This is a genomic window from Paenibacillus sp. B-A-8 (genome assembly GCF_048572915.1).
GTDB lineage: Bacteria > Bacillota > Bacilli > Paenibacillales > Paenibacillaceae > Paenibacillus_AQ.
Genome location: NZ_CP183882.1, coordinates 1,557,132 through 1,672,474, shown reverse-complemented (window position 1 = coordinate 1,672,474; position 115,343 = coordinate 1,557,132). Strand labels below are relative to the sequence as shown.

Below are 115,343 nucleotides of genomic sequence, written 5' to 3'. Positions count from 1 at the left end.
ATCAATGCTGCTCTTAGTCCGGTCCACATTGAAGGTCCCATCCGTTTTGTCATAGTAAATAAGTGTTTCCTCCTGGCCGTTATCGGAGCGTCGCACCTTAAGACCGAATTTTTGGGCTTCACCCGGATCAATTTCCATCACGATCTCTAGTGTGTCGCCTTTGATATTCTGGATCAATTGATTGGCAGTCTGTAAATTTTTATCTGCAAAATCAACCAATTTAGCACCTCGTAGACTCTGCAATTCTTGAATCGGCTCAATGCGCAATTCATCATGATCATCCAGGCTTAGGGATATCGGCAGAGCCAGATTATGAGCCCATCCAGCTTGATATTCAGCTTGAGGCGTTCTTACATTCTGCACCATGGAATAAACAACCGTTCTTCCATCGGGGGTGACCATTCCGCTCTCTGCAGTTAAGTAGCCGTCACCTACATCAATTTTGGAAGGTGCGTTCTGATCAGGTATAAATTTATAGTTATCCCGGTCCCAGGTTCCAATCCAGTAAAAGACTTCAACATCTCTTTGTACATCGTTTGCCGGCGGTACTTGCTCTGGCTTTTCATGTGGATTGATCATGAAGATATACTTTTGTTTGCCCAAGCTATCCTTGCCTAACGGTAGGAGTACCGGCAGTTCCCATACCGTGCCTAATTCCGGGTACAAGCTTCTGTCACTTACGTATAAAGGTCCTTTATACTCCCAGTTGTACATATCGTCAGATACATATACCAAAGCTGTACCACTGCTAAAGTCTTTAAGACCGGATGTTACAAGCTGATACCATTTGTCCGTTTCTTTGTCATACCAAACAAACGGGTCCCTGAACTCGTTATGAATACCGTTTCCGTTCTGCTCAGTTACAGGTTCAGGATATTTTTCCCATTTTTCCAAGTTAGGGTCTGACAAATCAGCTGGAGTTGCCAGCCCCGTTCTTTGATTCGGCGACAAAGAATCGTTACCGGCGGTATAGAAAAGAACAGGGTTTCCGTTACGATCATATGCTGCACTGCCTGACCAAGCACCATCCGGATCAAGGATACCCGCTTCTGGCGCAAGCGCAGGTCTCACATTTTCCCAATGCACCATATCATCACTCACCCAATGTCCCCAATGAATTTGATGCCAGTATGGGCCTTGCGGATTATGCTGATAAAATAAATGATATTGACCGTTATAATAAATCGGTGCGTGAGCCTCATTCATCCAGTTTTGCGGAGGCATTGCATGATATTGCGGACGGTGCTGATCACCGTCAAACACACTAGGGTCCTCATCAATATCCTCATTCGGAATTAACGGAACTGTGCCACCGTGAAGCGTCTTTACACTCTCATATTCAGTAAGGATTTCTTGTCCTGTGAGTGCTTTATTCTGCAGTTTAACTTCATCAATAAGTCCACTGAACATATTGTAAGAAAACAGACCTGCCAGCTCTACTGGTTTATTATTTTTTCCGATAACCAGACTCGCTGTAGATGATGTGATTGGAACATTGAGGGGGGTTGCCTGAGAAGCTACTTCTTCACCGTTTAGGTACAATTTAATCTGTCCAACCTTCTTGTCGAAGGTAGCAGCTATATAATTCCATTTGTATTTCTCGAGCGGATGATCATTAACCCATACCTGAATCCACTGGCCACCAATCCCTACCTGCATGGACCACGTGCCGTGCCGGTACATCCCAAGGGAGAAGCCTTCAGCCTTATCCTGATCAGACTGATTCACAATTGCAGACAGCTTATTGCCGTCTCCCCATTCATAGCTGTGAGGAGCAACCCAAGCTTCGATCGTTAGCGCATCGCTTACTGGAATCGTATCCTTTGGATTGACTTCAATATAATTTGAGTATCCATCAAACAGAAGTGCACCACCTTTTACACCGTGCTGAGTCCATCTCGGATCCTTGGAAGACATATATCTTGCATTGTTAAACACATAATTCACATCATGTTGAAGATTTTGCATTTCCTCAAGCGCTTTCTTTCCGACACCTTCATTGAATTTCATAACAAAAATGTTACCCGTAGCGTTGGCTTGAAAAGCATCAACGGAGATACTTGCCTGATCAGATTGATCGACAACCTTGATATAAAGCCCCTTATTATAATATTTTTGCATTTCCCAAGAAATAATCTTGTTGGAACCGACAGCCCCAGTTTTTGCAAGTTGGGCGTTGGTGGTAGCATCATATAGCGCGACATAGGCATCCTCCGGATGAACGATATCTATAACGGTGAAAGTTATCGTCCCATTCCCTTGAAGTGTGAAGGCACTGGAAGTTAATGAGCCATCCCCTTCCTTGCTAGACTTGGTATAGAAGCTGCCTTCTTTGCCAGCACCACCTTCATCGGTCACTTGAAAAGCATCTCCCTCAACCGTCCACCCCTCAAAGTTTCCGGTCTCAAAGCCGCGATTCGCGATTTCGGTTGGGATAATGTTATCGGCCATAACACCCTCTTCTGGTACAATTTCATTGAAGGTGTTGAAGGCGTCCGCAAAAATCACCCCCCAATCCGATAGCGCATGATCGACGACCTCTATATATAGCCTCTTACCGATATACTTGGACAGGTCGGCTTTATACTGCTCCATATTCGCGAGTCTCAAGCCCTGTGCAGGATCAGGGAAACCAGAATCGTTAAATTCGCTGTTTCCATATCTGGCAATCAAGTTTCCCGTATCCGCATCACTGATGCTGATAAATGCCTGATCTGTATGCTTGCCTCCGCCTAGCCTAAAGGTTATCCAGCCGGTTCCTCCTAACTCAAATGTGCTGGAACGAAGCACTCCTGTCGCCGCTTCGTTGTATTTCCAGCCATTTAGATGGTAAGCGCCTTCCTGGTTATACGGAATTTGTTCCGCCCACCAGGTGCTTTCATCTGATATGCTGTCTGGCCCAAACGCCTCGCCATCCACAACGGTCCACCCGTTCAGATCCCCAGTTTCAAAGCTTGGATTCTCGATTTGATATCGCTTGAAATCCGGTTTGATATCTGTGGCATTGATGCCTTGGGCAGGTTCGGATTCATGATACATAAAGAAAGCATCTGCAAAAATCAATCCCCAGTCCGAGGTCGCATTATCTACGATCTCCACATACAGCTTCTTACCTAAATAATTGGATAGATTCGCCTTGTACTGCTCCATATTGGCAAGCCGCATACCCTGAGCGGGATTCGGAAAACCTACGTCTGCAAATGCTTTATTGCCATATCTAGCAATCACTTGACCTGTATCCGCTTCCACGATATTTATATACACTTTGTCAGGATTTTTTGCGCCGCCAAGCTTAAAACTGATCCAGCCGCTGCCGCCCAGCTCAAAAGTGCTGGACCGGAGCACTCCTGTAGTAGCCTCGTCATACTTCCAACCATTTAGATGATAACCGCCTTCTTGATTATATGGGATTTGTTCTGCCCACCAGGTGGTCTCGTCCGATACGCTGTTCTCACCAAACGCTTGACCTCTGACAATTGTCCAGCCTGACATATCCCCATTTTCAAATCCCGGGTTCTGAATTTGATAGACTGCATCCGTAACGGACGATTCTATGTTTGCTTTTGAAATAGTTTCTTCTACCACAGTAGGACCTGGCTCAGCTGCAGCCGAGATACTAGGAGCAACAAGCTGAAGTGCCATAACCCCTATCAGCAATCTGTATATCCAAGGTTTTCTGTCTTTAACTTCTCTCATTCAAAAACCTCCTTCATAATTTTTTATTCATGCCGCTTCGATACCTATTTTCGCGATGTTCCCTTGTGCAAGGATGAATAGTCAATGATGATGAAGGGAGAGGAATTAATTAAAGCGCTTTCAGCCAGAGGATAGCAAATCTTATTAATCATTCATTCTTTGAGCCAAATGACAAGAAGCGCCAAGGCGCTTCTGTTACCATATGGATTGCATCTCCCATATTTCTAAATTTTTGACAAAGGGTTCTCCATCTCCCCATATCTCTAACCCCAAAGCATCCTTACGGCTTGGATACACCCGGGTCGTCAGGCTTTTCAACCCGTTGGCATAGGCCTCGACCATGGAGCGGTCTAAATAGATGTGTAGCTTCAGATTTTCCCCTTGCAGCTCCAGCTTACCACCTTGAATTCCGCTACACTTTTCACCAGGGTGCAGTGTCGTTTTCGTACGGTCTACTAAGAGATTGGCTTCATTAAAATCATAATACAGAAGTGTTTCTTCTTCTCTATCCGGTGTACACCGAACTTTGATTCCTAGTTGTGTAGCATTGCAGGGTTCTAGCTCCACTTGAATCTCAAGCATGTCCCCTTGGATATCACTTAGTGATAGATTAGCTTCAGCCAAAGAATTATCCCGAATCGACAGCAGTTTCGTACCTCGCAGGGACTGAAGTTCCTGAATCGGCTCAATTCCCAGTCGTCCGTCTTCCCTCAGATAGACACTTAGAGGCAAACCACCATTATGAGCCCAACCCGATTGATATTCGAGTTCAGCCGTCCGGTCGCCTTGAGCTATGGTAAATATGATCTTTCGTCCAGTCTTCGGATCCACCATTCCACTCGGGCCGGTAAAATGGAAATCACCTACGTCAATCAGTTCCGGCTCCTCTTGATCTGGAATAAATGAAAGATTGAGTTTATCGAGCTGCCCAATCCAATAGAATACCTCGACATCTGCTCCCTTTCCTACTGGACTGACCAATAGGATATGTTTATGTTGGCCCGCTTTGTCTGTTCCCAGAGGGAGAAGCACAGGAAGCTCCCAAATAGGTCCAAGATAAGGGAACTTTTGAATATCCGCTTGAAAGAATGGCCCTTTATACGTCCAGTTCAGCATATCGGGTGACGCAAACCCTAGCGCTGCTCCACCTTCACCTTCGATCCCCGACCCGACCAGTGCAAACCAGCTGTCATCTTCCTTCCAGACAAAAGGATCACGAAAATCTCCGAATGCACCCATGCCCTTCTTCTGTACAATGAGCGGCTCCGGATGTTTGACCCACTGAATCAGATCCGGGTCTTTATCCTGAGAATAAGTGCTCCGGGCAAGAGCAACACTCTGATTTGGTGAAGCACAGTCATTTCCCGCTGTAAAGAATAAGACAGGCAATCCGTCTGCATCATAAGTAGCGCTTCCCGACCAGATTCCGTCCGGTGCCAGCTGATCCTTTTCAGGTGCCAGGGCTACGGGAAGATCACGCCAATGGACCAAATCCTCACTCACCCAATGGCCCCAATGAATATGATAAAAGAATGGTCCTAACGGGTTATGCTGGTAGAACAGATGATACTGGCCCTCAAAATAGATCGGCGCATGAGGTTCATTCATCCAATGTGCGGGTGGAGTAACATGGTACTGCGGTCTGTGTCGATCTCTCAGCAGAGGTGTCCGGTCCAGCTTGATTTCGTCAACATGCAGTTGTGGCTTGACGCCTCCGTGCGTAGAATCTAGCACATGCTGATAAGAAGCGGCTACTTCCTCTGCACTTAAGGCCCGGTTATAAATCTTCAGATCATCAATAATCCCACTGAACATCTGAAGGCTGAACACTTCGATCAGCAAGCTACTGTGATTATTCTTGCCAATGAGTAGATCCGTCTCTGCTGCCTCAGCGAGACGGGAACCGCTCGGCACGTCAGTCGAGGCGATTTCAGTGCCGTTGAGAAACAGTTTAATTTTCCCTTGGGTTCCATCAAATACAGCGTTCACGTATGACCATTCATTCTTGGGCAATTCATAGCCTTCAGGAGACCAAAGCTCCTGCCAGGTTCCTCCTTCTAGCCCAATCTGGAAGGACCAAGAGCCGTGCCGGAACATACCTAGCAGATAACCCTGCTTGCGGTCCATATTGTGACGGTTTACAATAGCAGTCAGCTTACCTTCATGACCTAAGTCATAGGAACGCGGTGCCACCCATACCCCAATACTTAGTGCTGACAAGAATTTTTGATCACAGTTTGTATCTTCTTCTTTAAAAGAATGGGTAATAGAAGTAGAGTAACCATCGAACAGAAGTCCGCTTCCCATTACGCCCTCTCTCCACTGCGGACCCATCCGTTCGGTAAATTCCGCTTGATTAAATACGGACTCAATATCATCACGGATCTTAGATACACTCTCCAGAGCACTTGCTCCGGTGCCTTCATCAAAGGCCCAGTGCATCATCAGTCCTTGTTCGCTGTTTATGAGACGCATGCATCATTCCTCCCTTATTTCTGTTCTGAGACAGCATCCGGTATATGAATAGATTTAAGCGTATGGATCTGCAGCGAATCCAATACAACTTGCCCAGATGGAGTACTTACTTCAACTCTATCCATTGGAGCATCAGGGAAGATTTGATCTGTCAATGTAACCAAGCCATGATCTGCATACACTTCAACCGCATTGCGATCCAGCCAGATTTGTAGCTTGATCTTCTCGCCATTCGAGACTAATCTTGCACCATGCTTGTTTTCGAATGTAGGATGGAAATCAGTCACACCTGATTTCGAACGGTCGATGAACAGCCATTGCTGAACAGGATCATATCCGATAACAAGCTCACTCAACCCAGAGGATTTCAGCACTATATGAACCTCTTCACCGGACCGGATATCGATATCTGCTTCAATTTCCAGCAGATCCTCATTCATTTTCTGCAGGAAAGGGGATGCAGGAGTAACGGTGATTCCATTCCAAACCATTGATTCTTTACGCAGCTGCTCTATTTCCCGGACAGGCATCTGGGTAAGCACGACACTTCCGTCCTTGCTGGTCAGGGACAAGGTGCGGGGGAGGGTCATAGCCCCCCTCCAGGAACCGGTAGGCGTCTCATTTGCATACTTCCAGTTACTCATCCATCCAATGATTACGCGACGTCCATCCTGTTCAGGAATATCTGACCAGGTAACTCCCGCATAGTTGTCTCTACCATAATCCAGCCACAGGATATGATCGGACGGATTGTCATTAATGAACGTCTTTCCATCGAACTCTCCAATGAAATATTGCGTACGCGACCCTTCTGGACAATTGGGATTATCACCGATGCTGATGATAAGAACCCATTTGGAACGCCCGGTGTCATCCACCGGTAGCTGAAACAAATCTGGACATTCCCAAACGCCGTCATGTGAGCCTTCTTCTCTGCCGAATTTACCAGTCAGTGACCATTCACGCAAATTGTCGGATGCATAGAAACGTACATGGTCTCCCGCGACAATAGCCATAATCCACCGCTTACTTTGGGCATGCCAGAAAACCTTCGGATCCCGGAAGTCTATCAAATCATTCTCGGCGAGCACCGGATTCCCGTTATACTTTTGCCAGGTTTTGCCTTTATCACTGCTGTAAGCCAGGCTCTGACGCTGGCGCGGTTGCCCCGTCTCCGGATGGATATCCGCATGCGTAAAGATTGCGACGAGTCCATGGCAATCTTTGAATAAACCACTGCTATTATTCCAGTCAACTACACAGCAGCCGGAGAATATTGCCCCATGCTCATCTGGGAACAATGCAATCGGCGCATGCTGCCAGTGAATCAGGTCTTCACTTATAGCATGGCCCCAATGCATCGGACCCCATTTATTACTGTAAGGATGATATTGATAGAAAAGATGATAGCTTCCCTCATAATAGACTAATCCGTTCGGATCATTCGCCCAGCTCGTGGGAGGTGAGAAATGAAACCCCGGTCTGAAACGATCGGCATTAAACTGTGTATTGGACTCAGACTCAATGATCTGGTTAATCTCTTCTATTGTTGGCATAGACCCAAGAGCCCCTTTCCGTGTTGTAACTAACGCTCCACCGGCATTGGCAAAGGTCAGCATGTTGCTCATTTGCTGGCTGGTTAGATCATGCAAAGAACTTCTGTTTTCCAGGATCTTATATAACAGACATCCTAGAAAAGCGTCGCCGGCACCTGTCGTGTCGATGGTCTTGACCTTAAACCCCGGTACATATCCATCATGATCAGCTACACGGTAATAGCAGCCCTTTTCCGCTAAAGTCACGACAATTAACGCGACTTCAAATTGTTGCTGGAGCTCCAGCGTGCCTTTTTCAACGTCGCTGGTACCAGTTATAAAAGAAAGCTCTTCTTCCGAAATTTTCAGGATATCGGCATAATTCATGCCCCAATAAATATTTTGCCTGGCTTCCTCTTTACTCTCCCATAATGCAAACCGGATATTCGGATCGAACGAGAGCAAAACTCCTGCCTCTTTGGCTTTGAGAACTGCTGTCCTTGTTGCGGTACGGGATGGTTCATGGGTCATGGACAATGAGCCAAAATGCAGAGTCTTGCAGGTTTCAATCCGGCTCAGCGGGATATCCTTCGAGTGCAGGAAGGTATCTGCTCCCGGCTTTCGGAAGAAGCTGAACGTTCTATCTCCCTGGTCATCCAGATGGACAAAAGCCAGTGTTGTATTCGCTTCATTTGTGAAAGATACTTCAGATATATCAACACCACTGCTTAGCAGTGTTCGGTGCAGTATGGAACCGAATTGATCCTCACCGACCTTACTTATCAATGCTGTTCGGGATCCTAATCGGGATAGTGCAGCGGCTACGTTAGCGGGAGCTCCTCCCGGATTGCATTCAAACTGCTCATTCCCCCCAGCTGAACGCCCTGCCGGAGTAAAGTCTATCAATAGTTCTCCTATGGCGATAACATCAAGCACAGTTTCTCTCCACCTATCATCTATTTATTTATTTTTTTAGATTTTCGTTATATCGATCCAGACCGGTTTGATAAATTTCCATCAGTTCTTTCAGACCCATTTTGTCCAGTGTCTTCAGATACTTGTCCCACTCTGCATCTGCGCCGCCATCAACAATGAATCTTCCTCTTTGGGTATTTACATACTTAAGCAGTTCGGGCTCAATTTTATTGATTCTATCCAATTCCTCCGGTTCAAAGAAGATACTCGGATAGTTTTCCTTTTCCATATATGGATTGTAATATTGCTCCAAATCTTTAGCGCGCTGCTGGGCCCGAGGCTCCATATCTACAATTTTTCCGAATTCATCAAAAGTAATGACACCAGGTGCACCCGATCCCGGAGCAACTTTTTGGCGGAATTCACCTGCAGAGGCTCCATCAGGAAGAGGTAGATTTACCAGTTTTCCGTTTTCGTCCTTCTTGTACACGATATCCAGCGGACCCCAGTGGATTTGAGCAGCCATATAAGGTTCAAACTGCTGATCGATCCAGCGCATAGTTATTTCCGGATTGCTGTTCGCTTTGGTGATTACAAAAGATCCGCGTCCCGGGCCACCGCCATTGGCACGTCCGATGGTTTGATTCCCATCCGGTCCTTTGAGCGGAGACAGAAGAACATAATCCTTGCCTCGCTCGGTTCCGACAACTTCTTCGATTTCCCACCAAACATAAGATCCTAGCGTTTCATCGGTTGTTTTACCCTTAGCCAGATATTGTGCGGCATCTTGGGTGAAAGATTCCGGATCAATCAGACCCGTCTTATACCATTTTTCATGGAAATAATTTAGAGCTTCTTTATATTCAGGCTGAGTCGCGGTAAAAATAACTTTCCCATCACGGACGACCCGGTGCTCCAGATTATCTGGAAGGCCAAAAGCCCCGAATAGTCCAGCAATATCCATACACCACTGCATGTGCATGAAGCTTAACGGGATTTCATCCTGCTTTCCATTGCCGTTCGGATCTTGTGTTTTAAAGGCCAACAGAGCTTCCGTGTATTCATCTAGTGTTTGTGGTACCTTAAGCCCCAGCTTATCTAGCCAAGCTTTATTGATGACGTGGAAGAAGGGATTGGTCCCCAGGTTATTTTCTTCAAAGGAAGGTAGCCCGTAGATGTGCCCATCCGGTGCTGTGATCGAGGATTTGATATCAGGTCGACGATCAAGAAGCGCTTTCAAATTAGGTGCATATTGTTCAATTAAATTCTCTAGGGGAATAAGGGTTCCATCCTTACCATAATTGATTAACTCGTAATCAGTGAATCCGGCTGCATAAAAGGCATCCGGCAAATCACCACTCGCAAGTAGCAAATTTTTCTTTTCTGTATAATCGGTATCAGGAATATTGGTCCAGTTAATTTTTACATTGGTGTCTTTTTGAAGACGTTTAAAAATTTCTAGCTCCGAGTATTCCGGTGCCAATGCAGACTTCGGGGATACCATTTTTAAAGTCACTTCATTGTTAACAATCGGAAGACCAGTTTGATTGAATTTCGCTTCCTTATTCTGATTACCAACCGCTTTATTTGCCCCGTTCCCATTTCCAGAACATCCGCTTACCGCAAACGCACCAGCCAGCATTACAATTCCAGCACCTTTGAATAAAGATTTCACTAATACATAACCTCCCCTTATATCGTTCCACATTCAAAAATCAAATATTTCTTTTCTGCATAAATCATCTGATCCTGTACATCCCCCCTTTCAAGACCCTGTCTATCTCATCCCTTAATTGAGCCAATCATCACGCCTTTAACAAAGTACTTCTGCAGGAACGGATACAAAATCAGTAACGGCAGACTGGATACCATGATGACACCATATTTAATCAGTTCTGTAACACGCATCTTGGCAGCATAGGATTCCACATCGATCATCATGCCTGAACTGACCTGATTCTGAACAAGAATATTTCGAAGCACCAATTGCAGCGGATATTTGGTTCCATCATTCAGGTAAATCAATGCGTCGAAGAATCCGTTCCAGAAGCCGACCACATGGTACAGCACCATAACCGCTAGAATCGATTTTGATAAAGGCAGTACGATGCTCCAGAAGAATCTAGTGTTGGAACATCCGTCAATTGAAGCCGCTTCCCACATCTCATCCGGGATGGAGGATTGAAAGAAGGTTCTTACAATGATGACGTTAAATACACCACCAGCTCCTGGAATAACCAATGCCCACATCGTATTCAGCATATGTAGATCCTTAATCAGCAAATAGGTTGGAATTAGCCCGCCACTAAAGAACATCGTGACCAACAAAAACCACATAATCACAGACTTTCCGGCCAGATCCTTACGGGCTAACGGATAAGCAGCGAATACCGTCACAGCTACGCCAATTAATGTTCCCACTGTTGCATAAAGTATTGAATTTGCGTATCCGATCCATATGGAGGAATCACTGAATATTCGCTCATAACCATCCAAAGTGAAGCCTTTTGGAAACAACCAGACCTCACCTGAGTAGATATAATTAGGGTCACTGAATGATGCTACCAGCACAAAATACAACGGGTATAATACAAGCAGCATAATGATGGTCAACAAAAAGTAGTTGATAATGTCAAACCATGCATCCCCACTGCTCTTTCGCTTCATTAATTTGTTCAAAATAAATTCCTCCTTACCACAGACTGGTTTCTGTCATTTTTTTAGCGATTCGGTTAACGGTGAAAATCAAGATAATATTGATCAGGGAATTGAACAGACCGACTGCCGTAGAAAAGCTATATTGGGCCTTCTGAATCCCCATTTCATACACATAGGTAGGAATGATATTGGAGGTAGCATAATTCAGATCACTCTGCATCAGAAACGCTTTTTCAAAACCGATGCTCATTATATTTCCAAGTGCGAGAATTAACAGAATGACGATCGTCGGCAAAATGCTAGGAATATCCACGTACCATACACGCTTCCATTTACTCGCTCCATCCATAATTGCAGCTTCATGAAGTTCGGGATTAACCCCGGCAAGAGCAGCTAAATAAATAATCGTGGCAAATCCTGTTTCTTGCCATATTCCCGACAATATATACAGAGGGCGGAACCAGCCTGAATCGGCCATAAATAGAATTGGGTCCCCTCCGAAGAAGGTGATCACGTGATTCACAATTCCGCTATTTGGAGACAAAAAAACATTCAGCATACCAACCAGCACAACGGTGGATATAAAGTGCGGAGCATAAATCACTGTCTGCACAAATTTCTTGTAGGTCTTACCCAGCATTTGATTTAGCATAATTGCGATAATAATTGGAGCCGGGAAGCCAAATAGCAACGAAAGGAAACTGAGTGAGAGCGTATTCGTGATAATGTTCCAGAAGTTATAGGAATCGAAAAAATCTCTGAAGTGCTGAAGCCCTACCCACTCACTTCCCCAGATCCCTTGACTTGGAGAGAAATCCTTAAATGCAATTTGCACCCCATACATCGGATAATACTTAAATACAAGGTAAAGGATAATGATCGGCAGTAAAAACAGGTACAATTGATAGTCGCGTTTGAGCCTGCTCCATAATTTACGCTTTGGTTTGATCATGTAATGATCCGCCCTGCTAGTTGTTGAACTCACTCTTATTCTCCCTTTCGTGTAAAAGTAATCATTTTTGAAACGTTTCCAATTTTAGTTCTAGAAAAACTCCAGTTGGTAGGTCTATGCCAATAATCAACTGGATGAGCCGATATTTCCTGTATATTCTAGAAGATCCGGGTATTTTGAAACGTTTCCAATTTAGAATGAAAAACATCAGATAGTAGATTACTTATGCAGGATGCGCTGACGTTTTTGATCCAAATAGGATCATGTAGTTTCACCTTGCTTGAATATAACAGGGATACGATACACTTGCTTATCTAAAGGTATGCCTTCGATCTTGTTATAGAGCAGTCTGATTGTCGTGCGTGCCATCTCTTCCACCGGCTGCCTGATCGTTGATAAAATAGGGTGAAAATAAGGATTATCCTGAATACCATCATAACCGATGACCCTCACATCTTCTGGAATACGAATGCCCTGCTTGCGTGCTCTGTCTATATAGTTGGCTGCCAGCATATCGGTAATGGCAAAAACACCATCTACATCGCCATGCTTGTTGAGGAACTCATTAATATAGGCACTGTCATCCATAATTGGATCTGGTTTCTCGTAGATCACATAATCGATACCCAAAGCTTCCGCTTCATGAATGAATCCTTGTCTCCGGTTCATGGTTTCGCTAAAAACAGAAGTAACACTTCCCATAAAAGCTGGTTTCTTGGCTCCCGCTTTCACAAGCTCCCTTAAAGCAAGACGTCCTCCCTCATAATTATCGGAGGTCACACAGGTAATCTTCTTGTTAAAGTGTCTGTCGATGCTTACAATCGGAATGTCATTACTCACATTATTCTCGATATCGTTGTACGTTATGCCAACAATACCAGCCACTTTATTCTGCCGGAGCATTTCTAGATAATACAGCTCCTTTTCAGGTTTGCCGCCGCTATTGCATAACATAAGCTTGAAGCCTTCCAGGTCCAATTCATCCTCGATGTAATAAGCCAATTCAGAAAAGAACGGATTCCAGATGCTCGGAAGCAGTAGAGCTACCATCTTAGATTTCTGCATCTTGAAATTCCGGGCCACTTCATTAGGGAAATAATTCAGTTCTTGTATGGCGTCCTCCACTTTTTTGCGTGTCTTGGGTTTTACAGCGCCAGAGTTGTTAATGACTCTGGACACGGTTCCTACAGCAACACCGGCTAAGCTAGCTACATCTTTAATGCTTGTCATTTAACACCCCCGAACTCTCTATAAAAATTATAATAGCATCAAGTTGGAAACGTTTCAATATCTTTTTTTGAAACGTTTCCAACTTGGTATAGATATCAATGTTTATATTGCTCTTGACTAGTTCGAGTTCCCCCTCAGTTAGGAGTTATATGTTTCTCTGTTTAGCTTCACAATATCTTCATGTGTAAATTCAGCTGAAAAATTTCCTAATACTTTATCCCGTAGGAACGGGGATTTCTCTTTGTTTGCCCTTTTCAAAGCTTCTGTTAGCTCCTCTTTTGTTAGTTCTGTACAGTATGCAGGAGTTCCTGGCTGTTGTCTCCACGAATCACTTAAAGAACCACTATCTATTGCGTCGAAGCCTAGCTCGTTTACTACGTCCATAATGATTTGTTTTTGTGATAGATCATTACCAGCAACCGCCATGGCAATGCGATCACTAGTACCTTCGAGGGTTCCTTTATTCTCAAGAGTATAAGCTAATTGATTATTGAAAGCTTTGATAATAGGTCTACCTAATTGATTTGCAACCCACACACTTTCAACCTTCCCGGCCTCAATTTCTTCAACTTTATTGTCCCTAAAAGGATAATAATTTGAAGTGTCTACAACAATTACTTCCTCACCAGCTTTATCTACAATACTACGAATGCTTGGCATTGCATGAAAAGGGATAGATACGATCAGAACATCAATATTTTTAATTACATCTTCTACACTCACAGGTGTTCCAGCAATCTCTTTTCCTTCTAAACGTTTAATTCCTCGAGCATCCGCAATTTTGACGTCATGTCTATTCATAAATAGTTTATTAGCTATCGTTGTCCCTATTGGTCCTGCACCTATAATTCCAAATCTCATTATTATTCCTCCAGATTGTGTTTTTAAAATATAGATCATATACTAAGCTCAACACTCTAATTTTTGAAGTAGGCAATAAAAATTGCTGTAGTACACTTTTTCGTACTATAGAGAACATAAAGGTGATATGATGGCTAGAATTTGTAAGGATGGCTATGAATTTAAAAAGGATTTTATTAAAGAAAATAGAGAAGTCTATGGAATTTCTTATACTCAAAGTATTCTATCGGGTCGTTGGAAATGTCTCATCCTTTGGTTTCTAAAATCAAAAGAATATCGTTACAATGAAATTAAAGCTTTTTTATGGGATATTTCACAAGGTTCACTTACAAAACAACTTCGAGAGCTAGAAGCTGACGGTTTAATTGAACGTAATGTGTTTCCAGAGGTACCTCCACGCGTTGAATATTCATTAACATCAAAAGGGAAGGAATTTATTCCTATCCTTGATTTGATGGGGGATTTAGGGAAGAAATACGGAGAAAAAATAGAATAATAAGCCTATATAACTGCAGACCTTGTATCCATAAAATTTCTGATGTAACGTAAAAGAGTCGAATTCTTATAAGCAAAGAATTCGACTCTTTTACGTATATATTTTTCCCAACATGTCGGCATTCCAATCTGGTTTTCTAATACCTTAGTCAACTATCCTGCCAGTTAGTTCAACAAACGAGAAAAAGCTAAATCATAGAAAACACCTCACCACTAAGTTCACGTAAGCGGAATAGGCTATTCGTATTTTTGCAGCATTAGCATTTGATTGTATAATGAAATCCCAAATAATAATAAGCGCGATGGAATAAGCATTTATTAGCTGTATAAAAAACACTATTTTTCAAATAAATATTTTGAGTATAGCGCGTATAAATCCTAATCAAACTAATTCTCATTGAGAACAATTGCATCACATAGTCAACATAATTCACCTCACACAGGGATTTCTCTGTATTAAGGAATACGCAGTTTTATTTCATAACCAGTAATCTAGCCATCGCTTGTCGCATTTATAAAGCCACTTGGGTGTACTAAGTATTTTTAACATGTTAACCACCCTCTCTAATACGAAAAGGGCGATAACTTACTTATTCATATTCAAGCTTTTAATTCAAGGCTTATTTCAGATTTGACTTTATTCGATTTTTCAAATGACCTATAACAATCTGATTAGGTTCAGATGGCTCATTTTTTTGTTAACGGCTTTATGAATTGAATCTATTTCTTTAGCAAAATTGTAAGCATTGGCCCCCCCCCAACTTCTCTTTAATGTTTTTTGATTAGAATTTTCGTAGCCTCATCTTTCTCATAGTAAATCCAGACATCATTTAAAATATTCTTCTGAACACCACTTTATCTTTATTTCTCTACTTTTTTCTTGGATTTTCAATAGCTGATTTAAAACAAAAATACGTTGAACAATATCTTCAGCTATATAAAATTGTCTCTTGTAATAATTTATTTGTGTCTGATATGGACCTTGATATATCTCATTATTTTCATATACATGTAACAGTTGAACATGGAGGTCATAAATTTCTTTGTATCTCATTGTAGCACTCCTCTAATAGCTAGAAAGTTATTAAACCTCTTGTTCTTATGTACTATATAAGTACTTTCCTAATATGATAATGAAAAAGCAACTTTCCCGTAGAAAAGTTGCTTTCAAAACATCAAGCTTCTACCGATTTAAGTTAAATTACACTATTTTCAACTTACCGCTTCGCCTTATAAAACTCATGATACAGCTTCATGAGCGCCCTTTTCTCTATCCGCGACACATAACTCCGCGAGATCCCCAGCTCCTTCGCAATCTCCCGCTGCGTCCTCTCTTCCCCGCCTGTATCCAGTCCAAACCTACCCACGACAACTTCTTTCTCTCGGTCATCCAGAATATCAAGGTTACGGTATATCTTACTCTTCTCGATCTTCAGATCGACTTCTTTAATAACATCGTCAGCTTCCGAACCCAGAATATCGATGAGAGTAATTTCATTACCTTCCTTGTCTGTCCCAATTGGATCGTGCAGAGATACATCTTTACGAGTCTTCTTCAAGGATCTTAGGTGCATCAGAATTTCGTTTTCAATACAACGGGCAGCAAAAGTGGCCAGCTTTGTGCCTTTGTTCGGGCGGTAGCTCTCGATGGCTTTAATCAGGCCAATGGTGCCGATGGAGATCAGATCCTCCATGTCTTCTCCGGTGTTGTCGAATTTTTTGAGGTTGTGGACACGATGTGATGTCACTATACGCCACTATCTGCTTACAACTTTTTTATCCTCAGGGTTATTTCGGGCAGAAATTATAATGAGAGGTATTTGCTTGGTTTTGCGGATCTTCCGGCACAGCTCAATTCCGTTCATCCCGGGAAGCATCACATCCAACAGAATCAGCCTTCAATCCTCTACTTCGCCAGTTGCAAGCCTTTCAGTCCGTCGTAAGTAACCTTGATGGTATGCAGTTCATTAACTTCTTCTCATCTTCGATAGACGATATCTAGTTCATAAGCATCATTCCCAAATCCCATTCTTAGATTCTTCTATCGCTCAAGCAGTATGGTTAGTCTACCTGCTGATTATTACATTCAGACTGACAAATTCAATGATATAATATATTCCAAGTAAATATGGAGGTTTATAAAATTATGGAGTTACTCTATTTCTGGGTCGATAGCTACGGCTATTTTCAAACAACTGAATTTCATTTTCAAAATACGTATCAGTTTAAGTATGATCCTGCTTTTTCCCGCTTACAGATTAAGAAAAAGGGCGACGGGACGCTGCCGGAACATTTTTTCGGCAACAATATAACGAATTTAAGTATGATTGTCGGCGATAATGGATCAGGTAAAACAACACTCTTGAGAATGATCATGGATTGTCTTACAAACGAGTATAATTCGACTCCTTTTATCACAGCGTTCTTTGATCAGGTCAAAAAGAAAGTCCTGATCTATAGAAGCGAACTGCATCTTGAGCTTGAAGCACATAATGATATACCAGTAGCCTTTTTAACTAAAAACGCTCTTAAAGATTGGCTTAAAAAAACGAAACTTGTATATATAAGCAACGTGCTGGATATTCATGACTACATGTATAACAAATCAGGGATGTTACATGATCTTTCTATTGGGGGATTGATGAGGAGAGATCATTCAAGTGGGGTGGAGAATCATCATATTCATCATGAATTTAACCCTATTCATCATTTCTTCAATAATGAAGTCTATAGGCAGCTCGATTTCTTATATCATTACAACCTGCAAGAATCTAATACCAAAGACTTATTCGGCATGGTAAATAAACTTCAGATCAACGTGGTTGATAATGAGCGAAATCGCAAATTGCTTTACGAATCTATTCAAAAACAAACGAAAAGGCATCACTCTGGTTCGTCTTCACGAAGAGACTTTAATACGTTGCCCAATAATGATTATTGGAAAGTACTCGGCTTGGTTTCAGCATCATTCTCTTCCACCCACCCTAATGAAATATGGAAATTTCGTTTTGCAGATCACTTATTCGTTAATGCGATCAAAGAAACAGTGGAATCCGTTACAACATCAGATAAACGCTTGGAAGAATTGGAGTGTCTTTTGAATGTTTACAGAACATATGACAAAAGTACATTTAAAGATGTTTTTATGTATACCATGGGATTTTTGGAACAAGTCAGGATGAAATTGAATTCAATACATTCCATTTATACAAACCGGCTGGATCCTTACATTTCCTTTCTGAGTTGGTTGACAAAAAACAGCACGCAGGTTGAAGAAAGCGTTGATAATGTATCGGCGGCGCTGATCGGGATTAATTTGAAGAACAATACCGAAGATTGGTTTAAAGAGTTCTTCACTCATTATAATCGGACATGCCGCCCCTACTACTATTTGAACTTTTCCTGGGGATTAAGTACGGGCGAAAATAATCTGCTAAGTCTTTATTCCAGGTTTCACTCTGTGCTGGAAGCGGCTCCGAACGGCGGGCGAAGCAATAAGGTTATTAACCATACGCCGTTAGGGGATGTAGCTTGCACCGGTGTGTTGCTTCTCATTGATGAAGCTGATTTGTCATACCATCTGAAATGGCAGGTTCAGTATATAAATCGGCTGTTGCAAATGCTGGATAACTTCTTCAAGTCATGCAAGGTGCAGGTTATCTTAACCTCCCATTCTCCTATGTTGTTGTCAGATATTCCGAAGAGCAATGTTATCTATCTCAAAGATGGCAACAATGATCCCGTGGGTAACCACATGGAAACATTCGGACAGAATATACATACCTTGTTCAACGATGCGTTCTTTGTTCATCAAACCGTAGGTGAATTCTCCAATCAGATTATTCAAAATGCCGGAGAAGATCTTAATAAACTGGAGCAATCCATCATACGGGATAAAGGGAACCCCGACCAGAAAACCGTGGAGCCGGTGAATTTGGAGAAATATGAGTTCATTGCGAGCATCATTGGCGAACCGGTAATTAAAAAGGCATTTGAGAATAAACTTCAGGGGCTTAAAGATCATTATCAAACAGAGGCGCTCAAGAGTGCGATTAGTCTTTATGATAATTTGTCTCAGGAAGATCGTGAACGGTTGATTGATCATATCATTAAGGCTAATCAAAGGGACGATAATCAATGAGAAAAATCCAACTTACTACTGATACTGTACAAGCTCATGAGAAATATTTCGAAGAAAGGATCGTCCCTGCATTAAAGGCAGCACAAAGAAGGCCCCCGCACCCTCTTACGTCAGAAATATTGCATGCAATGAAGCTGAAGTTGGCACTGCATGTGCATGAGAATAGAATTCAGAAAGAATTTTCAAGGCAACACCGGAACTTTTTCAGGTTTGTAATGAACAGCTATAGCACTTTTGCAACAGGAAAATTAAAAGCGTTAGAAGCATTAGATGCTTCAATCCAGCAGAAGTTCCCTCTGGTTTATGAATTGATTCGCCAAGGGGAGTATAAGTATTATTCCAATGACTCTTACGCTAATTATCTAAATGATGTGTTTGGGTATAGCCAGTTTAAGGTTAAAGATTTTTTTTATTATATTAAGAAAAGGGCTCTCAATAAACTTAAAAAAAAGCAATACTCCGCCGATGTACAAAAAGAAATAGTGAGCATTCTTATTTCCAACTTTCCTAAGCTAAGTAAGGAAATTACTGATTGCCTCAACTTTGGCCCGCTTAATGCCGCTGAGTGCGAGAAGGAATTCCGAACCTTGAAGCGGCTGAATATCACCATGGATAATTTCAAACAGCTTGATGTGTTTCAAGAAGAGTGGAATGATTATCGCTTCGTCATGGAAAGCGGCATCCGGGTATGTCCGTATTGCAACCGCCAGTATATTACCCCTGTCCTTTCGGATAATGGGAAGATGCGATCCGATATTGACCATTTTCTTCCCAAATGCGACTATCCTTACTTCTCCATGTCCCTTTATAATCTGGTGCCGGTCTGCAAGTCATGCAATCAATCTTTAAAAGGAGACCGGAAATTCACCTTCGCCAGCATCAGTCCTTACGAGGATCACATTAGCGATTATTTTCGGTTCAAAACAGATGTGTTGACGAATGAAATTTCAATCGTAACCAAAGGTAGCCCTGTTGTAAGGCATCTTGACGTTTTCAAAATCGAAAGCTTATACAACTACCATCAAAATCAAGCTGCGGAACTGATAAAGAAAAGAATAGCCTATCCGGATGATTACATTCACCGCTTATATGAGCAAAACAAAATATTATTTAACAGCAAGCTTGAAGTGAAGCAAATGATTGTCGGTTTTATTGATGATGAAGACAGGCTTAATGAGGAAGCTTTCCTGAAATTCAGGCGGGATCTTGCCGAGCAGCTCGGTTTTCTGGGAAGCGGCAACCGCTCCAGGATTGAGGCACTAAAAAAGATCGTTGAAAAATTTAAACCGTAGGAAACCACTTAAAAACTCGAGAAAATGAAAGGCGCGACGAAGGGGGTCTTGGAGCGAGAGTGACCGGCTTTGCCTCCTGATTTCAACCGCAAAGAGTGCCATATATCAAGAAATCGGGAGACAACAGCGGCCGTAGGTCCAAATATTCACTGTAAATGCGGCTGCTCTTTTGTTGTTTCATCTTTGATTTTCTTCCTCACCTTTTTCCATATCTTCGATAGATCATGATCCATCTTGGTGTTTTTACTGTAAATCTTCACATAGAGATTTTTCAAACAAAGGATATACCGATCGCTTCTTTAACTGCTTATAAAACATTTTGAACCCAGTAATTTCATTGACGATTCTTGCATCAACTCCGAGCCAGCGTTTCTTTCCTCAAGATAACGGCTCTATTGTCACGCTGAATCTAGGAATCTTGTAATTAAAAGAAAAGAATCAAATGCAAACCCACTACATCTGTAATCTTAATCAACTACACTCTTCCGTGTAATCCACCTGGTAGATCAATATATATTTTTCTTTCGGTTATTCGTTCCAACATCATTAGTGGGACAACATTGTCGAACATAGCCAAATAGTACTCAATCAGAGATCCTATATTATCCAGTTTACCATTAATAATCTCGTGCCATAAATCCGGTAAATAACGAACCAAGATGCTCAATGAATAAAGTAACATAAAATGAATAACGATTAGATCACGACATTCACCAAAAATAGGATGAACAACAGAGGTACCGGAATGAGATGATTTGTGCGTATCCATGTAATACCACCAATGATTTTCAGATGGGTGTTTATACTCACCTACAAATAGCTTCTGTTTAGTGAACCTATCTTTCTCTTCCGTTAAGTTTTTCACCTGCAAATTGAGAGAACGCATATAGTCAAGTGTCACTTCATCTGACTCAGGAATTATTGATAAAAACGAGGTCTTCACAGCTTCTTCAATAGGGCTCCTTTGACGAAGTTCTTGTGAATAATTGAAGTCGGCTAGTGTTACTTGAAATGACAAGGGTTCCAATCCCCTATATTCCTGTATGACTGGCTGAAGTTCAGGGACTCTCCTAAATAAATCAACAATGGAAACCAAGTTCGCCTTTTTCTCATCCGGTAAGCTGTCGATATTTTTAGGTCTTTTCTCAAAATCGAATATTTTTGAATCATAACCCAAATGTTTAACATAAGAATAAAAGTGGCCTGAACGTAAAATGTATACATATTGATCAAATGGATAATTGTCACTAGATTGATCACGGATATTCCCGAGTCCATGCCCGTATTCCGTGTGCTTCTGCACTTCAGCAAGACCGTCTTTGTTTTTTACGGAGCTAACTTGTTCCGCAATAGTCATTTGAAGCAAAGCATAATAACGAGAAAGTATTCTAGCATTCAAACTATCAGATTCATTATTCCAAAACCCGAGTCCTGAGTCTATGGCGGAAGATAGTCCGATTGCCTTCTTCTTGATAATTGAATCATCCAGTAGGTATATCAAGCTTATCGTTTTTCTCTTTCAAAATGGCTTCGTTAAGCTTTACACTCCGCAATCTATTTAATCTCAGTCTTATCATTTCCCGAGGATTTTCAGCTAATAATCTTTCCGACAGTCTTTCCATCATTTTTCCTCCAGAAAATATTCCAAATTCTCTATAATAAAAAAGCACATTCATCATCCAAGACTCTTTCTACAGCATTGTCTTTTGAAATATTCTCGAAATAAAATTTAGCTGTAATTAGAGATTTTCTAAAATCGAATGAATCACTAAAAGGATTAAAACATTTTCATTTTTCATAATTGAGCTTCATATGCCCTACAGGGTCAGTATCTATCCTATAGCATACTGATACCTCCAACTGTGCTAATGCCACTACAAAAATCATTGTCTGTGAGGAGGACTTTGTATGTATTCCTCTTCATTTGATTTCTCCTTAAGCTGATAAAGAATATTATCAAGTGTTTCAATTAAAGCCTCTCTTTTAGGTCCATCATTATTCTCTACGATTTCAACAATTCCATCTTTTATTCTATTAAATATAGCAACAGTCGCAACCATCATCGCAGATAATACGAATATAACTACAAATAAAAACAAATTGAGGTTGATAGGATAATTTTCAGTTTGCTTCATGAATTCAGGAATATTCTCTTCAAAATTAAAGTAAGTATAGGCTCGAGTTACCAGCTGTGTAATATTGGGGATTGAAATTGCTAGTAATATTCCTGGAGCTACTAAAGGCGGGAGTTTTTTCTTCTTTACATCTTCACGGTAGCTATCTAATAGTTTTTCTATCTTCCATTTTGAATAGAGTCCATTTTCAATAAGATATTCAGAAATTAAGTGGATTTGCATTTCAGATAAAGTCCCTTGCCATTGCTTAGGGTTGGTATTTATAGAATATTGCCTTTTCAAAATTTTCATAGCTTTGTATGCCATTATTCGATTTAAAACGATTAGGCTAAGAACAAGTAATACTGTGATAGACAAAGAAATTACTATCCACATAGGGATCGAGGTTATTGAAATAACAGATAACCCTGTAGATATTACTGCAAGCAAAGATAGATAAACTACAAAAAAATAAAATTTATGAAAAATTGGCATATAGGAATAAATCAAAGCTTTGCCAGAAACGGAGGCTTTATAGTATTTAAACAGTTTATCTTTCAAAATGCACCTCAATAATAAGAGTAACTACCTTGTCTAAATATAAAGCAATTGGAACAATATGTATATGGGGTCATTATTATTGATAAATACATTCTGTCATGCTGCGATAACATATAACCTTATGTGTTTATCAAATTTATAAGAATCATTTCGCAGTTATTCTATAAAGGTCTTCTTAAATTTCATACAAAAAAGGCGAGATAATTATCCCGCCCCTTTATGTTTTGCATTTTGGAAACCTTAGCGTAATTAACCACATCATTTAACTATATTCCCCTACACTCAATGCTACTAAAGAAAATATTATTATCCTCATTAAGTTTGCTCTCCAGTATTAATACTTTCATCTTCCAATTGTTTTTCAAAATCATGTATGAAACATGCTGATCCAATCAATGCTTCTATAACTCTGTCATTACTATAAAAAGGCACTAACTCTTTATTTAGAAATTTAATAACACTTAAAGCAGATTTCCGATATTCAAAAGACTTCGTTTGCACGGAATACCGAATCCACCTATTTATAGAAATAAGCAGTTTTTCTCTAAGATTATACAATGAATTATTTGAGCTTTTTTTTATTGTACTAAAGTGTAACCCACAAAAAATATATATTTCTTTGTAATTGTCATTATCAATTGAAGATATCATTATTTGAAATGCATCTAAAATACTACTTTTAAAAACTGTATTATAAAAAATTTCAGAGGATGTAACAGCAACTTCATTGCTAATGTTCCATAAAGTACCTATGTAAGCTCTGCATCCTGAGTTTAATAAATGCAATGCGAATTCTTCCCATGAGGTACAACTATTATTAAAAATAAAGGGTGATCCATGTGAAGCTAATGAACTGAATTGCCCCTGATGTATATCATCGTAACATTGCACATGACAAGATCCTTCTATTGGATAGTCTACTTTGGTACGTTGGACATTGATTTTATCATCAGTAATAGATTTAAGCAGATCTTTATAAACATAGTCTGGGTAATTTTGTTCTTCTAATTCCTTGCTCCTCCAAACGAGATCATCGAGAAATCTATAAATAATTTTCCTCGTAACATTAACAAATTCCTTACCATCAGGAGAAAATCCCGCTATTTCATCATACTCAACAGTGTGTTCTCTTCCATTTCTATCAAGGAATTTTTGTACAACATAATAGCCATCAATTCTCCCCCCATGACTACAAATATGAAGAATATCATATGGATAGTGGCCTACAAAATTATCAAGTGCCTTTACCGTTGCTTTCTTTTTCAGCAAATTTTTATTAGAAAAGTTTACTTTGGCCAAGGAATTATTCACCTTTTCCACTTCTACTGCTGTTTGCTCACCTAGATCTTCTGGCTGTGGTGAAAAAATCAAAGCAGATCCCATATGAAGATTACTTTGCTCGTAAAGAATATTATTAAAAAGGAATATGTCTACAGAAACTGTCTGCAAAACATGAGAACAGGGAACTGTGGAATTATAAATCACTCCGTATGGAATTCCATCTGTAAAGAAAGTTGCATATTGATACATAGTAAAATCAACATCCGTTAATGAATCTGAAATAGTATTATTAAAAAAGATATATGAACCATATGAAAATTCTCTTTTCCATTTATATAGCTTGTTCTTTAACTCCATTATTTCTGAGTGATGATATGACCTCACGAATTTCAAATCTGCTTTTATAGAAGATGCATAGATTACAGTTATTAATTCTGAGATATCATTCTTTGATTCTAGTACAACAATCCCATCTCCACCATTATCAATTAGACTTGTAACGGGTTGGGCTGTCTCACTAACGACTAGTAATTTATTATATTGGAGAGAGTGGCATAAAGCTTTAGCAATATCATTTTTTTTACAGTAGAAATTACCATCGAATAATCTTCCTAAGAATTTTAGTTTATCTTCAAGTTCTGAAATAGTATTTATTTCGATAAAATTCACTTTGTAGTACTGTTCAATGTTCAAAAATGATTTTTGAACCTCATTCAATCCAATTAGTAATACAAGTTTACAATTAATATGGGCAATGCAGTTTAATATTGTTCGACTAGCATTTCCTACTACAACATCAGAAAAGAAACTATCGTCTTCTAATGAAAAATTTTCTTTATATGCGTACTCTGCTCTAGGCAAAATAAACATTGGCGTATAAGCGCCAGGTTTATATAAGTAGCAAGAAACTTTTGCAACAAGTTCTAAATCAGCTTCATCAGATACAATGCTTGCAAAATTCCCAACAAGTTTTGGGGGATTGAATTTATTCATATCGCTTTGTATAAGTCTCCTTCCTGTTTCTTGTATATTACTACAAATTCACCTTTCTTATTAGTTCCTAGAATTAATTTCCCATAAAAAAAGCCCCACAGCCACTGAAGGTTGAAGAGAATAATAATTTATTCAAGCAATAATTCAGTACAAATCTATATTAATTCCCATACTCACAAACATATTTCCTATGTATGCATCTTCAGTTACTTCTAGATATACTCTATCTGTTATTGATGTATCCTAACTGAAGACACTTCAGGAATTTAACAACCTTGATACATCCCATTTATCCTTTGAAGCTCTATAGCTTCAAAGGATAAATATTATTTTCTTTTTTGAAGAATATGTAATAATTTCATTTTTTAAGAGGATCTTTATCGACCCAACCTCCCTATCGTAACCCCTATTAACAAACTTTCTATCCTGTTTGCTAATCTAAAATGAGCGTATCCATTCCCATGTGGATATTCTCAGTTTTTAGACTCTGCCACCGTTAGTCCACTTATACACCTTTAATTTTCTGGTTCTCTGGGGAAAAAATTAAATTTCTACTAGAACGACTTTCTTGTAAAAATCATAAGTTCAAAACAAATAACATATAACCTTCAGTAGCTCTGCAATCTTAAATGTCGACGAATAGCGGCAATTCCCAAACTTTCCGTTGTACGTTGCGCTATTGCAGTTTCTTTTATCATTTTATTAACTGTACTTCCAAAACTACGAGCCATCTTTAGCCTTTCAGATTACCTAACAACAGGATTATATTTATCCAAATTACAACATCGTATTTCAAATTTTATACATAAAAACTCTACTATTTGCAGAATTCTTTTGGAATTCTTTTGGAATACTTGTCTTAAATTCGACAACAAAAAGAGTCTGTCAAAAGACAGACTCAGTACTCTCAACGCTTAGCCTTATAAAACTCATGATACAGCTTCATTAGCGCCCTCTTCTCAATCCTTGAAACATAACTCCGCGAGATCCCCAGCTCCTTGGCAATCTCCCGCTGCGTCCGCTCTTCCCCACCTGTATCCAGCCCAAACCTACCCACCACAACTTCTTTTTCCCGATCATCCAGAATATCGAGATTACGATATATCTTGCTCTTCTCGATCTTCAGATCTACTTCTTTAATGACATCATCAGCCTCGGAGCCAAGGATATCAATGAGTGTAATTTCATTACCTTCTTTGTCAGTCCCAATTGGGTCGTGCAGAGATACATCTTTACGAGTTTTCTTCAAGGATCTAAGGTGCATCAAAATTTCGTTTTCGATACAACGGGCAGCAAAAGTGGCCAGTTTTGTGCCTTTGTTCGGGCGATAGCTCTCGATGGCTTTAATCAGGCCGATGGTGCCGATGGAGATTAAATCCTCCATGTCCTCTCCAGTGTTATCGAATTTCTTGAGGTTATGGACACGATACGATGTCAATAGATAACAAAATAGAATGACTATCATTTATCTAACAATAACGGATCATTACCAGTTACGATCTATCTGTAAGTTCTATTATGGTTTATTAGTTGATTGGTAAGGTTTATATACAATTCCCACCGTCTAGACCGCTGTTTGGAAATGACAATTATATTATCAATAGGGTTTACTAAATCACGCTACCATCTACAGATTTGTTTAAACTATCCTCAGGACTTCTAATACAGGTGCCAATGTTTTCAACAAATGTTTATACTTAATCCAAGCGAATCAACGCTAATTTAGTTATACTCGCTAATATAAACATCAAAGTGATTGTTTCATACATGCTTGATTTCAATATCCTATACCTAAAGCATTGACACATAAAAAAGATACAGATGGGGCTCTTTGTCTACGTACAAATTCATCTCAGAATGTAAGCAATTTATTATAACAGCATAAACATAGAGAAGCTTAACACCATACAATGGTGTTAAGCTTCTTCAGATTGTCGAGAAACCCAGGTCATTTAAAGACCTTGGGTTTCTTATGTATTTCAATACCTACCTACGGACGGGAAAATGAGGGGTTACCCCCGCTTTTCCCGGCGATCTAGATGGATCGCCATCTTCTTCATGTTCTGCATGGCTGCTGTCATCAGTGCATGTTTCCTGACGTTTGACATCCCACGCAAACGGCAATGGCGAAACCCATGTAGCTCTTTAGCATCCGCGAAGCTTTGCTCAATCGTTTCATTTCGAACAACTACTTCCCTGACTTGCTAAACCTGTTGTCCCGGATCCAATCCTTGCTATCCTCCCAGACATGTCGAGTCACCATCTTTCGGTGTTTTTTGGAGTGCATAACTCGTTTTAAAACGAAAAACTTTTACATTGCTCCGGATCTGACGCATACTAATGGTAGCCTTTGCGATCCGTCGTCCGGTACTTCAGTTTTTGGCCGGCCGGACAGACGTACAACTCTCGCTTAGCGTCAAAAGTAAACTTCCATTTTGGAAAAAGTCCTTGTTTGGAATGGAATCTCCGGTGAGCAATAACGGAAAATCGGCGTTGTTAAATACCCTGAATCTAGCGTAATGGCTTCCACTTTAAATCCAAAACGTTCCTGCTGACGGTCTAGACGCGACAAATACGGCACGGAATCATGGACATTTCCGGGTGTGACGTGTACATATGTAATGAGATTGTATTTCATATCTACCGTCCGGTGGTCTAGATAAAATAAGCCTTCCGGTTTACCGCCCGGTTCATGTAACCACTATCGAGATCGGTCTTGCTCACTTTAATTTCTTTTTCTTTGATTATTTCCTCTCTAGGTTTCAGGGCTTTTTTCCATGGCTTTTCCGGTCTACTTCTACAGCGGTGTTGAGCTCGTCCACATAATATTTTGCAGCACCTGTTGTTTCGAATATTGGTGTTCATTCACATTCGCCTTGACGAGAGTAGAGTCCGAGACAAGAACACGTCCGCCTACCATCCGGTGCGAAATCGCTTGGAGAACAATCTCATCGAAAATATCTTGAAAATGTTCGTATCTTTAAAACGAGTTCGCCGATTCCAGCTAATCGTAGAGTGGTCTGGTACTTTGTCAGTTAGCCCCAGGCTAAGAAACTAACGGTAAGCTAAGTTTGTTTGGACCTCCCGTTCCAATTGACGTTCAGAACGAATGCCATAAAAACACCCCAAGAAAATCATCTTAGACAGTATGACTGGATCAATCGCAGGACCTCCGTTATCCGAGCAATACAAGGGTTTAACCTTCTCATCAATAAACGAAAAATCAATATATTTATCTACTTTGCGAAGCAAGTGGTCTTTAGGAACCAAATCTTCTTTAGAAACAAATTCGTAAGCTTATTGATTTTCTCGATTGGAACGCAGTATATTGACACCATCCGTTCTATAAATAGTTACCTATATTATATAATATTAACGCGGTGTCGTACGAAATCAAAATCACATAAAGAAGGCTGTCGAGACTTTCTCGACAGCCTGAGAAGCTTATAATGCATATTTTTAAAAATGTTATTTATAGCTCAAAAGAAAAAGTCCGACTTATTAATCGTTCATCGCCTACAAATCGTGGTTGATTTGTCACCAACTCATCAATAAACTGCTTTTCAATTTTTAATTTTTCATCAAAATCAATCATATTTATTACAGTATCACGACTACCCAAACCGTTTAAAGATGTACCTAGTACTAGTCCAGCCTTATCAGTGACAATAAATCTATCGTGTTGTGGTGTGCGACCCGAAGGAGTGGAATATATATATACCAAAGTTTCTGGAGGGTTCTGGTCACAGATATTCTTCCACTCTAGTTTATATCTTTCATGAATATTATTTACATCTAGATCTTTTTGTTTAACAGAACATAATATTCTCACATCCACATTTTGAGGTATAAACTTAAGTAATGTTAAATCACTTGGTCCAAAATACGCATCATATATTTTAACATACTCCGTTGCATACTCAGATAACCAACTTTTCAGAAAGTCTAAGGCAACTTCTTTTTCCCCTAAACTAAAGGTTTGCATCTTAGGTGCTACATTTTCGAAAAACGTTGATGATTCTGATGTGGCTGTCATATTATTAATAACTTGTCCCATCTTAGATATCATATCTAATAATTCTAGAGACTCAGAATAAAGTGATTCTAACCTCGGAGTAATTAGAGATTTATTGCGGGAAATTATTGAGTTCTCCACATACCAGAGTGCGATATTATATGTTGTATCAAAATCGTACCCCAAACAACAGTACATCCATTTAGAAATAACTGTTTCATGTTGAACAATTCCCCTCCCTGAATATAAAGAATTAAGGATACTTCCACATGCTGATGAGATTGCTGGTTGATACTCCTCTTTTTTTGATAAATCCAATCTAGAAGGATCACTCCTAAGATTAAGTGCTAAGATTTTTTCATATGATTTTGATGTAAACATTGGCGAATCAATGTTTGCAGCTAGAGAGCTTGCAAAATTCGGATCAATGCTATGAGCTAATTCAATAGCACCACCTAAGAGTTGATCTCTAGTTTCATAACTTGAAAATGCATTTGATTGTTTAACAGCTTCTTCAAGTAAGAACCTAGCTGCTTTAGAATTAGACATTTCATTATAAGATTTTGCGACAACGTGAAAACGACCAGCTCTATCAATTGAGTTTGTTATGTCTCCAAGATTTGTTTCTGCACTTGCAATAATTGATTCGGAAAAAGACTTGTCCGTTAAATAGGATTCAGAAGCTGCAGTAGCTTGTAATAATACCTTATCTGCTAAATTAGGGACATTCAGAATTTCCTTTTTAATTTCCTCCCAAGACAAATTCAAAGGATCCCATCTAGCATTTGCACGAAATGAACTCGATCCTCTTAAAGATTCTTTAAGTTTATTTATTGATATTCTGCAGGCAATCTTATAACCATCATGTGAAATGTTTTTTGTATCGGGTAGTTTGTTATTTACAATCTTCGATAAGGTTTCCGCAATAGTTAGAACTTGCCTCTCATTTAGAGAAGTTTTAAGCTTATTATCATATTTATATGTTATCGACTCAACGAGCTTATCGATGTAAGAATATATAATTGCATCCATCTCTAAATGTTCAATTAATTCGATAACTCTTAAGGCCTCAGCAAAACTTAAATTCGTTGGATAAGTTGAAACATCTATTGGATCTATTGGTATTCTTTTTGTAAAAAGATACTTTAATACCTCATCTAATGCCCCATCTCTTAGGTATTCAGGAATATTTTCTAATTTGTTGAATAGGACGTTGCGCTCAACTTCAAACAATAACGGTGCACTATCAATAATAAGTTGTTGCAGTATTAATTCATCTGAGCAATGCTCAATTTCAATTAGTACTTTTGTTGAGAGTTCATTAAATATATCTCTTTTATTGTGTAACAAGCATTTCAAAGCTAAACTTGTTAATAATAAATTTCTTTCAATAACAGAAGGAATAGACATAATGGCTCTTACACAATATGCTATTCTTTCTTTGACTTCCTTACTGTTTAATATATCAGGTACAATTCTAATAATAATTTTACAAATCTCCAAGTATAAACTTGTTATTCTTTCATCTGCAAATACCGAATTACTCCTGATTTTTTCTGCCAACTTGTATATTTGTAAAGAGAATTCACGATTAACTTTTGCAAGTACACTTGAAACATCAAATCCACAAGAGACCTGCTCCCACAAACAATCTATTTTCTCATAAGCTTGTATCAAGTTACTAATCAATTGTCTGGCTTTATCAGGGTTATCATTATAAATCCAATTAATAAAATAAGTTATGGCATATGCCTTGCCAATGGAATGTTCAATTAATAATACTCTCTCCAAATATTTAAGCTTGTCATTGTATGGAGTGTTTAAACTCGAAGTTGTAAAACGCTTAATAATTTGAACGTAGACCCAGTCACGATAACTTCTATTTTCAATTAAATCTAGTGTATGATATATAAAGTTTACCGAGTGGGAAGTAGAAATTCGTGAAGTATATTCTCTCAGTACTTCTCCATATGCAAAATCCCTTCTTCTCGCTCTATTTAGCTTTGTTGAAAATGAGACAGCAAGTTCATGGTTATACTCAGATAGTGCAGAAATTAATTTTTTGGTGATTTCTAAATGATCAGCAGAAGTGTTTAATAGGGTATCAAAAAAGTTACTTAGTTCAGTTACAAACTCATCTTCTAACTCTGAGTCATTTGGCGCTAGTTCTTTATGGGTCAGAAGCAATCGCACGATAACAAAACAACGTATATCTATATCTTGAATTTTATCAATCCCAAAATAGACGTTATAATATCTTTCAGTCGCTTCCTCCGGAGACCACTTTTTAATAACCAAGGCAAGTATTAACTCTAGTCTTGCATATTCATCTACTGGATGCTTTATAAGCGTCTCTTTAATTTTATCTAACTCATTGATTAATGTTTTTAATTCTTCTTCATTGTGAGATTCAAGTCCTTTCAACAAACATTGAGCAAGTTTTCTTAAATGAAGTTGAGTCGGCGCATAATCCTCGCTAAACTTTATTAGATCTAAGGCATACGCAATAACTTCGCATATTCTTTGATTTTCATCATTCATATTGCACCAAGATTGAAGCAAATAAAGTTTTGCTGAAATATCTGATATTTGCTCCACTTGTTCAAATAGTTCTTCTACTATAACTTTCTCCAGGACTGTAGAGGATGCCTTTGCAATATCATTCAAGGAGTCATTACTGATTTGAGATTTTATTTTCTCAGTAGTTGAATCATCAGTACCAGATTTAATCAATACATTAGTCAACAATATATCCATTAATTGGTTTTTGTAATTAGAATTACCTTTGGACTCTGCTATTTTTTCTATAAGTTTCAGGGCCGACTTTGTTTGAAAAGTAATTAAATCTGTACATACATCTAATAATTTTTCAGTAAGCACTTCTGTTAATTCAATAGTGTTATCTATAAGTTCTACCGATTCATCAAGTGTCTTTATAATCTCATTTGGGACAGGTAGTTCTTTCTTTATCATTTCACTGCCTATCTTAGCAAATAACATTAGTCGATCCTCTGGAAGCATACAACTATAGGCTAACTGAATAGCATTCTCAAAATTATCCTGAGCAAGCAGAGCAGCAATTTGATTTTGAACGGCAGGGGGATTAGAAATCAATTGTGTAAAAAACGATTCTGTAAGTGCTCCCCAAAATAATCTTTGGCTATCTCCACGTGAATAAGCCATTTCAGATAGCGATCTTATCATTCTACGTACTATCGATACGTTTCTCTGTGTTCCTAGTATTTTTGTTATGTTATCAACATTAACTAGTTTAACAAGAGATTCATAATTATTATTTTTAATATACAGAGAAGGCAAAAATAAAGCAGAGTCCTCAACTTGTTTGCATTCGTAATAAGAAATTAATAATTGTGTTGTCGTTACATTTATTTCTTCTAATTTATTGAAAATAAATGTTTTATAGACATTATTCACCTCAATTAATTCACTTGATTTGTGTATTTCAACGAATAACAATTCTATAATATAATCATAAACAGTCTCTTTACTAAGTTCTAATACCTCCGATAGTTTCAGCAAAGTCATAGGTTCAGGTGAACTAACTAATACCGATAGTATATTCATTAATTCCTTGTTTTCTTTATCTAGTCCATTCCATGCAGATTCAATTAACTTAATATAGTTACTAGGTAAATTTGAAATTAAGCTATCATATTGAGATGAATCAACTTTTTTCAAGGACTTCAAGGTATCTGATAGATATCCAGGCATCCCTTGTGAGATATCATATATTTTCTTTATTTGTTCTTTTTTTAGAATTTCACTAAAATATTTTTCAGTTTCTTCTAAAGAAAAATTTTGAATTGGCATCGAATTAACTTTGATACGGTCATCTAATTTTCCACTAGAACTTAATAGTATAAATATACCGGCAGGATCGTCCATTGGAAGATGACTTAATATATTCTCTTCACCATTTATGTAATTTAGTTTATCTAATCCATCAATCACAAAATAAAATGGGCCATTACCAGTTCTTTTTATATAAGCAATTAATTCTCTAGACATGCGATAAAATAGTTGTTTTACAAAATGCTCCTCTTGTAATGTTTCATGAGATATATCTTTATTATATTTAGACGATATTGCCGGTATTTGCTGCATTTGCAGACAGAGTTCGAGTAAAAAGAATGATAAATTTGTACTCCAAACGTTATCCTTAATAAAAAATGATATACATCTTTCTGGATGTAACCTCACAAACTGGGACAACAATACAGTTTTCCCGCTAGCTCCCGGCCCCTCTAATAGTATCTTTGTCCTATCTTTATTAAACATATCTCTAATATGCCTTACTAACGATTCTCTAAAGATCTCATTTTCAGGCGCTAATGGTAGCAGCTCATTTTTAGTACTAGTAGTAGCATTCATAATTATTCACTCCTTCTTCTTCCTGACTACCATATTTCTACAAATAGTCCCAATTCCCTCCCACTAACCATTATGTTTACATAAAACGTTGAAAAGGTATAAGAGATTAATTTAGTATGATTAAAGTAATAACGTTGAAAGCCGTATTTCTCCCTACCAAAGACAGTTCAGACTCCAGACACGTTATAAAGTCAATGTTTTCTAAAACGATGAACCTTTTAAAGTACCAGAATGTGGCTAAGTTAACTCAAAATAAAGTCGTTATCATCCCTATGTGAATGATAACGACTTTATTTTGACTGCATTAATTTATTTCTTCAAAGAATCCGTCCCCTCTATCTCATTAACTACTCCGGCACCTTCGCACTCTCTTTCATGCACCCACGATACCTACATTTTCATAAACGGCGTTTTTCCTGTTGATACCACTTTTTTTGCCTAGCAGTTTAACGGAAATACTTTTAAACTTTATCAAGTGCTCACCGCTTCGCCTTATAAATAAACAGGCAGACGATATATCTCGTCTGCCTGTATCACATAGCTATTTTTGAAATTTAACAATTGTTTGGAGAAAAGTATTATTGGTGATTAAGCATCGTTAGAATCATCGTAACCGCTTCAGCTCTCGTACAAGAAGTATTCGGATTGAATAAACCTTTATCATCACCTTTAACCAATCCAGATTCAAATGCTGCTACAATAGATGCTTTTGCCCAAGCAGGTACTTTATCTGCATCTTTGAAAGATAAAATCGCCTTAGAATCAAGATCGAGTCCCAAATTACGAACGATAATCACCGTTAATTCTGTACGCGTAATTTCTTGATTCGCTCGGAATGTGTTATCTTGATACCCCTCAATCAAGCCTGCGCTGGCTACTGCCCCAACAAATGGTTTCGCCCACGCTGGGATGCGGATTAGATCTTCAAACTTCATATCCTCACCCTGAGCCTCTAGTTTCAAAGCTCTAGCTAGCATCGCTGCAATTTCACCACGAGTTACTTTGCCGTTAGGGCGGAAGGTTCCATCTTGATAACCATTCACAAAGCCAAGTTCTACTGCTTTTTCAATTGCTGCTTGCGCCCAGTGACCCTGCGTATCCGTAAACCTAATATTAGGAGTTTCAGGTTCTGGCGTTGGTATCGGCTCCGGTGTTGGTGTTGGTGTTGGTGTTGGTGTTGGTGTTGGTGTTGGTGTTGGTGTTGGTGTTGGTGTTGGTGTTGGTGTTAGTGTTGGATCAGGCGTTGGTACCGGTACCCACGTATCGTCTGTTCTCACCGATACATTTGGACCATCTACACTCCAATTGCCTGCTGCATCTCCCGCTTCGACTTTAAAAGAGTAGCTAGTGTTTGGTATTAATCCTGTTACATGAAGACTATATACCCCGCCTGTTACACTAGGTTTATATACAATATCAGTAACTGAATTCGCAAGAACTTGACCGTTCTTGTAAATCATATAACTCGTTACAGCTGTATCATCCTCTGCTGCTTTCCACGCTAACTGTACATGATTAGTCCCAACTTGTGTATATACTAATGTACTGCCAGTTGGCCATGTTGGTGCAATGTGATCTCTATCAATTGGAGGATAGACTGCAGCCTCAAATGTTGAAATTGCCAGATTCAATTTACTCAACCCTGCATCCACTTCATCCTGTGTAATCCCCAGTGCATCAATAATTGCTTGTGCAACTTCAATGGCTTCATTTAATGTATTTACTGCTTCTTGTGGATATTGGCCTGGCTCTGTGCCAACGACTGCCTCAGCTAATTTACCTTGTGCTGTTACGATGGCAACATCAAGTGCAATTTTGTCAACCACTGAAGGGTCGAGAGTTGGAATCATTGCATCTTTGAATGCCCCAATGGCTACATTCAATACACTCAATCCTACATCCAATTTTTCTTGCGTGATATCAATTGCATCAATTATCACTTGTGCTGCTTCAATAGCTGTATTTAAAGCATTTACTGCTTCTTGCGGATATTGCCCTGGTTCTGTACCTACGACTGCTGCAGCAATTTTACCTTGTGCTGTTGCAATGGCGGCGTGAAGAGCAATCTTGTCAACTGCCGGAGGATCCACAGGCGGAATCTTGGAGCTGTCGAATGTCGATATGGCTGCTTGAAGTGTAATCAACCCTGCATCCACTTCATCCTGTGTAATCTCTACTGTATTTACAATCGCTAATGCAGTTTCAACGGCTTTATTTAATGAATCTACTGCTTCTTGCGGATATTGCCCTGGTTCTGTGCCTACCACTGCTCCAGTTGCTTTACCTTGTGCAATAGCAATGGTGGAACTTAATTGTGTTAGATCCACTTCTGATTTCTGACCTAATTGAATGATGAAATTGTTCGAAATATTCTCACTCTTAGCATGAACATAGAATACTTCTCCAGGATTTGCATCAGAATCGATGATCAGTTTGCCTTCATTAGTAAGCGTTACACCATCTGGAGATACTGACATTAATCCCGATGTATCCTTAACTAATGAATATTCAATTGAATTACTCATAGGCTCTAAGTATTGATCATACAGCGTAGCTTCTAGTTGTACTTCCTTCGTTATAGACGAAATCGGAATTCGATTGATATTCTTACTGTCTTTGAAGAAAATACTAGTAGGGATTGGATTATTCTCGTTCTCAACCATAATACGATACGACTGTCTGATGCGGATATTACCTTTCGACTTGGCACTAACTCTTAATACCGTCGGAGCAGCGATTTGATCTGTGATCGTAACTTCCCCTGTAGCCCGATCTATACTAGCTCCTGGAATACTGGTTTCACTTTTGAACGGAACATCGGAAGCAAAATACCACTCTAGCTCTGCATCTGTAACCGGATTATGCATAGAGTCTACAGGAATTGCATTAATTTTCATTGTTGTTTTTTCTCCCACGACAGGCTTCTTAAGCTTTTGTGGAACGGTAGATAGATCGAAGAAAATATCATTGATTTTGCCGATCGAATCATTCTTCTTATAAATTCTGAAATAATCAATTGCAAATTCTTTTGGATAGATTCCTGCATCTTGTCCACCCCATGAATTGGTATAAATACTTAATAATGTCTCAAGGCGGTGGTCCAATTTAACATCTATCGTTCGAATGAGCTTGCCGTCAAAATAGAAATACAACCCGTTCTCATCCCATTCCATGCCATAGTTATGGAATTCTGAATCCAATCTCGATTCAGGGTCTAAGCCCGTTCGTACATAGTTATTACTAGGACTCGATCCTGTTACACTTACATCACTACCCCATTGATGGTAGGTCGAGAACCACTCATTGGCTTGAATTGTATTAAAAGGACTTTCATTAATATCGATCTCACTCACTTGATTGGATACATATGACGTTCCTGTATCGTAAATATTCTGGTCTTCTTGATTACCAACCATCCACCACGCAACATGACTTCCATCCTTTGCAGTTGGCATTTTGGCTCTCATTTCAAAGTATCCATATTTTGTCGTGGCCGCTCCATCAAAAGTAGGAATATTTCTACTTTGAGAATAGTTATTGTTACCAAACTTGTGTAGTCCAGTTTTCTCATAGGATACCAAACTTGAGACGGTTACATTACCATCAAGCGGGCTCCAAGGCTCAGAATCTTCATCAATTTTCAACACAAGTGCACCATCTTCGAAATCGTATTTCGCATGTGACTGTGCATCTCCATTCGTTGCCCATTGTCTCAAGTAATAATCCGACCATGCTGTACGATCGATATCGTTTTCATTGAACTCGCTAGCATGGTAAAGTGTGTACCCTTCTTTATTCAACGGACTTGGTTCTGACTCTGAGTTCTTATTAAATTGAAGCTTGACTGGGATGGTTCCCGTCACATCACTATCCTTATCCTTCGCTTGAACATGAACGGTAATACTCTCACCCGGTAACATTTCGTTACTTGGACGAATAATCAATAGCCCGTCTTGATCCATGGTAATATAATCTTTGTTTCCATCGACACTCCAAATAACATTCTTATACAAAACATCCGAACCACTAACCTTGGCTGAGAACCTTCTTTTGGTTGTTCCCGATTGAGGAACAGGAAGTATTTGATCTTTAGGTGCGATATTTAGTGCATTGGCTGTCAACTTCTGTACGGCAACCTGATTGGTAACAACTAATGAAATATCTTCGCTATTTAACACGCCCTGTGATAGCGCAACATTTCCTGTAAATGTATATTCACCAGGGGTCGTTCCAGCATAGACTGGTGTTGAATTCTCATTCCAAGTGATACTCAATGTATCCTTGCTACCATCACTCAATGTCACTAGTGCTGTTCTTGGAAGAATGCTACCCAGTACTTCAGCAAGCGTCTTACCGTATTCAATAGATAGAACTGGAAGTGATTCAATAGCAACCACGTCCACGATTGCAGGAACAGTGACTTCTATGTCTCCCGTTGTTTGTGTAGCACCGGTAGAAGTCTCCTTAACTGTGAACTTCAGTTTAACGACTTGCTCTTGATTTTTTTTAGGCGCAATTTCTCCATTCAATGCGATTGCTTCCAGGTCAGATGATTCTTGAATAGAAACCTCATAGCCCTCTGGAACATATACTTCTAATTTGGTATCGCCTCTGTTAATTTTGAGCGTAGACAGTGAATTTATGATACTCTCCATGGAGATATTAACGCCATACATTTCAATTTCACTAATAGAGGAGAAACCGACAGCCTTTATGCCGATAATTTGTAGGTACTGAGCTGTAGTAGGTGCAAACCGATAGGTTTTATTCTCACCATTCCCCTGTTTTTCACTAGCAACAGTCTTCCAGGCCTTACCATCGATTGACACTTGCACATCATACGTATCAAGGTAGCTACCACGGTTGGAGAAGAACTTTACCTGATCGACAATGTATTTACTTCCCATATCAATCTTGACATTCCATGGTGTATTTTGCCCTAAATTCGGTTGCGCAATATTGTAACGATTCCCATCAGCAATCTGAGCTAAAGGCGACCAGAATCCTGATGTAGGTGAAGTGATGCTAAATTTACTTCCATTTGCAGCCTTAGCCGATTGAATTACATTTTTATACACTTCCGATCCGAAATTATAATTTGTTCTATTAATATGAATCATATAACGCTCTTTAATGCTTGGATCCAAAGAATCTGCTGAACTAACTTCTACCTCGTTTAGACCTGTAGTCAAAGGAATCTTAACCGATGTACCACTAGTAACCTCGTGTCCGTTAACGGTTACAAGCTGTATGTTCCCTCCTTTTACATTCGCGGTTAAGTCAATAGATTCCGTATCTGCACCAACAGATAGTTCATACTCTTTGATATTCCGGTTGAAATTCGGAAGGATGGACCCTTTACTACTTGTAATCCCCATAATTTGGTTGGACACTGAAATATTCTGCATATTATAGACTTCAACTTCAAATATGCTATAGCCGCTATTTACTAATTTCGTTGGAGCTACCTTAACGTAACGTGCCTCACTCTCTTCAAAACTATGATACGTTGGAGCATAATCTCCTTTTCCAGTTATCGTATCTACAGTATTCCAGTTGATATTATCTTTAGAGACTTGAATCGTAAACTCAGAGCTATATGCTGCTTCCCAATAGACTCTGACCTCATTTACTTGATGAATTTTTCCTAAATCTATAATTACATTTCCTGTCGATTTCGTAGAAAAGCGTGAATTGTAATTTCCATCTAACATATATTGCGCAACAAAATTATTATTTTCAGGTGTTGGCGCACTTTTTATCTGCTTACCAAGCGCTAAGTTCACACCATGATCTGGTGCTTCAGATAGTACAATTGCACCTAGCGCGAAGTACCCCCCAGGATCCGTACTAGATAAAGAACCCGTAATCTTAAGCTCTTGATTATCGTCAGCAGAATATTTAATGCTATAGATACCACTCTCCTTACTGTCTGTCACTATATCTTCTAGATCGTAGCTTTGACCACCTAATGTTGCAGTCATAGTAAGCTTTGCTTGGTTCACTCCAAGATAGATTTTGAGCTCACGTTCTTTTTGTGCATTGGCAGGAGCAGAAATCGTAAATTCCGCTCCATTGCCTGAATTCGAACGAGCCTTCCGAATATTAGATAAACCATTTTCGTTTGCAGACGAAGAGAAGCTGAACACCCCATCTTCAAGCATTTTACTTGTTCCACTCTCACCTAACGATTCTGTAAGCTCAATCATCGACTTCCCAGGCTTTTTCACATCATAATCAATAATTTGTTGAGTTGTAGCAACTGAACGCCAATCCAGATTTCCTTCTTCGGATAGATTCACTGTGGTAGACGCTGTTACTTTCTCAATGGAACTCATAACGTTACTATTGTTCATAGCCTTTACCGTTGTTGGAGAAACCTCAGCAGCTGTTACAGGTACTACAAGTTGAATTAGTAAAAGGAAAGATAACAATGAGGCTAAGGCTGTTTTCTTCTTCATCTTCTGCATCTATTAACCCTCCATTATTAAATAAAACAAATTGGATTTTTGGGATCAAATCTCGGTTCTACAAAGCTATCAATCACATCATCTGCTTCTTTTAAAACACTCAGATCTCCAATCCCTACTACGTACATGCCCGCAGACTTTGCCGCTTCAACACCAGCAAATGCATCCTCAAAAACAATGCACGCTGTTGGATCTACTTGTAATTCTTCTGCTGCAAGCAAAAATACTTCAGGATCAGGTTTGGCATGGATCGCTTTGTTACCATCAACAACAGCATCAAACAAATCTAGAATATTGAGATTGTTCAGAATCATTAGCGTATTCTTGCTAGCAGATCCGATCGCTATTTTCATCCCGCTATTCTTTAATCGGAGAATAAAATCCTTGACACCTAGTAATATCTCAGATTCTTCTAATTTAGAAATGTAATCCACGTACCAATCATTCTTTTGCTCAGCCATACGAAGCTTTTCTACCTCATCAAACTGAAGCTGTCCCACTTCAAGTAATATTTCCAGAGAGCTCATGCGGCTAACACCCTTTAATCTTTCATTATCCTTCTCTGTGAACTCGAAGCCTAACTGATCAGCCAGCCTCTTCCAAGCTAGGTAGTGGTATTTTGCAGTATCTACAATTACACCATCTAAGTCAAAAATAGCTGCTTGAATTTTTGGTTTCATTTGTAATAGCATGGTTCCATTCTCGTGAATGATCTCAATGTCTTTTCCTGCCAAAAGCTCATAGGTTGTGCCAGTCTCTGCAATGGTTAACTTAATCAATCTTCCTTTATAGCTTACTTTAAAGGAATACTCGTCCCATTCTTCAGGTAGGTAAGGCGAGAAACATAATTTATCATTATGTTCCTGCATTCCTGCAAAACCATTTACAATACACATCCAAGTTCCGGCCATGTTCGCGGTATGGATACCCGCATGCGTATTCCGATGGTAATCATCTAAGTCCAATCTCGAAGTCGTCATGAAATATTCATAGCTCTTATCGTAGTAACCAATTCGACTTGCTACGATGCTAAAAATACACGCGGATAGTGATGATTCATGCACTGTCACCTTTTCATAAAAATCAAAATTTCTTTGTAGCTCATCTTTTGTAAACATATGACTCAGCAAACATAACCCCAATATCAAGTCCGCTTGTTTGGAAACCTGATGACGATACACAACAAGTGGATGATGATGGTCTAAGAGTGGATATTTCTTGATCGGTGTATTGGCAATATCCCATGGCTTCTTATACAAGAATCCATCATCCTGTGGGAAAATCTCTAAGTCCTCACTGTACGGAATGTACATTTGGTCTGCCGCTCGTTTCCACTGATTCTTCTCATCGTCTTCAAGCCCAATTTTGGCGGATAGCTCAGCAAATTCAACAGGATAATTCTTTTCCATCCACTTTACGACATTATAGGCGTTCCACAGATTTTCTCTTGCTAACAAATTCGTAAAGCAATTGTTATCAGCCAGTACGGTAAATTCATCGGGTCCCGTTACGCCGTTGATGCAAAATTTATTGTCCTTTGTTTCGATATAAGCGCCGAACTCATACCAGAATCGTGCGGTTTCAATCAACATTTCAGCACCCATTTGCAGAGTGAATTCATGATCATCAGTAGCATCCATATAATTTTGAACCGCAAACGCAATATCTGCATTGATGTGGACTTGAGCTGTTCCTGCAGGATAGTAGGCCGAGGCTTCTTGTCCGTTAATTGTTCTCCATGGATAACATGCACCTTTATCAATAGATAGCTCACGGGCTCTCTGACGAGCCTGATTCAAAGTGTTATAACGGAATTCAAGCAATCGCTTCGCAATTTGAGGATTGTTGAATGTAAAGAATGGAAGTCCGTACATTTCTGTATCCCAAAATACGTGACCCTCATATCCTTCTCCTGAAAGTCCTTTAGCGGCCATGCTCGTCTTTCCATCTCTTCCCGCAGATTGTAGCAAGTGATACATGTTGAACCGAATTCCTTGCTGAAGCGCGATATTACCTTTAATTTCAACATCCGTCCGATACCAAAATTGTTCTAAATACGCTGCCTGTTCCTCTTTTAGATTGGTGAATCCTTTCAGTTTAGCTTCAGAGAGTATTGTAATAGCCTTCGCGAACATGTCATTCACTTCATATTCACTTGAAGTCAGGTAAACCAAATTTTTTGTGAACCGGATAGTCTCCCTTTTTTTTGCATTCACAGTATAACTTTTTCCGATTACATCTTTTTCGTCGATTGAAGCGCTAGCTATCACCATGTTCTGATCTTCAAAATGATGATCTGTTGCACATAGAAGAGACAGCTGAGTTTGCTTCGTCACTTGCATCAATGCACACACATCATCCTGAAATTGTCTATTCTTCTCAATCAGAACTCGCCCATAAGGGCCATAATCGATACGTGAATTCGTCTTTGCAGTTGAGTTTTCAACTTTTCCATCAATAAGGGCTTCAATCTTTATTTCACCTGCGAAGTTTAATGGTGTTAATTCATATTGAAAGGTAGCCAAGTGTTTATTCGTAAAGGAAACGAGCCTAGTAATAACAATTTGCAGCTTCTTTCCTTTAGGCGATTGCCAGATTAAACTTCTTGTGACAGTTCCCTTCTGCAAGTCTAATACTCGCTGATATTGTTCCATCGATCCCTCGAGCATATTGAATTGCTCTCCATCAATATAAATTCGTACAATCTTACCATTCGTCACATTTAGCATCGTCTGTGTTTTTTCCGGATAAGCGTACGCTAATTCACCGTATCGAATCGTTTCGCTTTCATAGAACCCATTGATAAAAGTCCCCTCAAGTCCTTGATCTGCCGGAAAAGGATATCCTTCTTCGAATGTTCCACGCAACCCCATGTATCCATTAGCTAATGAGAACACAGTTTCATTCCGGTAATTATGTTCCAACTCAAACGAGTCCTCTATAATTTTCCACTCGTGATACGGATAAATCGCTATATAATCTTTCAAATCTTTAATCATATTTTTGTCCTCCACATGTGATGTTGAATGACTCCGAGAATCTATTCCGTGACTTCATGAATATTTTCCAGAGCATTACCCCTTAACTGCTCCTGCTGTCATTCCCTTAATAAATGATCTTTGCAAGAATAAAAATACGAGAACCGTTGGTAACATGCCGATAACCGATGCAGCTGCCATCATACTCCAGTCAGCTCCATACGTTGTGAAGAAACTAGAAATGGCTAAGGGGATTGTCTGCATGGATCTGTCCTGTAAGAAGAATACTGACTGAGTATAGTTGTTCCACGCTGGAACTGCAGTCAAGATAATAACAGTCGCTGTCACAGGTCGTAACAAAGGGAATGTAACTCTCCAGAATGCCGTAAATAAAGAACAGCCATCTATGATTGCGGCTTCCTCAATTTCCTTGGAAAGACCACGAATGAAATTACTATATACAAAAATGGATAAAGGTAACGCAGTTGTTGCCAACAATAAGCTCATGGCCCAAATCGTATTAATCCCATGAATTTGTCTCATCAACGTGTATAAAGGAACGATATTAATGATAGCGGGTACCAACATACTAAAGATAAAAGCAAAAAACACAATCTTGTGAAGAGTCGTTGGTACTCTAACGATTGCAAAAGATGCTGAAGATGAGAATAAAACGGATACAAAAATTGCACAAAATGTGATCGCAATTGAATTAAATAATGCTTGCGACATGTTCGATAGCTCCCATGCCTTTGAGAAATTACTCCAATGAAACTCTCTTATAAGTACACCTTCTCCACCGCTAGGAGAACCTGATAGAGCCGTCATAAACAACACATAAAATGGAATAATCGCAAAAATCACTAAGATAATCATCACAAAATATCTAAAAAACCGCACGGCTTCACACCCCCTAGTTGTTGTCGTATTTGAAGAATTTGAAAGCAAGTGCAACTGGAATTAAGATAATGATAAATAAGACCATTGCTACTGCTGTAGAATAACCGGTTAATCCTGCAAATGCATTACGATAAATATAGAGACTTAACGGCTCCGTATAATATCCAGGCCCACCATTGGTTAATGCTACGATAATTTCAAATACGGACAATGAATTAATAATATTAGTAATAATATTAATTTGGATGGCTGGCATGAGTTGTGGAATTGTGATATAACGGATGGTCTGAATTGAAGATGCCCCATCAATCTTAGCAGCCTCGTACATCTCTGTAGGAATCGATTGTAAACCTGCTAGGAAGATGATCATCGGATATCCAATAAACTGCCACAGATTCACAATAATAATTGCCCACATCGCTTTATGTGGATCTACGAGCCAATTCGCATACAGATTCTCTAAATTTAATGCTTGAAGCACATTGAAAAGAAAACCACTATCAGGACGTAATATCATTAACCAAACGTAGCCCATAATGAGCGGACTTATAATCGCAGGTAGATATATAATCGTTCTTGCGAGATTTTTACCTTTTATTTCTTTGTCTAGTAATAATGCTAATAAAAAGCCAAATATATTGAGTAGGATCGGACTTAGTAGGCCAAACATCAATGTATTCTTAATATCTCCGATGGCACGTCTATCTTGAAAAAAATCAATAAAATTTTGAAATCCCACATAATTTTTAGTGTCTGATAGTCCATCCCAATCAGTAAAACTCAAACCTAAACCATAACTTAATGGATAAATAAAAAATAGAATAAACAACAGTATTGCGGGAACAGCCATAAACTTATGCAGATTCTTTTGAATACTAGACATGGTTCCCCTCCAGATCTCTATATTTATATTTTTTAAAACTAATTGTATAAACTACGGTGACTTGAGTAATTTACATTCTCAAGCCACTCGTACTTCTACTTATGAATTATTTATTCATCGCTTTCCAAGCGTTATCCCATCTCGTTTTAAACTCTTTCGTGAACTGTTCTGGTGTAAATGTACCTACAAGCAATTCTTGATAGAGTTGTCCTTGTTCATTATTGTCAAAACCGATTGGACGAATATCCCAATCTACACTTGCTGCTTTGGATAATGCGTCAGTCACTTGGTCCTTAATCGGTGCCCAGTCCGCTTCTACATCTGTAAAGGCGCTAGGAGCTTTACGAGTTTCACTGAATGATTTTTGGTTCTCAGCTTCAAATAGAAAATCTAAAAACTTCTTAGCTTCTTCAATATGTTTCGATCCTGCTGGAATGGAGTATGCTTGGTCATCCGCATTCAAGACGGTTGGTTTCGTCCCATTAACGATGGAAGGATATGGACTAAATCCGAGATCATTCACAATTTCTGGATTCTTGTTTAAAATATCCGCTAGTGCCCACATACCTTGGCTGATCATAGCTGCTTTACCATTTGCAAAAGCGTCAATTTGTTGATCATACGTATCGGATAGAATGTTCTTATTGATCAACTCTTCTTTTTTCAACTCAAGCAAATGACTCGCTAAGATTTCAAGTGGTCCTCCCGCTTCGTCAAATTTAAGAATGTCTACATTGTTATCTAAGCTCGCCTTTTTAAATTCCAAATTACCAACTTTTTGTTTCTGCACACCTTCAGCCATCAGGTTCCCAAGATGGGCAATGGTCCAAGCGTCTTTACCGCTCATGTACATAGGAACAACTTTAGAATCCTGTTCCTTGATGCTTCTAAGATTCTTCATGAAATCATCCCAGGTTAAGGCTTCTTGAAGATTGAATTTATTAAACATGGACTTGTTGTAGAAAATACCGCCATTAATAAAGTTTGTTACGACTTTAAATTGTTTGCCTGTCTTTAGATCTGAACTTGCTTCCTTAGCTTCAGGTGACAGCCTCGACCACCATTGTTCGTGATCGGATAAGTCTAAGAACAAGCCCTTATCGATAAATTCTTGTGGTTGACGATTCGTTATATCAGGAACGTCACCTGAAGCAAATTTTACTTTCAAGAGATTTTCTGGTTCCTTAGAGTTCTCTTGTACAACGGTAATTCCAGGATTTTGCTTGTTGAATTCATCTATGACCGTATTAAACCATTCCACCATTTCTGGATTCCCTTGAAGGAAGGAAAGCTTGACTTGACCCCCTGATTTATCACCTTCACTTGTAGCCGTACCTTCAGATGATTTCTCTCCACAAGCCGCTAAAGAACTAAGCAACAATCCTGACACAAACACACTAGCTAACACTTTTCTACGTTTTAGCAACATACAACTTGCCACCCTCTCTTGATATAAATGTTTGTCTCCAACCATGTTATCAGCCCGAGTACATCTTTAAAATTCCTAGTTCTTTCGTTTTATTCCGAATTCTTTTGATTTGCTAAATATCGAGCGATGATCAGTTGACACCCCTTGGCAACTTCATTAAACTCACATATTAGAAGGGGGAAGTGCGTCATCATGAGGATCTGGAAGATCAAAGGGTTAACTTTCAAGACGAAACTAATTTTCTTATGCAGTACACTAATCCTTATTTCTGTAGTTTCTGCATCTATATTTTCATATATTCAATATAAAGAAGATGTTAAAGATATGATTTTTCACAACACAATTGAAACGAGCGAGCAGCTATCTATTAATGCGAATCGTTACACGGAGGAAATGATTCGCACCTCCATGCTCCCTTACTACAACTCAGAATTATTAGCGATGATTCAGAGACATCAGCTGAGTGCACAAGAGCAGCTCTTACAAGCTCGATACATTAACAACTTTTTAGAAGATATTCTGATAGCTCCGCAGGCCGACATTCTAAGAGTATATTTAATTACGGATCGAGTCTATTTGGGCACAAGAAAATATGAATCGCTAGATTCAGCCATCGATTTCACACAATTAAGCTGGTACAAACAAGCAATCACCCTTAAAAAACCTTTTTTTATTAGCCATAATAAGGAAAGCTTAATTAAATCGGACAATACAAGGGTATTCTCCATCATTCGCCCGATATTTGGTGGGTCCACCGGCACTGAAATGATTGGTTTAATTAAAGTTGACGCCATGTTTGACGGTATAATTGATATTCTGAACAAAGTTAACAATGGAAAACAAGGAGGAGTTATGTTATCAGATGAAAGCGGAAACATCTTATACTCTAGCTTAGATGCTGATATAAATAATGCGAATGTATTTGCTATTGATCCCTCAAAGGGACTAACGGGAGAAATCGAGGTAGATCATAATAAATATTTGGTTTCCAATTATCCAGTGCAGACGTCCAATTGGAACATTCATTCCATCCATTCATTGGATGAATTGAACCAACATGCCATAGCCATGCGGAATACAACCATCTATTTTGCTTTCGGCTGCGCTATACTGATGTTAATTATTGTGTTTATTTCGATACAAAATTTCCTGAACCCATTATTCAAAATCGTCTCCCTCATGAAGCAGGTGAAGCAAGGGAATTTAGAAGTGCGTTTCCCCGAACAACGAAGCGATGAGATCGGTTACTTAGGCAATTCGTTCAATAGAATGGTATGCCAAATCAGCCAAATCATCTCAGACAATACACATTTAGTGAAACAAATCTATGAAATGAAACTACTAGAGCAAGAAGCGAAGCTCAGTGCACTAATGAGACAAATTCGCCCTCATTTTATATATAATACCTTAAATATGATCAGTATCATGATTCAATCAGATCAGTCAAATGAAGCCGTGGAAAGTATTCAGAAGTTAAGCAGCATGATCCGAAAAATCACAAAAATGGATAAAAACATTCCACTATCCCATGAAATTTCATTGATCAATGAATATCTGTTCATCCAGCAATCAAGATATAGTGAGAAGTTAACCTATGAAATCCATATTCATTCAGAGCTCTATACCTACAATATTCCATCATTACTCCTACAGCCTTTGGTTGAGAATTCGATCATTCATGGATGTGAGGGACAAAGTGAAAATACAAACATTACGATTTACAGCAAGATTACACCTGATGCTGTTCAATTATTCGTAGTTGATAATGGACCTGGCATACCTGAGCATACACTTGCCCAGCTCACTAAGCTCCTAGATGAAGAAGATTCTGAACTTGACAACCGGCATATGCAAGGAATCGGGCTCTTAAACGTTCATTTGCGGATTCTCAAACAATTCGGACAGCCCTTCGGCTTAGAAATCATTAGTCAACCTAATCTAGGTACTACCATTCAAATTAATTTACCCCATGAAAAATCATAAAGGACGGTGTATTCTATGTATAACGTGTTAGTCGTTGACGACGAGGTCTACACGCGAAATTTTCTTAAAACACAAATTCCATTACTTGATAAACGCTTTGTAGTAACAGGCGAAGCTGGAAATGGGTTGGAAGCCCTGTCCTTTCTTCAAGAACATAAAGTAGATCTTGTTATTACAGATATTAAAATGCCACGTATGGATGGACTTGAATTAAGTAATAAAATTTATGAAATCAATAAGAAACAGCATATTGTTATTCTGTCTGGATTTGAGGAATTTGATTTTGCCCGTAAAGCTTTATCCTTCGGGGTAAAGGACTATTTGCTAAAACCCATCATAAAGAGTCAGGTAAAAGAAGTTCTCGAGCGTATTGCAGATCTGAGAGATTTAGAAATTCAGGAAGGCTACCAATATCAAGATTTAGTATCCCTGAATTCAGAAACAACGGATACTGTCATTCGGAAATTTTTTCAATCTATTATTATGGATGCTGGTGTAGAAATTAAATCCTTATATCCGATTCTGCATCGTTTAAAAATCAACTTATTTGATGGCATTGGGAACATTGCGGTACTTTCATTAAATCAGGAAGACTCTCTTGTCAAATCCGTTCAATATCAAGATATTGAACTCTATAAATATATATTGTTTGATATTTGCAAGGAACAACTGGAATCCACTTCAAATGCATGGGCGTTTGTGGATATATACCAGAATACATGTATTTTCTTTACCTCAGATGATCAGATTGCCTTGAACCATCAAATGAAGCTATTTGTTACAGAAATAGAATCTAAAATGCAACATACGATTGGGGTAACCATATCGCATGCGCATGGAAGCATGGTACTTGATTTGCTATCTCTCAAATCCAGCTATGCAGAAGCCCTGAAAATGCTGCTAAAAGCTTCATTTTCCAGCTCAGCTATTCACGATAACAAAATATGGTTTGAGGGCTTCTCTCAATTTATTCTTCAAATAAAAAGTATAGGCCAGACGAAGGATCGTCATAAAATAATTGAGCAGTTAACACAATGGTATCGTACCCACGGAAATATGGAGAAGTCTAATGTGGTCCGCTTCATGCTCTACTGTCTTGAATCATTAACTGAAGACGTGACAGAAAATAAGATTGTCGACGCGTATCAATTCTTAGCCGAACAGCTTAAGACATTGGATGAATCTGTTGAGTTTGATAAGCTCATTCAACTCCAAGCGAACATGATTTTATCCATTTATGATAACGGATCTGATTCAGAAATATTGTCACTTCCGATATCGAAAGATGCGATCTTAGCTCAAAATATTAAAGAATATATTTCAGCAAATTACGCTGAGCCACTTAGTTTACCCATGCTGGCAGATAAGTTTCAATTAAATCCAACATATATCAGCCACTTATTTCACAAGCATATTGGAGAACCATATGTCAAATTCCTCAATAGAACAAGAATAGAGCAAGCATCCAAGTTACTTGCCAATCCAAGTTATAAAGTATATAACGTAGCTGATGAAGTCGGATACATTAGCGTGAAGCATTTTAATTATGTTTTCAAACAATATTTTGATATGACACCAACTGAATTTCAAGCATCATTAAAAAGACTTGTGTAATATCTTCTGACAAAACTTCAATTAGTTTTCATGCACACAAAAACCAAGCTAAAGGTTGCACCCACCTGTCAAGTAGATAGATGAAAAAACTAAGCAGCCAGCGCGTATCGATATTCAATCGGTACGCGCTCTTTATTTTGGCTTGAACGCCAAAGCCAAGTATCCTCAGATCTTGTTCGATTGCGATTTCCGGTATCTAAATGAAAAAATCTTATATGTCACCAGTTGAGGAGCGGACGGACACTACCGATAAGGTATTCCTCATGTCTTACTCGCGGCTCCCTTAGAGAACATTAATACGTTCACCGGCCTAGCGCGTAGACTGGAGTTTGACCTTCGTTTCCGCTACCAATGTGGACTACGGCAGAACATCTCCGCCCTTCGATTTCTACATTAAGCCAGTTTTTTGCCGAGTTAACTCGCAAAAGCCTTGCCAATTGCATTTTTGGAGTATTTAGAAAATTACGATTCATTAGTATTTGAACGTCATTGTTTTGCTTGCTTCTACGCTAGCTGTATCGAGAAGACGAGTTACAAACGCCGCATAATTTTTTCAAACTTCCGAAAATTCTGTACGTCTATCTATTTTCATCTTGTTCTAACAGCGTATTGATTGTCAGCTGCTGAATCCCTGTTCTTCCATTATCCCATCGGTCCAGCGGTCACCTTTGGCATATACTTCATTAATCCGCTTGCCGTCAGCATCCAGTAGCACATTATCTACCGCCCAGGTATCAATAACAAGTATACATTCGTTGATTCCTGCGCTTTTCGCTTTATGAATACCGCTAACAATTTCATTAAACAAATAATCAATGTTCCAGAAAGCAGGAACCTTCTTGCTCGGTGCACAAGCTGATGTATATTTACTAATGTTGAAAACAAAGAATTTCGTCACTATTTTTATTCAACAAAGCATAGGAAGGATTATTATGCTTGCAGCTGAAATTCGTAGAAAAACAGTCGATCTCATGCATGAGTTTATATATTTATAGTGATAGTAATATTTATAGTGATTAGAGAAATTATTCAAGAGGGAGGAATATATAATTGTCAAAACAATTTGGAATGACAGACTGAAACTTTAAAAATCAAGAATAAGTACTCATAAACAACATAATTACAAAGAAGAGATGCTATTCGTAGAATTATGAATAGCATCTCTTCTATTCTTAATATAAATCAGAATTGATAAACAGCAAGAACATGTAGGCATTTCTCTAAATATGTTTCCCATCTTTTCATTTATCTTTTTTAATTTGATTTTTCCTACTTTTTAAATCTCCTATGAAGATTTGATTAGGGTCAGAAGGGTCATATTTTCGGTTAACAGCTTTATTAATTAAATCAATTTCCTTGGCAAAATCGTTAGAATTGAGTTGAAATCCCAACGTTCTCTTTAAAGGTCTATAGTATTTGATCAATATCTGTTTAGCTTTAGTTTCCTCATACCCGAGAAGATTAAGTTCACGAATGACTTCTTTAATATAGGGTCTATCCATCATATGTCTGCTTTTCGAATTGTCCATGCTAATTAACTCCATTTCTTTTCCTTAATCTACTCATTGGTCTTTAATTTAGGCTTAATGTATATCTTCACTTAAAGTATTCTTCTGAACACCACTTTATCATTAGTTCTCTACTTTTCTCATGAATTTTTATTAACTGGTTTAAAACAAAAATTCGTTGAACTATATCTTCAGCTATAAAAAACTGTCTCTTAAAATAATTAAGTTGCTTCTGATATGGACCTTGGTACTTTTCATTATTTTCATATACATGTAACAATTGAATATGTAGATCATATATTTCTTTATATGACATAATAGTACCCCTCAGCAGTTAAAAGTTAATTTTCTGAATTTGCTTTTTTTATGCTCAATTAGCCCAACTATTTGAATTAACAAAAAAGCAACCCCCTTGTTGGCAAGTCGCTTTTAACAAAATCTATTCTGAATCTTTAGTTATTATCTAAGATCCTAGCGCTTCGCCTTATAGAACTCATGATACAGCTTCATGAGCGCTCGCTTCTCAATCCGCGACACATAGCTGCGACTGATACCAAGCTCCTTGGCAATCTCCCGCTGCGTTCGTTCCTCACCACCCGTATCTAATCCAAAGCGGCCCACTACAACTTCTTTTTCCCGGTCATCCAGAATATCAAGGTTACGATAAATTTTGCTTTTCTCAATCTTAAGATCGACCTCTTTAATAACATCATCAGCCTCGGAGCCAAGGATATCGATGAGTGTAATTTCGTTCCCCTCTTTATCAGTCCCTATCGGATCATGTAATGAGACATCCTTGCGGGTCTTTTTCAATGATCTAAGATGCATCAGGATTTCGTTTTCAATACAACGTGCTGCAAATGTGGCCAGCTTTGTGCCTTTGTTTGGACGGTAACTCTCAATAGCTTTAATCAAGCCAATAGTTCCGATGGAGATCAGATCCTCCATGTCTTCCCCAGTATTATCGAATTTTTTCACTATATGAGCTACTAATCTCAAATTGTGCTCGATAAGCAAATTCCGGGCTTTAGCATCCCCTTCAGCCATCATGCCTAAGTATTTGCTTTCCTCCTGCTCCGAGAGCGGCTGTGGAAATGCGTTGTTCCTTACGTAAGATACCAGCAACGTCAGTTCTTTAATTAGCAACGCGATCGTACTTAAGAATCCAGGCAACTTGGCGACACCTCCCGCACTTGTACAATGAAACCGATCTGTTTGCCTTACGGGTTCATGGTCATCTTATTGTATGTGGGTAGATGCCCAGAAGTGCATGTACATAAGAAAGCAGCATCATAAAAAAATAGTCTTCTCAATAAAGATCACTTAACTATGCTACTTATCATACAGAAAGGTTAAACTTACGTTTGTTAAACGAGTAGCATCAACCATTAGTATTGTCCTTACGTCGAGATGGTAAGAAAAGTTTCTTATTCAACGTCAGTGGAATATCTTTCTCACTTCCTCCACTTTGACCTCCTGTAAGCTCACTTAGGCTTCCGACTACACTAATGTTAAATCCTCCATCTTCTGCTTTGAGAACAATTTCATCGATGAGTGTTTCAATGATAAACCGTTTATCCTCAAATACCAGTTCTGCTCCTTTACTACTTATAAAATCGTTTATCTGCTCGACTATCTTCAGATTCTCCTCATGAGAGTAATGTTGTTCTCTGTGCGTTTTGACCTGCTCCTCATAAAACACCAATTGTGACTGCAATTCATTTATCTCACGAATTAATTTATAGGAATCAGTTGCTAGCTCATCTTCCGTAATTACATCCCGTCGGAACATGATTTTCAACTTATCCATTTCTTTTCTCTTTTCAACGATCTGGCTTTGGATCATACCAGCAGTAAAAAGTAATTCATCAATGACTTCTTCTACTTGCCCCTCTAATCTCTGCATATAGTCTTCTGGATTAGACAATGCCTCCATGACCATATCCCAAATAAACTCTTCTAGCACCTCTGCTCGAATACTGCGTGAAGGGCAAGGTTGGGATATTCCATACACTCTAGGAAAAAGATTAAGGCATCGGTAGCAAGTGTATTTAACTCTTTTACCTGTCTTCTTATCCTTTCGCCCCGTGTATGTAGTCCCTCCCCATTTACGACCACAATGACCACAACGAATAAGTGATCTCAACAAGTAATTAAAATATACATTCCCCGAACGAGTAAAATTCTTTATACGCCGTTGGCGCGCTTGTTCATATAACTCCTTGGTTATAATCGGTTCAATTTCAACCATAATCCAGTCGTTTTTTTCTCGTATTGTGTATGTTTTTTTTGGATTCCCAAATTTACTCTTTTGTCCCTTGAGTTTCTTCACTTTTCTACGATTGTAATAATACTTGCCGATATATATTTCCGAACTAAGCATCCGACTTATTGAACTTCCTCCCCAGTTTCCACTGACGGAACGTTTTGGGCGGACACCCATTTTGAAAAGCCTGTTCCCAATTTGTCGGATTGTCATATTTTCATTCAGATACCAGTGATATACCTGTCTTACATGCTCTGCCTCCATCTGATTCACAATAAGTTGCCCCTCAACCCAATCATATCCGAAGGGGGCAACGCGCATAGGCATGATCTTTTTGTCCTTTTCTACGGCCTTCAGCCTTCCTCGAACAGTCCTCTTCTTAATTAGAGAAAGCTCATATTGAGCAATAACACTCATCAAATTAAAGAAAAGTTGTCCTTCAGGAGTACTTTGATACTCCGTATCAACAAAGATCAGATGAACATCACGTGACTCAAACTCCCGGCACAAGAACAACTTATCAGTCAGATCACGTGAGAGACGATCCGGATGGGTAATTATGATTTGTCTAACCTGTCCTGCACTAATTAATTCACGTAGCTCATTCATTGCTGGTCGTTCAATATCTTCACCACTAGCCCCCTCTTCCCTAAAGATCATTACAGAATGTTCAAGAACGCTAAGCTCCTTTGCTTTTTGCATGCAGAGCTCTACCTGGCTCTCTAAGCTATGGCCTTCAACCACCTGCATACCAGTCGATACACGAACGTAAATCGCAGTGTACAAAGAATCCCTCCTATCTAATAACATGCTTTTCTCTTTAAAACTTCCCTATAGTTTGAATTGGACTGACTATTCACAGTTTTTTTGCAGTATGAAAAGCTTTGATTTTCACGAGAGCCATTTATCAAATTCACATAATAAGAACACATGTTCTTATTTATCTATTGTATCCAATTGAATTAAAAATAAACCGACTGCAATTAGTCGGTTATTTGATAATTCTCTTTAATATATAATCGATGACTTTTCCTTTTGCTTTCGCTGCATCAGTTACTTTCAACGCATTCTTAATTGTTTCTAATTTGTTTACGCCTGGAGTATTATTGTTCATTTTTTTTCGTACATTTCGCAACTTCCATCGTTTTAATCCGTTCTTCTTCATCTTTCATCCATTGCTTAATAATCTCTAATGCCTTATCTCTGTTTTTCTGATCTACTCTAGACAAAATAAAAACCTCCTGATAATCAAGTTATCAGAAGGTTTTACGCTAATAGCTACTGCCTTTCATTTGTATTTTCAAAAGTCCAATTTTCTAAATTCTATGGGGACACTAAATAATGTTTGACGGTTTGCTATACATATAATCGCTGCATTCCTTTGGCTTGGGATGGCAGTAAGTACCTCTCCAAGAATACAATCAAACTTGCTATATAATGCAGCTATCAACTCATTATATCCCCTTATATCTCCTAATTGATTAAAGATCTCCACGAGGAAATTCTTATTCCTACATTCAACTCTGAGGAATAACGAGTTATCAGGATTAACTCCCTTAAGAATGAAATTTCGTATCCATACCTCCGTATCTTTCACATTATTCAAGATTTCTAAAAAAGAAATCAACCTCTTCTTTTCAAGACCTAAATGATGAAAGTGATATGTTACCCATTCATTATCCGTTATTCTTTCTTCCATTAACCATTCAGGAGGGACACGAAAAAGTATCGCTAATTGAGCTATGAGTTTCTGCGAAATTTTTGTATTGAAAGAACCCGATCCCATGAACTTTTGAATTGGTGTATGACTAGCATAACCAATAATTTTTGCAACTTCTCTATATGTCATACCGGTGGATTTGAGTAGAAATTCACGTCGTATCTTTAAAGACAACCTCGCTAAAAACCTATGATAATCATCTGCCGATAATCTTAACAACGGATTACAAACAAACTGCCCCTTATTAAGGAAGTTTTCTTGGTAATACTTATCGGTCATTTTTCCTCTGCCAACATTTTTTCCGGCCTCTAACATCCTATTTAAATAAGAAGACTCTTCGGTTAAACTACTCATTCCCATGCTATCACCAAGTAAAGTGTATAAGCTGATAAGGTGATGGTGCTCATTTGTATTCTCAAAAATACAAATGAGCAGTTCGAGTATTTAACGTAAATAATACATAATCAATTACAAAGTGCATGCATTATCAATACTCATAGCCTCGAATCCGATCTGTAAAATGTTTAAAAAAGGGGATCACGCGGTTTAAAGCATACAAAATTATTAGTACCCTATAAATCTGTAAATATCTGTTCTCCATGCCCCCACCTCCATCCCTAGGTTTTTCTACAGATTTGATTATGATTTGATCAATTTTCGAATTCGAGAGAGTGATAATTAATGAAATACACTTTAATTACCTATGATATTCAATCCATTCTTTCTCTGTTTAAAATCTCTCAATAGATTCCATCACTATCTTATAATACTTATTAATCCCAAGATCTTCTCCCGTTTCAATCAGAAGTAAGATAGAATACACATTTTTATTTGCAATATTTCTAGCTAAGAAGCTTGGGTTATGTACGCTTGAAATATCTATTCACCACACTTCCTTTCTAGATATTTCACATGTTTATCAAAGATATCCCAGCAAAGTCCACATAAAAAAGCCTAGTTCAATTGAACTAAGCTTCATACTCCATTAAAAACAGCATAAAAAAACTTTACCAAAGTAAAGTGTTTTACGTAAAAAAGAAATTTTACGTCACGAATGGATAATAAAGGAAAAAAGTACAGGCAAAGAAATCCTAGTCTTTCCGAACTGATCCGAACGCTGTTTTTCCATTTATTTATCTTCGCCTGAGCGACTTCTCCGTCCCTGTTAAAACATTAGTAACAAGGAAAATTAGTGTGGTTCGTTGTACATCCAATTTTATACGAACCAAGTATATAAATCAATAAATACTAGAATAATAGATTTTGCGGGGGGATTATTAATGATACCTAAAATGATACAAAATACTCAACACTTCACAGAAACTGATCTAGGAAAGAAAAAAGTTAATTACACTACGCTGAAGACTATTATTGAACGCTCTGGTGCCGATCCTGAGTTTACAAACAAGTTGTTACTAGATATTGAAAAGCATATTGTAAAGCGTAATAAAAAGAGAGTTCACGTCCGTGGTAGCTCTGATTTTCCTCAGCTAATTCTTACATTTAAAAATCATTATGCTCAAAAATACTCACAGACATCATTAAAGCATCATATCTATCATGTCGGTAAGTTTTTAGGTTATGTTCAACGGCAATTTATCGGTGTAGCCCCTCTACATTCGATTTATGATTGCAAAAAATTCACTAAATCAATGGTTGTTTCCTATGAAGAACACTTAGTCGAACGGATGCATCTAGACCAAATTAAAAAAAGCACCTTGAACAGAGTGCTTTTTTCAATGAAATTATTTTTGGATATGTTATCTGCTCTTAAAGTAAATTACATTCGCTACATCATCCCGCAGTCACTGCGTGCCCAAGCCAATAGATCAAACGAATTTGTTAATCTTGAGGAAGTACATGTTCTGCTTGAATCGATAGAAAAAAGTAGTTCAAATTCAAAACTCAGGAATATGTGCATTGTATTGCTCATCATGGAACTTGGTTGCCGTCCGATTGAAGTAGCTAATATCCATCTAGATGATCTGAGGTTAACCGAAAGACTTATTACTCTCCATTCAGTTAAATCAAAAACAAGAACTCTAAAAATGAGTAAGGATCTGACGGATATGATTCATGAGTATCTTCATTTTACTCGTTCTTTATATCCAGTCGAACACAATAATCTTTTTGTGACTCATCGATCAAGGTCTCCTATAACATCTCAGATGATAAGCTCAATGTTTAATCATAGTAATAAGATTAGTTTTGGAACGATACGTTTTAGTGCAAAATCACTCCGACATACCTATGCAACTAATGCTCTTGATAATCTTAATGATTTTGATCAAGTATCTGAATCAATGGGGCACAAACATCGTCGTTCAACGGAATGGTATATTCATAGAAGTGTGCAACGTTTGCTGGCTAAATCCCTCCCCCGTAATCCTTTAAATCGAATGAACGAGGTGTAACATGGACTTTGAATACCAAGTTAATATAACTCCCGAGGAAGTATGTGAACTCTACAAAATTGATGTCCACGATTTCCTGGTGCTTGTTGAAGGCAAAAAAACTATTCGAGACGAAAAAACTATACTTTATGTTATTGAGGAATATATAAAAACCTTAAGGATGAACAGAATAAAATCAGAACTCACCATAAAGTATTACATCACAGTCCTTAGAAAATTTGCTCGGTTTTTATTACTAAAAGAGTCCGAATTTAAAATGGTAGATTTAACGGAGGAGCTTTTTTTCGAATTCACTGATACTTGTAAGCCTAGGAAAGAAGAAAAATTAACAGCTAGAACCTTCAACACCTACCAATCGATTATAAAAAACGTGATGGATTTTGCACATACACGAAGGTACGTGAGTGAGGATTTACGCTTTAAGATCGAAAAATTTAGAGGAGAAATTCTACCTAGATATCTCCCCGATGAGCTTATACCTCTAATTTTAAATCAAGCCAAACAAACTAACTGGCCATTTTTAAATTTTGCTTTAATCTATTTTATGCTTGGTACTGGATGTCGAGTGAGTGAAGTTGCGAACCTGAGGATTTGTGACTTTCAAATTCATGAGGACCTTATTTTCATACGAAAAGGGAAAGGAAACAAACAGCGTTACATCCCCATGTATCCACAAGTAAAAAAAGTCATTTTAGATTTTCTAGCGAGAACCGGAGTCTATCATTGGGACATAAGAGATGAATCTTATCTCTTTGCAAAAAGATGTTACGAGAATCGCGAACCCATCATGATTCGTAATATCCAACGAATGGTGACAGGCATATATGAAAAACTCGGGATTAAAGGAGCGTACACTGTTCACAGTTTACGACATACATTCGCGTATAATTCATTATCAGCAGGTATGGCAATATACGATCTCCAAGAAATTTTAGGTCACAATAATATTGAGACTACAAGAATCTATACAAAGCGTCGTCCCATCGATTTGAAAAATGCAGTAAATAAGTATCCATTTCCGCTTGAAAAGCTAGTTGCCCAAATTATGGGGATTGGAGAGAATTAACATGATCAATTTCAGTAAGGAAATTAATAACTATAAGAAGATAAGTAGACTATCAAAAGATAGATTCAATCAGTATCTAAACTGTCTTTATCATTTTTGCGATTTCCTTGCGGATCAACTTCACTGCAATCCAGATGAAGTGAACCTTGATAAGATTTATCAACTAAAAAATGGAGACAGCATCATCGCTTACAAACCAATAGATGCGGGGATCATTGACTACTATCTTATGGACCAAGTAAAGAATGGTTATTCAAATTTAGAGTCGTCCACCCTTGCAATGAAAAGTTTTTTTAGGTTTTTAGCAAACAACCGTAATTTCCCTAATATAGTGCCTCATATGAGATTCAAACTCAACGATTATAACCCAGCCGCAAAGCCAATACGCATACTCAGCAGGCATGAATTGCTAAGGTTTTTACATAGTTTAATATCCCATAGTGACAACTTAATCCGTGATACTCTCTTGTTTTCATTACTTTTATCTACAGGTTGTCGAATATCAGAAATAACAGAATTGAAGGTTTCTGATCTAAACTTTGAGGATGAGATGATCACACTTCTCAAAACAAAAAATAAAATCCAACGGGTTATTGTCCTTCGCAAGGGGTTTGGAGCCCTACTAAGTAAGTACCAGTCTATAAATGAATTAAAGGACAACGAATGTCTTTTCCCCGGAAAGGCCAAAAATATCCCTATTACTAGACAGTTCGCAAGTAATCTCTTTAAAGAATATCTCCTCTTGGCCAATTTACCTGATTTGAGAATTCATAGTCTCCGGCACTCCTTCGCTACTCACATGCGAGACGAAGGTATGGATTTATTAACCTTAATGGAACTTCTAGGTCATCAGAAACTTCAAACCACTCTAAATTATACTCAGTCATATTACACGAGGAATGCACACATACGAATAAAAGAGCATGAGGAATTTTATCGAAAGTTTCGATCTCGAAAATAATGTGCCCTTTATCTGCCGTAATAATGGATTTAATCTAATGTCCATTGAAATGACCATTATTCAGTAGCTTGCTGCGTAATAGATTCTTGTGTACTACTGCTCATAATCAAGTCTATCCATTCCTTATGCTCCCTCCAGCCGTTTAAGACACGAATTCCTTGGTACGCAAGTTTTTTCACCCACTCTGTTTCTGAACGAAGTGAATCTGTTTTGGTAGGCTGAATATCAACGATCTGAAATTCTGGTTCTAGATTGTCCATCTGAATGTTGGAAATCATTTTTTTATATGCCCTATATTTATGCGAGTCTTTTAAGTGATTAATTTTCCTGTATTCTATATTACGAGTTTGTCCTACATAAAAAGGTATATTAGTCCGTGGATCAATAATAAGATAAGTAAAATATGGCCCTGGCTCCTCATCTTCCATGGGAGAAGAGTAATTTTGAACAGTATATTTTGCAGTATCAAAATGAAAGATCGGACTTTTTGATTCTGGTAACATTTGCTCCCACCACATCTCAGCCAATTCAATCTTAGAAAATGACTTGTATACAGCCCCTTTATATCCTTCTACGTATTGTTTGGCTCCTTCATCCCAAATATCAAAAATCCCTATTTTTCTCCCTTTAACAACGACATAAAATTTAGTTTTCATTAGAACCTCTCTCAAAGATCTTAATAATTTTTAGACTTGTATCTTCTGAAACATCAATCCTATAAGTATAGTCCCCTACTATTTTTTAGTACTCCTGTTCTAAACTCTTTTGACGTACATGCCAAGTCTCCCACTCTCTTTTCTCATGTCCGTAGGCCACTTGATTAACAATTCTGGGATAAATCTCGCTTATTTCAAATACAGGATTTAATCCAAATATATGACGATGTGCGTTCTCAGCAATAAATCGATTAAGGGTCTCAGCTAACTCTCTGGTAACATTATTCATTCTTACCTTATTTCCGACCTGAGTATATAGCAATAATCTAGGTGATAACGGAAAGATGATTTCTGCCCCCTTATTTCCCCAGCCACCCTTAAAATCATAAGTTCCATCTTCATAATAATTTAGCCGAACTAATGGATTGTCACTTGTAACCCAAAGCAATTCTCCAGGAGAACGAAGTATACTCCATGTATGCTCATTCAGAACCTTATAAGTAGTAGTAAGTAAGTGACGGATAGAAAATAACCAAACTCCACGCCCCAACAATACTTCTGTTTTCAACAGTCCCAACTCAGATGCAGTGCCAATTTGCTTAGTTACTTTCATTGGAATTAATTTGCTATCATTATATTCCTTGTCTGCGGGAATAAGCTCCTCATTAGGGACAGCTTTCATTTTACTGAGAGCTTTCTGCATTGCCTCTTCAATGATGGTTGGCATCTCTAACTTCCATCTCTCCAATTGTTCTATATACCTTTCAGGATTACGAATATCTTGAAGTGCAACAAATCTGAGCAGATGCTCCCATTCTTGTTTACTCAAAGGCTTACCAGAACGAGCTTTAAACAAAGCAATTTGCGCGGGTGTCTCTATTTCCTGATCCATCCATACTTCAATTTCATCTGAATCAGCCCCTAGAATACTACGTGTAAATAGATGGTGGTGATTAGCTATACTCTTAATGGAAGATTGAAACCACTCCGGGACTGAACTATGCGAAACTAGAGTTCGATAAGCCCATACTCTATTATGATTATTCGCCCAGGCCTTTAAATAGGATTGTGATACATAGTGATGATTCTTTCTAAGATTCTTCAATGGACGAACCCCCATATAACCACTAATTTCATACTATTAATTACCACGCTATTACAGCCTTTCCGCACTACTCACGTCCTTCTAACCAATAACGGACCTTTTTTGTTGAACTCATACCACTAGGAGTATCTGATAAAATTTCGATCTCTACATCTTCAATACTGAGCATAGCACTACATACTGAAGGCATCCTATTCGACAAATTCATTTCTTTATGTATTTCGCCTGAGATAAAATCGATATAAGGCAAACCTTGTTCTGTTGCATTTACAATAGTCTCAAATATGTATAGCCTTATTTCATCAGTCAGACCTCTGCTATTTATAGCTGAAGCTTTATTATTTACAGTTGAAGGTTTTTGGCGACTGTTGTTAATAGCTGTTTGATTCTCCGCAAACTTACTGATCATATCAAGCTCATGTTGAGGGAATCTGTTTGGTTCACTCATCATGTATCCGACTTGCCAAAAATACATATCAACTAGTTTCATAGGGGTATATTCATTACCTTCACTTGTTAGTAACTCTCTACACTTATTAAATTCGACTTCATTATCCAGATAAAAATCTACTATAGTAACAAGTGACTCTTGGGTAAAGGATGTTTTGCTTAATCCATGCATCTTCACTGCACTCACAAAAAAACGATCGTAAGCCGGAACAATTCCAAATAGCCCTAACAGTATTTTTGAAGCAAGTGTGTCACTAACTGAGATGATCTCATTTTTACCATTAACGGGTGTAACATTACTCGAATAGGATTCTTTCACATCTTTTATGAGCATCTCAATTTCATCATAATATTGATGTGAAGGAGTATTGCCATGCTCAGGAGAGTAGAACTGTTTATACTTCTTTTCTATAAAAACTTTTCTTAAAAGATATTCATGAACTTTGTAATCCTTTTGAAGTAAAAATGTCCCTCCTCTAAGCATCCCCCAACTTGCCAGATAAAAAGATAAATGTAAACAAGCATGGTCGAATACTCTTTCTTCATTGAACATCTCATGATTACCTTTAAAAAAACGATAGCAGTGCTGCCACGATAAGAATCTGTGATGTTTATCCAATAAAGACTGCCGGTGGTACTCTGATACTATATTAAATATCATCTAATACCTCCTTACTTTTATTTATTATTCTCTATACTCAGATATAAAATTTTTACCTACAATGTGGGTTGAATCAGATCATTATATCTTTTTAAGGTTTTGTTTTTTCATATCAATAATTTTCGAATCACTATTGGCCTCTATATAATCAATCTTATCTTTATGAATATGGTAGGTTTTTGAATATTTTGAGATGTTAATTTCATTACTTGCCATTATAAATTTCACATCTGATGTCTGAAAAATATATAGATCTTGTAACACTTCTCCAGAGGTTAATTTTATTTTAACTTTAGGTATCTTATTAAAAGTCTCCTTAAAAATCTTATTTATTGGAGACATATAGAGTTTTTTAAACATAAAGAACATAGTGCTCGTTAGAATAAAAAATGCGTATACAACAAACTTATTCTCATAGTACGCATAATAAATAATATCAAAATTAGTTGTCCCACTAAAATTTAATGCTTCTTTTAATCCACTAGTTATCAACACGGTATAATATATATAAAAGGTTAGTAGTAAAAGTGTATGCGCAGCACTTAACCCTACTCTATAGAATTTGAAGCCCTTCTCTCCGATTATTTTTATTATCAACCTGTTAATAAATAATTGAAGTCGACTATTTTTAGCTTCTGCATATAATAGTCCTAAAATACTCGTAATGATAACCCCACCAAATAAACTTGCCATTAATATTGGTCTTTCATGAGGAGATACGAAAAAAAGAATAAGTATTGTAATTACTATGAAAATAGTTAGTTCATTAATGATTCTTCGTAATAATCTTGTTTTACTATTTTCAAGCAGACGAGCAGGTGGTGCGGTCCTAAAAAAATCAATAACAATAACAAGCATCATAAATACACCAAAAATACTAATCACTTGTGGAAAAGGTAGTAATTTTAAGAAATCCATATTAACCTGCCTCTCTGCAGTTAATGAGAATCTTCAATTGTTACTGCTACTTTATTAATAATACTGCTATGATCTTCAGGCACTATAAGGCTGAACGAATCTTTAAATACGCTCTCCAAAATAAGTCTCCAATGAGCAGAAATTGATTCCCAATTTCCAGACCAATTTTCATTAATATAATAAAATGCACTATATAGAGTTCGACAATTTATTTCCTTTTCCTCCGAAATAAGTATAATGAGCTACATCTATTCACAGAAAAGGGCCCAAGTTACTCACTCTTGAGCTGTCTACACAATTATGTAACATATTACCTCTTTTTTGGTAAATAAACCATTATTCTTAATCGATTATTTCAGAACAATCAATCTCAGGCACGTCCATTCATATGTAATTTTACAGATAATACTCGGACTAATTGTGGACTAACTTATAATAACCTTTACAGAACGAATATTCGTAAAAATATATTTACAAATACAATATGTTGAGTTATTTTAAATCTGTAAAAACAATATATGGTAGGGGTAGTGTTTTCAATATATTGATTATGTTTAACATTCAGATAGCTCAATAACCAACAACTTACTTCCTTGCTTCTTTATTCACTTATATAGCTTTTTCAAGTAATCTTCCTTTAAACAATGTAAATATCTGATATCCTAGTCTGCTCTCTAAATCCCTGTACTTCCTTGAAAATAGAAACTTCTTAACTTACGGTTCGATTCTCGCTCTACTGAGAAAGTTAAAGAATCCAAAAAGCTTTTTCCAAATGCTAAATGTTCTGTTTGAATTAGACAAGAATAGTATAAATAAAATATGATTTCGACTTAAAATAGTTTATAAAAAAATCATCCAAAAATTATTAAAAGGAGGTTTTTATGCTAGATATAACAGGAAACGATATTACAGAACTTAATGATACAGACCTAAGATCACTTATCGGGCTCCTTTGTGAAGCAGAACTGCATAATATGGGATTACCAATTGCAGGTGTTACATGGGGAGGACACCAAAACGCTAGTGATGGTGGTATAGATGTTCGTGTAGAAGTAGATTCAGCATTACAAAATGATGGTTTTATTCCAAGGTCTAATACGGGATTTCAGGTTAAAAAACCTGATATGCCAAGAGCTGCGATTATTGATGAAATGCGTCCTGATAATCAGCTTCGGCAGGTTATTAAAGATTTAGCGGATAATAATGGGGCATATATAATTGTAAGTAGCCAGGGCTCCACAGCAGACTCAGCTTTAAGAAATCGTAGGACAGCGATGCATACCGCAGTTTCGGATTACTTAAAAGCGGCACATCTTAAGGTTGATTTTTATGACCGTGAGCGAATTGCTGGTTGGGTTCGTTCTCATCCTTCCCTTATTTTGTGGGTACGCCATAAAATAGGTCGTCCAATTCAAGGATGGAAAACCTACGGAAATTGGGCAAACAGCCCGGGTGGGACTGATGAAGTATATATTACAGATGGCTGTGTCCGTCTATATAACACAACAAGGCTAAAATCTGACGCAATTTCTGTAACAGAAGGAATAAAAGAACTTCGAGGTATTCTTAGTCGTCCAGGATCCTCAGTACGTCTAATAGGTTTATCTGGAGTGGGAAAAACACGCTTAATACAGTCTTTATTTGATAGTCGAATTGGTGAGAGAGCACTTAATTCATCTCATGTATTTTACTCGGATATTAGTGATAGCCCCCATCCTGACCCTAGAAATTTTGCTGAAATGTTAACTACCTCCCAAAGACCACTAATACTTATAGTTGATAACTGTCCACCAGAATTACATAGAAGATTAACTTCTATATGTTCAGCAGCCGGAAGTCAACTTAGTCTTCTGACTGTTGAATATGATGTGAGAGATGATCAACCTGAAGAAACTGAAGTTTATCGTCTGGAGCCAGCATCCAGTGACTTAATTGAGAAAATTATTCTTAACCGATTTGCTCATATAACTGAAATTGGTGCTAGAACTATAGCCGAATTTGCAGGTGGTAATGCACGAATTGCTATTGCATTAGCAAAAACTATTGAAAAGGGAGAAGATATATCTCAACTAAGAGATTACGATTTATTCGAGAAATTATTTCAACAAAGGAATATCCCGGATAACAAACTCCTCAAAGTGGCGGAAGTGTGCTCGCTTGTCTACTCATTTGACATTCGAACAAGTGAAGTCGACGATAACGAACTAAAAATAATTGGTTCTCTAATAAATCTTAGTGCTCGTGAAATCTATGAAAATGTAGTTGAACTCAAACGACGTGAACTTGTTCAAGAGAGAAGTCATTGGCGAGCAGTGCTTCCACATGCGATAGCAAACAGACTTGCTGAAAGAGCACTTCAGAACATACCAGCTAATATTATAACTGATACTTTTTTTAATAGCGGATCAGAAAGATTATTAAAATCATTCTCTAGACGACTAGGATACTTACACAATTCATATTCAGCAAAGGAGATTTCTAGAGAATGGCTTTCCGATTCTGGGTTGTTAGGCAATATTATGGGTTTAAATGCGTTCGGTGTTTCTCTACTTAGAAATATAGCACCTGTAGATCCGAACTCAGTTTTATCTCTTCTAGAAGGTGTTATTAGTAAGGAAAATTCTCATATATTTTTTTCACGTGAGAATGATCATTACATTGATTTTACTAGAATTCTTAGATCTATAGCATATGACCCACTTTTATTCGAAAGAGCTACCCATCTTTTATGTCGATTTGCTTTGGTTGAAAACTCCGAAGAAAATAATAATTCAATAAGAAAGTTATTAAAATCATTGTTCTATATTTATCTCTCAGGCACTCATGCAACTCCCGAGCAGCGAGTTAGTGTAATTTCTACTTTAATAGAGTCTGACTCAGAAGACCAAGTAGATTTGGGTGTATCATTGTTAAGTGCAGCATTAGAAGCATGGCATTTCAGTTCAAGTTACAGTTTTGAATTTGGCGCTCATGTAAGAGACTATGGCTGGTCACCAAAATGTAGGACAGATATAAATCATTGGTACAAGACATTTATTGATTACGTATTACCATTAGCGGTTGCTGAAAATTCTTTAGCCCTTAAAATTAGATCTCTTCTGTCTATGAAATTCAGAGGTTTATGGACTAAAGCTGCGATGTATGATGAATTAGAAATAATGACTAAATATATTGCTGCGAAACATACTTGGAATGATGGATGGACTGCCGTAAAAAGTACAATTAGATTTGATGCAAAAGAAATGACAACAAGTATTATTGAAAGATTAAATAATCTGACTAAGATTCTGGCACCACGTTCTTTGATTGATAAAGCCAGACTATTTGCACTCTCTGGTTATAAAAGCGCTTTGGACATAATTGATACTATTGAAGATGAAGCTGATATAACTGAAAGTTATGCTAAAATACAAAACACTGCTCGCTCACTTGGGCAAGAAATTGGTTACAATATGGAGTTAGTAGATAAAATGATACCGGAACTTTTAAGCAATGAGGGGCTAAGAATTTTTGATTTCGGCCAAGGTTTGTCGGAAAGCGTTGGTGATTTAAGAGGAATATGGGATAATATGCTACATCATTTAGACTCTATACCGGAATCCAAGCGTAACTTTCAGTTGTTTCGAGGATACTTAAATGGACTTTCTAATACTAATAATGAATTATGTGAAAACTTATTAGATGAAGCCGTTATGAATCAGCATTTATCTGCAAATTTCCCTATCTTTCAGACCAGTGTAAGTATCAACCAAAAAGGATTAGGACGCTTAAAACAGGCACTTGAACTAGAGAAAGCTCCAATTTGGATGTATCAAAATTTATCGTATGGTAGGGTACTCGATACTATCGACGATAGTGAATTCTGTGAATTAGTACAGCTCATTTCCTCAAAAAGTGAAGGAAACATCGTTGCAATCAATATACTCCAAATGAAAATTCACGGAGAGAACAAGGGAAATATTAGTGATGAAATTATTGTATTAGGACAAGAACTACTCGTGCAATATTCATTTAGTCGTAATTATGCAGCCCATAAGGATTATGAACTAGCATTATTAGTAAAATACTGTTTTTCTGATAAAGAAGAGGAAAAAGCGACGGAAAACATCCGAATAGTAGCCAATAAAATTGCCACAGCACTCGAAAACTATGAAATTTATCTCACTGATTTTGATGATGTTTTGGAAGCGATAGCTTTAACACACCCATTATTATTTCTTGATGTTTTTTTAGAAAAAGAAGAAGTTGTTTATAGCATGGCTCGTCTAGTTTCAGATGAAATACACTCTTCAACAAATCCGTTATCTGCCATCAATGACGATGTAATTCTTTATTGGTGTGCTATTGATCCAGAGGTTCGTAATCCAATAATATCATCTGTTATATTGCCATACAGAGATTTTGGACATGGAATCGAGTGGACACCAATCGCCATTACTTTGATTAAGAATTCCTCCGATCCAGTTTTAGTTTTGGAGGAATTTAAACACACATTTAGACCGACTTCTTGGAGTGGTTCTCGGGCAGAAGTTATGCAAAGATATATTCCACTAATATCCCAGCTTAAACAACATGAGGATCACATTGTCTCACAATGGGCCATCCAAGAAGAGAGAGCATTCAATGAAGAAATCCGTTCTGAACGCAAATGGGAATTGGCACGAGATAAGGAGTTCACCGAAAGATTTGAATAGTTGGCATGCTCCTTCTTTATGAAACTCTTAATTCCACATCTAATCCTCCTCTACATTTACAGTCAGGACGTTAAGTATTCCTAACTAAAATATTCGTCAAACAGACTGCTCAACACTTGAGTAGTCTGTTAATATTAATAAACCATACTCCTGTTGCTTAAAACTCAAGATACAGCTTTATCAGCGTTCACTTCATACTTCTCAATCAGTACCAGCGCTCTATTATTTTTCCGCTATTTCAATTCATCTCCCTAAGTTTAATCGAATCGACTTTTAATTAATTTCCAGGCTCAAATCCATTATTTACAACCTCCACACCTTTTCAAATAACAATAACTCTTGAATATTTACCACTGATCTTCAGATTAAAGCAACGGAGTTAGTAAACAAAATGATCAATATTCTAATCTCCATCACAGGATTTAATGCTATGAGCTTGGACTGATATCGAAGAACAAATTATTTCCCTGTATGCTAAAGACATCAGCACCAGCGAAATTCAAGATCATCTGGGGCAAATGTATAGCATTGAAGTCTCTCTTACACTCATTTCCAATATCACTAATATGGATTGTACCCCTCATTAAAGAGTGGCAAAATCGGCCTTTACAAGGCGTCTACGCTATTGTCTATCAGGATGCGATTCACTTCAAGGTCAAGCAAGATGAAGCCATAATTAACAAGGCTTCCTACATGGTCATTGGCATCGATCTGGACGGAAATAAAGACGTCCTAGGGATGATGTGGATTGGTGAGAATGAATCCGACAAGTTCTGACTTAGTGTGCACAATGATCTTAATAATCGTGGGTTTCAAGACATTCTTATTATCTGTGTGAACAACCTATCAGGGTTCTCTCAGGCGAATGCAGCTTGCTATCCCCAAACCGAAATTCAGAAGTGTATTATCCACCAAATCCGTAGCTCCATACTGTACATATCGTACTAGGACATTAAGAAGGTAACTACTGACTTAAAGCCCATTTACAAGGCAGCTACTGAGGAAGGTGCCTTGCTTGAGCTTGACCTTTTTGAGGAGATATGGGGAGCAAAGTATCCCTTAATTATCCGTTCTTGGCGGACAAATTGGGACGAACTGCTACCTTTTTTTAGTATCCGCCAGAGATTCGCAAACTAATTTACACAACCAATATGATTGAGTTACCGCCGTCAGCTTCGTAAGGTGACGAAGGGAAAGAGCATCTTCCCTACCAATGAAGTTCTACTTAAAATGCTATATCTGGGCACTGTCGACGTCACTCACAATTGGACGGGACATATCCTAAATTGAGGGCACTTGCTTCTTCAACTCTCAGTTTTTTTCCGGGTCGAGCGGGTCAACACTTGCATAAATTCGCAAGTCCCCCTCGGGGGAACTTAAGCTTAAGAGAGTTTACACAAAATTATTGACAGACCTTTATGATCCTGCATTTTTACTACATTAATATATTTGTTACAAAAAACTTCAGGAAATTTGCACTAACATACGCAGCATAAGCCTGATGGTCATCTCCCTTTTCTTTATCTGCAAAATCCGAAATTGATTTCATACAAATAGGAATAGGTTTTGGCTTTAAAGATTGCTGTGCAGCATAATATACCCCGTATGCTTCCATGTCTAAACCATCGGCACTCCTTAGATGATTCTTTATCATCATTTCAATGACTGAGCTATTTTGAACTACTGAATCTCCACTAGCCATATAGCCTGTTCTAATTGAAGGTACCTTATACTCATTATTATTAGGCCAATTATCGTATATTTTTCTTAACTCTTCTTTGAAGGAATTCGATACAATATTAATAATATCAGGATCAGTCGAGATGGATGATGCTGTGGGTATAAAGAATTTTAGCGGATTCCTAATCGCCTCTTCAGCTTCTTCTAAATTTTTAGGAGTAGTATATTTCCCACTACAATAATCCTTAACTTCTCTGGGGATGATAATATCTCCAAATTCGTATTCATTTTTAACACCTCCAGCGATACCAGGCATTATTATATATCTTGGTGCAAACTTTAAAATCATCTTCATTGAAATTGTGGCTGCAGGAACCATGCCCATCTGTGTTAAACTTGTTGTTATTACTTTTATACCTTTACTATTATTTTTCCACATAGTACTATAATACACTGTCGAATCATCTTCAAAGGTGACCTTTTCCCAATCCTCAGAAAGTTTTCTTACAGCTTCTTTTTCACATTCTACAGCCGTTAATATTGCAATATCGTAATAATGTTCTCTCTTTTCTTGGGGAGACTCAAGGTATCTTTTCAAGTAAAGAACTTTATCATTTATCTTTTCTTTCCATTCTTCCGAAGTATCGTTGTAAACAATAATTTCAAATGATTTTTTTAGGACTTCATCCTTATATTTCTCCATTAAATCACCATGAGATGTTAATACAATTATCTCAGTAGGTGCAAATACTCTCTTATCATCACTTAATATCTTTATTAATTTCAGCCCACCATCATCATGCAATTTATTCCCATAATTTTCGGGAATGCACATATCAACTACCATTAAAGCATATCTCTCATTTAGCATTTTCCCAATTGCATCATTAATACTTGGAACAATAATAATATCTGTTTCAACTATTTCATTATTATTTAATAATGCATCTTTAACATTTGACGCTTTCACATTTTCGTCATCTACTATTAGTATTTTCATTTATATTCTCACTTATCATCGTTAATTTTAATAAATTTAATAAAGAGTGTTGCCATTCTACTGAAGTAGAATCATATCTTACATAACCAATATAGTATTTATCATATTTTTCAATTATTTCTTTCTGTAACTCATCTAATGTTATTACTTTCTCAGCTGTTTCGAAATCATCAAAACCTGTAACTACAATAACTTTTAAATCATATCTTTTTCTTTTAATTTCGCGTAATACATACATTCCTGCGTAACTATCAAAATTTTCTTTGCTAGATTCATCTTCACAGATTGGCATACTCATGTCTAGTAATAGGTAATCAAACTTATTTTCCATTAACTCCATTAGACCAGTTTGACATGATTTTTTCCATACTAGTTCTGGGTTAAAAACACTTAAAATTTCTTTAATATGCTGGTATTTTTCTTCTTGATCTTCCATGCATATAATTCTCATCATTCAACCACCACATATTCAAACTTATTTAAATCAATAGCAATGCTAATATCAAAAAAGCCCTTATTCTCTTTCTGCACAAATACAGCTGAACTATTTAAATTATAATATATTGTTCTTGCCACCTTATATAAACCTGATCCACCTTCCTTAATACTTTCTTTTCGAAACTTTCCGTTGTATATATTGCCTATTCTTTCTCCTACATTATTTAATAGTTCCACTTCATCAACCTCTGTAGACAAATTATTAATCACATTGAAAACTAATGAATAATTATGAAACTTTGGATTAATAATTTTGTAATCATTAGAAAAAAAAGTTTCTATTTCACTACCTGTATATGGTTTTACATTTATCTCCAATTCCAAATCATTCATATTTGATATTTTAGAATGTTGAACCGCATTTCTTATAAAAATAGCCATGATATCAACTAAGTATGGGAATATCTGTCCTTGATATTTTTTCTTACATTCAACATTTTTCCTAACAATCGCATCACGAAATTGATGGTTCATATCATCTTCTATTTCACAACAAAACTCTATTAATTCTTCCATGGTGAAATCCGGATATTTTTCATTATCCATGTTAAATATGTCTTTGAAAGTTTCTATATCTTCGATATATTTTGCTTTTGTAATCTCAATTTTTCGTAACATTTCTCTTTTAGAATTTAAATTAAATTCTAATTTTCTTATGCCTGTTTCAAGTTCAGAGATTGCCTCAATATAATATGGCCTTAATTCATTGTCAGTTCGCTCTCTTATTTTTTTCAATATTTCATTTGTATAAAAGTCTAAATTTTTTATTACAAAATGATAAAATTCTTCTATGTCATCTATTTTAATATTAAGTGAAGAAATATTACTTGTAAAATTACTATAATCAAATAGCCCTTCACTATTTTTACTTTTCTTAATTCTAATCCACTTTTCTTTTATTTCTTGAATTTTGTTATCTATTCTTTGCGAAAATTTCGAAAGCTTTTCTATTACAATTAGATATTCATCCTCAGATAACTTAGCCTTCCAATATTCATTTACAATATAATCAGCGCTGTTATCCTTAACCTTTTTAGAAAACAATTTTTCATTTTCGAATACTCTTTTCAGGTTATCATTACAATAATTATGTCTAATACGAGTACTTAAAAAATCTTCCAAAGAATATGGTGATTCGTTTAAATAAGCTTTTTTTATTTTTTCAATGATTCCGTAATTAAAGTTCGTGTTATCCCAATATTGCTCTGATAAAAATGGATAGCTATGTATGTCTTCTTTGGAACCATGGAATACTTTTTTTAGTTCTTGAACAGATTTAAACTTTAAAAATTCCTGATTCAATTCTTCTCTTAAATATTTAAACAAATTCTCTTTATCAATAAATATTCTATTATGATTAAATGAATCTATCTTCTTTTGTAATTGGCTCGATTTATATATAGAGTTTAATTCTGAAAGATATTCTTTTTGCCCTGACAAATCATGTTGCAATAAAGTTCTTAAAACAGTTGCTCTCAATTCGGCAGCACTACCGCCTACTTCAGTTTTTGAAACATAGTCTTTCATAAGTAAAGGTTGTGTGCACACTTTATTTAAAAAAATTATATCGTAAGCATTTAATGTTTGAAATTTTTCAATAAGTTCTTTTATAGTTCTACAATTTTGAGATTCTAAGTAGTCTAGATAGGCAGTTATAACCTCATCATTTAAACTCTTATAATATAAACGCAATACAATTGGTCTACATATATTGGCTCGTATTCGTACATCGCCCTCTGATAATACTTCTATTCTATTTATTAAATTCCTTAATTGCATTTGAGCAATAAGTTCTTTTGAGATCATATAACTTTCTACATAAAGATTCATTGCGATAATATACTCTTTAACTTCTAAATAACAGCTATATAAAGTTCTTCTAACTCTTTCTTGATAATATAAACCACTTTGTTTATAATCAAAAAAATCCAAAAATTCTCTGCACTTCTCAATACTTAATTTATATTCTTTTTTTCCCATTAACTGCTTGATTTCATAGTATCTCCACCTAATGGGATCTATCTTTACTTGTAAACTATTGTCCACATTACCTGTCAAAGTATATAAATGCAATTGACTTGTAGCTGGTGCAATCATTTTAAATAAGTCCAAAAACTCTTCTTTATCACCATTATTAGTTGTGACCTGATAAAAAAGAGGAGTTAGAGCATTATCATTCAATACAGATAAATTAAGAATTTCATCACAATAATTATTATTGAGCTTTCTTACCAATATACCTAAAATCTTATACTTCCATGAAGTTCCATATAGTAATTTATAATAGCCACCTATTCTATGTGTGCTTTTCTCGATTTCGTAATTAAAAGTATATATATTATATATTTCTGCCCACAACTCTCCAAACGAAATTTTTTCATTTGATATATCTATTCCCGCTTTCAGAAGAAGATTACATAAATTAAAATCATGCTTAAATTTGTCTATATGTTTTGAAAATTCATCTTTCAATTCAGAATATTTACCACAAGTATATTTTTCAAGTAAAGAGCAAATGCTCTCCTCAAGATTTATACTTCTATCTATTTCTGAAAAAGCTAGAAATAAGTTTCTAATTCTAAAATCGTTAGAATCTTTATAAATTTTACAAATACATTCTTTAACTATAAAATAATTGTCTTTTCTACTACCTAAAACTTGTAAGGAGTCGATATAAGTTTCATAATAATCAATGAATGAAAGTTGCTCATCAAATATTAATGCTGATTTAATTCCCTGGACATTTTTCAAAGACACAATATTTAACTTATGATCGAAATACTTCCATGTAATATGTTTTTTATCCCCGCTATCCAGCAAACGTTGAATACTATTTAGATATTCATCAAAGCCTATTAATTTATTTGTCAATTTTTCATAATAATATAAAAGAAATGATGATAAATTATTATTGTTTGATATAGTTTTAATTTTCTGCAACATTTCAATTGATTCATGTTGTTTTTCTTGTAGATTCAAAATTAAAAATCGTTGATGCAAACCCCAAATTGAATAACACACTTTTTTCTCAATAGCATCTAACAATTTAAGAGCTTCTTCATATTTTTCATCAAATAAAGCTTTCTCATATTTCACCTTATAAGTTACAAAAAAATCAACTTGCTGTTTATATACTTCTACTATGCATGTTCCCCATCGTAAAATGCTGCTAATTGAGTTATCTCTATCACTGTTATAACTCATTTCTCTTTTACATAACATTTCAACAGAACTTGGAAAATAATCATTTTTCATTTTATTTGACAACGTTCTATTCTGGGTTACCCAGTTTAACGCATGTGTTATTTCCCCATTTTTAATATCCCGTATATAACTGTAAAAATTTCTATTTGGATGTTGTTGTTTCAACTTTATAATAGAATTAATATAGTTCACATACACAACATACTCATTTTTAGCCATTTTCTATTTTTTCTCTCCCCTATGACTTTTTCCAAAACACATTATCCTATAAAATCATATAAATTACTGTGACATCAACCTTATATCTTTACTACAAACCAATATATAGAATAACTTAACTCCCCTTAATTTCGCAGTCCATCCGACATCATTCAACCATTATAATTAGCATGCTCGTTCTTATGATTCTTTATTTCAAAAACGAACAATGCGGTTTAGATAAGACCACATGTTCCACCTTACATATTCAACAAAAAAATATTCTAAAGTCGTTTAACCCGTTTGTTGAGTTGATATTGTACAAATTTTCAACCTATAAGTCCTTATAACTCGAGAAGTTTAAAGCAAGTAAAAGTATAAAAATCGTTCTTAATACAACATATATTTACACATTCCCCCTTTATTCTGGCAAACAGTTAAATTGTACCATGTGTTTTGATCTTTGTAGAGGGAAAAGTTATTTATTAGTCTTAACTCATACAAATGAAAAAAGCTCCCTAATAAGGAAGCATTAATTTGAACTGTTTATTCATCAGATACACTCCGCTAATTATCGCTCCGTTAGTTCACTCCCTTCTTGCTTGTCCATCAAAACAACATCGTATTGTGTCCACAACCTCTTTACTATATGGGCGACAAGTCTCAAATTGTGCTCGATAAGCAAATTTCGGGCTTTAGCATCCCCTTCAGCCATCATGCCTAAGTATTTGCTTTCCTCCTGCTCCGAGAGCGGCTGTGGAAATGCGTTGTTCCTTACGTAGGATACCAGCAACGTCAGTTCTTTGATTAGCAACGCGATCGTACTTAAGAATCCAGGCAACTTGGCGACACCTCCCGCACTTGTACAATGAAACCGATCTGTTAGCCTTACGGGTTCATGGTCATCTTATTGTATGTGGGTAGATGCCTAGAAGTGCATGTACGGGGGAAATTGTACAACTCCTATATTTTTGATTCATTTGCTTCGACAATGAAGCATCTGATCCCGCTGATAAATGGTGTATTGTCGGGATTTTAATAGATTAATAGAGCGTTTTGCAGACCAACTAACAGCTATTAATGTTGTACTTTTCATGTTGACTTTTCAACATATAGTGATTAAAATAAACAACGCACACTAAATATAGTATCCATATGATTTTCCAGTATTTATAGCTTATCTATTCAATCTTTACAGTATTTAAATCAGGTTTAATATATACAGGGGGAGAGACTCCATGCTAGTCGCTTACGATTCGAAAACGGGAAACGTCAAACGCTTCATTGGTAAGCTTAAGCTGCCAGCTGTGCAGATTGAAGAGCATATGACCATTGATGAGCCCTATGTGCTTATTACATATACCACCGGCTTTGGACAGATTCCAGAGAAGGTGTCTACTTTCTTAAAGAACAATAATTCCAATTTGAAAGGCATCGCCGCCAGCGGCAACAAGAACTGGGGCGAGCTGTTCGCGCATAGCGCAGACTTGATTGCAGATCGGTACAACGTGCCAGTTATCGGTAAATTTGAGCTATCGGGTACTTTTGGTGATGTGGAACGAATTAAACAGGAGGTGAGCCGAGTTGCGGCATATTGAATTAAACAACATGTTGATGAAGAGAGACGAAAGTGGTTTCTTTCAATTGGATAAAGACCTTGAGGCAGTAGCCGAATTTATGAGGCATGTAGAACGGCGGAGCTTGGTTTTTGCCAATACAAAAGCCAAAATTGATTATATGATTGAACAGGATTTCTACGAAAATTTTTATGAGCAGTACAGCTTGGCTGAGATTGAAGATGTCTACCAAATTACCCATTCTTATAACTTCAGTTTTCCATCCTATATGGCAGCTTCCAAGTTCTATACGGATTACGCTGTAAAAAGCAATGACCGCAAGCAATATCTGGAGCATTATCCGGATCGTGTGGCGGCAGTTGCCCTTCACCTAGGACGCGGCAACGCCGCTACTGCCAGCATGCTTGCCCGTTCGATGATGGAGCAGCGTCTGCAGCCAGCGACTCCTACCTTCTTGAATGCCGGCAAGAGCCGGCGCGGTGAGCTTGTCTCCTGCTTCCTTATTGAAATGGACGACTCGCTGAATTCGATCAACTATGTGCTCAATACCTGCATGCAGCTATCGAAGATCGGCGGTGGCGTGGCTGTCAACCTGTCCAAGCTCCGTTCCCGTGGAGAGACAATCAAGGGTGTCGAGGATGCGGCTAAGGGCATTATACCTGTGCTCAAGCTTATGGAAGACGGCTTCTCCTATGCTGACCAGATGGGTCAACGTAAAGGTTCTGGAGCCGCCTACTACAACATTTTTGGCTGGGATGTTCTTGAATTTCTCGACAGTAAGAAGATCAACGCCGACGAAAAAACAAGACTCAAAACCCTGTCCATCGGCCTGATCATTCCGAATCGTTTCTATAAGCTGGCGAAGGACAATGAACCGCTCCATGTATTTGCCCCTTACAGTGTGTACAAGGCTTATGGCACGCATCTTGATGACATGGATTTGGATGAAATGTACGATAAGCTGCTAGCCGATCCACGTGTCAAAAAGAGAAAGGCCATGAGCGCACGGGATATGCTGACCAAAATCGCCATGATCCAGCTGGAATCTGGCTATCCATATATTATGAACAAGAGCAACGCCAACGAGGCCCATGCCCTGAAAAACGTCGGACAGATCAAAATGTCCAACCTCTGCACGGAAATCTTCCAGCTGCAGGAGACCTCAGAAATTGCTGACTACGGACAGGAAGATACCATCCGCCGTGATGTAAGCTGCAATCTGGCTTCCCTGAACATTGTCAACGTGATGGAGCATGGCAAAATCCGTGAATCGGTACATGAAGGCATGATCGCATTGACTGCCGTCAGCGATATGACCAGCATCTCTAATGCCCCAGGCGTAGCCAAAGCTAACAAAGAAATGCACTCCGTCGGTCTCGGCGTCATGAATCTACACGGCTATCTGGCCAAGAATAAGATTGCTTATGAGAGCGAACAGGCTCGCGACTTTGCCCGGACCTTCTTCATGACCATGAACTACCATTCACTGGAAAAAAGCATGGAGATCGCTGCTGCAACGGGCCGCTCTTTCCATGGATTTGACGCTTCTGATTATGCTACCGGAGCTTATTTCGAGCGTTACCTGACTACGGATTACCGCCCTGTAACGCCAAGGGTACAAGAGCTGTTCGGAGATATTTTCATCCCATCCCTTACGGACTGGGAACAACTACGGGATGCAGTAAAAGTAAATGGCCTATACCATGCTTACCGTTTGGCAATTGCGCCGACAGCCAGCATTTCCTATATTCAAAATGCTACTTCAAGCGTTATGCCTATTGTAGAGCAGATTGAGACACGGACTTATGCCAATTCGACGACTTACTATCCGATGCCGTACCTGCGTCCAGACAATGTATTTTTCTATAAATCGGCTTACCAAATGGATCAGTTCAAGGTAATCGATTTGATCGCGGAAATTCAGCCCCATATCGATCAGGGCATCTCGACCGTTCTGCATGTGAACAGCGATGTCTCCACCAGAGAACTGGCCCGCTCCTATCTGTATGCGGCGCATAAAGGCCTGAAGTCGCTGTATTACACCCGGACCAAAAAGCTGTCCGTTGAGGAATGCCTCACCTGCTCGATCTAACTGGAAGGCTATAGCCGCAGAAAAGGAGATTGCCATATTATGACCGCTATCCAAGCCGTTAACTGGAATCGTCCTGACGACGATTTCTCATTGATGTTCTGGAATCAGAACATTATGCAATTCTGGACGGACGATGAAATTCCATTATCCGATGATAAAATGTCCTGGCTCACGCTTAGTGAGCAAGAAAAGGACTCCTATATGAAGGTACTCGGCGGACTCACGCTACTGGATACGATTCAAGGCGGAGTAGGGATGCCGCAGATTATGGAGCATGTTGAAGGTCTTCAGCGCAAGGCTGTGCTTGGCTTTATGGGCATGATGGAACAGATTCACGCCAAATCGTACAGCAGCATTTTCACCACTTTATCCTCCACAGAGGAGATTGACGATGTATTCCGCTGGGTTGAAGAGAACCCTTATCTGCAGTTTAAGGCAGAGACCATATCCCAATATTACAAAAAAATAGATTCACCCAAAGATTTGTACCTTGCCATGGCAGCCTCAGTACTGCTCGAGAGCTACTTGTTCTACAGTGGCTTCTTCTACCCGCTTTATCTGGCTGGCCAAGGCAAAATGACATGCAGCGGTGAGATCATCGACCTTATTCTGCGGGATGAGAGCATCCATGGCGTATATGTCGGTGTGCTGGCGCAGGAGATCTTTGACGGGCTACCAGATGACGAGCAGCGTGAGCTACACCAGAAGCTGGTAGACCTCCTTAGACTGCTACATGAGAATGAAGAACGTTATACCGAGCAGATCTACGCTCCCATCGGACTGGTGGACGAGGTCAAGACCTTCCTTAGATACAATGCTAACAAAGCCATGATGAATCTGGGGCATGATCCGCTATTCGACGAGGAAGAGATCAACCCGATTGTTCAGAATGGCATCAGTACCCACACCAAGCAGCATGATTTCTTCTCGAAAAAAGGTAACGGATACGTCCGGGCGCTTAACGTGGAACCGCTGAAAGATGAAGATTTTCAATTTTAAATATAGATAAAGCAAAAAAGTGCGGAGAAAATTCTCCGCACTTTTTTGCTAACTGTAAGATTAGATTATTGCAAGCTTTTCAGGTATGTTCTAGCTTCTTCGTAGGTATCGTAAGCATCTGCAAAATCTCTACCAAAAATACGTTTCAATTGCATCTTCCAAATTGGGTTTTTAGTTACATAAGCCCATCCTGCTTGACCAGCTTCACTCGCCATCGCACCAGTAGGGGCTAGCATAGCTGCAACTTCAGGAGTAAGTACACTTTTAGAATCAGTTACATCAGTTGTTCCTGTGAATTTAGGTTTAACAAGCTTCATGATATTTTCAAAATCTTTCAGGTATCCTGGAACATCTTCAGCTGAAAAATCAATAGATACTACATCGATATGGTTCTCATTTTGGTTGTACTTAATTGTGTATGACATAATTTTTTCCTCCAAGTTTTAAAGTTATTTTTTTAATAATAGAGATGAAATGTATGTAACTTCACAGACAAAAAATACCCGCCCCAGGCTTTTTCAGGGCGACGACATCTACTTCCTGTATCGTTTTTATAACAACACCCTTTCTAGAATATTAACTAATACATATTACCTATATTATTATCGACAAATTTCTTTTTTTCTTTATATTAAAATACAATTTTCTACAAATTCCAACATATCCATGGTCATATTTTCCTTAATTCATTTATTTTTGCGTATCTACTGTCTCTTGCAACCATTCAATTTGCCAACATACGAAGAATCTGTTTTTTAGACAACTAAAAAAGGCTCTGCGTGCGACTTCCGATTCAAGTCCATTCATCCTACAGGATTTTGAAATCAGAATACGCCGCAAAACCTTAGATACTAGAATTAGTTGTTACATAAGTAGATTAATCGATGATTACTTTGTTGCGGAATAGCCCCCGTCAATCACATGTGCTGTACCTGTAATAAACGAAGCCTCATCACTTAGAAGGAAACATGCAAAAGCAGCTACTTCCTCAGGCGTACCATATCTACCTAGAGCCGTTCCAGAAGCAATAAGAGATTGAAGCATCTCTACATCGTCAGACAACAGCTTTTCATATCTGTTCATAGTTGGTGTAGGGATAGGTCCAGGGCAAAGGGCATTTACTCTAATGTTACGGTGACCCACTTCTTTGGCAACCGATTTAGTCATCCCCACAATAGCATGTTTACTTGCTGAATAAGCTGCATCATTGGCCATCCCGATAAAAATACCATGCAAAGAGGAGCAGTTTAGGACGGAAGCGCCAGATTTCATATGAGGTAATGTATAATGCAACATGTAGAATTGGCTAGTGAGATTTGTCTGAATCACTTTTTGAAACAACAACGGATCATAGTCTATAACATCCGTATTGTCTCCTGTAATTGCTGAGTTATTATATAAGCAATCAATTTTCCCATAAGCTGCTAATGTTTGATCTACGATATTTTTGCAGTCTGCTTCGAGAGAAACATCTGACCGAACAAACATCGCTTCCCCACCTAGAGCCTTAATTTCCTCAACTGTGTTAGCGCCGGCATCTGATCGATTGGCAACTACTACAGTACCGCCCTCTCTTGCTACTCTTAAGGCTGTAGCTTTTCCGATTCCGGTACCTGCACCTGTAATAATAACTACTTTGTTCTCAAATCTGTTGCTACTCATATGCGCACCACTTTCTTATGTCTTTTTCAGGAAGAGGATTCGAACCTCATAGACCCTAAAGTCACCTGATGCAATGTGGATTGGAACATTTTTACAGAAAAATCGACAAAATTTCCCTCTATATGACAACTTTATTGTATTTAATTGTATATAGCAATGAATATTTTAATTTGCTTTTACAACAATCGAGAATTTGGTTTTGATCGTCATAAAAAATACACCCCTTAGAATTTCATCAGATAAACCAGAAGTTTTATCCAATGCTTATTTTAAGGGGTTTAATCATTTGTAAATCCGTCGTTGTTAATGAAACCATACTCCAAATAAATTATTTATTGGCTTATAGATAAAAATAATCAGAAACAGCGGACTGGGGATGTTCAATTTTAACAACGTGCATAGGGTCGCGCCAAGCCCCAAAATCCAAAATATAAAATATACGCTAAGATCACGTACTCGGCGCTTTCGCACTAATTTAGGCAAATCAAGTGCCATACAACCTACAGCAAGCACCAAAAAAAACAATAACACCATTTGACTCACTCCTTGATTTTTTCAAGAAAAGAATTATCTGTTAGACCTACGCGGTTAATAACTACTGAGGCACTATAATGGATGGGCAATGATTTAAGGTAATCGTCGCCCTTTTTTTGCTGTAGCTTTGTCCAGGCTTTAGGACTGGCATGGTAGATCGATTGTCCAAATCCCATAATATCAACGTTGAAGCGATTATTTACTTGCTCCACCGTGTTTTGCATCCGCTCTACAATCCGTTTCTCTGTTTCCTTTTCCAAACGTCTTATAGTACTTTCCGATTCCAAATTCTCTATACTTTGCACTTCTTCAATATTGCAAAGCGCCTTCACATGAAGGTAAATATGCGGCTCCCCATCAATAATTTTTACTTTGCGTTTGGTTGAAGCCTGGATCGCTTCGATAACAATGGGCTTTCCGTCTTTTCCAGCTATCGGGCCAGAATGTGAGGTTACCTTATCGTTGATATAATTGTAACCGATCGTTTCACCCTCGTTTAGCCAACCTATCAGTTTGTCTTTTCTGAACACAGCTACCGTATGATATTCCAATCTCGTCTTAGGCGTTGTTCGCTCTACATTGCTTTTTTCTTCCCCATCTTTTGGATTTCCCATCACTTCCACTCCGGTCAGTACAGGATTTTCACCTTGAGACAATAAATTTTCAATAAAATCATCCAGCGTGACGGCGACCGTTTTTGCTGAATCTTTATAAGAATTATCTAGGGAACTAAATAATTTGTTCGCTGGTAATTTATCCATAGGTGTAAGGACATTCAAGACATCACTGGCAGTTGTACCTCTGGCAACCATAACGTAGAAATCCATACGTGGCTCACGACTTCTTTTAAATACATCCAGTATCTCGCCCACTCCGAAGCGGGCAAGCTCCTCCCCAATAACCAACACCCGGATATGACCAAGATAACTTGTCCTGGAACTGTCCAGATTCAACATACGCTGTGCATCATAAAACGTAGGTACCGTGAATTTATAAACGACCACAGGGACTCCCGTGCCTCCCCCACCTCCAGTCGATTGTGAGGATATCGCAGATGGAATAACGACCTGCATCGAAACGGTATAACCCTTTTCAGCCTTGTCGATCCCTATCCCCAGTACAAAGGCTATTTCATTCAGTTCCTTCCTTTCCCAACAACCACTCAGCACCAACGTAAATTGGAGCGCTATCATCAATTGGAGAACGCCTCTAACTAATTTTTTATTCATTTTTTCGATTCCTCATCACTGGTTCTGCTTTGACGAAATAAGTTCTGCGTCTTGTTTTGAACGGGTCTTGTCTTTAATAAAGGCCACGGAAAGCGAAAGATAGAATCCTTTAAGTCTTTGGAATTATAAGGCCCAAGCGGACTCATATAAGGCATTCCAAAAGAACGCAAGCTCGACAAATGCAGTACGATGATAAAAATACCGAATAGAATTCCATATAATCCGATAAAACCGGCTAAAGCTATAAGCACAAAACGGATCATCCGCGCAGCTATAGACATTCCTGTCTCCGGAATAACAAAACTAGAAATGGCTGTAAGCGATACAATAATGACCATTGCAGATGAAATAAAGCCTGCTGCAACCGCTGCTTGCCCAATTACTAACGTTCCGACAATGGAAATTGCCTGTCCAATATTTTTAGGTATCCGTACCCCGGCCTCCCGCAAAATCTCATAAGTCATTTCCATGATCAGCGCCTCAACAAAAGCAGGAAAAGGAACACTCTCCCGCTGAGCAGCTAAACTGATTACAAGATTGGTTGGTATCATCTCTTGGTGGTAAGTAGTGATCGCAACATACAATGAAGGTGCAAGCAAAGTAATAAAAAACGAAATAAAACGAACTAATCTCAGTAATGTTCCAATATCGGCCCTTTGGTAATAATCCTCGGCTGACTGAAAAAATGCCACAAAAAATGTGGGTACCAATAGTACAAAAGGAGTTCCATCCACAAGAATGGCCACTTTCCCTTCCAAAATACCTGCTGCAATCGTATCCGGACGATCACTGTTGTAGACGGTAGGAAAAGGTGTAAATACCGTCTCTTGAATAAATTCTTCAATATATCCACTTTCGAGAATGCTGTCCGTATCAATTTTATTCAGACGGCGTTTTACTTCTTGCACCAAATCCTTATTTGCGATGTTGTTTAGATACATAATGGATACACTAGTTTGAGTCACCCTTCCGATCTGAACGGTTTCCAGCCATAAATGGCTATCCTTTATTTTCCGCCGCACCAGTGCCGTATTCGTCCGCAAATTCTCAGTGAATCCTTCCATTGGACCTCGTACAACCGATTGCGAACTGGGCTCCCCTACATTGCGATCTTCCCAGCCAGGTAAACCGATCCGGAGAGCGGTGGATGTCCCATCGAGCAGCAGCATTACACTACCGGACAATAATTCGTGTATAAATTGGTTGAAATCAACAATGACGGTTAGATCACCGGCTATTAATATCTGTTTCTTAATGATCTCAATTTTCTGCTCGGACTCAAGCTTCGCTAGCTGTTCATAAGGAATATGTTCCTGCAAAGAATACAAAATTGAATTATGCAGAACCTGAGTATCCACAAGACCATCTATGTAAATCAAAGAAATATGAGTATTTTCTTCTATCTGCAATTCTTTTATCACTACATCAGAACTTCTGCCCAGCAATCCGTACAACTGATCAATATTGGTTTTCAATTGTTTTGATAGTGTTCCAGTCTCCGAACTCTTCATGATGTAGCCTCCACTTCACCTAGATAGATGAGTATAGTTTGATGTTAATTATGATAATTATTCCTCCGGAATAAAAATCGGGTTGGCATAATTCTGGTAAGTACAACCATACTAAAACTAGTCCAATAAATTTGAGGGGGTATATGAGTTTGGAGAAAGATAGAATTAGTACCAATCAAATGATTATACTCGGGCTATTCACATTTATTGGGGATATGGCGCTTGTGTATCCGGCATTAATGATAGCAGGAGCGAAACAAGATGCATGGATCGCTGCTTTGATTAGTATTCCCTTGGGTCTTGCGAGCATAAAATTGTTGCTTTACTTAGCAGATATTGAGCCCAACAAGAATATTATCGAGCTTAGCCTACAAATTTTAGGAAAGTGGGTTGGAACTGCTGTAGCCTTGTTCTATCTAGTGTTCTTCCTGATTGCCGCTTCCACTTACATAAGAGAAATTGAGGATTTCATGTGTACACAGATTTACGAGAAAACACCTGGCGGGGTTATTCGTTTCATGGCTATTTTCCTACTCGTATATGGCGTAAGGCTTGGTCTGGAAACATTGGGGCGGGCAGCTCAGCTTTTTTTTCCTTTATTTGCGGTTTTTTTGATCGGTCTTCTGCTTCTGCTGACGCCCGATGTCAAAATGGAACGTTTATACCCCATCATGAACACACCAGTACCGGACATGCTCCATACTTTGATGTATGGTGTTTTTTATCCCTTTGGTGAATTGTGCGTGTTTCTTATGATATATCCTTATGCTCAGAAGAATAGCAAAACAAGCCGGGATATTTTCATAGCCTTGATCATCGGAGCGCTGGGACTTAACCTCATCTTATTTTTTTCCCTTACCGTTCTTGGTGTTTACGCTTCTGAACATCAATTTTATGCCGCTTATATTCTTGCTCAAAAAATTAATATTGCTAATTCTCTACAACGTATTGAAGCGCTTATGGCTACAGCATGGATTATCAGCACGTACTTCAAAACAGCCATTTATTACTATGCTTTAACATTAGGTACAGCTCAAATATTTAAACTCAAAAGCCACCGTCCTCTGATCTTACCCACTGGATTTCTGTTATTTGGTATGTCACAACTGATTGCCAAAGACATCATTTTCTATGTAAAGGAAATCCCTACCTACTGGGTAGATTGGGATTTCACTGTTGCATTTGTTCTACCGCTTATGTTGCTTATTGTGTATCATTTCAAGAAACGTCATGCTGCCAAGTTAAATAACCTCTCTCCCTAAAATAAAAAAAGGACAGCTATTGGGCTGTCCTTTTGCTCATGAATTTCTTACACGCAGTAAGGTTATTCCTTCTTATCCAAAGTAATCGACGATGGTGTTACATCCCGAATTGGCTCTTGAGCTACTTCAAAAGTTGATCCACAGCTCGGGCAAAACCGAGCCTCAATTGCCACATTGCCACCGCATGCTTTACATTGCTTCACATCGGACAACCCAGCGATTTGCGCAAGATTAACCTCAATCTCCGATTTCAGTTCAAGAATACGGGAAATATTCTTCTCGATCTGCTCACTCGGCAGTGGTCCTGCACCTTGGGTTACAGCTTCAAACAACAGTTTACCCATAACCTGATACTGCTGGTCAATGTCATTCTGCTTGCTGTTGTTCTGTAATTTCAATCGATTGATCTCCACCACTGTCTTTGCTTTATTCCCAGCCTCGCTTACGCCTGCCTTTACCTTGTTAAAAAAGCTCATATTCAGCCCCCAATTCCGTAGTAGTCATAATATAAGCATATTTCGACACCTTCACAAGTATTCCTTTCTTTATTGTACTTAACTTCAACCACAATTTGTTGTTCATCCACAATTCTGAACTTATTTCCCCCGCCTTCCTGCGGGAACGAACCTCGACTCAAGTCTGGTAACAAAAACCGTCTTCAGGCTGTTTTGCCACATTCGAAAAGACTTTACAATGAGTACATAAGCAAGCGGGTAGCAAGATTCAATAACAATCACCCCCATAAGAGAGGATGACAATAATAAATGAAAAAATTATATCGATCCAGAAGTGATCAAAAAATTAGTGGTTTGTGTGGAGGACTTGCTCTTTGGTCAGGCATTGATGCCACAGTACTCCGTCTCGTGACCGTTGCTGCAGCACTTTTCAGCTTTGGTACAGTCCTTATCTTTTACATCATCGCCAGCATCATCGTCCCTAAAGAACCTTTTGGCAGCTTTTCAGATGGACCTGATTTCTACTAACAGACCGTCATTCATTCACAATCAAACATACTAAGGAGAGATAAAACATGAGTCTATTCAAAAGAATTTCCACCCTTACCAAAGCTGCCCTACACGAAGGTCTTAATAAATTAGAAAATCCGGTGCTGCTAACAGGACAGTATCTGCGCGATCTTGAGAACGAAATAGCTACTGCTGAACGCAATGAGCGTGATTTAAAGGTTACAGCGAGTGTATTGGAACGCCGTAAGCAAGAATATACTCAGTTGATAGAGCAAAGCGAAGCTGAAGCCGTTCAAGCGGTTGAGCAAGGAAATGAAGAAAGAGCACGTCTTGCACTCATGGCCAAGCTGCGGTATACAGAACAATTAGATGAGAGTATCAATAGTCAGGCACAAACTCAGCAATCCCTGGCTGAGCTGGAGATCAATATCGCTAGAGCTAAAGAAGAACGCGAACATCTTAAAGCGAAAAGAACCGAGCTTATCGCTCGCGCTCAGCAAGCTACAGAAACACTAAGCTCGGCTCCTCATAGCAACAGTGTAAAAGGACCAAATGTGGGTACCGCTTCACGCGGCTTCGAACGAATGGAAGAGAAAATTTTCGAATGGGAAGCTCTGGCGGAAAACTCCAAGTATAAATCCAACTCAGGCGCAGGCGTAGCTTCATCCATTGATCCCAACCTTCGTAGTGCCGTAGATGATGAAATTGAACGTATTCGCAACCGGAAAATGAATACTGACAAAAAATAAATATACTAACAAGCCCCTTATTTCTCAGCTACTGAGCTACATAAGGGGCTTGTTTTTTCTATTCCTCTTCATCCCTCGTATCATTTTTTTCGTTTCCGGATCTACACGATAAGACTCTGTGATTTTCTGCAAAGCCTTGTTATAGGTGAAATCATCTAAGTTGTTGGTTCTCAAATAATCTATCGTAGCCGCAGGCAACTTTACATAACACATTGAAAGCGCCCAAGAAACCGCCATTTTTACATAATATCCTTCATGTCTGACCTTATCGAGAAGTTGTAGAATCCGTCGGATGTATGCCTCTTCGATAAAAAAATTTAACATCATTACTACTGCAAATCGAATCTCATATTCTTTTTCAGATGAAAGATAAGGCACTATAAAGTCCCACATCTGCTCTTTATTCTTTCTCGTAAACTTCAGGCCAGTGCAAAAGCTATCGCATACCGACCAGTTATCGATTTTAGGAATAAAGTCCGCCATATAATGCAGAATCTCTTCAAGATCTGTCTTCACATAACCAAGCACCATCCCTTGCAGCATTATTTCTTCAAAATAATCAGACTCGGCTTGCTCCAAATAAGCTCTCCAGTCTCCCTTTGCAATGGTTTTGGCGAGCTTACGCAGCTCCGGTAGCCTGACCCCTATCACATTATCGATTGTGGGAAGTAAAGCCGCAGAAAACTTCTGGTAGTCCGCGTCAGCTAACTCCACGAGCTGTTCCTTTATTGTTTTGTCCATGAAAGTACTCCCTGCTTTTTAATTATTGAAATGAAATCTCCCACAAATATATGGAGGCTACTGAACCGAGTGGTGAGTACCGAAGACGGTATTGTTCAAATTGCTCTTTGGTAAGCGTATCAAGCCCATACAGCTTCATCATGCCACGACGGATAGCGATATCTCCCCAACTAACTACATCTGGACGCTCCATACAATTAATTAACATCATCTCTGCTGTCCACTTGCCAATGCCTTTTAGCTTCATGAGTTTTTGAATAACCTCTTGATCGGAAAATCCATATAACTCCTCCAGCTTAAAATCACCCTGCGCGACCAGATTAGAAATATCATGAATGCATAATGCCTTTTTCATCGTCATGCCGCAACCCTGTATCTCATCCGCTGTGTGTATAGATAGCTGCTGCGGGGTTATTTCTCCGAATTGAGCCTGCATTCTTGTCCAGATGGTCCGAACGGCTTTGACTGATATTAGCTGACCCACTATGGCATAAATAAGCGCAGTGAAAAGATTCGGAATAATCACACGCTCCACTTTCCCCATCCGCGCTATCGCCGCACCTAGCACTGGGTCGACACTTCCTAGGTAATCCATTTCTGCTTGCCCATATTCAAAAAATTTAGTAGTTACAGCGCTCAAAATATTACCTCCCGTATCTGAGCTTAATAATAATATACAACATCTATTTTGCAGTGTACGGATTCTTGAATAGGATAGCAAGATAACGAGACTATCAAGTCAATTCAATATATTGTTATAAACAAGAAAATTATGGTGATAAAACTGCATCTTTATATTAAACTATGCGTAGAATAGTTATCCAATATTCATAACTTGTGGATTTTTTACACAAAAATACTTTTTTATCTTAGGGGGAATTGTAAAATGGCATTTTTAGTCGTAATTTGTTTTCTCGCTTTTATTACACTTGGAATCATTGGGATTGTCTCGGCAATACGTAAAAAACCTGCAAAGATTAAATTTCTTTTATCCCTGCTATCGTTTATTTTAATGATTGTATTTACAGTGGTTGGAGGAAATTCCGACTCAGATAAAACTCTTCAAACAGCAGATACGTCTAGAAAAACTTCGACAAACAGCAATGATAATTCAACTACTGTAAGTGCTGAAGTCCAAAATGATGCTGAACAGGTTAAGGCTGACGCAGAAGCAAAGGCTGCTGCAGAGGCGGAGGCAAAGAAAAAAGCAGATGCAGATGCTAAAGCTGATGCAGAGAAAAAAGAAAAAGAAGCTGCTGCTATCAAAGCCAAGCAAGATGCGGCTCTTGCACAAATGGTGAAAACAGTAGATGAAGTTGAAGGCATTACATGGTATCAAGATAAAGAAGCGCCAAAGTACATCAATGAAAATGGCATTTACGCTTATTTTGGAATCAAGGATGGACAAATAACTTCTGGGCTACGGTTAAAAATACAATACACCGGTGATAGCTGGATATTCATTAAGAATTACATCTTTAATATAGATGGTCAAAAATTTGAAATAAATCCTGGATTTATGGGAGCAGAAAGAGATATGAGCACGGATATTAATAGTCCGGGGGTTTGGGAATATCATGATGAAACACTCAACAAATCACAAATCAAGATGTTGACTCAGCTCATTGAATCCGAGAAAACCATTATGCGTCTTGAAGGAGATCAACGGAAAGAGGATAGAACCATCAGTGCAAGCCAAAAAGCAGCACTCAAACGGGTACTTGATGCTTACATCGCTGCTGGGGGAGAAGTATAGCGTTTAACTATAATTAATAACCACAGCCCTAAAAGCCATGACAATTCTATTATGTAGAATATCATGGCTTTTCTCTTGTACTTGTACTAGATTGTATTTATCATTTTACTACTTTAATATGAATGTATATATGATAGATAAGGAGCTTTACGAATGGACTTTATAGCAATTGACTTTGAAACGGCGAATTCCAGTCGATCCAGCGCCTGTGCTTTAGGACTCGTGGAAGTAAAAGATGGAAAGATAACAACAGAACATTCTTGGCTGATCGATCCCAAGCAGCGGTTTGACGGCATGAACATTTCAATACATGGCATCACCCCCTCCATGGTAATCGGTCAACCCACCTTCGATGAACTGTGGCCTACCGTTGAACCTTTGTTGCACGGGCAAATCGTCGTGGCACATAATGCCGCTTTTGATATGAGTGTACTGCGATATTGCCTCGATGGAATGTCCTTAAGCTATCCTAGCTTTCAATACTTATGTACATATTTATTAGGCAAAAAAATGCTGCCCGAGCTCCCCTCTCATAAGCTTAATGTAGTCTCCGAGCATTTCGGCATTCAGCTGAAGCACCATGACGCTCTCGATGACGCGCGCGCTGCAGCCTCGGTACTATTAAGACTTATGGAGCAAGAATCACACCGTGATCCGCTTTCGCTCTCCAGCAGCCAAGGATATACTAGCGGAACTATGTTTGCTGGTGGGTACACTCCTTTTTCTGCTCGAAAGAGTAAACCGGCTAAGAGACCTGTGAACAAACAAAGAACGAACAACTTTTATTTGTAATAAAATGTTTCGTTATTCAGCAGAAAAACACCCAACCGACTCACTGCCGGTTGGGTGTTTGGATTTACAGGGAAGAACTATCAGCAATCAGTGAACATCCCATCGGTTCATCCTGATCACCAACCAAGATCAACACAACACACTAGATCTTCATCCGATAGACTGCTTTATTCTCCAGTCCTCTAATGAATGGCGTCCATTCTTCGGTTTCTGGTGTGGTATCCAGAGCATCCTCCACCATTTGCAGCTTCGCATCCATCGCGTCGATATGATGCAGAGCGACCGCTTCAGCCGTCTGCGGCTGAACAGGACTGCCCCATTCGCCCAAATTATGGTGTGACAATACGAGATGCTGTAACGCCAGAACCTTCTCCGAATTCAAATCAATATCTAAGCGGATAGCTGCCTCCGTAATCCAGTTAGATGCCATCGAGATATGACCAATCAGCTTACCCTGTACGCTATATTCCGAGACAATTCCGAGCTGAGAGATCATCTCCTCCGGCTTCGCGATATCATGCAGAATAATTCCAGCCTTCATTAAATCTGGATTCAAGAACGGACGCTGCTTGCACAGAAAATCCCCGATCTCCAGCATACGAACCATATGATAAGCAAGTCCGGCAAAATAAGCATGGTGATGCGTCTTGGCAGCCGGATAATGCATCAATTTCTCTTCCACTTTGCTTACACAAAAGGAGACAATTGAGGCAATCTCCGGATCTGTGATGCTTGCCATAACCCCTTTAATCGTATGAATAAGGTCTACTGGACGAATAGGAGCGGAGCGAATAAAATCCGTTAGCGCAACGCCATCCTCATCGTTCACCAATCTGATTTTGGTTACTTTGATTTGCAATTTTTCACGATAAGTGTGCGCAATCCCACGAACCTTCACCAGTGCCATAGGAAAAAAAGTTTCTTTATCGGTTGTGCTGACATCCCAATATTTCGCGGACAATTGTCCACTGGAATCCCCCAAGACTAGGTCAAAATAATCCTTTGGAGGGGTACCGTTCGTTTGTTTGATCGCTAGCTCTCTTAAGAGATAAAAGCCAACAAATTCATCCTGTGGAGCGAGCTGTTTAATTTGTGTCATGTTGAAGCCTCCTATTAATAACAGGCTTTGTACCTGCTCTCTATATTAAACTTTAGACACTCACGTCCAAAATCCCTTTAAATCACTATACGATCTATTTTCATTTTTATGTACAGGTAGATAAAGGAGGTTACTCCACAGGCCATAATATGGCTCTAGAATAACCCCCTTTATAGATTAACTATTGATTGAAAATTGCTTATTTACCAGCGGATTCAAGCGCTGATTTAATAGCTTCTACCACTTTAGCAGATACTTCTTTCTCGGCATCATTATTTCCGAAGGCTGCTGCGCGATATCCATACTTGTGTAAGCTATAGCCTGTTGAAGTCGACTCAATCTCGCTCTTCACAGCCAGCTCAGCGTCAGTCAACTGGTTAACTGCTCTGGTGCTTCCGTTTTTATCTAGATAGTAAACGAGCATTTTAACAGGAACGCCATGTTCAACATACGTCATAACATTTACAAGCTTATCAGCACTTACACCAATGAAGATTCCATCGAAGTAAGCCGCTTTATTAGCTTCAACAATCTCAGCTTTCCCGTATGCTCTATCCACCGCAGTCTTAAGAGCTACACTACTGCTAGTTGCACCGGAAACTGCATCCACATCTTGAACAGCTTCTCTAGTACCTGCTGCAAGGATGCTAGTAGTCAATTGCGGAATTGCTTTTACCACTTCTGGGTAAGCTGCTTTACCTCTATCTACAAGATTCATTCCTACACGATATAAGGCAACGTTTACGATCTTACCGTTACGCAGTGTAACGTCTGCTCTGTTTGTTCCTTTATCATAGGCATCTCCAAATGCAGTGAAGGTTCCGTCTTTATAAGTACCTTGAACTTTGGATGCGTTGGTCAAAGCATCCGTCAGTGCAGCTTTAGCAGCTGCGGATAACTCTTCTTGACCTGTGATATCGGACATTTGTACACCTTTAGCAAGTAATCCTGAAGTAAGTGTACCTACCAGCGATTTTTGTTCTGCACTTAATTTGTCATCAGCAATCAGCTTGCCGTCAGTTCCAAACAAGCTTAGTTTAATGTTTGTGACTGCATCTGAAGCAACATCTACAAGCAATAACACTTTAGACTGGTTATCTACACCTGCAAATTTGCCGTCAAAATAATTAGCTTCACCAGGAACTTTCAGTGCTTTTTCAAAAGCTCTTTCTACAGCCTGGTTCCAACCGTGACTGCTTTCTGTAGCTCCGGAAATTCCATCAACCTTCTCATCATAATTAGCGAAGTAAGATCCGTTTCCGAGCAGCTTAGCTGTCATAGGAGCATTAGCTTTTACAACTTCAGCATAAGCCGTTGCACCTCTGTCAATTAGGTTGTTCCCAAGTCTGAACAGCTTCACATCCACTAGCTTACCATTGCGGATCACGATGTCAGCTCTTTCAACACCAACACTTCTTGCAGTTCCATAAGAAGAATAGAAACCGTCTACATAAGCAGAAGTATTGTCAATCTTAGCATTCTGCTCAGCATCCCAGAAAGCATTAGTCGCAGCTTTAAAGTCGGCTTCTAGTCCTGCGACAGGCTGCGCAGCTGTTCCTTTAGCCAGCAACGCTGGCGTTATAGCTGCAACTGCTGCGGATTGCTCAGCTGTGTAGGCCTTCTCATCCACGAAATCACCGGCACTGTTCAGCGGGTACACTTTAACAGCTGTGAGCTTATTGGATTCGTAGGTTGCAAATACTGCATATTTACCTGTAGGATCTATGCCCATATGAACACCATCAAAGTAAATTGCATCTGTATCTTTCACTGTTAGAGCTCTTTCAAACGCTCTGTCTACAGACAATTTCCATCCATTACTAGAGCGGGTAGCTCCCGAAACAGCGTCTACTGCTGCTGCTCCATCTCTTGTTTTTCCTAACAATTTATTCGTCATCAATCCATAAGCTTGCCATAAAGCGCTATAGTTGTTACGAGCATCTCTATCGATCAGCTTAGGGCTGGTTCTCAGGAGATCAATGCTAGTGATTTTTCCATCTTTAATTACGATCTTAGCGCCTTCAGTACCTTTGGAGTATGCATCGCCATACGCTACGTAAACTCCATCTTGATATACATTTTCTTTAACTGTAACCGGCAATGTTGTTGGCTCAGGCTTAGCAGTCGCAGCAGGTGCTACTGTAGCAGCAGGTACTGTGGTTGCTGCTGGTGCAGCGGTTGCTTTTGGCGTTGTAGCTGGTTTAGCTGTTGCTTTTGGTGTTGCTGCCGGAGCCGCAGTTGCCTTTGGTGTTGCTGTTGCTTTTGGTGTTGCTGTTGCTTTTGGTGTTGCTGTTGCTTTTGGTGTTGCTACTGGTTTTGCTGTTGCTGCTGGTTTTGCCGTTGGTTTGGCTGCTGGTGCTTCCGCTTCTTCAGAAGCTGCTGATACTGCATCCACCTTCAAGTTTAAAGCAGGCACATTAAGTGTGTAAGCAAATGGCGCTAACAATATTGCCGCGCTAACCGTTAAAGAAATTAGTTTTTTCAATAAAATTCTCCTTTACCAAATCCCCAGTGATATATAGCTTTTCTTAACTAAACTTACCTTTTACGGCGCCCCTTCTCTTCTTATGAAGCATTACTTCTCTCTTCATAAGAATTCATCCCCCCTCTCATGCCTTTGCGCTATCCATCACTTTCCAAAAAATAATGTCTAAAATCTATTCATTTCTTCCTTTTAACAAAAAGCCGCATAAAAGGTGAAATAATTCACATATAATGTTAGAAAAGAATGAAGACGCTTTTTCAATCAATTTCTGGTTTGATACTACCAAACTTTTCCGTCATTCCTCTGTATCTAAAATCACATACCCTATAAGAAACATCACTATTTGCTCATAAATGTGATTTTCGATTATTTTTTCCAAACAAATACATCCCACTTCTTCTTCCCTATGTAAATAAAGTGATTTCGATTATTGTGAATCCAAGATTAGATGTGCTATTTTAGAACGATCTCTACCATGGGAAAGGAGTTCAAAGCTTTGAACAAACAACCGCCTATTGGAGTTATACTCGCCCAAATCGGCACGCCTACAGCACCTACTGCAAAGGCGGTACGCCCTTATCTGAAACGTTTTTTATCCGATCGCCGAATCATAGATTATTCACCTCTGCTCTGGCAGCCTCTGCTGAGAGGTGTTATTCTGCGCACACGTCCACGCCGGTCGGCTGAGCTGTACAGACTAATATGGACTACAGAAGGATCACCCCTGCTCTCCCACTCATTAGCTCAGCAATCTGGTTTGCAAGCGCTTCTAGGCCCACGGTATCAAGTTGAGCTTGGCCTAGCGTATAGCGAACCAAGCATGGAACAAGCAATGAATAAATTGGAAGCTACCGGAGTCACACGCATCATCATTGTGCCTTTATTCCCTCAATATTCGTCCACTACGACGGCATCCGTATTCGATCAGGCGAGCTTCGCTGCACTAGGACGCCAAAGCTCCACTGGGCCGGTAACGAAGCGCCTTATTCCAGCTCTCAGATTTATGGATGCTTATTATAATGAACCTGGCTATATTTCAGCCATGAAGTCACATTTATTGCATCAAATGGAACTTCTGGGCTCGGAGCCTGATTATTTCGTACTGACCTTCCACGGGATCCCCAAACGGTATGCAGATACAGGTGATCCCTATCCAGAGCAATGTATGGAAACAGCACGCCTTCTCGCATCTGCTATGAATTGGGAGCCCGGGCGTTGGCAGGTTACTTTTCAATCGCGCTTCGGACGTGAAGAGTGGGTAGGTCCCTCTACAGCAGATGTTTTGGGGAAGCTAGCGGAACGCGGAATTCATAAACCTTTGATTTTCTCTCCAGGCCTTGTTACCGATTGTCTGGAAACGCTGCATGAGCTAGCAATAGAAGGGCGTGAACAATATGAGGCTGGAGGAGGACATGCTGAAGACTTCACTGCGGTCCCCTGCTTGAATAATCATGAGGACTGGCTTCATTTTCTGGCTCAGCATGTTGAACGAAACGCCATGGGCTGGTAATGCAAAAAACCGTCTTATCCGCAAATATTTTGCTGCAGATAAGACGGTTTACTATGTCAGTTTATAAGATTTAAGAACATGGATACTTATGCTGTAAGTTGCTTATATTTAGTAGTAAGTTCATGGAACCACTGCTTGTCCTGTAAGGTCAACGCAAAATCAATCAGCTCGGCAATCTCACTCGGCTGTAAATCAGCTGAATCATTAAACGATACTTCAGCCGTCGCCGTAGCTTCTCCATTCCCATTCTCTGCGTAATCATATGAGAAGCATATCTTGATATCACTATCCAGAAATTCGTTACGAAGGAAATACAACACCTCACACATTAACACAGGTCTAACATGATCATCAAAGACACATTCCATAACCTTTGCCCAATACTGCTGGTTGCTGAGGTGTAGCTTATCATTGGTTAAGAGATATTTCTCACCCTGAAAATCAGTGACAAATCTCAGCTCAAGCGGCTTCATTTTAAAAATAGCAGCCATTTGCTTCATGCTAATATTCAAAATATCTTGCGTTTCTAATCTGATCATCTCTCATGCACCTCGTCCCTCTTAGTTGGGTTACCTGAAACCTGATGATATCTATAATTTCGTTATATGCCAATAATGTAAAATTAACGCTATTCATTCGCTTTAATTTTTATCTAATTTAACATTATTATCGTCTGCTGACTACGCTTTATTAATATTTTTTCATTAATTCCCTAGAAAAATGTTTCAATCTTAATTCATCTGTTTAATATATATATTTTAAAAACCTTGCAGTTTCTTATTTACCCAACAAAAAAACTGTTCTGAATGGTCATAAACGACCTCAAAACAGTCTTTTGCTTAAGTATTATTCAGTTCACTTTAGTTATACAAAAAGCGGCACTAACTGTATGCCTTCAGGCGAGATCCGAACGAGACCCTTATCTGTGATGCGTAGCGTCGGGATAACCGCCAATGCAAGCAGCGATAAGGTCATAAACGCATAATTCAAAGTACAACCTGCATCATATAGCGCTTTGCTGATCGCAGCTGATTTTGCGGCAGCTATTTCGAACGGTTCCGTGGACATTAGACCTGCAATAGCCAACGGAAATAATGTTTCTCCACTGGATGTGATCATACAGACACCACCCTGAGCATCCGCCACCGCATTGGCAGCTTTAGCCATTAGCTCATCATCATTGCCGATGACAAGTACATTATGACTATCATGCGCAACTGTCATCGCAATGGCAGCAGGCTCTTTAAATCCGATGCCTTCTACAACGGCCACTGATTTATTGCCTGTACCTTTATGACGTTCGAGCACAGCGATTTTGCACAAACCTTCTACGGCATTTACATTCAATTGACCTGCCACTACAGGTATCGGAACCATAAGCTCAATGGTCTCTACGTGATTTTCTCTTACTTTAATAACTCTTGTAGTAAGTTCACCTGTTTGAATTGGAGCTGTTATGATGAAGTCTTCTGAAGTAGGACGCTGTGGCAAATGGACCGATGCCAACACTTCCTCCGGATAAGTAAATTTAGCAAGCTCTGCTGTCATTACCCCGTTCTCCGCAACGACTACACCTGCGGCAATCGTCAGCACTACATTAATATCCGCCAAATTCCCGTCCAGCAGAATGATATCTGCAAAAGAACCCGGAGTAATAGAACCAATATCCCGCGCTAAACCGAAGCGTTCAGCAGTATTAATAGTAGCCATTTGGATAGCCGTTATAGGCTTAACACCTTGAGCAATGGCATCACGCAAAACGAAATTCATATGACCTTCATCTCGCAAAGACTCTGAACTGCGGTCATCCGTTACCAGCATCATCCGGCGTGTATCAATTCCGTGTTCTGTATGAGCCGTAATTGTCTTAGCCACATCATGCCATGCTGAACCACGGCGCATTTTGGCATACATCCCCAATCGAACGCGCTCAATCACATCATCTGCAGTAACACATTCATGATCTCCAGTCACACCCGCCGCCGCATACACTGGCAGTCTCCAGTCGCTGGAAGGCCATGTGAAATGACCGTCTACAAATCTGCCTGCTCGCAGCGTAGCTTGAATTTCTCCAAGCATTTTTTCATCGCCGTAAACAACGCCAGGGAAATTCATTACTTCTCCTAGAGCAATCACATCAGGTCCCCAAGTGAAAGCTTCTGCCACTTCTTCCGGCCCTATAGAGGCTCCCGTTGTTTCGAATTCCGCACCTGCCGCAGGCACACAAGAAGCCACCTGCATATAAGCAGCTAACGGCGTCCCCCGCATCTCATCGAGCATCAATTGAATCCCCTTTAGCCCGAATACGTTAGCAATCTCATGGGCATCAAAGAAACCACCTGTTGTGCCCAGCGGCAGAACCGCACGGGAGAATTCAGTAACGGTCAGCTGTGTGCTCTCAATATGACAATGGCCATCAAGTAGTCCCGGAGCTATATACTTGCCGTTCGCCTCAATAACCTGTGTTCCTTCACCAATCATATGTGTCACATCTTTCCCAACATAAGCGATGCGTCCACCTTGCACACCAACAGACATTCCGTCTAAAATTTCACCAGAGCATACATTAACCAGCTTTCCACCTGTAATTACTAGTGTTGCCGGTTTGTCTCCTCTTGCCGTAGCCACAAGCTCAGGTACACAATCTGCTAAAGGCTTTCTTGTAAAAGTTGTCATCTTCATCTCTCCCCCGTCAGTATCCAAGTGCTTTCTTGATGTAGTGAATAGATTCATAATCATAGAGGATTGCTTAACCATCGGCTGTGTTAATATCATGGTTGGCATATCTGATATTGTACGAAAAAACGGCTCCGTCATCCCTGCAGATGATAGCCGTTTTCTTATTCCAAAGATTGTCCAACATGCTGGACATGCCCCCTGGTATGAACTCACCCGCCAGCATCTATTCCAACGATTATCTTACGTTTTCCTCATATACGTCAAGTGCCGCTTGAACACCAAGCCCGTAAGCAACTCCAAATCCGTGTCGTAGCAAAGCTGCTTCCAAAGCACCAAGCAAACGCAGCACATTATTCGTACGGCAGCTAAAGCCCATCGTGCCGATGCGCCAGATCTTTCCTTTCAGAGCTCCAAAGGAGCTGGCAATTTCGATACCGAACCGATCCAGCAGCAGCGTGCGTACGGATTCCCCGTCTATGCCCTCAGGGATCAGCACACAGGTAACAACGCTAAGTTTGCAGGAAGGATCACCGTAAAGCGCAAGCCCCATTGCTGTTAATCCAGCTACAAGTGCTTTTTCATGGAGCAGATGTCTGGCGAATCTGGCCTCCAGTCCCTCCTCAAGCGCAATCCGCAGGCCTTCCCGCAGTGCATAGAGCATAGAGGTCATCTCTGTATGATGATTGAGACGTTGCGGGCTCCAATAATCCTGAAGCATGCCTAGATCGAAATAATTACTGCGGACAAAAGACAACTCACCAAGCTGGGCATCGCTGGTTCTAATCCCACGCTCCACTCGCTTCCGGGTCATGAGCTTAGCTTCAGCGCGATCATTATACGTTATCGGTGCCATTCCGGAAGGGACGGACAGGCATTTCTGTGTACCTCCTACAACCGCATCCAGCATCCAAGCATCCGTTTCGACAGGAATGCCCCCAAGAGTTGCAACTGCGTCAACTATGAAAAGAGCATCCATTCGGCGGCAGGCTCTGCCAATCTCCGCGAGTGGCTGCACCCGTCCTGTAGAGGTCTCACCATGCACCATCGCCACCACATTTGGCTTAAAAGTCTCCATAGCTGCTATCACTTCCTCCGGTTCAAACACACTTCCCCATGGCTTTTCCAGAACGAATACCTCAGCACCACAGCGTTCGGCAATCTCATGAAGCAGATGTCCAAAGCGGCCAAAGATCGGAATCAGCACACGTTCTCCCGGTAGGATCAAGCTGACCATCACCGCCTCAATACCAGCGCGTGAGGTCCCGTCTATGGGGTAAGCCCATGCATTCCGGGTAGCGAACAGCTCCCGCAGCATCTCCATCGTTTCATTCATCATATGAGTGAACTCTGGATCAAACTGCCCCAGTACCGGAAAAGACATCGCCCGCAGCACACGCGGATCAACCTCCACCGGACCCGGAGTCATAATGCAGCGCAGGGAAGGCGACAAATCTTCGTAACGCTTCATGATGATCTCTCCCTTCAAGTAGAAACGGCTATGCCGTCCTTTAAGGGACAGGCTCCGTTTCAGCGAGAAATATAAGGATAAAGTATAGAGTAAACCATATACTTCCTTATATTTAAAAGTTCCATGAACTCTCTAATAAGCTAACTCATATAACATCGCAGTCAGCACCTCAAGACCAGCAGCAAGCTGCTTGGGGGAGGTGTACTCTTCCGGTGAATGGCTGATACCGGATCGACTTGGCACAAAGATCATCGCAGTGGGGCAACGCGGTGCAAACAGCTGAGCATCATGACCCGCTCCACTTACCATCGTACGGTAGGTTTTACCCTGCTGCCGACAGATATTTTCCAGTGCTGTAGAGAGCTTCGTATCCATAGGTGCAGGGAGTGTATGAAGCACAGGTGTAACTTCTAAGGTTACTCCACGTTCTGCGGTGATTTCATAATATCGCGAAAAAAGCTTCGCACAGAAACACTCCAAATCGTCCTCTTCAATGTGACGGATATCTAGTGTAAATAAAACCTCACCCGGAATCACATTTGGTGTATTTGGATGCACCTCAAGCTTGCCTGATGTTGCTACAAGAGGTTCACCAGCCAATTTAGCAGCACCTTCTAGTACATACAGCATCTCTACCGCACTAGCCAGTGCATCCTGCCGCATCAACATCGGCGTTGTACCGGCATGATTAGCCGCACCACTAACCTTGACCATGTAACGTCTCTGTCCAACAATACCCTGAACTACGCCTATCTGCGTGTCTGTTTTCTCCAGAATAATTCCCTGCTCGATATGCAGCTCCACAAACGCCCCAATATCATTTCTGGCTCCATTCCCTTCCGTTACACCTTGCAAAAAGCTAAATTCCTCCATTGCTGCCTGTAATGATATTCCATCAGCATCCTTACAGGTTGCGGCTTCACTTCCGTCATACCTTTCCGTGACATGACCTGAACCCCAATAAGCAATTGGAAACCGGCTACCCTCTTCTTCACAAAATGATACAACCTCAAGCGTCCGCTTCGGCTGACCATAGTTCATCTGCAAATCTTGCAGCGCAACCATAGCAGCGGCGATCCCATAGGCTCCGTCATATTTTCCGCCATTGACCACGGTATCGATATGTGATCCGGTTAAAATAACCATTTCCTCTGGACTGCGTCCACACAGGCGGCCATATACATTCCCAACCTTATCTGTAGTAACCTTTAAGCCGAAACCAACCATTTTTTGCTGCAAAAAAATCTGCGCCTGTCTCCATTCCTTCGTATATAGTAATCTAGTAACTCCCGGCCCAGACGCGGTATATGCCCCCAGCTCCTCCAGCAGCTCCAGCAGTTTCTGGGTAGATGCTTGAACTCTGGAATCGTTCATAGACTATACTGCTCCTTCCTTATCCGCAGCCACTGTCCACCTTCCTCGGCAATCACTCCTTCTTCAGAAGTATAGACTACCTGCCCACGGCATATCGTAGCAGCTACCTTACAGGATAGCGTTCTTCCGATATATGGGCTGTGCTTGTGGCGATAGAACAAATCTTCAGCAGCCAGTGTATAGGTTGTGTTTGGATTCAGCAGTACGAAATCGGCATCCAGTCCTAGCGCTATAGTGCCTTTAAGATGCTCCAATCCAAAGCGTTTTGCGGGTTGCCCTGCAAGCAAGCGAGAGATTAATGTAACCGGCAAGCCCCGGACATTCACACCTTCATGGAACATAAGCTCAAGACTGCTTTGCGCTCCTGAGATTCCGCCCCAAGCCTCAAAAAAAGACAACTCCGCTTGCACCTTCAACTCCGTAGGACACGGAGAATGGTCTGAAGCGATCAGATCGATTTTGCCTTGGGCCAGCATCTCCCATAACTTCTCCTGCTCCAGCCCACTTCGCAGCGGAGGTGCACACTTGGCGACAGGTCCGAGAGTCTCCATATCTGTTTCTGTAAGGACCAGATAATGGGGACAGGTCTCAGCCGATACGTCCAGCCCTCGAAGCTTAGCCTCATGGATCTTCTCAATAGCGGCAGCAGTACTGATATGGACAAAATGCAACCGACATCCCGTCCGTTCACTATATAACAACGCCCTAGACACTGCCTCCAGCTCCGCCTCAGCAGGACGGCAAGCCGCAAAATCACGCGCACTGCTTCTGCCGTTTCGCACTGCATCTGCAGTCAACACTGCCGTGATAGCCTCACTTTCGGCATGAAGGGCGAGAATCCCGCCTAAAGCAGCAATTCGCTGCATCCCTTGATAAAGCGTATCCTCATCCACTTCGCGGAATCTTCCTTCGCCTTCCCCTCCGGGATTGGAGAGAAAGGCTTTAAATCCAGTGACACCAGCAGCTGCCAAGGCTTCCAAATCATCCAGATTCCCAGGAACGAGCCCTCCCCACAGCACATAATCAACCGCGGAATTACCAGCCGCAGCCTTCACCTTATGATGGAGTGCAGCCTCGTTCACCGTAGGCGGATTGCCGTTTAGCGGCATATCGGCATAGGTTGTGCAGCCGCCAGCTGCCAATGCCGCAGAACCGCTGCGAAAGCCTTCCCAATGTCCCAGCCCCGGCTCATTAAAGTGCACATGCATATCGATCATCCCTGGAAGAACATAGTGCCCTTCGGCATCAATAACTTGGGTCAGCGGAGCAGTAGAAAGCCTCTCGCCCAATGCGACGATCCTTCCTTCTGATACAGCAATATCCAGCTTAAGCACCTGATCAGGCAGGACTACATTCCCATTCTTAATCACAAGTTCATAGGGCTCCTTCATGAGCTGCTACCTCCTCCGGTCATCAAACCTTCCCTAACTTCCTCGATACGTACTGTATCCACCAGGAGCAACTAACAAAGGTATATGGTAATGGTCTGTAGAGCTTCCAATGTGAAAACGAATAGGGATCTGTTCTAGAAAAAAAGGCATCGAGCTTACCGGACTCCCTATGCCAACTGCCGGCTTCTCCACATCAGCACTACGATAGTAATCGCCGACCATAAACAACAGCTCATAGCAGCCTGCCTCCATCCCGTTCCCTTCCAGCAGCGGAGCATTTAGCCTCCCGTCACTGTTCGTAATCCCTTCACACAGAAGCTTGCTCATACCCTCCGTTAGCTTCCAGAGCTGAAGTGTCAGGCCTGCAGCGGGAATCCCCCGCGACAGATCCAGCACATGGGTGGTAAGACGCCCGCTCATTACGCTGTCTCTCCAGCCAGATCTGCACGGCTGACAGAAAACCCCTGGAAACCATAAGGTGGACGAGGTTCGGTGAACACTCCACCTTTACTTTCTTCAGGTTCAACAATCGTTTCCCAAGTCCGGTTATTGGACTCAAACGAGACTGTAGCCAGCTGTGGAAAACGGGACAATACACGCAGTCCAATTTGATATATCAACGATTGGATCGAAGGACTGTTCAGTTCATGAAAAGCACTATGGGCGATGTCACGAATGTGCTCCGCAGCTACATATTGGCCTTGATCTCCATCCAACGCATGCTCGACATCATTATAGGTCCAGTTAATATTCAGAAAAATATAAAGCGGACGGTCAAAGCTCTCCGGTAAAGTTGTATACTCATCACGGACAAATCCATAAAACGAGCTTCCGCTCACTTTTATAAGCTGTAAGTCCTTCAAACGGCATTCATGAGCGACAACCTCAGACCCATTGTCTCCACGTTTTACTGTCAGCGAAGCCGAATAGGATTCATTATTGGAGTGCCGCAGCACCAATTGACTCTGCTTAAGCCCTTCGCCTCCGGGGACCATTACCTGTTCAAAAGGCAACCGATCTGCGGACACAGAAACTGCAGTGACATGACTGTATCTATCCATAAACCGGCTGCTGAGAAGCTGCAGCAACCCTTCCGTTGTGCTGCCCGTGTAGTCGGCGGTATTGCGCAGGATGAAATTTTTCATGGAATCGGTGGCAACGACCATAGAATTATCCCCTTCTGAAAAAGAAGGGAGAAAGGCTTCGCCCGTAACGGCAAATGTAATATTATGCGCGAATATAATGTTATCGCAGCCCGTGAAGGAAGATTCGGGAACAGGGGTAACGGCCAGCGGTTTGGCATAGGTACGATAAGTTAGAACATCGCTTTTTCCATAAAACATTGTACGTCCGTTAATTGGTTCCAGCATGGCTGACATCCTCCCCGATTATGATGAATGAATGATTAAATCACTTAAGCGGAATTTTGTAATAAGGCCAATCTCAGAAAAAGCTTGAACCCATTCCTCCTGAGGTGAACGCTCTACCCGTGCTCCAATGGCACTGATGATGTCATCTTTGTTTTTGCCACGAACGGCTAGAATAAAAGGGAACTGAAATTTATCCGTATACTTTCTATTAAGATCGTTTAGCAGATTGAACTCTTCCATTGTTAGCCGATCTAGTCCAGCCCCCTGTTGCTCCGATGCCGACAAAGGTGTAACTTGAAGCCTAGTCGCCAGATCTGGGTGAGCTTTTAATAGCCCCTCCATTCGGCTACGATCAGCATTCAGTACGGTTTGCATCATTGTGCTATGGAGATGCTCTATTGAATGGAAAGGGATCTGCTTATAAGCTTCCACTGCCACCCACGGCGAGTGTTCAAAAACCCCTCCCAGATGCTTCACAAACTCCGTTATGCTCATGGCATTTACTTCATCCAGTGTAAACTTGCATTCAGAAATGACCATCCACTCATCCCCCAATAGCTTTGTTAACCGCTCGCAAAATGCCTCCATATCCTGTACAGCGGCAAATGTTACCCGATAAAGCTTCTTCCACTTCGACCTGAGTAGGATGCGGGTTCTCATCCAGCAGGGCAACCACCGAGATGACCATCCCAGGTGTGCAATAACCGCATTGGAACCCGCCTTCTTCTAAAAAAGCACGCTGAACGGGATGTAGTCCCGCTTCACTAAGACCCTCAATCGTTGTAATTTCGGCACCTGAGCATTGATAGGCCATCACCAGACATGAATTCACAGGGCGTCCATCCACCAGCACCATACAGGCTCCGCAGCGGCCAATCTCACAAGAGCGCTTCGTTCCAGTCAGCGCCAAATCTTCACGAATAACATCTAAAAGCCGGCGAGAAGGGGGAATCTCGGTGGATATCGCTTTACCATTAAGGTGACATCTGAAGGTGAACCTCTCTTCTGTAAAAGCTTCTTCAAATGATGTTGGATCAAGATTCTCTTCATTTAGATTCGAATTCGGATTAGCGTTCCGCATGGATATTCACCGCCTTTTGTGGAATAAACGGTGTAGACTGCAACCATTCGGGATCAATGGGCAGCTTGGTTACCCGTTTCCCTACAGCCTGGAATATGGCTGATGCGACAGCCGGAGCTAAATTGACGGAACCCACCTCTCCGATACCGCGAGGACCGTACGTATCATGATCCGGCAAATCCTCTATCGGCTGCACTTGAATGCTGCCATTCATATCGGCAATGGTCGGCACCAAATAGGTGTCTAAATTTTTGGTGACATAGCTGCCGCCTGACATTACAGCATCCTCTGACAAGGTGAAGCCCACCGCCATACTGCTGCCACCTTCGATCTGCCCGAGGTACCCTTGTGGATTCGCCACCGGCCCCGCCGCTACCGTATGATATTGGTCCAGTACACGAACACGTCCTGTAAGCAGATTAACTTCCACCCGGACCGCAATGGCGGAATAGGTGTACAGGAAATGCGCCCCTACTCTTTTAAAAGGCGTGGTTGGATAAGTGAACTTCGTATTACAGACAATGGGTTCTGAAATCCTCTCTGCCAGATCCTTGTATGTCAGAAGCAGACCACCGTCTTCTTTCCAAATGCCGCCAGGGCCGAGCTTCATTTCATAGTCTTCCAGCTCTGGCTTTATTGTCGCAGCTGCCTGCAATACTCGAGAGGCAAAGTCTGGACGTAGCCGTTTGAGAGCCATCCACATCATGCTAGTTGATCGTGAAGCCGTACTAGATCCGCTATCAGGTACAACATCCGTATCTCCAATGACGATGCTTATGTCCTCTGCTGCCAAGCCAAACTGTTCAATCAGCATTTGTTCCATGGTTGCAATTAAACCCTGACCAAACTCCTCGTAACCAAAAACCGCCTCAATCTTGCCCTCTAGAGTCAGAGACAACCGACCACCCGCCGGATCGGGGATGCCATAGCCAAGTCCTGCACCATGCATAGCTATCGCAGCACCCGTTCCGGTGACGATCCATGGTTCCACGAAGCCTGAGTCTTTGTCTGTATACGCTCCCTCAGTCATGAGAGGCGAATCAGCCAGCGCTTCCCACACCTGATAGGCTCCATCGGTCTGGGCAATCTCCTGACCTAATGGACCGAGATCACCGTATTTACGCAGATTGCGGCGGCGCATTTCCCACGGATCAATCTGTAATCGCTCTGCCAAACGATCGATTTGTCCTTCCAAAGCGAAAATCGCCTGATTGCCGCCAAACCCTCGGAATTCACCGGACACACCGTTATTGGTGTATACAGCGAAGCCTTTCACATCCACATGATCGATGATATAAGGGCCCATTACATGTTCTGTTGCGAAGTTAAGCACCTCCGCACCAAGCGTTGCGTAAGCTCCCGTATCCGAAATAATTCTAACCTGATGTGCCCTGATGATGCCTTCGTGGTCACAGCCAGTTTTCATGGTAATTTTCATGGGATGGCGTTTTAGTCCTGCACGTACCGATTCAGCTCTCGAATTATGAAGTCGCACCGGACGGAGTGTTAGCATTGCAAGCAGTGCTCCGTATGGCTGTACATTCAGCTCGTCTTTTCCTCCAAAGGACCCGCCGATAGGACTCGAGATGACGCGGATATCTTCTTGAGGAATAGCCAGAATTCTGGATAGCTGCATCCGATCCATCAACCCATGTTGTGTAGCTGAATACACGGTAAGCCGTCCGTTATCTTCGGGGATAAACAATCCGCCTTCAGTCTCCATATAGGTGTGCATTTGGCGAGGCGTATAATACGTCTCCTCCACTACGTGGCAGCAATCCTTAAATTCAGCTTCCGGTTCCCCCTTACGGTATTCCGTATGATGAAGTACATTTCCCTCAGCATGCAGCAGGACTGCGTCCGACTTCATCGCCTCTTCCGGATTCTCCAGCAAGGGTAGAAGCTCATAATCCACTTCAATAAGGGATAGGGCATACTCCGCAATTTCATCCGTCTCAGCCGCTACTGCCGCAATCGCATCGCCGGTGTAACGCACACGTTCACTGCAAAACACCGGTTGATGCGGCAAAGCTATACCAAATCCATTAAGTCCGGGCACATCCTCGTGAGTAATAACAGCGTGTACACCCGGAACCTCCCTGGCCTTCTCAATTCGCACAGACAAAATACGGGCATGTGCCTGTTGACTGCGGAGCACGCGGCCGATTAACATTTCTTCCGCTCTCATGTCGGTCAAATACTGCAGCTTGCCGGATACCTTGCCCTCTCCGTCGGGCCGTGTACGCCAGCGGCTTCCGCTGGATTCCTTATTCAGCAGCATTTTCCCTCGCTCCTTTCATGGGGGTCTCACCTCTTAGCTCCGCCTATTCATAACCTTCCAAAGCTCAGCTACAAGCAGGTTTCCAGCTGTTTTTTTCTTGTAGAGCTCTGTGGCAAAAGGATCACCATACGTCTCGAAGCTGTTCTCAACCACTTCATATAGAGCAGGCAGCAGCGAGTCTGTATACACCTCATCTTCAAGCATAGCTTCAGCTCTACTTAACCGCTGCGGACGCCCCGTCCCCCCGCCTGCTGCGATACGAACCTCACGAAAACGGTGTTCAGTATCGATCCATGCGGATATCGCTACCGTTACAAGTGAAGGGGTGAAAGCCTCCCTTCGGCCAACCTTACGGAAAATTTCAAGTCTATCTGTTAATGGATTCTCTCGGCGAGCAGGTGATATGCGAATCTCAGCCACTAGATCTGCCGCAGGTTTCATCCCACTCCAGTGATTGTTTAGCCATTCTGTCAACGGTAATGACGTCATAAATTTACCGTCAAAGGAGACCAACTCAGCGTCATATACCAGTAATGCGGGTAGAATATCACCGAAGCCAGAAGCGATATTGCCACCAAGCGTGGCTAGATTACGCACCGACGGAGCAGCTATACAACGTGCGGCTTCTTGCAGCGCTGGAGCCACTGCCTGCAAATGCTCATTGCTGCGGCACTGAGAGAGCGGAACAAGAGCACCCAGAGACAAGTAGAATTCAGTTTGAGTAATATCAGCAAGACCTGAAATTTGCCGAAGATCAATCAGCTGTTTAGGTATAAGAGCTGTTCCACTTTCCCACCCTGTTCTCAGCAGTGTCCCTCCCGCGACATATTGGGCACTGTCCCCGAGCGCCATTTTCCTCTCCCAAGCTTCGTGCAGGCTGCGGGGCTGAATTACATCAGATAGCCTTCCATCCTCTTCCCGTAAAACCCCCATACACTCCGCCTCCTTTTAAGCACATGATTACTGTCTCTCTACGCCTACGCTTTGCCTTAAAACCTTTGTTCCCGAATATAAGGAACTCCGAGTGATTCCGGTGTGCCGGATGGTTTATTGCGATTGCGATACCCTAGGTACATCAGGACTAGGATAGTCACAAGGTACGGTATCATTTTGAGAAAATAAGGCGGAACCGCACTGCCCAGCAGTTGAATGCGGAAGCCAAGCGAATCCAGTGCCCCGAAAAAGTATGCACAGAACAAGGCACGCAGCGGATTCCATCTGGCGAAAATCACAAGACCCACCGCAATCCATCCTCGACCTGCAGTTAGACCTTCATTCCAGGTTGGAGCGTAAGCCAAAACCATATCTGCTCCTGCCAGACCGATGAGGGCAGCGCCGATGATCACATAGCTATACCGGATAAGCTGTACCCGAATCCCCATCACGTCAGCGGTAGCCGGACTGTCTCCGACTGCCCGCAAATGCAGCCCCCAAGAAGTGCGGTGAATTAGCAGATGCAGAGCGAGCACTAGCAGCAGACTGAACCAGGTCAGGTAGTCCATATTACCGAATATTTTCCCGATGACCGGAACATTCTCCAGCCACACCAAATGCAGCTTAGGGGATGTTCCCGGCAAAGGAATGCCACTGATCGGTTTGCCCAGATAAGCGCTCAGTCCACTGCCGAATAGAGTCATGGCAAGACCGGACATCGTTTGGTTTGCCCTTAAGGTCACGCAGAGAAAAGAATGAAGTAAACCAAGCACAGCCGTTATAGTTACAGTGGCCAGTAGAGCTAACAGCAGGTTTCCTGAGCGAATATACACGATACAAGTAGTGACTGCTCCCATCAGCATCAGCCCTTCAGCTCCAAGCTGTATAATGCCGGCTCGTTCGTTTAAAATGCCTCCAAGAGTAGCTAATAGCAGCGGGGTCCCTGCGGATATTGCGGCAATTAGGAGCTGTGTAGTAAAATCCATGGATTATCTCCCCCCTTTCAGCTGAACCCTGCTACGGCGGATACGGAAACGATAAATCATATCGCCAGCAATCAGAAAAAACAGGATAGAGCCTTGCAGCATTTCCGAAATTGAGGAGGGTAGCCCAATGGTCTGAACACTGTATCCACCGACAATTAAGCCACCGAACAGGACGGAAGTAACGATTAGGCCGAGTGGGTTTAATTTGGCTAACCAAGCCACAATAATGGCGGTGTAGCCATAACCGGGAGAGATGCCTTGCATCAGCTTGTGAGTAACACCGGAGACCTCAGCCATCCCCGCTATACCAGCGAGCCCTCCACTGATCAGCATGACGATAATAATATGCCGCTTGATATGAATGCCGGCGTATCTGGCAGCCACAGGATTGGCCCCAATCAGACGAAGCTCATACCCCCACTTGGTGAAACGAATCATCAAGTAATAAATCACAACAGCGATAAGTCCAAATAACAATCCGATATGCAATCTCGTACTTCCGAGAACAGGCAGGGACTGAGCCGAAGTAAACATTGGCGATCCGGGGAAATTAAACCCTTTAGGATCTTTCCAAGGTCCGAATACTACATAATCGAGTGCCAATAAAGCAACATAATTCAGCATCAATGAAGTAATCAGCTCATTCACGCCAAAATGCGTCCGGGGGATAGCAGTCAGTAGCCCCCAAAGCGCTCCTGCCGCAATGCCGAACAGCAGCATTAAGGATAGAGACCAGAATGAAGATAAATTAGGAAAATAAATCGTGACTGCGGTAGCCGCCATAGCACCAACGGTTAACTGGCCTTCTGCTCCAATATTCCATACAGAAATGCGGTAAGCCACAGCAATCCCAAGCCCACATAGGAGTAGCGGGATCGCTTTAACCATCGTTTCAGTGAGCCCATACGCTGTGCCAAATGCGCCACGGAACATTTTTTCATAGACCATTACCGGATTCATACCATTTGCTGCGATAAATAGGGCACACAGCAATAACGCTAGAATTATAGATACAATAGGGGTCCACCAAGGCGAACGGATGCGGCTGGCATCGTATTCCAAACGCAGAGAGAATCGTTTTCCGGAGTAGGCTGGGATAGGTTCAAGAACAACTGCTGCGGTATTTCTTCCATTCTCCAGGCTCATACGGCGCTCTCCTCTCTGTTATGAATACCAGCCATTAGCAGTCCGATGCTTTCTCGATTCGCTTCCTCATGCGTACTCTCACCAATAATTGAGCCGTTGTAGATCACTAGAATCCGGTCGGACAACTGAAGTAATTCATCTAAATCCTCCGAAATTAACAGCACGCCACTACCTGAACCGCGCAGCTCCATAAGAAGGTCGTGAACACCAGCGGTGGCGCCTACATCCAGCCCTTGTGTCGGATGAACGGCGACCATCAGCTTCGGCCGATGGCTGATCTCACGTGCAAACAGCAGCTTCTGCTGATTACCGCCTGACAATTGCTGTACTGGCGTATCCAGCTCAGGTGTTTTGACATTAAAGCGCTGGACCAGCTCCTCTGACCACGAACGGTTCTTCGCAGACTTCAGGAAACCATATTTAGAGTGCTCCACTGAGCGATATGATTTGAATAAAAGATTATCTACCGATCCGAGACGACCGGCTAAACCGCTCTTCATCCGGTTCTCCGGGACATGAGAGATTCCCAAATCAATTGCCCCTCTTACCGAAGCAGATTTCACCGTGTTTCCATCAAAAGTAATCTCACCACTTTTCCAGCCCCTGAGACCTGTTAACACTTCGGCCAGTTCCTTTTGCCCATTGCCAGCTACCCCAGCTACGCCAACAATCTCTCCTTTGCATACATTCAGCGAGAAATGATCTAACGCTTTTCGTCCATGATCGGCATATACGTCCAAGCCCTTCACTTCTAACAGTGAGTCTCCCTCAGTGGCCTCCCGTTCTTGCCGGGTGATGGTTACTTCTTTACCCACCATTAGGCGAGCCAGCTCCATTTCATCCGTATCCGCCGTGGTCAGCGTAGCGATCATTTTTCCTTTGCGCATGACGGAAATCCGATCGGAGGAAGCCATAACCTCTTTCATTTTATGAGTCGTCATGATGACCGTCTTTCCAGCCTGCTTCATGACCCGCAGCGTTTCAAATAACTGCTCCACCTCCCCCGGGGTTAGCACAGAGGTCGGCTCATCCAGAATAATAATGTCAGCCCCTCGATACAGCGTCTTAACGATTTCAACACGCTGCTGTTCACCAACGGACAGCTGCCAAATCGGACGATCCACCGGGAAATTCAATCCAAACCGTTCTGCTAATGCCTCTATTTCTTTGCGTTTGTTCTTCATCCACTTACGCCCACGCCAGAAAGACGACTTTTCGCCAAGCACGATATTTTCCGCAGCAGTGAGACTTTGCACCAGCCTAAAGCTCTGAAACACCATACCTACACCAAGCTGGGCTGCATCTTTAGGAGAACGGATGTGAGCAGCTTTTCCATGAATGAGGATTTCTCCTTCATCTGCTCTGTACACCCCTGACAGCATGCTCATCACTGTACTTTTTCCTGCCCCATTCTCTCCAAGCAGTGCATGAATCTCCCCCGCATTTGCCGAAAAGTCGACTTGATCACTGGCGGTTACCGAGCCGAATTTCTTCACAATTCCCCGCATTTCAACTGAAGTTTCCCGCATGGCCTGTGCCCCTCCTTCCTTCAAGTTGTAGTACGGGTGGGAAAGTTCCCACTTCATGGAATCCGCCCCCACCCATAGTTCGTGCACATTTTTTTAGTATGGTTACAAATTATTGCGGGATAGTTCCTTCCACACCTTTTACAAGCCAATTCATACCCAGCACTTCCTCCAAGGTCAGCTTTTGGCCATCTTGAACCTTCACATTCCCTTGGTTATCTGAGATCGGGCCTGTGAAAACCTCAAGCTCACCAGTGATGATCTTGGATTTAGCGTCCTCGACAAGCTTTTTCACATCATCAGGTATTTTGTTCCCGAAAGGAGCCAGCTCAACCATGCCGTCAGCCATATCGCCGGAATATTGCTCGCTTTTCCACGTTCCGTCCATCACGGCTTGCACTGCTTTTACGTAATAAGGACCCCAATTCCATACTGGATTCGTTAAATAATTATCCGGAGCGTATTTACTCATATCCGAATCATTCCCCCCGGCAAAAGCTCCACGTTCAGCAGCAGCCTGTAGTGTCGCAGGTGAATCCTGATAGGCCAAAAGCACATCTGCCCCTTTATCCAGCAAGCTGATTGCCGCTTGACGTTCGGTCGTGGGGTCATACCATGTATTCGTCCAAACCACGTTCACCTTCACATCAGGATTGACGCTTTGTGCGCCAAGGGTAAAAGCATTCAAGTTATAAATCACTTCGCTGATCGGAAAAGCACCGACATAACCTAGCTGATTGTTTTTGGTCATTTTCCCTGCCGCAATACCGCTCAAATAACTGGCTTGATAATTCTTTCCGAAGTAAGTCCCCATGTTCTCTGCGGTTTTGTAACCAGAAGCATGCAGAAACTTCACATTAGGAAATTTGCCCGCTACATTCAATGTAAAATCCATATATCCGAAGCTCGTTGTAAACACGATGTCGTGTGATTGTGCAAGCTCTGTGATGATTCGTTCAGCATCGGCACTTTCTGGGACATTTTCTACAAAGTCGGCTTTAATTCCAAGCTCCTTCTCCATATACTGCCGTCCTTGATCATGTTGGTAGGTGTATCCGCCATCCCCTGGAGGTCCGATATACACAAAAGCAACCGTCGGTTTCTTAACAGCCGGCTCTGTAATTGCAGTTGCCTCTGTTGCCGCCGTTGTTGCCGCTCCTGCCTCTGTCGCTTTTGCATTTGAAGAAGTATTATTATTGCTCCCACACCCCACCAAAACCACTGTCATCAGAACCATTAATGCAAGACAAGATGTTATGAACTGACCCCTTTTTTTCATAATTCTCCTCCTCCAAATCATCTCTCATCATGGCTGTAACCATTAATGTACTTCTACTATACTTAGAGGTGGCTCTTGCGTAAATTTATATAACATACGTTTGTGTTTGATGATAAGAATCAGCACTTTTTTTTGTGTGTAATGCACTAATAGGTTTATGGATAAGGATTTTATATGTCATATTATATGACTCGATGTGGGAAAGGAACACTTTTACGATCAATTTTTCGATTACTTTCTATTTTCCGTTCCTCAGTATCCATCGCTCCTGAATCTCACCAAAATCCTCTTCAGTATCAGCATCCATGAAATAGTGGGCGGAGTCAGACTCCAGAACAATCCCCTTATAATCAGGTGATCGCAAAATCGCCGCCGCTCCACGATCGCCATCCAATCCCTGTAGCGCTGGAAACAGCGCTTTTGAGAACAAAGCAGGGGGCATAGCCGACCCATCACTGACACTAGCTACATAATCCATCTCCGGAGATTGTTCAAACGTTTGTATTAGACGATTCACTAATGCCGTAGTAATAAAAGGCTGATCTGCTAGAGCCACAACTACTGCATCCGGCTGCAAAGGCAGCACAGCATTAAGTCCGCATCGAAGAGAAAAAGACAATCCTAAGTGTGCGGTTAAACAAGTTTCGGTACGTCTAGTTCCTTGCGGCTCAATCGCTGGTGGCAGCCATTCCAAGTTGTCATCCGCACGTACTACCACGATAAGCGGCTCAAGATTACAGCGATCCAATTCACTAAGCGCGACGCTCCCGAGTGAGACCTCCTGTGACAATTTCAGTGAAACCTTGGACACGCCCATCCGCCTGCTCTGCCCTGCTGCCAAATATATTCCCGCTACTTTCAAATCTATCCGCTCCTTTAGGCAGCTCTCGTAAGCCCGCCCTTCTAATTTGAATGATTTCTGCAATAATACTGACCGCAATCTCCTCGGGACCTTCTCCACCGATAGGCAACCCTACAGGTGCATATAAAAAAGCAGGGACCTCAAGCCCTTCCAGCAAAAGAGCGATCCGCGCCTTTGAACCAATAACTCCAATGTATAGCGGAGCTTGCGGAATCACACTCTCCAGGAACTGTTTATCCCTCCTAATTTGGTGACTACAAATCAGCACATAATCCTCCTGAGCTACACCCAAGCGTTGAACAACCTCCGTTGGGGAACAAATAATCCGTTCAGCGTGAGGAAACTCATTTTGCAGACTCCCTTCACGCCAATCTGCTATCACAACCCGAAAGCCGACTCTGTTAGCAAGCTCAGCAATCGGAACCACATCACGTCCCCCACCAAAAATCACAAGTCGCGGTTTGGGCACAAAACACGTATGAAATGCTGTCAATTCAGCTTGGGCGGCCATAAAGCGACCTGTCGCCATGCTTTCTTTTGCCAAGTGGGATAATTTCGGATGTTTCCTGTTCTGCGATAGTGGAATATCAGTATCCAGCTCTAACTTATAGTCAAAACCTCTCCCAACTACTTCACGGAATAAGACCAGCCTCTCTCCCGCAGAAAGTCTGTCACTCGCCTGCACCAACAGCTCTCGCAACTCTCCTTGCACAGGTTCAAGCACCACTTTGATTTTGCCACCGCAGCCGACAGTCTCACCCCATGACAGATCATCTGGAGACAACATATTGTATTCCACAATCTCCGGCAGCCCTCGCTCCCAAATCTCAGAGGTACGTAGCTGCAGATCGCTTTCCAGACACCCTGGACTTATACTTCCAATCGTGCCGCCTTCAAAAAACAGCATCACTGCCCCGGGTTTACGATACGAATGCCCCTCCACTTCTATCAGCGTTGCCAGCACCGCAGGCGCTTTATGGGTTTGAATATGCATTGCGATGTCATGTGTATTCACGAGGCTCCCTCCTCCGTGTTTGCATTTCAACCCATACCTTAGTCCCGCCCAAGCATCCTCCGAAACATGAACACTAGCTTAAGCCTCATTAGATCATTTATTTTTTTAAAATCGACATCCAGTAACT

Annotated in this window: 81 protein-coding genes and 4 pseudogenes (2 of these 85 cut by a window edge); 20 read left to right on the top strand and 65 right to left on the bottom strand. The window is 40.2% G+C overall.

Annotated elements, in window-relative coordinates:
- From ACN6MV_RS07460 to ACN6MV_RS07425, 8 genes are all read right to left on the bottom strand, one after another.
- Positions 1-3,696, bottom strand: partial view of an S-layer homology domain-containing protein gene (locus tag ACN6MV_RS07460; protein ID WP_419886059.1) — the 5' portion only. It extends 1,917 nt beyond the left edge of the window; only the first 3,696 of its 5,613 coding nucleotides appear in the window; it begins with the start codon at positions 3,694-3,696; the stop codon falls past the left edge of the window.
- A 195-nt stretch (positions 3,697-3,891) separates the two neighbouring features.
- Entirely contained in the window at positions 3,892-6,171 is a 2,280-nt protein-coding gene (locus ACN6MV_RS07455) for a GH32 C-terminal domain-containing protein (protein WP_419886058.1), read from the bottom strand.
- A gap of 14 nt (positions 6,172-6,185) precedes the next feature.
- Positions 6,186-8,642, bottom strand: coding sequence for a PfkB family carbohydrate kinase (locus tag ACN6MV_RS07450; protein WP_419886057.1), 2,457 nt, complete (start codon positions 8,640-8,642; stop codon positions 6,186-6,188).
- Between the two features lie 28 nt (positions 8,643-8,670).
- Entirely contained in the window at positions 8,671-10,296 is a 1,626-nt protein-coding gene (locus ACN6MV_RS07445) for an ABC transporter substrate-binding protein (RefSeq protein WP_076107148.1), read from the bottom strand.
- Positions 10,297-10,403: 107 nt separating this feature from the next.
- Positions 10,404-11,300, bottom strand: a complete 897-nt coding sequence (locus tag ACN6MV_RS07440; protein WP_076107150.1) for a carbohydrate ABC transporter permease — start codon at positions 11,298-11,300, stop codon at positions 10,404-10,406.
- Between the two features lie 13 nt (positions 11,301-11,313).
- Complete coding sequence (locus tag ACN6MV_RS07435; RefSeq protein WP_143759120.1) at positions 11,314-12,231, bottom strand: ABC transporter permease; 918 nt, start codon at positions 12,229-12,231, stop codon at positions 11,314-11,316.
- 261 nt (positions 12,232-12,492) lie between these two features.
- The gene (locus tag ACN6MV_RS07430) at positions 12,493-13,461 is read right to left on the bottom strand and encodes a LacI family DNA-binding transcriptional regulator (RefSeq protein ID WP_419886056.1); all 969 of its coding nucleotides are present in this window, start codon (positions 13,459-13,461) and stop codon (positions 12,493-12,495) included.
- 138 nt (positions 13,462-13,599) lie between these two features.
- Entirely contained in the window at positions 13,600-14,322 is a 723-nt protein-coding gene (locus ACN6MV_RS07425) for an NADPH-dependent F420 reductase (protein WP_419886055.1), read from the bottom strand.
- Between the two features lie 130 nt (positions 14,323-14,452).
- On the opposite strand from ACN6MV_RS07425, the gene ACN6MV_RS07420 reads away from it, so the two are divergent.
- Positions 14,453-14,818: a winged helix-turn-helix transcriptional regulator gene (locus ACN6MV_RS07420; protein WP_419886721.1), complete on the top strand. Its 366-nt coding sequence runs from the start codon at positions 14,453-14,455 to the stop codon at positions 14,816-14,818.
- An 825-nt stretch (positions 14,819-15,643) separates the two neighbouring features.
- Here the strand turns inward: ACN6MV_RS07420 and ACN6MV_RS07415 are convergent.
- The 3 genes from ACN6MV_RS07415 to ACN6MV_RS07405 all read right to left on the bottom strand — a co-directional run bounded on the left by ACN6MV_RS07415 (position 15,644) and on the right by ACN6MV_RS07405 (position 16,703).
- Positions 15,644-15,871: a hypothetical protein gene (locus ACN6MV_RS07415; RefSeq protein WP_419886054.1), complete on the bottom strand. Its 228-nt coding sequence runs from the start codon at positions 15,869-15,871 to the stop codon at positions 15,644-15,646.
- 163 nt (positions 15,872-16,034) lie between these two features.
- The gene (sigK, locus tag ACN6MV_RS07410; RefSeq protein ID WP_419886720.1) at positions 16,035-16,568 is read right to left on the bottom strand and encodes an RNA polymerase sporulation sigma factor SigK; all 534 of its coding nucleotides are present in this window, start codon (positions 16,566-16,568) and stop codon (positions 16,035-16,037) included.
- 6 nt (positions 16,569-16,574) lie between these two features.
- On the bottom strand, positions 16,575-16,703 hold the full coding sequence (locus ACN6MV_RS07405) for a response regulator (protein ID WP_419886053.1): 129 nt from the start codon (positions 16,701-16,703) through the stop codon (positions 16,575-16,577).
- A 260-nt stretch (positions 16,704-16,963) separates the two neighbouring features.
- Here ACN6MV_RS07405 and ACN6MV_RS07400 point away from each other — a divergent pair, with 260 nt between their 5' ends.
- Positions 16,964-18,958, top strand: coding sequence for a hypothetical protein (locus ACN6MV_RS07400; RefSeq protein ID WP_419886052.1), 1,995 nt, complete (start codon positions 16,964-16,966; stop codon positions 18,956-18,958).
- On the top strand, positions 18,955-20,250 hold the full coding sequence (locus ACN6MV_RS07395; RefSeq protein WP_419886051.1) for an HNH endonuclease: 1,296 nt from the start codon (positions 18,955-18,957) through the stop codon (positions 20,248-20,250). The genes ACN6MV_RS07400 and ACN6MV_RS07395 overlap by 4 nt, the downstream gene beginning before the upstream one ends.
- Before the next feature lie 475 nt (positions 20,251-20,725).
- Here ACN6MV_RS07395 and ACN6MV_RS07390 read toward each other — a convergent pair whose 3' ends face one another.
- The 12 genes and pseudogenes from ACN6MV_RS07390 to ACN6MV_RS07335 form a co-directional block, all read right to left on the bottom strand.
- Positions 20,726-21,751: a YaaC family protein gene (locus ACN6MV_RS07390; protein WP_419886050.1), complete on the bottom strand. Its 1,026-nt coding sequence runs from the start codon at positions 21,749-21,751 to the stop codon at positions 20,726-20,728.
- Positions 21,732-21,929, bottom strand: coding sequence for a hypothetical protein (locus ACN6MV_RS07385; RefSeq protein ID WP_419886049.1), 198 nt, complete (start codon positions 21,927-21,929; stop codon positions 21,732-21,734). The genes ACN6MV_RS07390 and ACN6MV_RS07385 overlap by 20 nt, the downstream gene beginning before the upstream one ends.
- A gap of 204 nt (positions 21,930-22,133) precedes the next feature.
- Positions 22,134-22,925, bottom strand: coding sequence for a hypothetical protein (locus ACN6MV_RS07380; protein WP_419886048.1), 792 nt, complete (start codon positions 22,923-22,925; stop codon positions 22,134-22,136).
- A gap of 315 nt (positions 22,926-23,240) precedes the next feature.
- Positions 23,241-25,199 (bottom strand): hypothetical protein, encoded by a 1,959-nt coding sequence (locus ACN6MV_RS07375; RefSeq protein WP_419886047.1) that lies wholly within the window; start codon positions 25,197-25,199, stop codon positions 23,241-23,243.
- 907 nt (positions 25,200-26,106) lie between these two features.
- Positions 26,107-26,664, bottom strand: a complete 558-nt coding sequence (gene sigK / locus ACN6MV_RS07370) for an RNA polymerase sporulation sigma factor SigK (protein WP_419886046.1) — start codon at positions 26,662-26,664, stop codon at positions 26,107-26,109.
- Between the two features lie 547 nt (positions 26,665-27,211).
- Positions 27,212-28,469, bottom strand: a pseudogene (locus ACN6MV_RS07365) (IS1182 family transposase).
- A gap of 202 nt (positions 28,470-28,671) precedes the next feature.
- Entirely contained in the window at positions 28,672-33,606 is a 4,935-nt protein-coding gene (locus ACN6MV_RS07360; RefSeq protein WP_419886045.1) for a hypothetical protein, read from the bottom strand.
- A 578-nt stretch (positions 33,607-34,184) separates the two neighbouring features.
- Entirely contained in the window at positions 34,185-40,076 is a 5,892-nt protein-coding gene (locus ACN6MV_RS07355) for an S-layer homology domain-containing protein (RefSeq protein ID WP_419886044.1), read from the bottom strand.
- A 17-nt stretch (positions 40,077-40,093) separates the two neighbouring features.
- A complete protein-coding gene (pgmB, locus tag ACN6MV_RS07350; RefSeq protein ID WP_419886043.1) occupies positions 40,094-43,075 on the bottom strand; it encodes a beta-phosphoglucomutase in 2,982 nt (993 codons plus the stop codon).
- A 75-nt stretch (positions 43,076-43,150) separates the two neighbouring features.
- Positions 43,151-43,954, bottom strand: coding sequence for a carbohydrate ABC transporter permease (locus ACN6MV_RS07345; protein ID WP_419886042.1), 804 nt, complete (start codon positions 43,952-43,954; stop codon positions 43,151-43,153).
- 13 nt (positions 43,955-43,967) lie between these two features.
- Positions 43,968-44,837 carry a carbohydrate ABC transporter permease gene (locus ACN6MV_RS07340; RefSeq protein WP_419886041.1) on the bottom strand — a complete coding sequence of 290 codons (870 nt, stop codon included), beginning with the start codon at positions 44,835-44,837 and terminating at the stop codon, positions 43,968-43,970.
- A 106-nt stretch (positions 44,838-44,943) separates the two neighbouring features.
- Positions 44,944-46,266, bottom strand: coding sequence for an ABC transporter substrate-binding protein (locus ACN6MV_RS07335; RefSeq protein ID WP_419886040.1), 1,323 nt, complete (start codon positions 46,264-46,266; stop codon positions 44,944-44,946).
- 192 nt (positions 46,267-46,458) lie between these two features.
- Here ACN6MV_RS07335 and ACN6MV_RS07330 point away from each other — a divergent pair, with 192 nt between their 5' ends.
- The 3 genes and pseudogenes from ACN6MV_RS07330 to ACN6MV_RS07320 all read left to right on the top strand — a co-directional run.
- Positions 46,459-48,249, top strand: a complete 1,791-nt coding sequence (locus tag ACN6MV_RS07330) for a sensor histidine kinase (RefSeq protein ID WP_419886039.1) — start codon at positions 46,459-46,461, stop codon at positions 48,247-48,249.
- A 15-nt stretch (positions 48,250-48,264) separates the two neighbouring features.
- Entirely contained in the window at positions 48,265-49,863 is a 1,599-nt protein-coding gene (locus tag ACN6MV_RS07325) for a response regulator transcription factor (RefSeq protein WP_419886038.1), read from the top strand.
- A 229-nt stretch (positions 49,864-50,092) separates the two neighbouring features.
- Positions 50,093-50,310: pseudogene (locus tag ACN6MV_RS07320) on the top strand (transposase); the annotation flags it as partial.
- Between the two features lie 169 nt (positions 50,311-50,479).
- Here ACN6MV_RS07320 and ACN6MV_RS07315 read toward each other — a convergent pair.
- The 6 genes from ACN6MV_RS07315 to ACN6MV_RS07290 all read right to left on the bottom strand — a co-directional run bounded on the left by ACN6MV_RS07315 (position 50,480) and on the right by ACN6MV_RS07290 (position 55,711).
- Positions 50,480-50,761 (bottom strand): hypothetical protein, encoded by a 282-nt coding sequence (locus tag ACN6MV_RS07315; protein WP_419886037.1) that lies wholly within the window; start codon positions 50,759-50,761, stop codon positions 50,480-50,482.
- A 343-nt stretch (positions 50,762-51,104) separates the two neighbouring features.
- Positions 51,105-51,392: a hypothetical protein gene (locus ACN6MV_RS07310; RefSeq protein WP_419886036.1), complete on the bottom strand. Its 288-nt coding sequence runs from the start codon at positions 51,390-51,392 to the stop codon at positions 51,105-51,107.
- Between the two features lie 450 nt (positions 51,393-51,842).
- The gene (sigK, locus tag ACN6MV_RS07305) at positions 51,843-52,544 is read right to left on the bottom strand and encodes an RNA polymerase sporulation sigma factor SigK (protein WP_042125228.1); all 702 of its coding nucleotides are present in this window, start codon (positions 52,542-52,544) and stop codon (positions 51,843-51,845) included.
- A gap of 208 nt (positions 52,545-52,752) precedes the next feature.
- Positions 52,753-54,423 (bottom strand): recombinase family protein, encoded by a 1,671-nt coding sequence (locus ACN6MV_RS07300; RefSeq protein WP_419886035.1) that lies wholly within the window; start codon positions 54,421-54,423, stop codon positions 52,753-52,755.
- A 317-nt stretch (positions 54,424-54,740) separates the two neighbouring features.
- On the bottom strand, positions 54,741-54,866 hold the full coding sequence (locus tag ACN6MV_RS07295) for a hypothetical protein (protein ID WP_419886034.1): 126 nt from the start codon (positions 54,864-54,866) through the stop codon (positions 54,741-54,743).
- Between the two features lie 71 nt (positions 54,867-54,937).
- Entirely contained in the window at positions 54,938-55,711 is a 774-nt protein-coding gene (locus tag ACN6MV_RS07290) for a hypothetical protein (RefSeq protein WP_419886033.1), read from the bottom strand.
- 926 nt (positions 55,712-56,637) lie between these two features.
- Between ACN6MV_RS07290 and ACN6MV_RS07285 the strand changes: the two genes are divergently transcribed.
- The 3 genes from ACN6MV_RS07285 to ACN6MV_RS07275 are packed head-to-tail and all read left to right on the top strand — an operon-like array spanning position 56,638 to position 59,798.
- A complete protein-coding gene (locus ACN6MV_RS07285) occupies positions 56,638-57,771 on the top strand; it encodes a tyrosine-type recombinase/integrase (protein ID WP_076107183.1) in 1,134 nt (377 codons plus the stop codon).
- 1 nt (position 57,772) lies between these two features.
- Positions 57,773-58,837, top strand: coding sequence for a tyrosine-type recombinase/integrase (locus ACN6MV_RS07280; RefSeq protein ID WP_419886032.1), 1,065 nt, complete (start codon positions 57,773-57,775; stop codon positions 58,835-58,837).
- Between the two features lies 1 nt (position 58,838).
- The gene (locus ACN6MV_RS07275; RefSeq protein ID WP_419886031.1) at positions 58,839-59,798 is read left to right on the top strand and encodes a tyrosine-type recombinase/integrase; all 960 of its coding nucleotides are present in this window, start codon (positions 58,839-58,841) and stop codon (positions 59,796-59,798) included.
- Between the two features lie 56 nt (positions 59,799-59,854).
- On the opposite strand, the gene ACN6MV_RS07270 is transcribed toward ACN6MV_RS07275, so the two are convergent.
- The 4 genes from ACN6MV_RS07270 to ACN6MV_RS07255 all read right to left on the bottom strand — a co-directional run bounded on the left by ACN6MV_RS07270 (position 59,855) and on the right by ACN6MV_RS07255 (position 63,588).
- The gene (locus tag ACN6MV_RS07270; protein ID WP_419886030.1) at positions 59,855-60,454 is read right to left on the bottom strand and encodes a viroplasmin family protein; all 600 of its coding nucleotides are present in this window, start codon (positions 60,452-60,454) and stop codon (positions 59,855-59,857) included.
- A gap of 85 nt (positions 60,455-60,539) precedes the next feature.
- Positions 60,540-61,559: a DUF4238 domain-containing protein gene (locus ACN6MV_RS07265; RefSeq protein ID WP_419886029.1), complete on the bottom strand. Its 1,020-nt coding sequence runs from the start codon at positions 61,557-61,559 to the stop codon at positions 60,540-60,542.
- Positions 61,560-61,626: 67 nt separating this feature from the next.
- Complete coding sequence (locus tag ACN6MV_RS07260; protein WP_419886028.1) at positions 61,627-62,670, bottom strand: hypothetical protein; 1,044 nt, start codon at positions 62,668-62,670, stop codon at positions 61,627-61,629.
- 81 nt (positions 62,671-62,751) lie between these two features.
- Complete coding sequence (locus ACN6MV_RS07255) at positions 62,752-63,588, bottom strand: hypothetical protein (RefSeq protein ID WP_419886027.1); 837 nt, start codon at positions 63,586-63,588, stop codon at positions 62,752-62,754.
- An 881-nt stretch (positions 63,589-64,469) separates the two neighbouring features.
- On the opposite strand from ACN6MV_RS07255, the gene ACN6MV_RS07250 reads away from it, so the two are divergent.
- Together ACN6MV_RS07250 and ACN6MV_RS07245 are read left to right on the top strand one after the other, a co-directional pair.
- Positions 64,470-68,282, top strand: a complete 3,813-nt coding sequence (locus ACN6MV_RS07250) for a hypothetical protein (protein ID WP_419886026.1) — start codon at positions 64,470-64,472, stop codon at positions 68,280-68,282.
- 440 nt (positions 68,283-68,722) lie between these two features.
- Positions 68,723-69,572, top strand: a pseudogene (locus tag ACN6MV_RS07245) (IS256 family transposase); the annotation flags it as partial.
- A gap of 145 nt (positions 69,573-69,717) precedes the next feature.
- Here the strand turns inward: ACN6MV_RS07245 and ACN6MV_RS07240 are convergent.
- The 4 genes and pseudogenes from ACN6MV_RS07240 to ACN6MV_RS07225 form a co-directional block, all read right to left on the bottom strand.
- On the bottom strand, positions 69,718-70,962 hold the full coding sequence (locus tag ACN6MV_RS07240) for a hypothetical protein (protein ID WP_419886025.1): 1,245 nt from the start codon (positions 70,960-70,962) through the stop codon (positions 69,718-69,720).
- Positions 70,940-71,398 (bottom strand): response regulator, encoded by a 459-nt coding sequence (locus ACN6MV_RS07235; RefSeq protein ID WP_419886024.1) that lies wholly within the window; start codon positions 71,396-71,398, stop codon positions 70,940-70,942. The genes ACN6MV_RS07240 and ACN6MV_RS07235 overlap by 23 nt, the downstream gene beginning before the upstream one ends.
- A 14-nt stretch (positions 71,399-71,412) precedes the next feature.
- Positions 71,413-74,883 (bottom strand): hypothetical protein, encoded by a 3,471-nt coding sequence (locus ACN6MV_RS07230; RefSeq protein ID WP_419886023.1) that lies wholly within the window; start codon positions 74,881-74,883, stop codon positions 71,413-71,415.
- A gap of 616 nt (positions 74,884-75,499) precedes the next feature.
- Positions 75,500-75,703: pseudogene (locus ACN6MV_RS07225) on the bottom strand (RNA polymerase subunit sigma-70); the annotation flags it as partial.
- Between the two features lie 397 nt (positions 75,704-76,100).
- Between ACN6MV_RS07225 and nrdI the strand changes: the two are divergent.
- The 3 genes from nrdI to nrdF are packed head-to-tail and all read left to right on the top strand — an operon-like array spanning position 76,101 to position 79,530.
- A complete protein-coding gene (gene nrdI / locus ACN6MV_RS07220) occupies positions 76,101-76,460 on the top strand; it encodes a class Ib ribonucleoside-diphosphate reductase assembly flavoprotein NrdI (RefSeq protein WP_283910741.1) in 360 nt (119 codons plus the stop codon).
- Positions 76,447-78,531: a class 1b ribonucleoside-diphosphate reductase subunit alpha gene (gene nrdE / locus ACN6MV_RS07215; protein WP_419886022.1), complete on the top strand. Its 2,085-nt coding sequence runs from the start codon at positions 76,447-76,449 to the stop codon at positions 78,529-78,531. Before nrdI ends, nrdE begins: the two co-directional genes overlap by 14 nt.
- Before the next feature lie 39 nt (positions 78,532-78,570).
- Positions 78,571-79,530, top strand: coding sequence for a class 1b ribonucleoside-diphosphate reductase subunit beta (nrdF, locus tag ACN6MV_RS07210; RefSeq protein WP_419886021.1), 960 nt, complete (start codon positions 78,571-78,573; stop codon positions 79,528-79,530).
- A gap of 65 nt (positions 79,531-79,595) precedes the next feature.
- Here the strand turns inward: nrdF and ACN6MV_RS07205 are convergent, their stop codons facing one another.
- From ACN6MV_RS07205 to ACN6MV_RS07185, 5 genes are all read right to left on the bottom strand, one after another.
- Complete coding sequence (locus tag ACN6MV_RS07205) at positions 79,596-79,955, bottom strand: hypothetical protein (protein WP_042185820.1); 360 nt, start codon at positions 79,953-79,955, stop codon at positions 79,596-79,598.
- A gap of 463 nt (positions 79,956-80,418) precedes the next feature.
- Positions 80,419-81,192: an SDR family NAD(P)-dependent oxidoreductase gene (locus tag ACN6MV_RS07200; protein ID WP_283910738.1), complete on the bottom strand. Its 774-nt coding sequence runs from the start codon at positions 81,190-81,192 to the stop codon at positions 80,419-80,421.
- A 303-nt stretch (positions 81,193-81,495) separates the two neighbouring features.
- Positions 81,496-81,726, bottom strand: coding sequence for a hypothetical protein (locus ACN6MV_RS07195; RefSeq protein ID WP_419886020.1), 231 nt, complete (start codon positions 81,724-81,726; stop codon positions 81,496-81,498).
- 5 nt (positions 81,727-81,731) lie between these two features.
- Positions 81,732-82,955: a Ger(x)C family spore germination protein gene (locus ACN6MV_RS07190; protein WP_419886019.1), complete on the bottom strand. Its 1,224-nt coding sequence runs from the start codon at positions 82,953-82,955 to the stop codon at positions 81,732-81,734.
- On the bottom strand, positions 82,952-84,466 hold the full coding sequence (locus ACN6MV_RS07185; RefSeq protein ID WP_419886018.1) for a spore germination protein: 1,515 nt from the start codon (positions 84,464-84,466) through the stop codon (positions 82,952-82,954). Before ACN6MV_RS07185 ends, ACN6MV_RS07190 begins: the two co-directional genes overlap by 4 nt.
- A 143-nt stretch (positions 84,467-84,609) precedes the next feature.
- Between ACN6MV_RS07185 and ACN6MV_RS07180 the strand changes: the two genes are divergently transcribed.
- Positions 84,610-85,728, top strand: coding sequence for a GerAB/ArcD/ProY family transporter (locus ACN6MV_RS07180; protein ID WP_419886017.1), 1,119 nt, complete (start codon positions 84,610-84,612; stop codon positions 85,726-85,728).
- Between the two features lie 62 nt (positions 85,729-85,790).
- Here the strand turns inward: ACN6MV_RS07180 and ACN6MV_RS07175 are convergent, their stop codons facing one another.
- Positions 85,791-86,204, bottom strand: coding sequence for a zinc ribbon domain-containing protein (locus ACN6MV_RS07175; protein WP_042125211.1), 414 nt, complete (start codon positions 86,202-86,204; stop codon positions 85,791-85,793).
- Positions 86,205-86,492: 288 nt separating this feature from the next.
- Between ACN6MV_RS07175 and ACN6MV_RS07170 the strand changes: the two genes are divergently transcribed.
- Complete coding sequence (locus ACN6MV_RS07170) at positions 86,493-86,711, top strand: PspC domain-containing protein (protein WP_042125209.1); 219 nt, start codon at positions 86,493-86,495, stop codon at positions 86,709-86,711.
- 47 nt (positions 86,712-86,758) lie between these two features.
- Positions 86,759-87,442: a PspA/IM30 family protein gene (locus tag ACN6MV_RS07165; RefSeq protein WP_419886016.1), complete on the top strand. Its 684-nt coding sequence runs from the start codon at positions 86,759-86,761 to the stop codon at positions 87,440-87,442.
- A gap of 36 nt (positions 87,443-87,478) precedes the next feature.
- On the opposite strand, the gene ACN6MV_RS07160 is transcribed toward ACN6MV_RS07165, so the two are convergent.
- Entirely contained in the window at positions 87,479-88,183 is a 705-nt protein-coding gene (locus ACN6MV_RS07160; RefSeq protein ID WP_042125207.1) for a DNA alkylation repair protein, read from the bottom strand.
- A 22-nt stretch (positions 88,184-88,205) separates the two neighbouring features.
- Positions 88,206-88,823 (bottom strand): DNA-3-methyladenine glycosylase family protein, encoded by a 618-nt coding sequence (locus ACN6MV_RS07155; protein WP_419886015.1) that lies wholly within the window; start codon positions 88,821-88,823, stop codon positions 88,206-88,208.
- 246 nt (positions 88,824-89,069) lie between these two features.
- Here ACN6MV_RS07155 and ACN6MV_RS07150 point away from each other — a divergent pair, with 246 nt between their 5' ends.
- Both ACN6MV_RS07150 and ACN6MV_RS07145 read left to right on the top strand, forming a co-directional pair.
- Positions 89,070-89,939, top strand: a complete 870-nt coding sequence (locus tag ACN6MV_RS07150; RefSeq protein WP_042125206.1) for a hypothetical protein — start codon at positions 89,070-89,072, stop codon at positions 89,937-89,939.
- A gap of 153 nt (positions 89,940-90,092) precedes the next feature.
- Entirely contained in the window at positions 90,093-90,731 is a 639-nt protein-coding gene (locus ACN6MV_RS07145) for a 3'-5' exonuclease (protein ID WP_419886014.1), read from the top strand.
- A gap of 142 nt (positions 90,732-90,873) precedes the next feature.
- Here the strand turns inward: ACN6MV_RS07145 and ACN6MV_RS07140 are convergent, their stop codons facing one another.
- Positions 90,874-91,830 (bottom strand): 3'-5' exoribonuclease YhaM family protein, encoded by a 957-nt coding sequence (locus tag ACN6MV_RS07140; RefSeq protein WP_042125202.1) that lies wholly within the window; start codon positions 91,828-91,830, stop codon positions 90,874-90,876.
- A gap of 199 nt (positions 91,831-92,029) precedes the next feature.
- Entirely contained in the window at positions 92,030-94,315 is a 2,286-nt protein-coding gene (locus tag ACN6MV_RS07135) for an FMN-binding protein (RefSeq protein WP_419886013.1), read from the bottom strand.
- Between the two features lie 496 nt (positions 94,316-94,811).
- On the opposite strand from ACN6MV_RS07135, the gene hemH reads away from it, so the two are divergent.
- Entirely contained in the window at positions 94,812-95,825 is a 1,014-nt protein-coding gene (gene hemH / locus ACN6MV_RS07130; protein ID WP_052414503.1) for a ferrochelatase, read from the top strand.
- 86 nt (positions 95,826-95,911) lie between these two features.
- Here hemH and ACN6MV_RS07125 read toward each other — a convergent pair whose 3' ends face one another.
- The 18 genes from ACN6MV_RS07125 to ACN6MV_RS07040 form a co-directional block, all read right to left on the bottom strand.
- Entirely contained in the window at positions 95,912-96,364 is a 453-nt protein-coding gene (locus ACN6MV_RS07125; RefSeq protein ID WP_042125196.1) for an IDEAL domain-containing protein, read from the bottom strand.
- Positions 96,365-96,689: 325 nt separating this feature from the next.
- Positions 96,690-98,501, bottom strand: a complete 1,812-nt coding sequence (locus tag ACN6MV_RS07120) for an adenine deaminase (protein WP_419886012.1) — start codon at positions 98,499-98,501, stop codon at positions 96,690-96,692.
- Between the two features lie 238 nt (positions 98,502-98,739).
- The gene (locus tag ACN6MV_RS07115) at positions 98,740-99,972 is read right to left on the bottom strand and encodes a pyridoxal-phosphate-dependent aminotransferase family protein (RefSeq protein WP_419886011.1); all 1,233 of its coding nucleotides are present in this window, start codon (positions 99,970-99,972) and stop codon (positions 98,740-98,742) included.
- A 132-nt stretch (positions 99,973-100,104) separates the two neighbouring features.
- Entirely contained in the window at positions 100,105-101,346 is a 1,242-nt protein-coding gene (locus ACN6MV_RS07110; RefSeq protein ID WP_419886010.1) for a Zn-dependent hydrolase, read from the bottom strand.
- Complete coding sequence (locus tag ACN6MV_RS07105; protein ID WP_042125190.1) at positions 101,343-102,737, bottom strand: allantoinase; 1,395 nt, start codon at positions 102,735-102,737, stop codon at positions 101,343-101,345. Before ACN6MV_RS07105 ends, ACN6MV_RS07110 begins: the two co-directional genes overlap by 4 nt.
- Before the next feature lie 33 nt (positions 102,738-102,770).
- The gene (gene uraH / locus ACN6MV_RS07100) at positions 102,771-103,157 is read right to left on the bottom strand and encodes a hydroxyisourate hydrolase (RefSeq protein ID WP_042125188.1); all 387 of its coding nucleotides are present in this window, start codon (positions 103,155-103,157) and stop codon (positions 102,771-102,773) included.
- The gene (gene pucL / locus ACN6MV_RS07095; protein WP_042125186.1) at positions 103,157-104,107 is read right to left on the bottom strand and encodes a factor-independent urate hydroxylase; all 951 of its coding nucleotides are present in this window, start codon (positions 104,105-104,107) and stop codon (positions 103,157-103,159) included. The genes uraH and pucL overlap by 1 nt, the downstream gene beginning before the upstream one ends.
- A gap of 18 nt (positions 104,108-104,125) precedes the next feature.
- On the bottom strand, positions 104,126-104,647 hold the full coding sequence (gene uraD, locus ACN6MV_RS07090) for a 2-oxo-4-hydroxy-4-carboxy-5-ureidoimidazoline decarboxylase (RefSeq protein WP_419886009.1): 522 nt from the start codon (positions 104,645-104,647) through the stop codon (positions 104,126-104,128).
- Between the two features lie 4 nt (positions 104,648-104,651).
- On the bottom strand, positions 104,652-105,188 hold the full coding sequence (locus tag ACN6MV_RS07085; protein WP_419886008.1) for a (2Fe-2S)-binding protein: 537 nt from the start codon (positions 105,186-105,188) through the stop codon (positions 104,652-104,654).
- Positions 105,175-107,469 carry a xanthine dehydrogenase subunit D gene (gene pucD / locus ACN6MV_RS07080; protein WP_419886007.1) on the bottom strand — a complete coding sequence of 765 codons (2,295 nt, stop codon included), beginning with the start codon at positions 107,467-107,469 and terminating at the stop codon, positions 105,175-105,177. The genes ACN6MV_RS07085 and pucD overlap by 14 nt, the downstream gene beginning before the upstream one ends.
- Before the next feature lie 33 nt (positions 107,470-107,502).
- A complete protein-coding gene (locus tag ACN6MV_RS07075) occupies positions 107,503-108,402 on the bottom strand; it encodes an FAD binding domain-containing protein (RefSeq protein WP_419886006.1) in 900 nt (299 codons plus the stop codon).
- Between the two features lie 56 nt (positions 108,403-108,458).
- Positions 108,459-109,388, bottom strand: coding sequence for an ABC transporter permease (locus ACN6MV_RS07070; protein ID WP_042125178.1), 930 nt, complete (start codon positions 109,386-109,388; stop codon positions 108,459-108,461).
- A gap of 3 nt (positions 109,389-109,391) precedes the next feature.
- The gene (locus ACN6MV_RS07065; protein ID WP_419886005.1) at positions 109,392-110,534 is read right to left on the bottom strand and encodes an ABC transporter permease; all 1,143 of its coding nucleotides are present in this window, start codon (positions 110,532-110,534) and stop codon (positions 109,392-109,394) included.
- Positions 110,531-112,063 carry an ABC transporter ATP-binding protein gene (locus tag ACN6MV_RS07060; RefSeq protein ID WP_076119944.1) on the bottom strand — a complete coding sequence of 511 codons (1,533 nt, stop codon included), beginning with the start codon at positions 112,061-112,063 and terminating at the stop codon, positions 110,531-110,533. The genes ACN6MV_RS07065 and ACN6MV_RS07060 overlap by 4 nt, the downstream gene beginning before the upstream one ends.
- Before the next feature lie 109 nt (positions 112,064-112,172).
- Positions 112,173-113,339: a BMP family ABC transporter substrate-binding protein gene (locus ACN6MV_RS07055; protein WP_419886004.1), complete on the bottom strand. Its 1,167-nt coding sequence runs from the start codon at positions 113,337-113,339 to the stop codon at positions 112,173-112,175.
- A 238-nt stretch (positions 113,340-113,577) separates the two neighbouring features.
- The gene (locus ACN6MV_RS07050; RefSeq protein ID WP_170880318.1) at positions 113,578-114,150 is read right to left on the bottom strand and encodes an NTP transferase domain-containing protein; all 573 of its coding nucleotides are present in this window, start codon (positions 114,148-114,150) and stop codon (positions 113,578-113,580) included.
- Positions 114,092-115,216, bottom strand: coding sequence for an XdhC family protein (locus tag ACN6MV_RS07045; protein WP_419886003.1), 1,125 nt, complete (start codon positions 115,214-115,216; stop codon positions 114,092-114,094). The genes ACN6MV_RS07050 and ACN6MV_RS07045 overlap by 59 nt, the downstream gene beginning before the upstream one ends.
- Before the next feature lie 38 nt (positions 115,217-115,254).
- Positions 115,255-115,343, bottom strand: the end of a protein-coding gene (locus ACN6MV_RS07040; protein ID WP_042125168.1) for a PucR family transcriptional regulator. It continues 1,486 nt past the right edge of the window; 89 of the gene's 1,575 nt are visible here — the last part of the coding sequence; its start codon lies off the right edge, out of view — the gene reads right to left on this strand; its stop codon occupies positions 115,255-115,257.

Coding starts and splice junctions, on each gene's coding strand:
- ACN6MV_RS07275 (WP_419886031.1), top strand. CDS start 58,839: ATGATCAATTTCAGTAAGGAAATTAATAACTATAAGAAGATAAGTAGA.
- ACN6MV_RS07235 (WP_419886024.1), bottom strand. CDS start 71,398: ATGGAAGATCAAGAAGAAAAATACCAGCATATTAAAGAAATTTTAAGT.
- ACN6MV_RS07140 (WP_042125202.1), bottom strand. CDS start 91,830: ATGACACAAATTAAACAGCTCGCTCCACAGGATGAATTTGTTGGCTTT.
- ACN6MV_RS07260 (WP_419886028.1), bottom strand. CDS start 62,670: ATGATATTTAATATAGTATCAGAGTACCACCGGCAGTCTTTATTGGAT.
- nrdI (WP_283910741.1), top strand. CDS start 76,101: ATGCTAGTCGCTTACGATTCGAAAACGGGAAACGTCAAACGCTTCATT.
- ACN6MV_RS07285 (WP_076107183.1), top strand. CDS start 56,638: ATGATACCTAAAATGATACAAAATACTCAACACTTCACAGAAACTGAT.
- ACN6MV_RS07435 (WP_143759120.1), bottom strand. CDS start 12,231: ATGATCAAACCAAAGCGTAAATTATGGAGCAGGCTCAAACGCGACTAT.
- sigK (WP_419886046.1), bottom strand. CDS start 26,664: ATGATAGTCATTCTATTTTGTTATCTATTGACATCGTATCGTGTCCAT.
- ACN6MV_RS07395 (WP_419886051.1), top strand. CDS start 18,955: ATGAGAAAAATCCAACTTACTACTGATACTGTACAAGCTCATGAGAAA.
- ACN6MV_RS07240 (WP_419886025.1), bottom strand. CDS start 70,962: ATGAAAATACTAATAGTAGATGACGAAAATGTGAAAGCGTCAAATGTT.
- ACN6MV_RS07290 (WP_419886033.1), bottom strand. CDS start 55,711: ATGAGTAGTTTAACCGAAGAGTCTTCTTATTTAAATAGGATGTTAGAG.
- ACN6MV_RS07185 (WP_419886018.1), bottom strand. CDS start 84,466: ATGAAGAGTTCGGAGACTGGAACACTATCAAAACAATTGAAAACCAAT.
- ACN6MV_RS07255 (WP_419886027.1), bottom strand. CDS start 63,588: ATGGATTTCTTAAAATTACTACCTTTTCCACAAGTGATTAGTATTTTT.
- uraD (WP_419886009.1), bottom strand. CDS start 104,647: ATGGTCATTTCTGAATGCAAGTTTACACTGGATGAAGTAAATGCCATG.
- pucL (WP_042125186.1), bottom strand. CDS start 104,107: ATGCTGGAACCAATTAACGGACGTACAATGTTTTATGGAAAAAGCGAT.
- ACN6MV_RS07175 (WP_042125211.1), bottom strand. CDS start 86,204: ATGAGCTTTTTTAACAAGGTAAAGGCAGGCGTAAGCGAGGCTGGGAAT.
- ACN6MV_RS07120 (WP_419886012.1), bottom strand. CDS start 98,501: ATGACAACTTTTACAAGAAAGCCTTTAGCAGATTGTGTACCTGAGCTT.
- ACN6MV_RS07355 (WP_419886044.1), bottom strand. CDS start 40,076: ATGCAGAAGATGAAGAAGAAAACAGCCTTAGCCTCATTGTTATCTTTC.
- ACN6MV_RS07250 (WP_419886026.1), top strand. CDS start 64,470: ATGCTAGATATAACAGGAAACGATATTACAGAACTTAATGATACAGAC.
- ACN6MV_RS07125 (WP_042125196.1), bottom strand. CDS start 96,364: ATGATCAGATTAGAAACGCAAGATATTTTGAATATTAGCATGAAGCAA.
- ACN6MV_RS07060 (WP_076119944.1), bottom strand. CDS start 112,063: ATGCGGGAAACTTCAGTTGAAATGCGGGGAATTGTGAAGAAATTCGGC.
- ACN6MV_RS07375 (WP_419886047.1), bottom strand. CDS start 25,199: ATGAATAAATTCAATCCCCCAAAACTTGTTGGGAATTTTGCAAGCATT.
- ACN6MV_RS07180 (WP_419886017.1), top strand. CDS start 84,610: ATGAGTTTGGAGAAAGATAGAATTAGTACCAATCAAATGATTATACTC.
- ACN6MV_RS07385 (WP_419886049.1), bottom strand. CDS start 21,929: ATGATGAATGTGCTTTTTTATTATAGAGAATTTGGAATATTTTCTGGA.
- ACN6MV_RS07190 (WP_419886019.1), bottom strand. CDS start 82,955: ATGAATAAAAAATTAGTTAGAGGCGTTCTCCAATTGATGATAGCGCTC.
- ACN6MV_RS07340 (WP_419886041.1), bottom strand. CDS start 44,837: ATGTCTAGTATTCAAAAGAATCTGCATAAGTTTATGGCTGTTCCCGCA.
- ACN6MV_RS07325 (WP_419886038.1), top strand. CDS start 48,265: ATGTATAACGTGTTAGTCGTTGACGACGAGGTCTACACGCGAAATTTT.
- ACN6MV_RS07420 (WP_419886721.1), top strand. CDS start 14,453: ATGGCTAGAATTTGTAAGGATGGCTATGAATTTAAAAAGGATTTTATT.
- ACN6MV_RS07070 (WP_042125178.1), bottom strand. CDS start 109,388: ATGGATTTTACTACACAGCTCCTAATTGCCGCAATATCCGCAGGGACC.
- ACN6MV_RS07270 (WP_419886030.1), bottom strand. CDS start 60,454: ATGAAAACTAAATTTTATGTCGTTGTTAAAGGGAGAAAAATAGGGATT.
- nrdF (WP_419886021.1), top strand. CDS start 78,571: ATGACCGCTATCCAAGCCGTTAACTGGAATCGTCCTGACGACGATTTC.
- ACN6MV_RS07335 (WP_419886040.1), bottom strand. CDS start 46,266: ATGTTGCTAAAACGTAGAAAAGTGTTAGCTAGTGTGTTTGTGTCAGGA.
- ACN6MV_RS07055 (WP_419886004.1), bottom strand. CDS start 113,339: ATGAAAAAAAGGGGTCAGTTCATAACATCTTGTCTTGCATTAATGGTT.
- pucD (WP_419886007.1), bottom strand. CDS start 107,469: ATGCTGCTGAATAAGGAATCCAGCGGAAGCCGCTGGCGTACACGGCCC.
- ACN6MV_RS07195 (WP_419886020.1), bottom strand. CDS start 81,726: ATGGTGTTATTGTTTTTTTTGGTGCTTGCTGTAGGTTGTATGGCACTT.
- ACN6MV_RS07455 (WP_419886058.1), bottom strand. CDS start 6,171: ATGCGTCTCATAAACAGCGAACAAGGACTGATGATGCACTGGGCCTTT.
- ACN6MV_RS07430 (WP_419886056.1), bottom strand. CDS start 13,461: ATGACAAGCATTAAAGATGTAGCTAGCTTAGCCGGTGTTGCTGTAGGA.
- ACN6MV_RS07160 (WP_042125207.1), bottom strand. CDS start 88,183: ATGGACAAAACAATAAAGGAACAGCTCGTGGAGTTAGCTGACGCGGAC.
- ACN6MV_RS07415 (WP_419886054.1), bottom strand. CDS start 15,871: ATGAGATACAAAGAAATTTATGACCTCCATGTTCAACTGTTACATGTA.
- ACN6MV_RS07105 (WP_042125190.1), bottom strand. CDS start 102,737: ATGAAGGAGCCCTATGAACTTGTGATTAAGAATGGGAATGTAGTCCTG.
- ACN6MV_RS07145 (WP_419886014.1), top strand. CDS start 90,093: ATGGACTTTATAGCAATTGACTTTGAAACGGCGAATTCCAGTCGATCC.
- ACN6MV_RS07170 (WP_042125209.1), top strand. CDS start 86,493: ATGAAAAAATTATATCGATCCAGAAGTGATCAAAAAATTAGTGGTTTG.
- ACN6MV_RS07400 (WP_419886052.1), top strand. CDS start 16,964: ATGGAGTTACTCTATTTCTGGGTCGATAGCTACGGCTATTTTCAAACA.
- ACN6MV_RS07110 (WP_419886010.1), bottom strand. CDS start 101,346: ATGAACGATTCCAGAGTTCAAGCATCTACCCAGAAACTGCTGGAGCTG.
- ACN6MV_RS07425 (WP_419886055.1), bottom strand. CDS start 14,322: ATGAGATTTGGAATTATAGGTGCAGGACCAATAGGGACAACGATAGCT.
- ACN6MV_RS07075 (WP_419886006.1), bottom strand. CDS start 108,402: ATGGGGGTTTTACGGGAAGAGGATGGAAGGCTATCTGATGTAATTCAG.
- pgmB (WP_419886043.1), bottom strand. CDS start 43,075: ATGATTAAAGATTTGAAAGATTATATAGCGATTTATCCGTATCACGAG.
- ACN6MV_RS07230 (WP_419886023.1), bottom strand. CDS start 74,883: ATGGCTAAAAATGAGTATGTTGTGTATGTGAACTATATTAATTCTATT.
- ACN6MV_RS07150 (WP_042125206.1), top strand. CDS start 89,070: ATGGCATTTTTAGTCGTAATTTGTTTTCTCGCTTTTATTACACTTGGA.
- ACN6MV_RS07310 (WP_419886036.1), bottom strand. CDS start 51,392: ATGGACAATTCGAAAAGCAGACATATGATGGATAGACCCTATATTAAA.
- ACN6MV_RS07065 (WP_419886005.1), bottom strand. CDS start 110,534: ATGAGCCTGGAGAATGGAAGAAATACCGCAGCAGTTGTTCTTGAACCT.
- ACN6MV_RS07115 (WP_419886011.1), bottom strand. CDS start 99,972: ATGAAGCGTTACGAAGATTTGTCGCCTTCCCTGCGCTGCATTATGACT.
- ACN6MV_RS07330 (WP_419886039.1), top strand. CDS start 46,459: ATGAGGATCTGGAAGATCAAAGGGTTAACTTTCAAGACGAAACTAATT.
- ACN6MV_RS07360 (WP_419886045.1), bottom strand. CDS start 33,606: ATGAATGCTACTACTAGTACTAAAAATGAGCTGCTACCATTAGCGCCT.
- ACN6MV_RS07085 (WP_419886008.1), bottom strand. CDS start 105,188: ATGCGGAACGCTAATCCGAATTCGAATCTAAATGAAGAGAATCTTGAT.
- uraH (WP_042125188.1), bottom strand. CDS start 103,157: ATGAGCGGGCGTCTTACCACCCATGTGCTGGATCTGTCGCGGGGGATT.
- ACN6MV_RS07200 (WP_283910738.1), bottom strand. CDS start 81,192: ATGAGTAGCAACAGATTTGAGAACAAAGTAGTTATTATTACAGGTGCA.
- ACN6MV_RS07280 (WP_419886032.1), top strand. CDS start 57,773: ATGGACTTTGAATACCAAGTTAATATAACTCCCGAGGAAGTATGTGAA.
- ACN6MV_RS07165 (WP_419886016.1), top strand. CDS start 86,759: ATGAGTCTATTCAAAAGAATTTCCACCCTTACCAAAGCTGCCCTACAC.
- ACN6MV_RS07205 (WP_042185820.1), bottom strand. CDS start 79,955: ATGTCATACACAATTAAGTACAACCAAAATGAGAACCATATCGATGTA.